General features: G+C 69.7%; 99 protein-coding genes and 15 pseudogenes (2 of these 114 cut by a window edge). 47 read left to right on the top strand and 67 right to left on the bottom strand.

Annotated elements, in window-relative coordinates:
- The 3 genes from OG199_RS41235 to OG199_RS41225 form a co-directional block, all read right to left on the bottom strand.
- Window positions 1-1729, bottom strand: the 5' portion of a protein-coding gene (locus tag OG199_RS41235; protein WP_356806778.1) for a SpoIIE family protein phosphatase. The gene continues 236 nt to the left of window position 1, outside the view; the window shows 1729 of its 1965 coding nt (coding positions 1-1729); its start codon is at window positions 1727-1729; its stop codon lies beyond the left edge, outside the window.
- Window positions 1730-2042: 313 nt separating this feature from the next.
- Complete coding sequence (locus OG199_RS41230; protein ID WP_356806780.1) at window positions 2043-3242, bottom strand: MFS transporter; 1200 nt, start codon at window positions 3240-3242, stop codon at window positions 2043-2045.
- Window positions 3243-3686: 444 nt separating this feature from the next.
- The gene (locus OG199_RS41225; protein WP_405834046.1) at window positions 3687-4544 is read right to left on the bottom strand and encodes an inositol monophosphatase family protein; all 858 of its coding nucleotides are present in this window, start codon (window positions 4542-4544) and stop codon (window positions 3687-3689) included.
- Between the two features lie 77 nt (window positions 4545-4621).
- Here OG199_RS41225 and OG199_RS41220 point away from each other — a divergent pair.
- The 4 genes and pseudogenes from OG199_RS41220 (at window position 4622) to OG199_RS41205 (ending at window position 8329) form a co-directional block, all read left to right on the top strand.
- Window positions 4622-5390, top strand: a pseudogene (locus OG199_RS41220) (transposase).
- A 550-nt stretch (window positions 5391-5940) separates the two neighbouring features.
- Window positions 5941-6117: an SDR family NAD(P)-dependent oxidoreductase gene (locus OG199_RS41215; protein ID WP_405834044.1), complete on the top strand. Its 177-nt coding sequence runs from the start codon at window positions 5941-5943 to the stop codon at window positions 6115-6117.
- A 178-nt stretch (window positions 6118-6295) separates the two neighbouring features.
- Entirely contained in the window at window positions 6296-7639 is a 1344-nt protein-coding gene (locus OG199_RS41210; RefSeq protein WP_405834837.1) for a PLP-dependent aminotransferase family protein, read from the top strand.
- A gap of 306 nt (window positions 7640-7945) precedes the next feature.
- Window positions 7946-8329 carry a hypothetical protein gene (locus OG199_RS41205; protein ID WP_405834042.1) on the top strand — a complete coding sequence of 128 codons (384 nt, stop codon included), beginning with the start codon at window positions 7946-7948 and terminating at the stop codon, window positions 8327-8329.
- 21 nt (window positions 8330-8350) lie between these two features.
- Here the strand turns inward: OG199_RS41205 and OG199_RS41200 are convergent, their stop codons facing one another.
- Both OG199_RS41200 and OG199_RS41195 read right to left on the bottom strand, forming a co-directional pair.
- A complete protein-coding gene (locus OG199_RS41200) occupies window positions 8351-8656 on the bottom strand; it encodes a DUF427 domain-containing protein (RefSeq protein ID WP_356806788.1) in 306 nt (101 codons plus the stop codon).
- A gap of 364 nt (window positions 8657-9020) precedes the next feature.
- Complete coding sequence (locus tag OG199_RS41195) at window positions 9021-9389, bottom strand: GNAT family N-acetyltransferase (protein WP_356806790.1); 369 nt, start codon at window positions 9387-9389, stop codon at window positions 9021-9023.
- A 185-nt stretch (window positions 9390-9574) separates the two neighbouring features.
- Between OG199_RS41195 and OG199_RS41190 the strand changes: the two genes are divergently transcribed.
- On the top strand, window positions 9575-9790 hold the full coding sequence (locus OG199_RS41190) for a GNAT family N-acetyltransferase (protein WP_405834039.1): 216 nt from the start codon (window positions 9575-9577) through the stop codon (window positions 9788-9790).
- Here OG199_RS41190 and OG199_RS41185 read toward each other — a convergent pair.
- From OG199_RS41185 to OG199_RS41175, 3 genes are all read right to left on the bottom strand, one after another.
- Window positions 9771-10701, bottom strand: a protein-coding gene (locus OG199_RS41185) for an IS5 family transposase (RefSeq protein WP_405830136.1) whose coding sequence is annotated in 2 segments (ribosomal slippage) — window positions 9771-10338 and window positions 10337-10701 — 933 coding nt in all. Because the reading frame shifts where the segments join, the coding sequence is not laid out codon by codon here. The genes OG199_RS41190 and OG199_RS41185 overlap by 20 nt on opposite strands.
- A gap of 413 nt (window positions 10702-11114) precedes the next feature.
- Window positions 11115-12194 carry a PP2C family protein-serine/threonine phosphatase gene (locus OG199_RS41180; protein WP_405834038.1) on the bottom strand — a complete coding sequence of 360 codons (1080 nt, stop codon included), beginning with the start codon at window positions 12192-12194 and terminating at the stop codon, window positions 11115-11117.
- A gap of 459 nt (window positions 12195-12653) precedes the next feature.
- Window positions 12654-15140 (bottom strand): SpoIIE family protein phosphatase, encoded by a 2487-nt coding sequence (locus tag OG199_RS41175; protein WP_405834036.1) that lies wholly within the window; start codon window positions 15138-15140, stop codon window positions 12654-12656.
- A 1018-nt stretch (window positions 15141-16158) separates the two neighbouring features.
- Here OG199_RS41175 and OG199_RS41170 point away from each other — a divergent pair.
- The 3 genes and pseudogenes from OG199_RS41170 to OG199_RS41160 form a co-directional block, all read left to right on the top strand.
- Window positions 16159-16936, top strand: a pseudogene (locus OG199_RS41170) (transposase); the annotation flags it as partial.
- Entirely contained in the window at window positions 16830-17519 is a 690-nt protein-coding gene (locus OG199_RS41165; protein ID WP_405834034.1) for a histidine phosphatase family protein, read from the top strand. The pseudogene OG199_RS41170 and the gene OG199_RS41165, both read left to right, overlap by 107 nt.
- 25 nt (window positions 17520-17544) lie before the next feature.
- Window positions 17545-17910 carry a transposase family protein gene (locus tag OG199_RS41160; protein WP_405834835.1) on the top strand — a complete coding sequence of 122 codons (366 nt, stop codon included), beginning with the start codon at window positions 17545-17547 and terminating at the stop codon, window positions 17908-17910.
- A gap of 90 nt (window positions 17911-18000) precedes the next feature.
- Here the strand turns inward: OG199_RS41160 and dps are convergent, their stop codons facing one another.
- On the bottom strand, window positions 18001-18558 hold the full coding sequence (gene dps, locus OG199_RS41155; RefSeq protein WP_356809275.1) for a DNA starvation/stationary phase protection protein Dps: 558 nt from the start codon (window positions 18556-18558) through the stop codon (window positions 18001-18003).
- 47 nt (window positions 18559-18605) lie between these two features.
- On the opposite strand from dps, the pseudogene OG199_RS41150 reads away from it, so the two are divergent.
- From OG199_RS41150 to OG199_RS41140, 3 genes and pseudogenes are all read left to right on the top strand, one after another.
- A pseudogene (locus OG199_RS41150) lies at window positions 18606-18737 on the top strand (carboxylesterase family protein); the annotation flags it as partial.
- A 261-nt stretch (window positions 18738-18998) separates the two neighbouring features.
- A complete protein-coding gene (locus tag OG199_RS41145) occupies window positions 18999-19463 on the top strand; it encodes an ATP-binding protein (protein WP_405834833.1) in 465 nt (154 codons plus the stop codon).
- A gap of 1175 nt (window positions 19464-20638) precedes the next feature.
- On the top strand, window positions 20639-21160 hold the full coding sequence (locus OG199_RS41140; RefSeq protein WP_405834033.1) for a DUF2231 domain-containing protein: 522 nt from the start codon (window positions 20639-20641) through the stop codon (window positions 21158-21160).
- A 503-nt stretch (window positions 21161-21663) separates the two neighbouring features.
- Here the strand turns inward: OG199_RS41140 and OG199_RS41135 are convergent.
- From OG199_RS41135 to OG199_RS41120, 4 genes and pseudogenes are all read right to left on the bottom strand, one after another.
- A pseudogene (locus OG199_RS41135) lies at window positions 21664-22587 on the bottom strand (carbamate kinase).
- Window positions 22588-22590: 3 nt separating this feature from the next.
- Window positions 22591-22674 (bottom strand): annotated as a pseudogene (locus tag OG199_RS41130) (ornithine carbamoyltransferase, subunit I); the annotation flags it as partial.
- A gap of 534 nt (window positions 22675-23208) precedes the next feature.
- Window positions 23209-23652, bottom strand: coding sequence for a pyridoxamine 5'-phosphate oxidase family protein (locus OG199_RS41125; protein WP_405834031.1), 444 nt, complete (start codon window positions 23650-23652; stop codon window positions 23209-23211).
- A gap of 116 nt (window positions 23653-23768) precedes the next feature.
- Window positions 23769-24050: pseudogene (locus OG199_RS41120) on the bottom strand (pyridoxamine 5'-phosphate oxidase family protein); the annotation flags it as partial.
- 429 nt (window positions 24051-24479) lie between these two features.
- Between OG199_RS41120 and OG199_RS41115 the strand changes: the two are divergent.
- Both OG199_RS41115 and OG199_RS41110 read left to right on the top strand, forming a co-directional pair.
- A complete protein-coding gene (locus tag OG199_RS41115; RefSeq protein WP_405834029.1) occupies window positions 24480-25064 on the top strand; it encodes a hypothetical protein in 585 nt (194 codons plus the stop codon).
- A gap of 320 nt (window positions 25065-25384) precedes the next feature.
- A complete protein-coding gene (locus tag OG199_RS41110; protein ID WP_356807198.1) occupies window positions 25385-25897 on the top strand; it encodes a DUF4389 domain-containing protein in 513 nt (170 codons plus the stop codon).
- A 340-nt stretch (window positions 25898-26237) separates the two neighbouring features.
- Here the strand turns inward: OG199_RS41110 and OG199_RS41105 are convergent.
- The 6 genes and pseudogenes from OG199_RS41105 to OG199_RS41080 form a co-directional block, all read right to left on the bottom strand.
- A pseudogene (locus OG199_RS41105) lies at window positions 26238-26624 on the bottom strand (transposase); the annotation flags it as partial.
- Between the two features lie 197 nt (window positions 26625-26821).
- Entirely contained in the window at window positions 26822-27238 is a 417-nt protein-coding gene (locus tag OG199_RS41100; protein WP_405834028.1) for a hypothetical protein, read from the bottom strand.
- Between the two features lie 243 nt (window positions 27239-27481).
- On the bottom strand, window positions 27482-27691 hold the full coding sequence (locus OG199_RS41095) for a universal stress protein (RefSeq protein WP_405834026.1): 210 nt from the start codon (window positions 27689-27691) through the stop codon (window positions 27482-27484).
- A gap of 299 nt (window positions 27692-27990) precedes the next feature.
- Window positions 27991-28299, bottom strand: a pseudogene (locus OG199_RS41090) (universal stress protein); the annotation flags it as partial.
- A gap of 28 nt (window positions 28300-28327) precedes the next feature.
- Window positions 28328-30958: pseudogene (gene ppdK, locus OG199_RS41085) on the bottom strand (pyruvate, phosphate dikinase).
- 22 nt (window positions 30959-30980) lie between these two features.
- Complete coding sequence (locus OG199_RS41080; RefSeq protein WP_356807186.1) at window positions 30981-31889, bottom strand: universal stress protein; 909 nt, start codon at window positions 31887-31889, stop codon at window positions 30981-30983.
- Window positions 31890-32191: 302 nt separating this feature from the next.
- Here OG199_RS41080 and OG199_RS41075 point away from each other — a divergent pair, with 302 nt between their 5' ends.
- From OG199_RS41075 to OG199_RS41065, 3 genes are all read left to right on the top strand, one after another.
- Entirely contained in the window at window positions 32192-32656 is a 465-nt protein-coding gene (locus tag OG199_RS41075) for a cyclic nucleotide-binding domain-containing protein (RefSeq protein WP_356807184.1), read from the top strand.
- 28 nt (window positions 32657-32684) lie between these two features.
- The gene (locus OG199_RS41070) at window positions 32685-33347 is read left to right on the top strand and encodes a CBS domain-containing protein (RefSeq protein ID WP_356807182.1); all 663 of its coding nucleotides are present in this window, start codon (window positions 32685-32687) and stop codon (window positions 33345-33347) included.
- Window positions 33348-33469: 122 nt separating this feature from the next.
- Window positions 33470-34171 carry a response regulator gene (locus tag OG199_RS41065; protein WP_405834023.1) on the top strand — a complete coding sequence of 234 codons (702 nt, stop codon included), beginning with the start codon at window positions 33470-33472 and terminating at the stop codon, window positions 34169-34171.
- A gap of 100 nt (window positions 34172-34271) precedes the next feature.
- Here the strand turns inward: OG199_RS41065 and OG199_RS41060 are convergent, their stop codons facing one another.
- The 6 genes and pseudogenes from OG199_RS41060 to OG199_RS41035 form a co-directional block, all read right to left on the bottom strand.
- Window positions 34272-36041: a GAF domain-containing protein gene (locus OG199_RS41060; RefSeq protein WP_405834021.1), complete on the bottom strand. Its 1770-nt coding sequence runs from the start codon at window positions 36039-36041 to the stop codon at window positions 34272-34274.
- A 239-nt stretch (window positions 36042-36280) separates the two neighbouring features.
- Window positions 36281-36790: a flavodoxin domain-containing protein gene (locus tag OG199_RS41055; protein WP_405834019.1), complete on the bottom strand. Its 510-nt coding sequence runs from the start codon at window positions 36788-36790 to the stop codon at window positions 36281-36283.
- Entirely contained in the window at window positions 36784-37434 is a 651-nt protein-coding gene (locus tag OG199_RS41050; protein WP_405834831.1) for a CBS domain-containing protein, read from the bottom strand. Before OG199_RS41050 ends, OG199_RS41055 begins: the two co-directional genes overlap by 7 nt.
- Window positions 37435-37440: 6 nt before the next feature.
- Window positions 37441-37524, bottom strand: a pseudogene (locus tag OG199_RS41045) (hypothetical protein); the annotation flags it as partial.
- 39 nt (window positions 37525-37563) lie between these two features.
- Window positions 37564-38229 (bottom strand): annotated as a pseudogene (locus OG199_RS41040) (acetate--CoA ligase family protein); the annotation flags it as partial.
- Window positions 38230-38337: 108 nt separating this feature from the next.
- Window positions 38338-38664, bottom strand: a pseudogene (locus OG199_RS41035) (GNAT family N-acetyltransferase); the annotation flags it as partial.
- Between the two features lie 291 nt (window positions 38665-38955).
- Between OG199_RS41035 and OG199_RS41030 the strand changes: the two are divergent.
- Both OG199_RS41030 and OG199_RS41025 read left to right on the top strand, forming a co-directional pair.
- Window positions 38956-39399 carry a universal stress protein gene (locus tag OG199_RS41030; RefSeq protein WP_405834017.1) on the top strand — a complete coding sequence of 148 codons (444 nt, stop codon included), beginning with the start codon at window positions 38956-38958 and terminating at the stop codon, window positions 39397-39399.
- On the top strand, window positions 39400-39669 hold the full coding sequence (locus OG199_RS41025) for a universal stress protein (RefSeq protein WP_405834015.1): 270 nt from the start codon (window positions 39400-39402) through the stop codon (window positions 39667-39669).
- A gap of 15 nt (window positions 39670-39684) precedes the next feature.
- On the opposite strand, the gene OG199_RS41020 is transcribed toward OG199_RS41025, so the two are convergent.
- From OG199_RS41020 to OG199_RS40975, 10 genes and pseudogenes are all read right to left on the bottom strand, one after another.
- Window positions 39685-42072, bottom strand: coding sequence for a glycoside hydrolase family 65 protein (locus tag OG199_RS41020; RefSeq protein ID WP_405834013.1), 2388 nt, complete (start codon window positions 42070-42072; stop codon window positions 39685-39687).
- Between the two features lie 2 nt (window positions 42073-42074).
- Window positions 42075-42818: an HAD family hydrolase gene (locus OG199_RS41015; protein WP_405834011.1), complete on the bottom strand. Its 744-nt coding sequence runs from the start codon at window positions 42816-42818 to the stop codon at window positions 42075-42077.
- Window positions 42818-43504, bottom strand: coding sequence for a glyceraldehyde 3-phosphate dehydrogenase NAD-binding domain-containing protein (locus tag OG199_RS41010; RefSeq protein WP_405834009.1), 687 nt, complete (start codon window positions 43502-43504; stop codon window positions 42818-42820). The genes OG199_RS41015 and OG199_RS41010 overlap by 1 nt, the downstream gene beginning before the upstream one ends.
- Window positions 43505-43545: 41 nt before the next feature.
- Window positions 43546-44130: pseudogene (locus OG199_RS41005) on the bottom strand (phosphoketolase); the annotation flags it as partial.
- 110 nt (window positions 44131-44240) lie between these two features.
- Window positions 44241-45122 carry a universal stress protein gene (locus tag OG199_RS41000; protein WP_405834007.1) on the bottom strand — a complete coding sequence of 294 codons (882 nt, stop codon included), beginning with the start codon at window positions 45120-45122 and terminating at the stop codon, window positions 44241-44243.
- A 5-nt stretch (window positions 45123-45127) separates the two neighbouring features.
- Window positions 45128-45379: a hypothetical protein gene (locus OG199_RS40995; RefSeq protein WP_356809327.1), complete on the bottom strand. Its 252-nt coding sequence runs from the start codon at window positions 45377-45379 to the stop codon at window positions 45128-45130.
- On the bottom strand, window positions 45379-45747 hold the full coding sequence (locus OG199_RS40990) for a zinc-binding dehydrogenase (RefSeq protein ID WP_356809328.1): 369 nt from the start codon (window positions 45745-45747) through the stop codon (window positions 45379-45381). The genes OG199_RS40995 and OG199_RS40990 overlap by 1 nt, the downstream gene beginning before the upstream one ends.
- A gap of 55 nt (window positions 45748-45802) precedes the next feature.
- Window positions 45803-46144, bottom strand: a pseudogene (locus OG199_RS40985) (alcohol dehydrogenase catalytic domain-containing protein); the annotation flags it as partial.
- 52 nt (window positions 46145-46196) lie between these two features.
- Window positions 46197-47111 (bottom strand): universal stress protein, encoded by a 915-nt coding sequence (locus OG199_RS40980; RefSeq protein WP_356809329.1) that lies wholly within the window; start codon window positions 47109-47111, stop codon window positions 46197-46199.
- Between the two features lie 168 nt (window positions 47112-47279).
- Complete coding sequence (locus tag OG199_RS40975) at window positions 47280-47909, bottom strand: hypothetical protein (protein ID WP_405834005.1); 630 nt, start codon at window positions 47907-47909, stop codon at window positions 47280-47282.
- Between the two features lie 339 nt (window positions 47910-48248).
- Here OG199_RS40975 and OG199_RS40970 point away from each other — a divergent pair, with 339 nt between their 5' ends.
- The gene (locus tag OG199_RS40970; protein ID WP_405834003.1) at window positions 48249-48509 is read left to right on the top strand and encodes a hypothetical protein; all 261 of its coding nucleotides are present in this window, start codon (window positions 48249-48251) and stop codon (window positions 48507-48509) included.
- 333 nt (window positions 48510-48842) lie between these two features.
- Here OG199_RS40970 and OG199_RS40965 read toward each other — a convergent pair whose 3' ends face one another.
- The 3 genes from OG199_RS40965 to OG199_RS40955 all read right to left on the bottom strand — a co-directional run bounded on the left by OG199_RS40965 (window position 48843) and on the right by OG199_RS40955 (window position 50283).
- Window positions 48843-49010, bottom strand: coding sequence for a hypothetical protein (locus OG199_RS40965; RefSeq protein WP_405834001.1), 168 nt, complete (start codon window positions 49008-49010; stop codon window positions 48843-48845).
- Between the two features lie 37 nt (window positions 49011-49047).
- Window positions 49048-49404, bottom strand: a complete 357-nt coding sequence (locus OG199_RS40960) for a PRC-barrel domain-containing protein (RefSeq protein WP_356809738.1) — start codon at window positions 49402-49404, stop codon at window positions 49048-49050.
- A 225-nt stretch (window positions 49405-49629) separates the two neighbouring features.
- Window positions 49630-50283, bottom strand: coding sequence for a hemolysin III family protein (locus OG199_RS40955; protein WP_405833999.1), 654 nt, complete (start codon window positions 50281-50283; stop codon window positions 49630-49632).
- A 394-nt stretch (window positions 50284-50677) separates the two neighbouring features.
- On the opposite strand from OG199_RS40955, the gene OG199_RS40950 reads away from it, so the two are divergent.
- The gene (locus tag OG199_RS40950; RefSeq protein ID WP_356809734.1) at window positions 50678-51238 is read left to right on the top strand and encodes a hypothetical protein; all 561 of its coding nucleotides are present in this window, start codon (window positions 50678-50680) and stop codon (window positions 51236-51238) included.
- A gap of 95 nt (window positions 51239-51333) precedes the next feature.
- Here the strand turns inward: OG199_RS40950 and OG199_RS40945 are convergent.
- Window positions 51334-52265, bottom strand: a protein-coding gene (locus OG199_RS40945) for an IS5 family transposase (protein ID WP_405833997.1) whose coding sequence is annotated in 2 segments (ribosomal slippage) — window positions 51334-51864 and window positions 51867-52265 — 930 coding nt in all. Because the reading frame shifts where the segments join, the coding sequence is not laid out codon by codon here.
- A 754-nt stretch (window positions 52266-53019) separates the two neighbouring features.
- Here OG199_RS40945 and OG199_RS40940 point away from each other — a divergent pair.
- Window positions 53020-53379: a hypothetical protein gene (locus tag OG199_RS40940; protein WP_405833995.1), complete on the top strand. Its 360-nt coding sequence runs from the start codon at window positions 53020-53022 to the stop codon at window positions 53377-53379.
- A 107-nt stretch (window positions 53380-53486) separates the two neighbouring features.
- Here the strand turns inward: OG199_RS40940 and OG199_RS40935 are convergent, their stop codons facing one another.
- From OG199_RS40935 to OG199_RS40915, 5 genes are all read right to left on the bottom strand, one after another.
- The gene (locus tag OG199_RS40935) at window positions 53487-53795 is read right to left on the bottom strand and encodes an SCO5918 family protein (RefSeq protein WP_405833993.1); all 309 of its coding nucleotides are present in this window, start codon (window positions 53793-53795) and stop codon (window positions 53487-53489) included.
- Window positions 53796-53856: 61 nt separating this feature from the next.
- Window positions 53857-54261 carry a CBS domain-containing protein gene (locus OG199_RS40930; protein WP_405833991.1) on the bottom strand — a complete coding sequence of 135 codons (405 nt, stop codon included), beginning with the start codon at window positions 54259-54261 and terminating at the stop codon, window positions 53857-53859.
- 161 nt (window positions 54262-54422) lie between these two features.
- Complete coding sequence (locus tag OG199_RS40925; protein WP_405827786.1) at window positions 54423-55631, bottom strand: IS701 family transposase; 1209 nt, start codon at window positions 55629-55631, stop codon at window positions 54423-54425.
- Window positions 55632-55753: 122 nt separating this feature from the next.
- Window positions 55754-57283 (bottom strand): DEAD/DEAH box helicase, encoded by a 1530-nt coding sequence (locus tag OG199_RS40920; protein ID WP_405833990.1) that lies wholly within the window; start codon window positions 57281-57283, stop codon window positions 55754-55756.
- Between the two features lie 328 nt (window positions 57284-57611).
- On the bottom strand, window positions 57612-57815 hold the full coding sequence (locus tag OG199_RS40915; protein WP_067385816.1) for a cold-shock protein: 204 nt from the start codon (window positions 57813-57815) through the stop codon (window positions 57612-57614).
- A 1004-nt stretch (window positions 57816-58819) separates the two neighbouring features.
- On the opposite strand from OG199_RS40915, the gene OG199_RS40910 reads away from it, so the two are divergent.
- Complete coding sequence (locus OG199_RS40910; RefSeq protein ID WP_356809365.1) at window positions 58820-59263, top strand: ATP-binding protein; 444 nt, start codon at window positions 58820-58822, stop codon at window positions 59261-59263.
- Window positions 59264-59547: 284 nt separating this feature from the next.
- Here the strand turns inward: OG199_RS40910 and OG199_RS40905 are convergent, their stop codons facing one another.
- Entirely contained in the window at window positions 59548-59886 is a 339-nt protein-coding gene (locus OG199_RS40905; protein ID WP_405833988.1) for a MerR family transcriptional regulator, read from the bottom strand.
- A gap of 914 nt (window positions 59887-60800) precedes the next feature.
- On the opposite strand from OG199_RS40905, the gene OG199_RS40900 reads away from it, so the two are divergent.
- Complete coding sequence (locus OG199_RS40900) at window positions 60801-61541, top strand: hypothetical protein (RefSeq protein WP_405833986.1); 741 nt, start codon at window positions 60801-60803, stop codon at window positions 61539-61541.
- Between the two features lie 198 nt (window positions 61542-61739).
- Here the strand turns inward: OG199_RS40900 and OG199_RS40895 are convergent, their stop codons facing one another.
- From OG199_RS40895 to OG199_RS40885, 3 genes are read right to left on the bottom strand one after another with little or no spacing between them, the layout of a single operon-like run.
- Window positions 61740-62312 carry a hypothetical protein gene (locus OG199_RS40895; RefSeq protein WP_405833984.1) on the bottom strand — a complete coding sequence of 191 codons (573 nt, stop codon included), beginning with the start codon at window positions 62310-62312 and terminating at the stop codon, window positions 61740-61742.
- Window positions 62312-62800, bottom strand: a complete 489-nt coding sequence (locus OG199_RS40890) for a hypothetical protein (protein ID WP_405833982.1) — start codon at window positions 62798-62800, stop codon at window positions 62312-62314. Before OG199_RS40890 ends, OG199_RS40895 begins: the two co-directional genes overlap by 1 nt.
- A complete protein-coding gene (locus tag OG199_RS40885) occupies window positions 62797-64494 on the bottom strand; it encodes a DnaB-like helicase C-terminal domain-containing protein (protein WP_405833980.1) in 1698 nt (565 codons plus the stop codon). The genes OG199_RS40890 and OG199_RS40885 overlap by 4 nt, the downstream gene beginning before the upstream one ends.
- Before the next feature lie 1170 nt (window positions 64495-65664).
- Between OG199_RS40885 and OG199_RS40880 the strand changes: the two genes are divergently transcribed.
- The 3 genes and pseudogenes from OG199_RS40880 to OG199_RS40870 all read left to right on the top strand — a co-directional run.
- Window positions 65665-67545 carry a hypothetical protein gene (locus OG199_RS40880; RefSeq protein ID WP_405833978.1) on the top strand — a complete coding sequence of 627 codons (1881 nt, stop codon included), beginning with the start codon at window positions 65665-65667 and terminating at the stop codon, window positions 67543-67545.
- Window positions 67542-67970: a hypothetical protein gene (locus OG199_RS40875; protein ID WP_405833977.1), complete on the top strand. Its 429-nt coding sequence runs from the start codon at window positions 67542-67544 to the stop codon at window positions 67968-67970. The genes OG199_RS40880 and OG199_RS40875 overlap by 4 nt, the downstream gene beginning before the upstream one ends.
- 188 nt (window positions 67971-68158) lie before the next feature.
- Window positions 68159-68992, top strand: a pseudogene (locus OG199_RS40870) (WD40 repeat domain-containing protein); the annotation flags it as partial.
- Between the two features lie 191 nt (window positions 68993-69183).
- Here the strand turns inward: OG199_RS40870 and murQ are convergent.
- Window positions 69184-70077 carry an N-acetylmuramic acid 6-phosphate etherase gene (gene murQ / locus OG199_RS40865; RefSeq protein ID WP_356809171.1) on the bottom strand — a complete coding sequence of 298 codons (894 nt, stop codon included), beginning with the start codon at window positions 70075-70077 and terminating at the stop codon, window positions 69184-69186.
- A 154-nt stretch (window positions 70078-70231) separates the two neighbouring features.
- Window positions 70232-71266 carry a MurR/RpiR family transcriptional regulator gene (locus OG199_RS40860; RefSeq protein WP_401803242.1) on the bottom strand — a complete coding sequence of 345 codons (1035 nt, stop codon included), beginning with the start codon at window positions 71264-71266 and terminating at the stop codon, window positions 70232-70234.
- A gap of 201 nt (window positions 71267-71467) precedes the next feature.
- Here OG199_RS40860 and OG199_RS40855 point away from each other — a divergent pair, with 201 nt between their 5' ends.
- The 4 genes from OG199_RS40855 to OG199_RS40840 all read left to right on the top strand — a co-directional run bounded on the left by OG199_RS40855 (window position 71468) and on the right by OG199_RS40840 (window position 78503).
- The gene (locus OG199_RS40855; RefSeq protein WP_405833974.1) at window positions 71468-72445 is read left to right on the top strand and encodes a BadF/BadG/BcrA/BcrD ATPase family protein; all 978 of its coding nucleotides are present in this window, start codon (window positions 71468-71470) and stop codon (window positions 72443-72445) included.
- 111 nt (window positions 72446-72556) lie between these two features.
- Entirely contained in the window at window positions 72557-74125 is a 1569-nt protein-coding gene (locus tag OG199_RS40850; RefSeq protein ID WP_401803245.1) for a sodium:solute symporter, read from the top strand.
- A gap of 113 nt (window positions 74126-74238) precedes the next feature.
- Window positions 74239-75414 (top strand): anhydro-N-acetylmuramic acid kinase, encoded by a 1176-nt coding sequence (locus tag OG199_RS40845; protein ID WP_405833972.1) that lies wholly within the window; start codon window positions 74239-74241, stop codon window positions 75412-75414.
- A 146-nt stretch (window positions 75415-75560) separates the two neighbouring features.
- Window positions 75561-78503: an FAD-binding and (Fe-S)-binding domain-containing protein gene (locus tag OG199_RS40840; protein ID WP_405833970.1), complete on the top strand. Its 2943-nt coding sequence runs from the start codon at window positions 75561-75563 to the stop codon at window positions 78501-78503.
- Window positions 78504-78649: 146 nt separating this feature from the next.
- On the opposite strand, the gene OG199_RS40835 is transcribed toward OG199_RS40840, so the two are convergent.
- The 4 genes from OG199_RS40835 to OG199_RS40820 form a co-directional block, all read right to left on the bottom strand.
- Window positions 78650-79015 carry a DUF1707 domain-containing protein gene (locus OG199_RS40835; protein ID WP_405833968.1) on the bottom strand — a complete coding sequence of 122 codons (366 nt, stop codon included), beginning with the start codon at window positions 79013-79015 and terminating at the stop codon, window positions 78650-78652.
- Window positions 79012-79593 carry an ArsR/SmtB family transcription factor gene (locus tag OG199_RS40830; protein ID WP_401803253.1) on the bottom strand — a complete coding sequence of 194 codons (582 nt, stop codon included), beginning with the start codon at window positions 79591-79593 and terminating at the stop codon, window positions 79012-79014. Before OG199_RS40830 ends, OG199_RS40835 begins: the two co-directional genes overlap by 4 nt.
- A gap of 98 nt (window positions 79594-79691) precedes the next feature.
- Entirely contained in the window at window positions 79692-80720 is a 1029-nt protein-coding gene (locus tag OG199_RS40825) for a serine hydrolase domain-containing protein (protein ID WP_405833965.1), read from the bottom strand.
- Window positions 80717-81556, bottom strand: coding sequence for an IclR family transcriptional regulator (locus OG199_RS40820; protein ID WP_405833963.1), 840 nt, complete (start codon window positions 81554-81556; stop codon window positions 80717-80719). Before OG199_RS40820 ends, OG199_RS40825 begins: the two co-directional genes overlap by 4 nt.
- Window positions 81557-81610: 54 nt before the next feature.
- Here OG199_RS40820 and OG199_RS40815 point away from each other — a divergent pair, with 54 nt between their 5' ends.
- The 5 genes from OG199_RS40815 to OG199_RS40795 are packed head-to-tail and all read left to right on the top strand — an operon-like array spanning window position 81611 to window position 86739.
- Entirely contained in the window at window positions 81611-83182 is a 1572-nt protein-coding gene (locus tag OG199_RS40815) for an ABC transporter substrate-binding protein (RefSeq protein ID WP_401803261.1), read from the top strand.
- Window positions 83179-84186, top strand: coding sequence for an ABC transporter permease (locus OG199_RS40810; RefSeq protein WP_405833961.1), 1008 nt, complete (start codon window positions 83179-83181; stop codon window positions 84184-84186). Before OG199_RS40815 ends, OG199_RS40810 begins: the two co-directional genes overlap by 4 nt.
- Window positions 84183-85091 (top strand): ABC transporter permease, encoded by a 909-nt coding sequence (locus OG199_RS40805; protein ID WP_405833959.1) that lies wholly within the window; start codon window positions 84183-84185, stop codon window positions 85089-85091. Before OG199_RS40810 ends, OG199_RS40805 begins: the two co-directional genes overlap by 4 nt.
- Complete coding sequence (locus tag OG199_RS40800; RefSeq protein WP_405833957.1) at window positions 85088-85930, top strand: ATP-binding cassette domain-containing protein; 843 nt, start codon at window positions 85088-85090, stop codon at window positions 85928-85930. Before OG199_RS40805 ends, OG199_RS40800 begins: the two co-directional genes overlap by 4 nt.
- Entirely contained in the window at window positions 85927-86739 is an 813-nt protein-coding gene (locus tag OG199_RS40795) for an ATP-binding cassette domain-containing protein (protein WP_356805084.1), read from the top strand. Before OG199_RS40800 ends, OG199_RS40795 begins: the two co-directional genes overlap by 4 nt.
- Here OG199_RS40795 and OG199_RS40790 read toward each other — a convergent pair.
- Window positions 86736-87620: an ROK family protein gene (locus tag OG199_RS40790; RefSeq protein WP_356805102.1), complete on the bottom strand. Its 885-nt coding sequence runs from the start codon at window positions 87618-87620 to the stop codon at window positions 86736-86738. The genes OG199_RS40795 and OG199_RS40790 overlap by 4 nt on opposite strands.
- Window positions 87621-87736: 116 nt before the next feature.
- Here OG199_RS40790 and OG199_RS40785 point away from each other — a divergent pair, with 116 nt between their 5' ends.
- From OG199_RS40785 to OG199_RS40775, 3 genes are read left to right on the top strand one after another with little or no spacing between them, the layout of a single operon-like run.
- A complete protein-coding gene (locus tag OG199_RS40785) occupies window positions 87737-88528 on the top strand; it encodes a creatininase family protein (protein WP_356805083.1) in 792 nt (263 codons plus the stop codon).
- A complete protein-coding gene (locus tag OG199_RS40780; protein ID WP_405833955.1) occupies window positions 88515-89642 on the top strand; it encodes a mandelate racemase/muconate lactonizing enzyme family protein in 1128 nt (375 codons plus the stop codon). Before OG199_RS40785 ends, OG199_RS40780 begins: the two co-directional genes overlap by 14 nt.
- Complete coding sequence (locus OG199_RS40775; RefSeq protein WP_356805079.1) at window positions 89639-90019, top strand: Rid family hydrolase; 381 nt, start codon at window positions 89639-89641, stop codon at window positions 90017-90019. Before OG199_RS40780 ends, OG199_RS40775 begins: the two co-directional genes overlap by 4 nt.
- Window positions 90020-90200: 181 nt before the next feature.
- On the opposite strand, the gene OG199_RS40770 is transcribed toward OG199_RS40775, so the two are convergent.
- The 5 genes from OG199_RS40770 to OG199_RS40750 all read right to left on the bottom strand — a co-directional run bounded on the left by OG199_RS40770 (window position 90201) and on the right by OG199_RS40750 (window position 94876).
- Window positions 90201-90989 carry an SAM-dependent methyltransferase gene (locus OG199_RS40770; RefSeq protein WP_356805077.1) on the bottom strand — a complete coding sequence of 263 codons (789 nt, stop codon included), beginning with the start codon at window positions 90987-90989 and terminating at the stop codon, window positions 90201-90203.
- A 235-nt stretch (window positions 90990-91224) separates the two neighbouring features.
- Window positions 91225-92001: an ABC transporter permease gene (locus OG199_RS40765; protein WP_356805075.1), complete on the bottom strand. Its 777-nt coding sequence runs from the start codon at window positions 91999-92001 to the stop codon at window positions 91225-91227.
- Window positions 91998-92978, bottom strand: a complete 981-nt coding sequence (locus OG199_RS40760; RefSeq protein WP_401803279.1) for an ATP-binding cassette domain-containing protein — start codon at window positions 92976-92978, stop codon at window positions 91998-92000. Before OG199_RS40760 ends, OG199_RS40765 begins: the two co-directional genes overlap by 4 nt.
- A gap of 44 nt (window positions 92979-93022) precedes the next feature.
- The gene (locus OG199_RS40755; RefSeq protein ID WP_401803282.1) at window positions 93023-93694 is read right to left on the bottom strand and encodes a DUF4097 family beta strand repeat-containing protein; all 672 of its coding nucleotides are present in this window, start codon (window positions 93692-93694) and stop codon (window positions 93023-93025) included.
- Between the two features lie 324 nt (window positions 93695-94018).
- Entirely contained in the window at window positions 94019-94876 is an 858-nt protein-coding gene (locus OG199_RS40750) for a helix-turn-helix transcriptional regulator (RefSeq protein WP_356805122.1), read from the bottom strand.
- Between the two features lie 86 nt (window positions 94877-94962).
- Between OG199_RS40750 and OG199_RS40745 the strand changes: the two genes are divergently transcribed.
- Window positions 94963-95751: an SDR family NAD(P)-dependent oxidoreductase gene (locus tag OG199_RS40745; RefSeq protein WP_405833950.1), complete on the top strand. Its 789-nt coding sequence runs from the start codon at window positions 94963-94965 to the stop codon at window positions 95749-95751.
- Between the two features lie 242 nt (window positions 95752-95993).
- Here the strand turns inward: OG199_RS40745 and OG199_RS40740 are convergent, their stop codons facing one another.
- Together OG199_RS40740 and OG199_RS40735 are read right to left on the bottom strand one after the other, a co-directional pair.
- On the bottom strand, window positions 95994-96335 hold the full coding sequence (locus tag OG199_RS40740) for a hypothetical protein (RefSeq protein WP_405833949.1): 342 nt from the start codon (window positions 96333-96335) through the stop codon (window positions 95994-95996).
- Between the two features lie 75 nt (window positions 96336-96410).
- Window positions 96411-97487 (bottom strand): hypothetical protein, encoded by a 1077-nt coding sequence (locus tag OG199_RS40735; protein ID WP_405833947.1) that lies wholly within the window; start codon window positions 97485-97487, stop codon window positions 96411-96413.
- A 368-nt stretch (window positions 97488-97855) separates the two neighbouring features.
- On the opposite strand from OG199_RS40735, the gene OG199_RS40730 reads away from it, so the two are divergent.
- The gene (locus OG199_RS40730; RefSeq protein ID WP_266696258.1) at window positions 97856-98113 is read left to right on the top strand and encodes a hypothetical protein; all 258 of its coding nucleotides are present in this window, start codon (window positions 97856-97858) and stop codon (window positions 98111-98113) included.
- A 282-nt stretch (window positions 98114-98395) separates the two neighbouring features.
- On the opposite strand, the gene OG199_RS40725 is transcribed toward OG199_RS40730, so the two are convergent.
- From OG199_RS40725 to OG199_RS40715, 3 genes are all read right to left on the bottom strand, one after another.
- Window positions 98396-99073 (bottom strand): hypothetical protein, encoded by a 678-nt coding sequence (locus OG199_RS40725; protein ID WP_356805130.1) that lies wholly within the window; start codon window positions 99071-99073, stop codon window positions 98396-98398.
- Complete coding sequence (locus OG199_RS40720) at window positions 99070-99588, bottom strand: sigma-70 family RNA polymerase sigma factor (RefSeq protein WP_356805132.1); 519 nt, start codon at window positions 99586-99588, stop codon at window positions 99070-99072. Before OG199_RS40720 ends, OG199_RS40725 begins: the two co-directional genes overlap by 4 nt.
- Before the next feature lie 671 nt (window positions 99589-100259).
- On the bottom strand, window positions 100260-100580 hold the full coding sequence (locus tag OG199_RS40715; protein WP_356805134.1) for a WhiB family transcriptional regulator: 321 nt from the start codon (window positions 100578-100580) through the stop codon (window positions 100260-100262).
- A 437-nt stretch (window positions 100581-101017) separates the two neighbouring features.
- Between OG199_RS40715 and OG199_RS40710 the strand changes: the two genes are divergently transcribed.
- On the top strand, window positions 101018-101386 hold the full coding sequence (locus tag OG199_RS40710) for a DUF488 family protein (RefSeq protein ID WP_356805135.1): 369 nt from the start codon (window positions 101018-101020) through the stop codon (window positions 101384-101386).
- 211 nt (window positions 101387-101597) lie between these two features.
- Here OG199_RS40710 and OG199_RS40705 read toward each other — a convergent pair whose 3' ends face one another.
- Together OG199_RS40705 and OG199_RS40700 are read right to left on the bottom strand one after the other, a co-directional pair.
- The gene (locus OG199_RS40705; RefSeq protein ID WP_405833943.1) at window positions 101598-103247 is read right to left on the bottom strand and encodes a phosphodiester glycosidase family protein; all 1650 of its coding nucleotides are present in this window, start codon (window positions 103245-103247) and stop codon (window positions 101598-101600) included.
- A gap of 574 nt (window positions 103248-103821) precedes the next feature.
- On the bottom strand, window positions 103822-104622 hold the full coding sequence (locus OG199_RS40700; RefSeq protein WP_401803299.1) for a GNAT family N-acetyltransferase: 801 nt from the start codon (window positions 104620-104622) through the stop codon (window positions 103822-103824).
- Between the two features lie 208 nt (window positions 104623-104830).
- Here OG199_RS40700 and OG199_RS40695 point away from each other — a divergent pair, with 208 nt between their 5' ends.
- The 6 genes from OG199_RS40695 to selB form a co-directional block, all read left to right on the top strand.
- The gene (locus OG199_RS40695; RefSeq protein WP_405833941.1) at window positions 104831-106060 is read left to right on the top strand and encodes a cysteine desulfurase family protein; all 1230 of its coding nucleotides are present in this window, start codon (window positions 104831-104833) and stop codon (window positions 106058-106060) included.
- Between the two features lie 42 nt (window positions 106061-106102).
- Complete coding sequence (gene fdh / locus OG199_RS40690) at window positions 106103-109396, top strand: formate dehydrogenase (protein WP_401803303.1); 3294 nt, start codon at window positions 106103-106105, stop codon at window positions 109394-109396.
- A complete protein-coding gene (locus OG199_RS40685) occupies window positions 109393-110412 on the top strand; it encodes a 4Fe-4S dicluster domain-containing protein (RefSeq protein WP_356805141.1) in 1020 nt (339 codons plus the stop codon). Before fdh ends, OG199_RS40685 begins: the two co-directional genes overlap by 4 nt.
- Window positions 110409-111443, top strand: coding sequence for an NrfD/PsrC family molybdoenzyme membrane anchor subunit (nrfD, locus tag OG199_RS40680; RefSeq protein ID WP_356805143.1), 1035 nt, complete (start codon window positions 110409-110411; stop codon window positions 111441-111443). Before OG199_RS40685 ends, nrfD begins: the two co-directional genes overlap by 4 nt.
- Window positions 111444-111600: 157 nt before the next feature.
- Window positions 111601-112965 carry an L-seryl-tRNA(Sec) selenium transferase gene (gene selA / locus OG199_RS40675; protein ID WP_405833938.1) on the top strand — a complete coding sequence of 455 codons (1365 nt, stop codon included), beginning with the start codon at window positions 111601-111603 and terminating at the stop codon, window positions 112963-112965.
- Between the two features lie 2 nt (window positions 112966-112967).
- Window positions 112968-114052, top strand: the 5' portion of a protein-coding gene (selB, locus tag OG199_RS40670; RefSeq protein ID WP_405833936.1) for a selenocysteine-specific translation elongation factor. Its footprint extends 697 nt past the window's final position; only the first 1085 of its 1782 coding nucleotides appear in the window; the start codon lies at window positions 112968-112970; its stop codon lies off the right edge, out of view.

Genomic DNA, 114052 nt, shown 5'->3' with positions numbered 1-114052 from the left:
AGTCGGCGTCGGGCAGGACCCCCAGCACCGGGCCGCCTCGCATCTCCCGGATGCTGTGACTGCCGTCGTCGCGTGCGTACAGCAAGGGCACATGGCCGGCGCTGGCACCGGTGACCCGTCCATCGTCTGGGTCGATTCGCAGCATGGTGCAGCTGGCGAATCGTGGCGCGCCCATCGTGACGAGCAGCTTGTTGGTGCGCGTCAGCACGGTTGCGGGATCAGGTTCGTGGGCGGCGATGGCGCGCATGGAGGCGCGCACCTGTCCCATCGCGGCGGCGGCGTCCACGTCGTGCCCTTGGACGTCGCCGATCTCCAGCGCAATGGCACCGTCGGGCAGGACGAAGGCGTCGTACCAGTCTCCGCCGATGTCGAGCCCGTCGCGGCTTGGTTGGTAGCAGGCGGCGGCCTCCAGGCCCGGGAGGTGCTCGGGGAGCATGGGGAGCATCGCCTGTTGGAGTGCTGTGGCTAGCTCGACTCGTGCCTCTTGCAACCTGACGCGCTTCAGTGCCTGGCCTGCAAGGTCGGCCAGAGTGCTCATGAGGGCCCGCTCATCCGGGGACGAGCGGTGTTCGCTGTCATAGGTCACCAACCAGGCCCCGAGCGGCTGATCGCCGCCCGGGCTGAGGGACGTGATCGAGATGGCGTAGCCGGAGTCGAGCTGGTCGAAGTACGGCACCATGGCCCCGTGCGGCCAGCGGCGGATGTAGTCCTCCTGGTTGGAAATGAACTGTGGCTCACCAGTGCGGATCACATGGGGCAGCGCGCTGGGGGCGTCCAGCGGCAGGCCGTGCAGAGCGGCCACCGGTATCGGGATCCCGGCATCGGAGGAGACGCGTAGGCGGCCATTGGTGTTGAACGCCAGCGCGGCGCCCTTACCACCGAAGGTCGCAGCGAGCCGGGTCAGGATGACCTGCTGTACTTCTTGCTCCGTGACTGCTGTCATCACAGCGGAGGAGAAGGCCGCGATCTCGTCGGCGCGCTGACGTTCAGCACTCAGCGCGATCAGCGCTCGCCGTCGGCGCGCTTGCCTCTTGGTCTCGTCGTGGATCACTCCGAAGACCCGCTCAGGGCCGCCGGATCCCAGGATGATCCGACGGGCCCGGCAGACCAGGAAATGCCAGCCATCGTGCTCGGTAAGAAATCGCAATCTGATCCAGGGGGACCGGGCGGCCGCCGAACGCACGAGCCGCCGCAGTGCACCGCGGTCATCGGGATGGACTCGCCGAACGACCTCGGACAGCGACATGGAAGCCTCCGGGAACAGCGCCGCCAAGGCGGGTGCGCCGCCCAGCCACTCCAGCTTGCGCTCCTGGGGTGAATACATGCACAGACCGAGGTTGGCGGCCTTGGCCGCCAGACGGAACGGGATCAACAGGCCGCCCCGGTCGTTTCTCGCGTCCAGCGAGTGCACCCACACCAGCGCCTCGCCACCTACGGGGTCATTCACTCGCCGCGCCTCGACAAGGCAGACGACGGATGCTGCACCTGGCCCGGGGAACTCCAGCACCCGCATGGCGACCGTTTTCGTTGTGGCAGCGTGGGAAACGAGACTTTCGACCGCGCTCAGCTGACTTGTGGGCAACAGCTCACCGAAGCCACGACCCGCGCACTGCTCCACTGACCTGCCCAGTGCCCTGGCCATCGCCTCGTTGAGGCTGCGGATGACTCCGTCCAGGGTCAATAGAGCCGACGGTGTAGCCATCTGAAGAATTTCGTCCGAGGCGTCCATTTAGCCGCTCACTACCCATCTTCGAGCGATATGACCTCGTTGTTCTTCAATAACAGTATCTGCGTGCGGAGCAGGTCGCCTCCACCAGCGGGGGCATGCGACAGGGCGCATAGGGGGCACCTGCGGCGGCCTGCTACCTGTAGGTCGACCGCCCGGCCGCCGTCCGCCAACTGACCGGCTCCCGGACGACCTGGTCCAGCTGGGCCGCGACCTACTGATCACCCTGATCGCGGTCGAGGAAATGGGGTATATCGCCACCGGTGATCCGGTAGTCGCGATCGGCGTGCGCCGGCCAGCCCGGGTGGTGACCCGCTCAGGGTCGAGTGAGGCCTGGATGACGGTGAGAGTCATCATGATTACTCACCGTACTGATCGTGTCGGTGTGCGGGTTGCGTGCGGCGAGGACGGTGAACAGGGTGGCGACGATGGCAAGTCCGCCGTATCCGAGGGCGATCTGCGGTAGTGAGAAGGCGTTCGAGAGCTGGCCCGAGATGAGGCTGGGGAAGGCGGCGCCGCTGTAACAGAGGAGGTAGATCGTGCTAAAGGTCGGCGCCCGGTCGGCGAGTGCGCTGTCGTAGAGCAGGCCGCGGGTGGCGGCACTGATAGCGATGCCTTGACCGGCGCCAGCGACGACGGTTGCGGCGATGAACAGCGCCAGTACGCCGATGGCGATCGCTGCAACGATGCCGATCCATCCGGCCAGGAAGATGGTCATGCCGATGCGTTGGGCTGCCGCGGATGTGAAGCGGCCGCCGACGGGGGCGCCGAGAACGCTGGGGGCCATGTAGGCAGCGAACACCAGTCCGAGGAGGAGTGGGCTGTGGGTGTGGAGTTGATCTGCGACCAGCGCGGGCATGAAGGCCTGGTAAAAGGCCCCGGTCGCCCAGGTGGCCAAGAACACCGCGGCCGCGACAGGGAGCAGGTGCCTGACCCGGGCCGGTACGCGGACCCGGGGTATCAGCGATCGCCAAGCGCCTGGCGTCGACTTCGCGGTTTCCGGGCTGATCACGATCAGTGCGGCAGCCAGTACGAGGAGACCGGCGCAAACCAGGTAGATGAGCTCGCGTGGCCAGGGAGCGAACTGGACCAGGGCGCCGGAGGCGATGGCGCCGAGGGTGAGACCGAGCATGGGTCCCTGGCTGGACGCGACAGAGGCCAACCATTCCGGCCTGTTAGGTGCGGTGTCGACGATGTAGGAGGTGAGGCTGCTGCTGGCCAATCCCGCACCGACGCCCATCAGTAGCCGACCGGCCAGCAGGGTGCCGAGGTCGTACACGTTCAGCAGCAGCAGACAGCCCAGCAGGAGCAGGCCGAGGCTGGCGATCGCGGTGAGCCGCCGGCCCAGATGATTGGAAAGTCGTCCCAGCACCAACAGTGTGGCGATCGTGCCGACGGAGTACGTGACGACGGCCAGCGAGATGCTGGCGTTGGTGAACCCATCCTCGGCCCGGTAGGTGTTGAACAGGGGGATCGGTGCGGCCGTCGCGGCAAACGAGGCCACCAGGGAGGCCACCGCAGATATGAATGCCAGACGGGGCGACCTACCCCCGCGAGCCAGGTTGAGCACTGGTGTCACGTCTTGCATCTAGCCGTGCCTTTCTATTGTTCTGAGCCAACCCCGGGGTTTCCGGAAATCCGGGCTGTGTCCCTGTCCAAGGCACCGACGCCCGGCAGGGCTGGGCTGACACACTCCGGCCGAATGACGCACCACGCGAAACCACGCGTAAGCAAGAAGTCACAATGAATGGATGTCAGCGTCCGTCTCGTCAGCGTCGAACCGCGGCGCCGTCTTACCAACCACGTCGCGGGCGGTCCGCACCGCCGTTCGCCTCGCCCGTTCCTCGTCGCCCTCCCACCGCTGCCTGCGCCGGTGAGCGTGGTGCGACACCGAGGGGCGGCGCACCTAAGGCTTGTCCCGTAACCCATGAGGCGGGATGAAACGGTCCTGGTTTGTGGGTCAGTTGGGGGGTTTGGCCAGGCCCAGGAGCTGCTGGTGGAGGCCGGGTCGGGCGAACAGAGCTGCGCCTGTGTCGGTTCGTCGCTGGCCGGAGAGGTCGCTGAAGGTGCCGCCGGCCTCCTCGACGATGGGGATCACTGCGGCAATGTCCCAGGGGCCGGCGCCCAGCAGCAGGAAGGCGTCGAGTTTCCCTGTCGCGACCAGGAGGGCTCCATGGCAGGTGCCGGATCCGGTGGATGGCTTGCTGGGTGGCGGCGTGGTGGGGTCCGCAGATGCCCAGTTGAGTGCGGGGAGCACGGTTGCGGGTCCTGCTGCCAGCCGGGCCGCGGCGGCGCGTTCGGCTTTGCTTAGCCGCAGTGGTGGAGGCCAGATTCCGATGGCGGCATCCTTGGCGTTTCCTCCTGCCGTGAGCGTCAGCCGATGCGGCGGTGCTGACGGATCGGAGGGGCAGGGGCCCATCCAGGCGCCGGTGCCTGGCGTTGCCCACCAGCGGCGCCCGAGTGCGGGCGCGGAGACCATGCCCATGGTCACGGTGCCGTGTTCTTCCCGGGCGATGAGAGTGCTCCATTCCGGATCGCCCGCAATGAAGCTCGCTGTGCCGTCAATGGCGTCGATGATCCATCGGCGGCTACTGCGCCCATGAGCGCCGAACTCTTCGCCCACGAACGCGTCGTCGGGATGTTCCGTACGGATCGACGCGCGCAGGACGCATTCGATCTCGCGGTCCGCGTTGGTGACCGGACTTCCGTCGCCCTTGTCCTCGGCACCCAGGTCGGGTGCGCGGAAGTAGCGCCGGGCGATCTCGTCCGCCTGATCAGCCAGTTGGTGCGCCAGCGTCAGGTCTGCTGAGTCCGTCATACCGCCCACTCTTCTCGCCGATACCCCCGTGATCAAGTCCCGGTTCAGGCGCACGGGCTCGGCGAGACGATCAGCGCATGGCTGGCGTGATCACGGCGTCCGAGCCGTCTTGGATAACCCCGTTCATCGGCGTGAAATCCGCGCCAGTTCCACAAGACAGTGACCGCGCTCCAGCGCGAGGGGGCCGAACTTGTCCGGGGCGGCCGGCCCTGGGGCCTTTCGCTGGTGGACCGGGTGTTGCTCGTCGCGGCCTACTGGCGTACGAACTTGACGATGCGCCAGCTCGCCCTGCTGTTTGGCATGTCCAAGTCCGTAACCGGCCGGATCATCAACCAGATCAGCCCACTCCTCGCGTTGAAGCCCCGGCAACGCTTCACGAAGGGCACGGTGCTCATCGTGATCGGCACCCTGGTGCACACCCGTGACCACACGATCGCCGAGCAGTCCAAGAACTATCGCTATTCCACCAACCACCAGGTTGTCATCGACGCCGACACCCGCCGGGTCGTCGTGGTCGGCCAGCCACTTCCGGGCAACCGAAACGACTGCAGGGCATGGGCGGAATCCGGGGCCAAAGCCGCCGTCGGCAAGACGATGACGATCACCGACGGCGGCTACCCCGGCACCGGACTGGTGATGCCGCACCGCCGCCGGGCCGGTGAAGAACTCCCCGATTGGAAACAGGAGCACAATCGCTGACACAAGCAAGTCCGCGCCCGCGTCGAGCACACCTTCGCCCGTATGAAGACCTGGAAGATCCTCCGCGACTGCCGGCTCAAGAGTGACGGCGTCCACCACGCCATGCTAGGCATCGCCCGGCTGCACAACCTCAACCTCGCCGGATAGGCGCGGCGGCCACCGGCCGAGCAGTCTTGGCTCCGTCGACTCGAAGATCAGGTACGGGACAAGCCTTAGGGATGGTGAGCCGACGAGGTGCCAAGTCGGTCTAGGGCGAACGACCCGTCGGCACTACCTTCCTGGCCGTGCTGCGGTAAAGGTGTCGTGCGCTTCGGAGGCCGTTACAGGCAACCATGTCGAAACGCCGGACGGCTTTTCCGGGTCGTGCTCGATCGGCGTCTGGGCAGAGGTATTCAGCCTCGCGAGATCAGGTAGTTGACCTGCTCTCTCCTCTCGATAAGTCATTCCGAAACGATCAGTAAGCCCGGGCCGTTCAAGCGAACGGTCTGACCGGGGTGGTAGGGGTTACTGACCTGCTGCCGAGAGGAGGCCGTCAAAGGTGATATTGGAATTTCAGTAAGACGGCGCGGAGGATCGACGCTCATCAGACAGGTGCAGGGGCAATCCGGTAGCCCCTCTCGTTCGTCGGAGTCGCGTCATGCGCCACGAGGCGTGGGAGAGGCCATCCCACGCTCCGCGTTGAAAGGAACTCTCATGCGTGACGGCTGGACTTGTGGGCGAGACCGCACTGATCACCGGCTCTGGCCGTGGCATTGACGCAGCGATTGCGACCGGACTTGCCCAAGCCGGAGTCGATGTCATCCTTCTCGCCCGCACCGCCAACCAACTCGACGAAACCGTCATCGCCATCAGAGCAAGCACCGTCGAGCGTTGAGGTTCGCATCGTGACTACCGATCTGACCAACGCCGACCAGCGCACCGCGGCCACCGACTGCCTGCTGCCCGGCGACCTGGTTGATGTTCCGATCAACAATGCGGCCACTGTCGGGCACCTCGGCGCCCGCACCAGGATCAGTCCAGCGCAGCTACGGCAGGCCCTTGAGAATGATCTGATGCAAGCTGGACGGGGTGTGCGCCGTGCGCTGGCCGAAGCCGTGCGCGAAGCGGTCCGCACCGGCCGCCTGGCCCCGGGGACACGGTTGCCCTCCTCCCGCCAGCTCGCCACCGATCTCGGCCTTGCTCGCAACACCGTGGCTGACGCCTATACCGACCTCGTCGCCGAAGGATGGCTTACCGCGCGCAGAGGCTCGGGCACGCTCGTGGCAGACAGGATGAACACTCGGCCGATCTTGGCGCGCTCGGCCGCTGAGTCGTCCGGAGACCGTTGGCACGACCTGATCCCCGGGAACCCCGACCTCACCGCTTTTCCTCGTGCAGCGTGGCTGAAGGCCACACGCCACGCCCTGGCGACGGCCCCCGCCGACGCGCTCGGATACGGCGACCCCCGCGGTCGGCCGGAACTACGGGCCGCACTCGCGGACCATCTCACTCAAGCCCGGAGCGTGTACGTGAGTCCGGATCACATACTGATCTGCGCCGGCGTCTCCCACGGCCTGCAAATCCTGAGCGGAGTCCTGGCCGCGCGGGGGTCGGGGAACGTCGCCGTCGAGTCCTACGGCGTAGACAAGTACCGTGAGCTGTTGGCGGCTGCTGGACTGAAGACCGTTGTGCTTCCCTTCGATACCCACGGGACCGACCCGGTGCCGCCAGCGGGCACCGATGCGGTCCTACTCACACCGGCTCACCAGTTCCCTGTGGGCACGGCGCTGCAGCGCGATCGCCGGACGGCCGTCGTGGAGTGGGCCAGACGGACCGGCGGCTTGGTCCTGGAGGATGACTACGACGGTGAGTTCCGGTTCGGCCACCAGTCTGTCGGGGCGCTCCAAGGGCTCGACCCCGACCATGTGGTCTACCTGGGTAGCGCCAGCAAGTCCCTTGCTCCTGGCCTGCGGCTGGCCTGGATGGCGCTGCCTCCCGCACTCGCTGAGGAAGTCGTGGCGGCCAAGGGGCAGATCGACTCGTGCGAGGTACTCAGCCAGCTGACGATGGCGGAGTTCATCACGTCCGGCGCCTACGACCGTCACGTGCGTGCTGCGCGTCGCCGCTACCGCGATCGGCGAGACGCTCTCGTCACCGCCGTTGCCCAGCACGCCCCAGAGGTGCGCGTCATCGGGACACCGGCTGGCCTGCACACCGTGCTCGCTTTGCCGCCCGGGACCGAACAGCGGGTCCTTCAGGCAGCAACCCGGCAGGGCCTCAAAATGGCTGGCCTGTCTCGATACCGCCATGAACGGTCCCTGGACGCCCTGTCCGATGCCCTCGTCGTTGGATACGGGGTGCCCTCCGACGCAGCCTGGCCTCAGGCGCTCTCCGCACTCGTGCGGATCCTTTCCTGACGCGCCCCCGAGGCCCTGGGCGTTCGCGGACGGCAGTGTCCTGCGGGACCTATACCGGTTGGAAGCGCCGGGGCGCCGAGTCCGGGGTCGGGACGAAGCCCGGCTGACTGGGAGCCGGGCGCTGGTCTCGGGCCTGCTGTCCCTCTTCCTGAACGTGTTCGACCCTCCCTCTTACGGCAACGGGGCCTGCCGGGCTTCCTGACGCCGTCCGCCCACGTCCGGCGAATACCCGGGTGAGCGAATCCGTTCGAGACGCCATTCGAGACCGTGGCACCATGTACCGCATGACGACGAACCGAAAGGTCCATGCCGCGTAGGCGGTCAGGACGGATCCGCGCCGGCAGCCACCGGGCAACGGGTGCACGGCCGGTCATCGACGGCCTGTCTTCGCGTGCGCTGTCCGAGATCATCGAACTCGAGCGCACCCGAAACTATCTGCAGCCAGGCGACGTCGGCACGGCTGTGGGCCTGTGGAAGGACTACGTCCACCAGCCCGAGCGTGCTCTGTGGCACGACTACAAGTGGGGCAACGTGCCCTGGTACTGCTGCGGCGACCCTCTCGAAGCCCGAGCTCTCCTCGACATCGTGATGCAGGCTGTATCGCCACGAAGCACCCGCGAACTTCGAAAGATCGTCAGCCGGTCAGACGCCGTCTGGAATCTTCCGTCCCCGCCCTACGACGGAAGATAAAGAAACAGTGGCTGTGTCTTATCAGTTCTCGATCCTGACCTGGCGTGCATCGAAGGCGACGTAGCCGCTGAAGTCGCGACCCACACGGCTCGCCGCCGACTCCTTGATGTTCGGGTAAGACCAAGCCCCGTCCCTGAGCGTGACCTCGCCGACCACAACGTCGTGATACTGCGCCCTCCCCTTCCAGGGGCAGGTGTACGGAGTCGGGCTATCGCAGAGCGCGTCGGCCGCAACTGAGTCCGGCGGGAAGTAGACATTTCCCTCAATACTGATTACCGCTTCGCTCGCGGCCTCGGCCACGGCGGTCTCCCCAATCACTGCCTTCATTGGTCTTTCCCCTCATCGATCGCCACATCTGCCATCGTGAGCGCAGACGAACCAATCCTTCGCGCTTTGGCTCTCCAGGTCGCGATCACCGGTTGAGACGCCGGGCTTCAGTCGGGCGTCCAGTCGGTGCAGTCACAGCCAGGTCGTGTAGTCGTCGGAGGTTGGCGTCGGATGGACTCCGCTTCTTACCCGCGTCTTGACGCTACGGGAGATCGGGGAGACGTGAGCTCATCGACGCTCGCAGGGTGCCGAATCACCCTGACCTGCGGCTGGTCGCCGTACTCCGCCCAGGTGCCCGAGGCGGCACGTCGTGAGGCCGTGACGGGGCTCCTCCGAGGAGACTGCTGATTGCGGCCCAGTAGTCTCAGCCGCCAGCCGCCACCTGCGCCGACTCGGCAGCAGCACGATCGGAGTATCCCGGGTGCCGGGCGTCGACCAGATCGGCATAGGCGGTTGTTCGCGAGAGGTAGTCGACCACGAAGGGGCAGATTGCGGTGATCGTGCCCTCGCGGGTGCGGATCTCGTCGAACACCCGCCGCACCAGCGCGCCCGCCACACCCTGGCGCTGATGGCTCGACTCGACTTCAGTGTGCCGAAGCGCGTACCGGTTGGGCTTCAGGTGGGTGTAGTAGAGCCAGCCGACCAGGTCGTCGTCACGGCGGAGCTCAAAGCGGCCTCGATCCGTATTGTCGGTCAGCTGCTCGGTTACCGGAACCTGCACTTCGCCGCTCATCGCCTTACCCCTTCAGGGTGTCGTCACGTAGACCATTCGAACAGTCCATCCTCGGACCTTCTAGTCCAGTATGGCGGTTCTCTACTGGCAAGTGCATGTATAGAGTGGACTCGATGGTCCGTTCGCAGACCTGGTGAGGGCTGCTCGGGATCACTGACCGAAGACGAACGAGGCGAGAAGAGAACATGCAGCCATCACCGGCCGCCGTTGAGGTACGCAAGGACGAAGCCACCCGCCTCTACGAGGCGCTGATCGATGACCAGGTCGTCGGTACGCTGGCATACGAGACGACCGGCGGACGTGCCACGCTCACCCACTCTTATGTGGATCCAGATCAACGGCATCGGGGCATCGCGTCTGCCCTAGGCGCTGTTTCTCGGATCATGTGCGGAGCCAGATGATGAGTGCTGCGACGGTGACGGTGCCGAGGTAGGTGTAGGCCCGTTTCTCGTAGCGTGTGGCGACCGCGCGGAAGCCCTTGAGACGGTTGATGGCTCGCTCAACGGTGTTGCGTTTCTTGTAGCGTTCGCGGTCGAATCCGGTGGGCCGACCGCCTTGGGAACCGCGGTTGCGTCGGTGTCTGCGCTGGTCGAGTCGTTCGGGGATGGTGTGCGAGATGCCGCGTCGTCGCAGGTAGCGGCGGTTCTCGCGGGATGTGTAGGCCTTGTCGGCCAGGACATGGTCGGGCCGGCTGCGAGGCCGGCCGACCCCGCTGCGGGGTACCGACACCTGCTCCAGGACGGGCTGCAGTTGGGGGCCGTCACCGAAGTGTCCAGGTGTCAGGAGAACGGTGAGCGGTCGGCATCGCCCGTCCGCTGCGAGGTGGATCTTGGTGGTGAAGCCGCCCCGGGAACGTCCCAGGCACTCGCCGACCTGACCACCTCCTCCAGCCGGACGGCCAGTTTCCGAAGCACCGGATCGCCCTGATTCGTCCGCGGAAGGGCCCCCTTTGAGCAGCCGCGGTGGGCGGTGCCTTCCGCGCGCCGGCGGCGTGCTGGTGAGCTCGCACCGCCGTGGAGTCGACGGACACGTCCCAGTCGATGTGGCCCGCGGCGTCCTCGGCGGCCTGCACCTTCGACAGCAGCATGTGCCAGGTCCCGTCCGCCGACCAGCGGCGATGACGTTTGTAGACCGTCTCCCACGGTCCGAACCGCTCGGGCAGATCCCGCCACTGCACCCCCGTGCGGACCCGGTACAGCACCCCGTTGATCACCCGCCGGTGATCACTCCACCGGCCCCCACGCGCACCACCGCGAGGTAAGAACGACTCCAGCCGGTCCCACTCCGCATTCGTCAGGTCTCCGCGTCCCATGGAGCCAGCCTGCCCCCAACACCCCGTTCACGGAGGGAGATCCGAGAAACAGCGCCTAGCGCGCCACGCCCTGGAAGACCTGGCTCAGGGGCCGGCCAAGGTTGGCATCTACTGCGGTTTTGTCGCCGACTACGTCCAGGTCCACCCCGAGTGGAACGACGCCGTCAACATCAGCCGCTCGGCCTTCATCGCCACTCGCACCGCGCGAGGCACGACCAGCGAGCCCTGACACTGTGAAGTAGCCGCACGCTGCCATCGAGCCTGAGCTCATCGTCACTTCGACGCGTCGACAGACGCGAACACGACTGAGCCGCATGCCCCGCATCCGCGCGCCTCGCCGCGCCCGGCAGGGAACAGCCCGCCGGGCCCGGGCGCGTCCGGCGCCACTCTTCCTCAAGCGGGCCGTGCCTTCGTCACGAGGCCCACCGGTTCTCGGGGATCCGGGCCCGGACGTGCGCCCCTTCGTGCTGCAGGACGATCAGGGCCATGTCGTCGGCGAGCGGCCCGCCCGTGTGAGCCCTCAGGTCGGCGCCGATTCTGCGCACGAGCGCATCCGGGCGTTGATCGGCCCAAGCCGTCACCCGCTCCACGAGGGGGTAGAAGCTGCCCATGTTGTCCCGGGCCTCGGTGACTCCGTCGGTGTACAGCACCAACCGGTCGCCGGGGGTGAAACGGAAGGTCAAGGGGGCGTACTCGGTCTCCGTCAGTGCACCAAGACCCAGCGGCGGAGCGGGGACACTGACTTCCAGAGGCGTGACCTGCCTCTCGTGCAGCAGGAGTGGCGGCAGATGGCCGAAGCTGATCAGACGGGCACAGGTCTGGTCGTCCGGGATCTCGAGCACGGCTGCCGTGACAAAGTGTTCACCAGGCCATTCGTCAGGATCCCCGCGGTGCGACTGGCCCAGGTCCCAGCGCACGTCGGACTCCAGGGCGGAAGCGAGATCGGACAGGGTGGGGTGGCCGTGCGCGTTGAAGCGGAACGCACCGAGGACGGTCTCGATGTCCGCGATGGCCCCGAGCCCCTTGCCGCGCGCATCCCCGATGATCAGCCGGGTGATGCCAGGCGCGCGGACCAGTGCGTAGAGGTCTCCACCGATACGGGCTTCAGTCTGGGCGGCCACGTACGTCGAGGCGAGGGACACCGATCCCGCGAGTCGCGGCAGTGGCCGCAGCAGCACGGACTGCGCGGCTTCCGAGACCTGGCGCACGATAGCCAGCTGGCGCTGATGCTGCTCGCGCAGACGGGTGGCGATCAGGAGCAGCGTCGAGAACAGCACCAGGGACAGCATCTGCACGAGCACGTTCTCGGTGGTCAGCGCGTGTCGCTCAGCTCCCGCGGCGGTCAGCGCCGCGAGGGCCAGCAGAGCGGTGGCGGCAGTACGGCGGGTGTCGGCGAAGGCGGCGGCGAGCGCGAGCGGGATGACCAGCAGATGGGCGAGGTGGATGTTTGGCGGCAGGAACCAGTCGGCCACCGGAATCGCCGCGATCGGCACGGCCCACAGGGTTACCCATCGGTAGCCCCGCCATTGGCTGGTTGCTCTAGGCGCCTGCGAAGGCGGTCTGCTCGTCATTGTTCTCCCTGGTTCGGCGCGCACGGCAATGAAGCGTCGCCGCTCGGTTCGCACACCGAGATGCGTCAGGCACAGGACGCTGGGCAGAGCCGTTCGTACTTCCACAAACTGCTGTATCCGCCCGCTTCGGCCGTTCTGGCTGCTTCGACCAGATTGCAGATCCACTCCCAGCCTCTGGGGCGGACGAGGTTCGACTTTCACGAACCCTCCGACGCAGTAGCTGGGGTTATGCGACAAGGCGGGAGGGCTGTATGGGACTTTCCACCCCCGATACCGGGCTGTCGCGGGTGTGGCGTGGGTCTGCTCTCCAGTTCCGAGTGTCGCTCTTCTCCGAGCGTAGGCGCCGGCTTCCAAGTGTTGGAGCTGGGCGGGTAAGTGGCTTCACGCACTGGCTGGCAGTTGCTGATCAGCCCAGATGATTTTGCCTTCCGGGATGTGGCGGGTTCCCCATCGGCGGGACAGTTGAGTGACGAGAAAGAGGCCGCGGCCGTGTTCGTCAGTGGTGCGGGCCTGTCGCACAAGCGGGTGGCTGTGGCTGGCATCGGAGACTTCGCAGGTCAGCATCTCGTGCCGGATGAGACGTAGGCCGATCGTGCGGTCGCTGTTGCAGTCGCCGTTGCCGTGGATGAGGGCGTTGGTGAACAGTTCGCTGACGATCAGCTCTGTGGACTCGGCTAGGTGTTCCAGTCCCCACCGGGTCAGCTGCCGGGCAGCGAGAGTCCGGGCGCGGCTGACGACAGCGGGGACGCTGGGGAACTGCCAGGCGGCAACCTGGTCTGTGCTCAGCGAGCGGGTCCGTGCGAGAAGCAGAGTGGCATCGTCGCTCGGCGGCTTGGCCCTCAGTGTGTCCACTGTGGAACCGCACAGATCGTCCAGCGTGAGGCCGGGCCGTGCGAGGACCGCGCGCAAGCGGTTCATGCCGGCGCTGATGTCCTGGTGCCGGGTCTCGACCAGACCGTCGGTGTAGAAGGCGAGCACGCTTCCTTCCGCGAGTTCCAACGTTGCGGACTCGAAGGGGACCAGTCCGAGACCGAGCGGTGCTCCGGCAGGCAGGTCGGGGTAGGTGACCTGGCCGTGGGGGGCGATGATCGCGGGCGGGGGATGGCCGGCCCGCGCCATGGTGCAGGTACGGGTGACCGGGTCGTATACGGCATACAGGCACGTGGCGGCCATCATGGTGGTGTCCGGGCTCCGGGGATCTTCCGCCTCGGTGAAGCGGATGACCTGCTCGTCGAGTCGGGACAGTACTTCATCGGGAGGCATGTCCGTGTCCGCGAGAGTGTGCATGGCGGTGCGGAGCTGGCCCATCTTCGCGGCCGCGTTGATGCCGTGTCCGACCACGTCACCGACGACCAGGGCGACGCGGGCGCCAGAGAGGGGGATCACGTCGAACCAGTCACCCCCGATGCCGTGGTGGCTGTCAGCCGGCAGGTAGCACCAGGCCACATCTGCGGCCGAGCCGCCCGTGGGGCGGTGGGGGTGCAGCAGGCGCTGCAGGGCGAGAACCGCGGAGCGTTCGCGCGCGTATTGGCGAGCGTTGTCCAGGGCCAGTGCTGCCCAGCTGACGAGTTCCTCGGCCAAGCGCAGGTCGTCCTCCTCGAACGGCCTGGGGTCCTCGGTCCGCACAAAGACCTCCACGCCCAGCACTGCACCCCGCGCGTGGATCGGGACGACCATCAACGAGTGCATGGCGTTGTCTCGGATCTTCTTCGCCCGCGCCGGGTCGTGGTGGTCGTGCCATGTGCTCGGGGATGTGTCCAGCATCGGCTCGAAGTGGGATTTCCCGGAGCGCAGGACCCCGGTGAAGGGCGAAGCGGGCGGGACGAAGACCGGCTCTCCGCGAGCGAACTGGGACTCCGGCGTTCCCGGGTGGATCGAGGCCAGGCCCGCACGGCGGAAGACGGGGATGCGCCCGTCCTGTGGGCCGAGATGCGCCAGGGGCTCCTCGCCGAGTGGGACGGACTCCGCCAGGTCGACGGCGGCGTAGTCCGCGAGGAACGGCACGGCGAGGTCGGCCAGTTCCTGCGCGGTCTGCATGACGTCCAAAGTGGTACCGATGCGCCTGCTGGCCGCGCCGAGGATTGCCAGACGCTCTTGCGCCCGTCGGCAGTCGGTGGCGTCCACGCTCACGACGCACACGCCCAGCGCGCACCCCTGAGCATCGTCGAGGCGGAAGTATGACGCGGTCAATATGCGACTGCTTCCCTCCTTCGTCGGCAGGAAGGCCTGATAGTCCACGTTGATCGCCGGGTCGCCGCTCTCCAGCACCTGGTGCATCACTGCCTCCAGCGTCTCGGCCTCCGTCCCGGGCGCTGCCTCCGTCAGCCTGCGGCCCAGCCGCTTGGGGAGAGGGATGCCGTCCTTTGAGCCCTGGGAGTCGTTCACCCGGATGCAGCGCAAGTGCCTGTCCCGTATGACAACACCGATCGGCGGGCAGCTCTGCAGCGGCAGCGCAGCGAGGAGCGGCTCCGCTCCTGGGGCCTCGGTCGGCCACGCGGGAACCAGGACCTTGTCGGTAGCGCAGACCACCCACCAGCCCTGTCCGTCCTGCCCGGACAGCGATGACACGCACAGGCGCACATCGACGCAGTGGCCGTCGCGGTGGCGTACCTGCGCAAGGTCGGACCAGCCGCCCCGGAGAGTGCTCTCCTGTGCGGCTTGTGAAGCCTTTGCTCGGTCGCCAGCAGCCACCAACAGGACACCGGCGGACCGCCCCACCACCTCCGCAGCCGAATAGCCCACGAGCCGCTGAGCGGTCTGCGACCATCCAACCACCATCCCCTGCGTGTCAAGGAGAGCTATCGCTGGACAGACTGTCTCGATGGTCACCTGAACCTCGGAGACTGCTGTCTCTGCGGAACTGCCCATGGCTCTTCCCTTCTATCTCCCCCCGGCGATGCGGTCCCCCAACTGCTCAGCTGTCTGGTGGATGGATAGGTTCAGGGCAGGAATGATCGAACGACCGGGCACGGCATGCCACAACCCATTCACCCGGCCGCCGACAGTAGCTGCGGTGGCGGTCACGGCCCCTCAGGCGTGCTCCGGTTGCACCCATGGTGGGACCTGGGTGCACCCACCGGCCGTCGGCTGACACCGACGGGCAGGAACACGGGCGTCCGGTGATTTCTCGCTTGCCCTCACCCGTACCTCACACGTCAGCCAGCTACCGCTGAGAAGGAGGTGGTGCGCGCAGCCCTCAGGGCCGCCCGCCAGGCGGCTCATGGGCTGAAGCCGGCAGTCCAGACCGCGCCTGTGCTCGGAAAGCGCTTCGAGCTTCCGTGCGCTTCGTGCGTGCTCATGCGTGCAACGCTACGCATCCAATGGCGCTGAAAGATGGGTCCAATTCTATGAAAAATTCCCAGACCAATTCTGCGGGCAAAGCAAGATCGCGATCTACGAAGCTGGGACACTAATCCGCTCCCAACCGTGGCGCTCCGACCATGCGACGCGGGGCTCCGGCTTCGCCAGCAGGCTGAGGCGGCCCTGGTTGATCGACGGCGAAGACCTGCCGCTGGGGTACTTATCCGCCCTGTTCGTCGACGCTGAGGCACTTCAGGGCGTCTGGGACGATCTCCAGCGACAGGCCACGGTCGAAACCGGTGTAGCCGGTCAGGGATTCCCACAAATCTTCTCGGCCGCGTCCAGGATCCGTCTCCAGACGTCGTCGTCCACGTCCGGGGCAAGAGACACGCGGCAGGAAGGGGAACGGGCGGCAGTGTCGGGCTCGGCGTACCGGTCGCCTCGTGCGCCTGTCGGATGGTGCGGACGCTGATACGGGCCAGAGTGCTCGTGGGGCTGGCGCTGCGGTCCGTGTGGCCCCACAAGTCCGGGCAGGCGTCATTCGGGACCTCGGTCGAGGCGACGGCTGGGAATTCTCCGGCAGCCCTGGTCCATCCGTAAACTCGCCGCCTACCTGCTGAAATTCCATGGCCGGGTCATCCGCATCGGCCGCGAGGCCCTACGCCGCCTGTTGGCCCGCCCCGGCATCACCTTCCAGCGCACCAAGACCTGGAAGGAAGTCCCGGACCCCGACCGCGATGCGACCTGGACCGCATCGAGCACGTCCTGGAGCACTCCCCGGACCGGGTCTTCGCGTTCGACGAGTTCGGCCCGCTCGGCATCCGCCCCACCGACGGTGCGGGCTGGGCCCCCACCAGCCACCCCGAGCAGCACCCGGCGACCTACCATCGCACCCACGGCGTCAGGTACTTCCACGGGTGCTACTCGATCGGCGACGACACGCTCCGGGGCATCAACCGCCGGAAGAAGGGTGCCGCAAACACACTGCCCGCGCTCAGGCCGATCCGGGCCGCCCCCCGGACGGCGCCCCCACCTACGTCATCCTGGACAACCTGTCTGCCCACAAGGGTGAGACGATCCGCCGCAGGGCGAAGAACCGCGTCGAGCTGTCCTTCACGCCGACCTACGCGTCCTGTGCCAACCCGATCAAGGCGCACTTCGGGCCGCTGCGGCAGTTCACCATCACGAACTCCAACCACCGCAACCACACCGTGCAGACCCGGGCCCTGCAGTCCTATCTGCGTTGGCGCAATATGAATGCCCGTCACCCCGACCTGCCGGCAGCCCAGCGCCGCGAGCGGGCCCGTATCCGAAGCGAGAAGAGTATCCGCTGGGGAGACCGCCCACTCGACGAAGCGGCCTGACCCACCGAGAAGGGAGCCTCCGATCGCAGTAGAGATCATCTACGAGACTCACGCCACCACCACCGACAACCAGGCGGGCATCGCTACCGGCTGGCTCCCGGGCCGGCTCTCGGAATTGGGCCGCCGCCAGGCCGGGGAACTGGGCGAGCGCCGACGCGGCGACGCGCTCGCGGCCGTGTTCACCTCCGACCTTCACCGCGCCGTGGAAACCGCCCGGATCGCGTTCCCCGGCGGCAAGCCCGCGATCCATCAGGACATCCGACTACGCGAGTGCAACTACGGCGACCTCAACGGAACATCCGCCATCCTCATCGCCGCCCAACGGACCCGCCGGATCGACAAGCCCTTCCCAGGCGGACAGAGCTACCGCCAGGTCCTGGCCGCCGCCGACGCATTCCTCCATGACCTGGCCACTGACTGGGACGGCTGCCGGATCCTGCTGATCGCCCACTCGGCCAACCGATGGGCTCTGGACTGTCTGCTCACCGGAGCATCACTGGATGACCTGCTCGAAGCCCCACCTGCGTGGCGCCCGGGCTGGCGCTATACGCTTCCCGCCGACTGGCCTGCCCCAACCCGGTGAACCTTCCGAGTCACGGCACTAGCCGATCTGGGTCCCACCGGTCCGCCCCGGCAGGGAGCACGACACCACCTGCGCCCGCCACCTCGGCCTGATCGACGTCCTCAACCGAGTCGCGCCGAGCTGGACATGCCGACTCTGGTCGACCTCGGCTACAAGAACTCCTGCGACGGCTTCCGTCACCCCGTCAAAAAGCGCGCCGGAAGTGCACTGTGCCGAGGCCCAGCAGACCTACAACAAGGTCGTCCGCGGCATCCACGGCGTCTGCGAACGCACCAGCTCCGTGCTCGAGACCACCTTCAAGGCCCTGCGCAGAGTTAGCCTCGACCCCAGTCGCATCACGGAGATCGCTGCCGCAACACTCTTCCTGCTCCAGATCGAGCACGCCGCATGATCTGAAGCTCACAGCATTGTGATCCATTACTGGGAATGGATCAGGAATGGGGTTGATCAGTTGCTGTCGTACGTGCCTCGGGTCGCGCTGTCACTGAGCGGACTGTTGGGCGGCTTCCGTCTCGGTGGTGGCACCAGCCGTCGTCAGAGTGCCGCTGGCGGTCTCCAAGTGGGCGCGTACGAACCATTGGAACTGCTCCAGGTCACGCAGTTGTTCGATCAACAAGTCCTCAGTGACCGGGTCGATGTCCGACACCGTCTTGATCAGTGAGCGCAGATCTTCCAGCAAGCCGGTGTACACGAGATTGAGCGCGCCAAGGTGTGCGATGGCATCGGCGCGGCCCACGCTGTAGTCCTTCCACGTGCGCTGTTCGACCAGCGCGCCCGGAGTTCCGTAGGCGACGCCTCCCAGGGCAGCCATCCGCTCGGCAACATCGTCGGCCATGTCGCGGACGCGGTCGACTTGCGGGTCAAGCATTTCGTGCACGGCGATGAAGTGGGGGCCCACCACATTCCAGTGGACGTGCTTCAGCGTGAGATGGAGATCGTTGAGCGCGTGCAGGCGCTGCTGCAACAGCTCGATGACCGAGCCAGCGTCCTGCACCGTAAGGCCCGGAACGGTGTACCGGGGGGTGATTTCAGAACCCATGATGATCTCTCCTGTTCTGTGAGGTATGCCCCGCCCGACTACCCGTGATGGGCGTGGCAACGCGCAACAGATCCTTCCGCGGTATCCCGTACGCGGCGGCGCCGGTGGGCACGCTGCGGTTCGCGTCGCCGCAGTTCCATCCGGGCTGGACGCAGGTGCTGGATCGGTACAGGCCGGTCCGTCCGTGCTGCAGGTGCCGTCTGGAGCGGGTGCAGGGGCAGCGGGTGCCGGAGGGGACGAGGCGGCAGCCTGACCTCAAACGCCTTCAGCTCACGCTGGGCGCCGCAGGACGGGGCGGTTCGTCTGGTGCTGGAGTGGCGGCTAACCAGCGGCTCCGGCCTATGGGGGTACCTGTGGTGGCCTGTGCCGCAGGCCATGTGCGGGGCTGGCGTACACGGTCCCTGGAGGGGTATCCGGCAGGGAGACGGAAGCGAGCGCGAATGGACGAAGCAACTCGAGACCCCGGCTTTGAACGGCCGAGCCAGCACGGCGCTGCCCCGGCGCTGGAGACCTCGCTCACCTTGAACAGCGACGGCTCCCGCATCGCCCAGGCCCGCCACCTCGCAGCCGCGCTCCTCTCGAAGGCAAAAGTCCGCTACGGCATCCCGGTGGCAGCGGCCACGGTGGAGATCGTCCAGCTGATCGTCAGCGAACTCGTCACCAATGCCCGCAAGTACGCCCCCGGACCCGCCCGGCTGCACCTGCGCGTCACCGGCCCCGTCTTGCGGGTCGAAGTCTGGGACAGCAACCCCATGGCTCCGGCCGTCAAAGCCCCGGATCCGACCCGCGTCGGCCAGCACGGTCTGGAGATCGTCGCAGCCCTCGCCCGCACCGTCTCCGTGGAGCACACACCCCTCGGCAAACGCATCGCAGCTGACGTCATCCTCAGCCCCACATCTGCCTGAGTCCCAGGCAAAACCGGCTGACGGGTACCGCTCAGGCTCCGAAAACTGGCGACGCGTCCCACCCCCAGGAGGGGAGGGACCACCGGCCGTTTGCTGCGCGCTCAGCTGATGGTGAGCATGCCTGCGCGGAGTTTCCTCAAGGTGCGGGTGAGAAGGCGGGAGACGTGCCTCTGGGACAACGACACCACCGGCGTTGCTCGACGCCTCGAAGCGGAAGAGGTGGACGCCCTGACCGCTCCAGCGCCCGCCGCAACGGTTCCCCCTTCACGGGGACCTGCCGACCCTACACCTGATCGGTGAGCCAAGGCTCTGGGTTTCTTCTGAATCGAGGTTGAGTGCGGCCCGGCGGACGGTTTCAGAAGATACGCAGAGGTTGGGATGTGAGGCTGACCGCCCATCACCGGAAGCGGGTCCCACCCCGCAGGAGCCGCGTTGACCACGACGTCCACCACCACACATTCGAGCCGTGGGCTACGCCACCGGCGCCCACGGCGCGGGGCCGTGCCCTTCATGGCCCCGCTGCTGTTCCGGGCCGGCGCCGCCGGGGTGCCGGCGCTGTGGTGGAGCGACACGACCTCCGTGGCCGGCCCCGCGGGATGCCTCACCGGCGCAGGGCGCATCACCGGCCTCCTGGCCGGCTACGCCTGTGCGTGCTGCTGGCTCCGATGGCCCGCGTACCGCTCCTCGACCACACCAACGGTACGGATCTTCTCGCACGCCGGCACGATTTCGGCGGCCGTTGCGCGATCACCCCGGCCCTCGCCCATACCCTGCTGGTCATCTGGGGCTGTTCACAGACGTCACACACGCAGGTGGTCGGTCAGACCTCCGCGCTTGGCACAACCTGCACTTCGCCACCTGTCTGGCCGTCTTCCTCACCTTCGGCCACCAACTGTCCGACGGTCCCCTATTCGCACTCCGCCCCCGCGCACCCCCGCCATCTGCGCGTCACGCTCAAGTCCGCCGATGGTCAGCGCCACGCTCGGCCGCCCGACACCGGGCACCCGGGTGTGGGCCTCGGGATTCAACCCACATGAATCCTGAAGCGGCACCAAGTCGCAGTCTCTTCCGCAGGGAAAGGGCGCCTCCCCATCTCGGACACGGCTTGCTCCCGAAGCCCTGCGCAAGACCAGTTGCCCCTGTCCAGCGTTGAACACCCCCCGGAGGAGCCCCCTATGGGACTCGACCTGATCAACGGCGTCCCCGCGCACGTCCTGTTCGTACACGTCGTCGTGGTCCTGATACCCCTCACCGCGCTGGCGCTCGTCCTGTGCGCCATCTGGCCATCGGCCATGCGCCGGTTCGGTCTCGCCCTCCCGGTCCTCGCTCTGGTCGCCCTGGTCAGCGTGCCGCTGACCACAGACGCCGGCGAGTGGCTGGAGCGCCACGTTGGTAGCAACGCCCTCGTCCGTAGGCACGCCGAACTCGGTGATGAACTGCTCCCCTGGAGCATTGCCCTGTTCTTGGTGGCCGCGGCGCTGTGGTGGACCTACCGCCGCGCCGACAACCGCGCAGCTGAGGCGACAGGGCCCACCACCCGCAATGCGGTGGCCACGCCGCTGCGTATCGCAGCCTCGGTTCTCTCCCTTGTCATCGGAGTGGGCGCAGGTGTGCAGGTCTACCGAATCGGTGATTCCGGCGCGAAGGCTGCCTGGCACGACGGCTACTCCGCCACCGCCCATCCCGACCACGGCTGACACACGTTGGCTGAGGCGGTTTCCCGGATAGGAGGCCGTCTCAGCACACGTCGCTGCATATTGCCGGTCCGGGCGATGAGGTCTCAGGCAGCTGTCGACGGGCTGACACAACGGTCCCTGGAATAGCCGAAGCGTCCGCCCGTGGTCCTGGTTGTCATCGAGCGGGCGCCGGTGGGCAGGACCGGTTCCCGACGTCCCTGGCCGCTGTAGCCTTGGGCGACGTGTCCGACACGATGATGGCCCACCCGCTCACCCTGCGACTGCGCAACCTGCGGAGTCTGGGCGAGATCGGCGTCGACAAGAACACCACTGTCGTCTGCCCTGCACCGCTGATAAACACCATCGGAGAGCTCGGCGTCGCCGGTGGTCTCCTCTGCTCCGCACTGGGATGTCTCCCTTTCGATACTCGGGCGGCGCGAACGCCGCCGGGAGGGCCGGGAAGTGCCTGTGTCTGCGCCGTTCGGCCTCAGGCAGGGGCCGTTCGGCCCCGAGGTCGCACGCGCTTACGCGACGGGCAGGTCCGGTCGGACGAGTGTGCCCGACCTGCCGTGGACGATCTCGTACGCCGCGTCCAGTGCGCCGATCGCGGCCGGTCCGCCGGTGCGCTCGACGAAGCGCGCGGCGGCCTCGGCCTTGGGCCCCATGGAGCCTTCGGTGAAGCGGCCCCGGCGCAGCTCGGCGGGTGTGACGCCGAGGAGGGGCCGCTGCCCGGAGGTGCGGTAGCCGGCGTAGACGCAGGGCACGTCGGTGAGGATGAGCAGGAAGTCGGCCTCCAGGTCCTCGGCGAGCAGCGCCGCGGTGAGGTCCTTGTCGACGACGGCCTCCACGCCGGTCAGCGCGCCGGTGTCGCGGTCGGCGGTGACGGGGACGCCTCCGCCGCCGGCGCAGATGACGAGCGTGCCGCTGCCCAGGAGTTCGTGGACGGTCTGGGTCTCGATGATCCGTTCAGGTGCCGGTGAGGGGACGACGCGGCGCCAGCCAGTGGTGTCGGCGGCGACGTGTCAGCCACGTTTGCGGGCAAGCGACGTCGCGATGTCGTAGGGATACACCTGGCCGACGAACTTCGCGGGGTGCTCGAAGGCCGGGTCGTCGGCCCGGACCAGGGCGTGGGTGACCAGTGCGGCGATCCGTCGCCTGGGCAGGGCGTCGTGCCGGGTGCGGGCCAGCAGGGAACCGATCATGCCCTGCGTCTGGGCACCCAGCAGGTCCAGCGGATAGGGAGTGTTCAGGTCGGGGTCGGCGGCGCTCTCGACGGCGAGCAGGCCGATCTGTGGCCCGTTGCCGTGCGTGATGACGATCTCGTGCTCGTGGGCGAGGGAGGCGATCGCGGTGGTGACCCGGTCGATGTTGGCGGCCTGGACGGCCGCGTTGGGGCTTTCGCCCCGGTGCAGCAGGGCGTTGCCGCCGAGGGCGATGACGATGCGCATGGCTCAACTCTCCAAAATGGCGACGACCACGGCCTTGATGGTGTGCAGTCGGTTCTCCGCCTGGTCGAAAACCACAGAGGCGGGCGAGGAGGAGAAATCGCGGCGTTGCCGGCCCACGCGGTGATCCAGTACGACCAGGCGCTGAGGAAACAGCGAACTCGCCGAAGGCCTCACGAGCGCAGAGATACGGGCCACCGTTCGCCGGGACGCGCTTGGACAGCGTGCCGAACACACCGCCAACGCGAGCGTGACGGCGCCGAACGCCACGAGCGAGATGGGGCCGTAGAGCACCAAGGCCGAAGGGAGCGCGAAGCCCCCAGTACCGATGATGCCGCCCTCCCGAGTGCGGTCGCCGAGGGAAGACCGAGCGCCGCGTTGGGAGCGTCCCGCTCTGTAATTCTTGGCGTACGGGGCATAGTTGTGCTCCTCGCGCGGACCACTGGGGTCAGACCGCGAACTACGCGATCCGCATACGATCCTGCTCGGCGGAGGCCATCGCAGTCGGTGGCCACGTGTCCCCCGCCGGGGCCATTGGTCCCGTTCGGCAGGGTCCCGAACGGCTCCGTGATCCCCCGGATGGCCGGGAGGGACCACGGAGCCGTTCGCGTGCCGAAGCGATGATCAGGACGCGGACAGCCCCAGCCCGTAGACCGAGCGCTCCCTTACCAGCTGACGGCCGGTCACCAGCTCGGGCTCGACCCGGATGAAGACCTCCTCGGGCGAGGTCACCCAGGAGCGCGGGCCCGTACGGGCGAGCCGGCCATGCTCGGCTGGATCGGTCACCATCGCGGCGCATCCGGTGACCACGACGCTCCAACCGAAATGGGCTGCCGCATCCACCTCGTCCGCTTCGAAAGCGATCACCACACCGTCGATCGCGGCGGCCAGTTCCGAGTCGGCCGAAGTCCGCATCACGACGGCGGAATCGGCGTCCAAGCTGAAGTTGACCGGCAGAACGGCGGGCAGGGCATGGCGCGTGTGGACGACGCGGCCTATCGGGACCCGCGACAACAGACGCAGGCACTCCTCGCGGTCGAGTTCACGGAAGCCGTCGTTGGGATTCATCGCGGGGTCCAACTCTCAGGGGGTGCGGTGGCATGCGTTGCCGCCTGGGGAACGGCGGGCCGCGGGGCCGACCGGTCCCCCCCGGACGACGGAGCGGCGGCCGCCGGTACCGACAGTCAGGGCACCTCGATCCGACGCCCGGTGACGGCGGCCGGATCGACGCACACCCACAGGGATCGTTCGCCACCGGCCCACGGAGCGCTGTAGGCGAGTTCCTCCAAGCGACGCACGCCGTCCGCGTCCGTCACGGCCCGGGCGCGGCCGCGTACGAGGACACTCCAGCCCTGGCTGAGCGCTTCGTCGATGTGATCGACCTCGAACGCCACGTCGCTGCCGACCACTTCGGCGGGCGCCGAGCCTGGTGCCGTTCGGAACGCGATCGCATCGTCGACAACAGTGCTTTCATGACGACCCCTTCTCTGTGCCTGGCGGACGCCGGTCGTGAAGGAGGACGGCATGCAGATTCACCGTTGCCCGCGACTACCGTCGCCCGTGTCCGCCGTGTCGGCTCCGACAAGGGTGGAAAGCCCTTCGGCGATCGCCCCACGCGTGGATTGAACTCGTATGTCCAGCCTGAACCGGACAGCCGCTGTCCGCTTGGGCCGGTCGGTCCCCATCGGAGGACCGGGCGGGCTGTTCGGGTCGGCCGACGGTCTCGCGTACGTGGACGGTGGCGCCGCACTTCGCGTACGAGGGCCGAACGACCCACCACCGGACCTCGCTGGGGCCCGGACGGCCCGCGATACCGCCTGGACGGCCCCTGCCCGCCATGCAGTCCCCGCTGCCACCGTCCTGTCTGTGACGGGACAACGAGGAGGTGCGGTCGGATGCGCGGGACCAAGCGTGTGAGTCAACTGCTGTGGCGGTGGCGGACCAATCCTCTGCGACGACACGACGACGTCGTCGGGGCCTGGATCGTGCTGGCGGTCTGGATGGTCATCGCGACGGGCGGCACCCTGATCGGCGTGCTGACGGCCCACACCGCCGACGAGTCCTTCGCGCAGCTTCGCCGCGAGCGGCACCCGGTCCAGGCCGTTCTCGCCGAGAGCACGGCTCCGACCGTGAATATGGGAGCGGGCACGCCCTACGACCAGGTCCGCGCCACTGTCCGCTGGACGGGGAAGGACGGCTCCACGCGTACTGGCCGGGCCATGCTGGATCCCGGGCAGCGGGCCGGATCGAAAGTCGTCGTCTGGCTGAACGGCAGGGAGCGGCTCACCACCGAACCGACGTCCGCCTCGACGGCCGCTGTGGAGGCGGACGTGTTCGGAGCCGCAGCCGCGCTTGCCTTCGCCAGCCTGGCTTTCGCCGCCGGACGCGTCGTCCAATGGCGGTTCGATCAGCGGCTCTACGACCGATGGGGCCGCGAGTGGGAGCAGCTCGGACCGCAGTGGCGGCGCAAGACCAACTGACGCGGAAACCAGCAGGGGGATGCGGCCCACGGGCGGAAGACATCCGACGGCGGGGCGACCGTTCCTGGTCGCCCCGCCGTCACATGAGCCGTCGCGGCCTGTGCCGAGGCTCTGGGCCGACCGGCGTGCCGGGCCCAAACGGCTCTCGCAAGGGGCGCGCGCGGGCGGCCACGCTGGCCCATGAGACCAACTCGGCGCCTCGCACGCCGGGCTGAAGGAGGGGCACCATGTCGAGCCTGGTGAAGGTCCCGGACAACCCAGTCCGGGTGAACGCACGTCTGGACGATCCGCTGTCCCGGTAGCTGTGGCTGGCGAAGTAAATCCTCGCCGTCCCCCACTACATGCTCCTGTTCTTCCTGTGGATCACGTTCACCGTGGTGAGCGTGATCGCGTTCTTCGCCATCCTGTTCACCGAGCGCTATCCACGCACGCTGTTCGACTTCAACCTGGGGGTCCTGCGCTGGACCTGGCGGGTTGCCTACTACTCGTACGGCGCCCTGGGCACTGACCGATACCCGCCGTTCAGCCTGGGCGAGGAGCCTCAATATCCGGCCCGGTTGGACATCGCCTACCCTGAGCGGCTCTCCCGCGGCCTGGTGTTGGTGAAGTGGTGGCTACTGGCAACCCCGGACTACGTCGTCATCGGCTTCTTCCTCGGGGGCCTCCGGCTGGGTGTGGGGTACGGCGGGCTCATTCTGGTCCTCACGATCATCGCCGCCGTGACCCTGACCTTCACGGAGAGATACCCGAAGGACCTGTACGACCTGGTCCTCGGCCTCAACCGGTGGGCCCTTCGCGTCGCCGCGTACGCCACCCTCATGACGGACAGCTAACCGCCCTTCCGACTGGATGTGGGCGGCTCAGAACCCACCCACCGGAAGGACCGGCCATGATCGGCGTGCTGGTGGCGGGGTTCCTGATCGCGCACGGACTGCTGCACCCCGGTGTCTGGTCGGCACGGTTGCCGACCGGCACGCGGACCCCCATCGACGCCGGCCAGTCCTGGGCGTTCACGGCTGCCCGCGTATCCGCCCCGCCGACCCGGGCCGTAGCGCGGGCACTCGCCTGGTACATCGCGACCCCGGGAACGGCCCAGTTCAGCCGCACGGAGCCGGGCTCTACGCCGCCGCCGATCCTCACGCACCACGTCGTCGCCGTCCTCGTCCGGCGTAGCTACCGGTGCGCTTTGCCCCTTTCGAGAAGCCCCTTTTCCTCGGCGACGGCCTTCTCCAGCTCGTCCAGCAGCTCAGGGTCGACGGCCATCCCCGCCGCGTGATGATGAGCGCGCGCGACCGTGGAATCCACGCTGACCAGGTCGAGATCGACCTGGTCACGGGCCGCCGCCTCGGCAATCATCCCCTCCATCAGCATCCGGAAGGTCCCGGCCGCCGCCCAACGCTGGAACGCACCGTAAACGGTCGACCAGGAGCCGTACTCCTGCGGCACGTCCCGCCAGGGGCACCCAGTCCTGAACCGCCACATCACAGCGTTGAACAGCCGCCGCAGGTCAGGGACCGGGCCGCGCTCGCCCAACGGCAAGAAAGGCTCGGCCAACTCCCACTCGACATCCGATCACCACGCGCCACCCTCGACAACTACCAGGCCCAGCCGCCCGCCACCGGCGAATCCCTGCGCCGACGTACGACAGTTGTCACCAATATCTTCGCTGAACTGCTGTTTCGCGTGGGTGAAGCATCGCAGTCGTCACCGAATCGGCACGCTGCCTGTCACCGAGAGCGCGGCCAGTAGGGTGGCTGTCACCGACCCGCCTGAATCCACTGCGACCAGTCCTCGATGCGTTCAGCGGTGACCGGTGTGACCAACGTGCCCGCCGGATGAGCAGAAGCGACGGTCCTGAACCTGCCTCGCCGAATGCGCCGACGCCTGCCCGGCAACGGTTCGCCTGCCGCGACCTGAACCACCTCGCATGTCGGCTCCCCGGGTCCGCCAAGTAGGTAGTTCACGCCTGGCTTCAGCTCTTGTGCAGGCACAGAGACCGGGAATTCCTCCGAGCGCATGGTTCGAATTGGCTCCACAAGCGTCATCGTCGGCGCCTGCGGCTCGATGCTGATCACGTAGCCGCCGCGGGCGAATTCGTCGTCGTCCTCATCATCGTCAACCGGAACGTAGTCATTGTGCTGGGCTCGGCGGGTGTGCCGCTTCAGGAACTTCATGGTTCATTTTCCCGCGACGCCGACCGCGGCACGCCGGGAGGCAGCTGACCAGGCCATCGGCTCCGGATCTCCCAACACTGCGCTGTCGATCTTGATGACAACAAGCCTGCCTTGGTGACAACCATCGTGCTTCGGCTCAATCCCAAAACCAATAATCCGAACCCGGAACAGGACCTAGCGGCACGCCAGCCCTCCATGTGCATTCAGGACCGAACGACCCGGACATCGTTCTCCGAGGCTCGTTCAGACGACCGCGACCGGGCAGTGGGAGTGATGCAGCTGGAAGGCGGCGAGGGGCCCCGGCCGCGGACCGATGCGGTGCGAGTGGCTGCCAGAACCGACCACCACGAGGGCGGCATCACGCGTCGCCTCCAGCAGTGCACGCATCCGGTCGGAGCCGACCCTGCGGGTCTGCACCTCGACCCCGGGATACTGCTCCCGTGCCCCGGCCACAGCACGGCACGGTAAAACGGTTCGGTCTGTGCCTGTGGGCCGGCACCGTCGCGGACCTGATCCGCGGCAACCAGTGCAGGAAGGGAGGCCGCCGGGCGGTACCGGGGGCCAGCGTGCACCACACGCAGCCGGAGCCCGCGACGCTGCGCCTCCGCGAAGGCGAAAGCCGCGGCATCCATGTCGGCCTCGTCCTCCAGGCCGAGCAGCACCTCGCTACGGCCGGCTGCCCTGTAGTTCCCCCGTACGACGAGCAGCGGACCTCGCGTATGCGCGGCCAGCCGCAGGCTCACCGAGCCGAACAATAAGCCGGCGAGACTGCCGAGGCTCCGTGTGCCGATGACGGTGAGCGCCGCGTCTCGGCCGTGCCGGGCCAGCGCCTGGACCGGTCCGCCCTGGAAGACCGAGGCCGTGACGGGTAGTCCTGGGTGCCGCTCGCGCACCCGCGCGGCTGCGGACGCCAGTACCGGGCCGGCTTCGTCGGGGTCGGGCACGGCGTACACGATGTCCAGCGGGGCGCCGCGCAGCAGCGCTTCCTCGGCGGCCCGGTCCAGCGCTCGTACGGCGATGAGCGAGCCGTCCACCCCGACGGTCACATGACGGATGGTCATGTCGTTCCCTCCCCTTGGTCAATGCTGTCTAGGTGGCGGCTGTCCTGCCGTCGGCCCGGTTCTTGAGTGCCGCTCGCCCCGCTTCGAGGCGGGCCGACGGGACGCGGAACGGCGAGCAGGAGACGTAGTCGATGCCGGTGTCGTGGAAGAAGTGGATGGAGTCCGGGTCCCCACCGTGTTCGCCGCATACGCCGATCTTCAGGGCGGGGCTGGTCGCACGGCCCTCTTCGACGGCGATCCGGACCAGACGGCCGACGCCGTCCCGGTCGAGGGTCTCGAAAGGCGAGGTGGCGATGATCCCCTGGTCGAGATACGCAGGGAAGAAGGATGCCTCTGCGTCGTCGCGGGACAGTCCCCACGTCGTCTGCGTTAGGTCGTTGGTGTCGAAGGAGAAGAAGTCGGCGGCTTCGGCGATCCGCCCCGCGGGCAGGGCGGCACGGGGTAGTTCGATCATCGTGCCGATGGGGCAGCCGACGGGTGCCCGGCGGCGTCCGACACCTGGGCGAGTACTCGCTCCGCCGCCGCCCGCACGATCCTGAGTTCTTCGACCGTCCCCACGAGCGGAACCATGATCTCGGCCCGGGGATCTCCCCCGGCCCGCCGGCGTTCCACGACGGCCTCGGCGATCGCCCGCACCTGCATCTCGACCAGTCCCGGAACAAACCAGTCTTAGGGCGCACGCCGCGCAACCCCAGCATCGGGTTGCTCTCGTGAATGCGCTCCACAGCAGCCAGCAGACGCCGGTCGTGCGCGGTGGGTCGGGTGGCGACGCGTACGGCGAGTTCGGTGCGGTCGGGCAGGAACTCGTGCAGCGGTGGGTCGATCAGCCGGATCGTCACCGGCAGCCCGTCCATAGCTGCCAGAATGCCGACGAGGTCGGCCCGTTGCAGCGGCAGCAGCGCGTCCAGCGCGGTGCGGCGCCCTGCCTCGTCCTCGGCGAGGATCATCGCCTCGACCAGGATCCGCCGCTCGCCGACGAAGATGTGCTCGGTGCGGCACAGTCCGATGCCTTCGGCTCCGTAGCGGCGGGCACGTGCCGCGTCCTCCGGGCTGTCGGCGTTGGCACGCACCCCCAAGCGCCGCACGGTGTCGGCGTGTTCGAGGGTACGGTCCACAACTGCGGTCAGCGCTCCGTCGTGTTCCCTGGTGTCCAGGAAGTGGCTCACCGGCGAGGCGGTGAGCGGCAGAGCGGCGAGGTGGACCATGCCCGCCGTGCCGTCCACGGAGATCACCGTGCCTTCGGCAAGCACGGTCCGGTCGGGTGCGGTGAGCGTCCGTGTCTCAACGCCCACCGTCAGTTCCTCGGCACCGCATACGCACACCTTGCCCATACCGCGCGCCACCACCGCTGCGTGACTGGTCTTGCCGCCACGGCTCGTGAGCACGGCCTCGGCCGCGACCATTCCGGGCAGATCGTCGGGGGTGGTCTCGCGGCGAACGAGGATCACCTTCTCCCCCGTCGCGGCGCGCCGCACGGCCTCGGCCGAGTCGAAGACGATCGCGCCGACGGCTGCGCCCGGTGAAGCCGGGACGCCGTGGACCAGCGGCTTCGTGGTCATGTGCGCGGCGAAGCCGGGGAACGTGAGTTGGGCGAGCTGTGTCCCACTGACCCGGGCGAGCGCTTCGTCCGCGCCGATCAGATTCTCGTCGACGAGGGCCTCCGCGATGCGGAAGGCGGCTTCGGCGGTGCGTTTGCCGACCCGGGTCTGGAGCATCCAGAGCGTGCCGCGCTCGATGGTGAACTCGACGTCGCACAGATCCCGGAAGTGGTGCTCCAGAGTGTTCATGTGGTTGCTGAGTTGCCGGTACGAGGACGGGTCGCACCGATTCAGTTCGGCGAGCGGTACGGCGTTGCGGGTGCCGGCCACCACGTCCTCGCCCTGTGCGTTGGGAAGGTAGTCGCCGTAGACCCCGCGGGTACCGGTGGCCGGGTCGCGTGTGAAGGCGACACCTGTCCCGGAGTCCGGACCGAGGTTTCCGAAGACCATCACCTGGATGTTGACAGCGGTGCCCAGGTCGTCGGGGATGTGTTCGCGGCGGCGGTACAGGCGGGCTCGTTCGCTGTTCCGGGAGCGGAAGACCGCCTGGATCGCCCGGTGCAGTTGCTCGCCCGGGTCCTGCGGGAACTCCTCGCCCGTCGCGTCCCGGATCATCCTTTTGAAGTCCTCGACGAGCTTGGCGGGGTCGCTGGTGGTCCCCCGCCGGTCGAACAGTGCTGGATCGATATCGAGGACCGTGCGACCGTACATCTGCAGGAGGCGACGGTAAGAGTCCTGTGCGAACTGCTCGCAGCCTGTGGCCTTGGCGAGCCCGAGGACAGAGTCGTCACTGAGGCCGACATCGAGGATCGTCTCCATCATGACGGGCACGGAGAACTTGCTGCCCGAACGCACGGACAGGAACAGCGGGTTGTCCCGCCCACCGAGTTCACGACCGGCGCCACGTTCCAACTCGTCGATTGCCGCGGCGACCTGATCGGCCAGCTCACCGGCTCCTTGCCCGTGGCCAGGTATTCCCGGCAGGCGTCGGTGGTGACGGTGAAGCCGGGCGGTACCGGCAGTCCCAGCCGGGTCATCTCCGCGAGGTTGGCTCCCTTGCCGCCGAGCAGGTCCGCCATGTCACGGCCGCCCTCGGTAAATCCGTACACGTACCGGGTCATCTCTCTCATCCTCCGGGGCTGCTCAGACGTGCGGGACGACGGCGACGGGACTGGGGGCGTGATGCAGCACAGCGTGCGCGACGGATCCGATGTGGGTGCCGAACCTGGCTTCCCTCATCCGCCGTCCCACGACCACGAGACCCGCGTCGGCCGAGGCCCGGATCAGCAAACTGGCAGCCCGCCCCTTCGCGACGGTCTCGGTCACGGCAACCTCAGGGAACTTCTCGCACCAGGGACGCAGTGTCCCGACCGTGGAGCGCTCCTGTTCGGCGAGCAGTTGCGGGCCGTCAACCGGAGTGAGCCGGTCGGCCGCTGTGTAGGCGGACGGGCCGCCGAAAGCGTGGATCACGCGGAGCGGGGCTGCACGGCGCCGGGCAGCGTCGAAGGCGAACTCGATCAATTCGTCGCACGGCTGCTCGGTGTCGAGGCCCAGCACGACATCGCGGTACGGGGTCTCGGGTATCTCTTCCGGGGATATCCCGTCCATCGCGCAGAAGTGCTCGTCGGTGCCGCTCCGTCCCGCCCGCACCAGCACCACGGTGCGCATCGACCTGGCGACCACCCGCTGTGACACCGATCCGGTCAAGAACCCGGCTGCTCCGCTGATCCCACGGGAGCCGAGAACCAGCAGGTCGGCCTGCCCGGCCGTGGCCAGAAGAGCCGTGACCGGCGTGTCCTCCAGCAAGTCGTCGATGATCAGCAGGTCGCTGTGGCCGGCGTGTACCGTGTCCAACACTCGTGACAGCGTCTCCTCGGCCCAGGCCCTCTGCGGCATGTCGGCCGGCACGGACGCGGTAGAGCGCGGCTGCCACTTCCAGGCGTGCACAAGGCGCAGCGCCGTGCCTCGGCGTACAGCCTCCCGGGCCGCCCAGTGAGCGGCGGCCAGGCTTTCGGGAGAACCGTCGATCCCCGCGGCGACGTGTCGAAGCATGGTCCGCACCTCCAGCGTGCATGCCCGTGGATTTCCTCTTCTTCCGACGAGCCTCGTCCCAGGGCCGGCATGGGTGCAGAGGCCGTGCAGACCCTTCCGAGGGCCCTTCGGCCCAAGTGCTGTCGGCCCTTCCACGCCCGGAACGGCGGCCCTTTGCACACAGTGGGGGGGGAAGTGTCGGCCGCATGTCCAGGCTCGGTGCCGTGCGGCCCGGCCTCGGGGCCGGTCGGCCCATGGTGAATACGGGGCTTCACAGAGAAATTGGAGATAGCAGTCTCGTGCTCGAGGAAGAGGCCAGGATCATGAACGCTTCCCCCACTTCCAGCATGCTGCGGGCGTTGCCGGCCGAGTGCGCCGAGCGGCTCATGGAGATCGCCCGGGAAGTGTCCTTCCCTCAGGGAACCCGCCTGTTCGAGGAGGGACATCGCGCGGACCGGTTCTGGATCATCCGTAGTGGCGCGGTGGCCCTCGACATGAGTGTGCCCGGTCGCCGAGCTGCGGCCATCGAGACTCTCGGCCACAACGAACTCGTCGGCTGGTCCTGGTTGTACGCACCGCACACCTGGCATATGGGCGCCGAGGCCACGAGCCCGGTGCGCGCCTACGAGTTCAACGCCGACGTGGTGCGGGCCATGTGTCAGGCCGATCCTGCCCTGGGCATGGCAGTGAGTCAGTGGGTGGGGAACACCGTCGGACGCCGTCTGCGTGCGGCCAGAACACGACTCCTTGACCTGTACGCGCCCTACGGCAGCGGAGTCGATCGTTGACCGCATCGGAATCCACCGAGGAGTCACCGTGCACGGTACCCCGCACGTCGTCAGCGACGTGATGACCCACACCGTCGCCTCCATCGGCCGCAGGGCCAACTTCAAGGAGATCGTGGAGATGATGGAGCAGTGGAGGGTCAGCGCCCTGCCCGTCCTGGAGGGCGAGGGCCGAGTGATCGGCGTGGTCTCAGAGGCCGATCTCCTCCCCAAGGAGGAGTTCCGCGACAGCGATCCTGACCGGTACACGCAGCTGCGACGGCTCTCTGATCTCGCCAAGGCCGGCGCTGTGACGGCAGAGGAACTCATGACGACCCCGGCCGTCACCGTCCGGGCGGGCGCGACCCTGGCGCAGGCCGCCCGGATCATGGCGTACGCCAAGGTCAAGCGGCTGCCCGTCGTCGACGACGTGGGGCTGCTGGAGGGCGTCGTCAGTCGCGGCGATCTCCTCAAGGTATTCCTGCGTGACGATGAGGAGATCGCCGAGGAGGTCCGCCGCGAAGTGGTGTCGTATCTGTTCCGTGCGCCATTGTCACCGATACGGGTGCAGGTACAGGACGGGGTCGTCACCCTCGCCGGGCGCGTCCGGGACACCTCCTTGGTGCCTGTGGCCGCGCGCCTGGTACGGGCCGTTGAGGGTGTGGTGGACGTCCAGTTCGAGCTCACGGGCCCGTCGGCGCAGCAGGTGCGGTGACGGGCGGTCGCGATGGAATTGGGCCGGTCGGCCCTAGTGTGTTCGGCCCCGGAGGGTGACGATCGTCGTCACAACCCGCTGGTGGTCCGTAGTCCACTACTGAAACTCAACTAGGGGTCTTCATGGCCGAGGCGCGTGCCTTCACGGAACAGAACCCGATCAGGGTCTTTCTGCTGGACGACCACGAGGTCGTACGCCGTGGCCTGACCGATCTCCTGGACGCCGAGCCGGACATCTCGGTGGTCGGCGACGCGGGCAGCGTCGAACAGGCGCTGGTGCGCGGCCCGGCACTGCGTCCGCACGTGGCCGTGCTCGACGTCCGCCTGCCGGACGGCGACGGGATCAGCGTCTGCCGCGAGCTGCGCAGCCAGATGCCGGACTTGGCCTGCCTGATGCTGACGTCCTTCGACGACGAGGAAGCACTGCTCGACGCGATCATGGCCGGAGCCGCAGGCTATGTACTCAAGCAGATCAAGGGCTCCGACCTGGTCTCTGCAGTCCGCACCGTGGCTTCGGGCCAGTCGATGCTGGATCCGACCACGACGGCCCGGCTGATGCGGTCGCTGCGCGCCGACCCGGCCGGGGAACCGGCCCTCGCTCCCGAGCTCGCCGGCCTCTCGCCCCGCGAGCGGGACATCCTCGCGCTCATCGGGGACGGGCTCACCAACCGGGAGATCGGCAAGAAGCTGTACCTGTCCGAGAAGACGGTGAAGAACCACATCTCCCGGCTGCTGGCCAAACTCGGTGTCCAGCGCCGTGTCCAGGCCGCGGTCCTGGCCAGCCACCTGGAGAACCCCGACACCGCCGACCGCAAGAGTCGCTGACCCCGGGGAGTGCCCTGTCGCAGGCGTGCCGGCCTGCGCGACCGGCCCTGGTCTCCCGCAGCCGCCGGACACCGTACGCACAGGCAGGTCACCGGCTGTCTCAGTCATTCGCCGGACCGGGTCCCGGCCCAGCGCTGGGTGCGCCCACCGGTACCCGCCACACCAGCCGCGTGCCTCCGCCCTCGGGCCGCTCGCCGAGCGTCAATGCGCCCCTGAGGGCGACGGCCCGCTCCTCCATGTTCTTCAACCCGCTGCGCCGTACGTCACTTGGCACCCCGCAGCCGTCGTCCGTCACGGTGAGCGCCAACTCGCCCCCGGCGCAGTGAAGCCGGACGTCCACAGCCCGTGCCCCGGAGTGCCGGGCCGCGTTGCTCAGGGCCTCGCCGAGCACCGCGACGGCGTGGTCGGCGATGTCGCCGGGGACGTCGGTCTCGACGAGCCCCTCGATCTGCAGCGCCGGCGGGAACCCGAACGACGTGGTCGAGGCCGTGACCGCCTCGGAGACCCGGCCGCGCAGACCGTTGCCCTCTCGGCCGGACCCACCGTGTGTCCGCAAGCCGAAGATCGTCGATCTGATGATCTTGATGGTCTCGTCGAGGTCGTCGACGGTGCGCGTCAGCCGTTCCATGCCCTCGGGATGCTCCATGAAGCGCTGCGCGCTCTGCAGGGTCATCCCCGCCGCGAAGAGTCTCTGAATGGCGAGGTCGTGCAGATCCCGGGCGATGCGGTCGCGGTCCTGGAGCAGCGCGATCTGTTCGGCGTCCCGGCGCCGTTCGGCCAGTTCCAGGGCGAGGGCGGCCTGGTCGGCAAACCCGAGCAGCGGTCCGGTAACCGCGTCCCCGAAGGGTGCGCCGCCTTGGACCCGCCCTAGCAACAGCACACCCCGAGCCTTCCCGTTGATGCCGAGCGGCACAGCCACGACGGGTCCGAGCCCGCCCCACTGGGCTTCGCCCTCGCTCGCGCGCCCATCGTGTGCGATGTCGGCGCTGACCACGGGCTCCGCGGAGCTGAGCGCGGCTCCGACGAAGCCGTCCCGCGTCGACATCACCAGGCCCCCGCGCTGCTCCGCGCCGAGCCCGACGGCCAGCGCGGGACGCAGCGCCTCCTCGCCCGGAACGCCTTCCGCGATCATTCCCATGTCCGCGGAGACGATCTTCCGCGCCTCGTCGACGATGAGCTCCAGCACCTCCTCGCCGGGCGCGCCGGTCAGCAGGACGCTGGTGACCTTGCCGCTGGCCCGCTGCCACCGCTCGCGCAGGCGCGTCTCCTCGTACAGCCGCGCGTTCTCGATGGCGACCCCGGCCGCGACCGCGAGCGTCGACAGGACCGACTCGTCCTCGGCGTCGAACTGCGTGCCGCTGCGCTTCTCGGTGAGGTAGAGGTTCCCGAACACCTCGTCGCGCACTCTGATCGGGACCCCGAGGAACGAGTGCATCGGCGGATGGTGGGCGGGAAAGCCGTACGACTCCGGGTGCCGCGAGAGCTCCGGCAGCCGCAGCGGCACCGGGTGCCGGATCAGCTCGCCGAGGAGCCCGTGTCCGCTGGGCAGCGCCCCGATCCGCGCGCGCCGCTCCTCGTCGATCCCGACGGTCAGGAACTCGGACAGCTTCCGGTCCCCGCCGATCACGCCGAGCGCCCCGTACTCGGCGTCCACGAGCACCACCGCGGCCTCCACGATGCTGCGCAGCACCTGCGGCAGGTCCAGCTCCCGCCCGACCGAGAGGACGGCCTCCAGCAGGCCGTGCAGACGGTCCCTGGTGCCGCGCACCGCGTCGATACGTACCTGCAGCTCGCCCAGCAGCTCATCGAGCCGAAGCCTGGGCAATTGCTGCTCGGATTCCCCACGGGGGTCCGCGTCCTCCGCGCCCATCGCTTCCTCCAGCCGATTCAGCGATCAAGACCGCGCACCAGTTCGCCTGCGCTCACGGTACTGCTTGGGAGGCTTGGGCATCACCACGCACTGCCCGACGACGTGACTGCTGAAGGAAGTTCAGCAGGCAGGCGTCGTCGAGGCCGCTTCCGGTCACACCGCGCTCCGGGAGCAGGATGGAGTGCAACCGAACGGTTCCGGTTGCACCCCATTCCACCGCGGCACGGGCTGCCGCTGCTTCAACCCGTATGTGCCACGGACAACAGCTCGGCACCCACGCGTGCTGACCACGTCTCGATCCGCTCGAAGTCGCGGAAGTCCCCTCCCTTCCCCGAGGAAACGATGTTCCGGGCGACGAATCCTTTGGCGCAGTCCTCCAGACAGCCCCCGAACGTGACGTGTTCGCGGGCATCCAGCCGGGTCATGACCCGCCGCACGCCGGACACAGGCGGGATGTCCTTGTACGTGGCCGATTTGTCGAGTGGACCGCTGCGGAACAACCACAGCGGGCGCCGGGCGAGCGCACGGCCGTACCGACGGACGAAGCGGCGGGCGTCCTTGTGCCGGCGCCCGCCATACAGACCGCCGCCCACGACCACGGCGTCGTACGAGTCGATGTTCTTCACCGCCCGCGCGGGCACCGCCTCGGTGGACAGGCCCTTCTTCCGCAGGACTTCGGCGATCGTCTCGGCTATCCGCGCGGTCGATCCGTTCGTCGTCCCGTAGGCGACGAGCACCTTGCTCACCATGTCGGTACCCCTCTTCTCGCCGTGTGCCTCACAGCTTGCGCATCCATGTCTCGCTGACACCGTGCAGGGCCAGCTCGTCCGGTCGCACGTGCGAGTCGTCCATCCGGTAGGTGAGCTTGTCGACCACCGCGACCCACGCCGTCGATCCGGTCGGTCATGGAGACGGCGATCTCTGCCTCGCTCCGGCGCTCCACATGGCCGTCGAGGGTGACGACGCCCTCGTGCACTCCGACCTCAACGGTCGAGGGAGTCATCCACAGCGCGTGGACCAGCACCTCGTCGATCACCTCGCGGCGGATCACGTCGTCCGGCTGCAGGAAGACCTGGATCAGGTCGCGGCGGGTGACGATGCCGACCACCCGGTCCTCGTCGTCCACCACCGGCAGCCGCTCCTCACGGCTGCGCGCCATGGTCCGGGCGGCTTCGGCGATGGTTTCGTCGGCGTGCACGGTGACCGGTGGAACCGACATCAGCTGTTCGGCCGGGCGGGCGTGCCCCTTGGCGGCTTGTCGTCGGGCGCCGCGGGTCAGCCCCGTGAACCGGAAGCGGCGAGGTGTTTCGTAGGGGTCCGGGATGGCCGCCTGCCGGACCATAAGGTCGGTCTCGGCGGTCACGCCGAGGACCTTGTCGTCCTCGGCGATCACCGGCAGTCCGCTGATGGGGTGCTCATGGAGCAGCCGGGTCAGTTCCCTGAAGGATGTGCCGTACCGGGCTGTGACGACCTCCGTGGCCATCACCGATCCGACCTTGTTCTGGCTCATCTCTGTTCCTCCTCAGCGCAGTCGGCGCAGGTAGGGGTCCTGGGCGCGGCGCGGCAGCAGGCGGACGCGTGCGTCGAGCACGGTGACCGCGGCGGGTGTCGCCAGGACGGGGTTGAAGTCGGCCTCGGCGAGCTGCGGCAGGTCGCTCGCCATGCGGGACAGCCGCAGCAGAAGCTGTTCGAGGCCTTGGAGATCAGCCGGCCGGCCGCCGTGCGTGCCCAGCAGCAGGGGCGCGCAGCGCGGCGCAGTGATCAGGTCGTGTACGTCGTGGTCGGTCAGCGGTGCGAGGCGGGCGGCGTGGTCGGACAGCACCTCGGTCGCCGTGCCGCCGAGCCCGAACAGCACCAGCGGGCCGAAGACGTCGTCCTGCGTCACGCCCGCGAACAGTTCGGTGCCGCGCGCGGCGAGCGGCTGGACGACGACTCCGGTCATGAGTCCGGCGAACCGAGCCTCGAAGTCCCGGAAGGCGGCGCGTACTTGGGCATCGCCCTCGAGGTCGAGATGGATCGCGTGCTGTTCGGTCTTGTGGACCAGGCCGGGCCAGTGGGCCTTCATGACCACGCGGCCGTCGGCACCGCGGAGCCGTTCGGCGGCGATGACGGCGTCGTCCTCGGTCTCGGCCCAGGCCCACGGAAGTTGCGGAATGCCGTAGCAGGCGAGGAGTTCGGCGGCGGCCCGGCCACGGGCCTCGACGGCCGCGAGGTAGGTGTCGTCCTCGCCGAGCGCGATGGTGCAGCGCACCTCCGGACCCTCGAAGCGGCGTCCGGCGCGCAGGCCCAGGTCGGTGAAGAGCCGCAGCACCTCGTGGTTCTCGCTGAGCGCGTCGGCGGTGAACGTGGTGACGTCGTCCGCACGCGCGGCGGAGACGAGGTGTTCCACCAGGAGGGTGCCGACACCCCGGTGATGCAGCCCGTCGGCCACGGCGATCGACATCTCGGCCGTCTCGGGGTCGTCGACGGTCTCGTACTCGGCCAGGCCGATCACCCGGCCGTGCGTCTCGGCGAGCAGCGCCCGGTAACCGGGGCGGGCCGGCGCCGCGGCCCGGTCCGCGGCCAGGTCGGCGGAGCGGCGGCTGGCGGCGAAGAACCGCAACCGGATGTTCTCCGGGGACATCTCCTCGTAGAGCCCTCGCAGCTGCTCGTGGTCGCCGGGCCGTGCGGACCGTATGCACACGGTGGTGCCGTCCGCGAGCAAAGCGTGCACGGTGGGGCGATCGCGCTCGTCGTCCGTCATCTCGGACCTCCTCAGAACTCCTCGACTCTTCGACCATCCAGCGGTGCGCGGCCCCGCCCCAGGGGCTGATCGGGTGCTCCACATGGGTCAGTCGGCCCCTGTCTCGTGGGTCGGGCCACGGCGGAAGGTGGACACCCTTGGAATCCCGTCCGCGTGGAGGGAACTGCTGCCATGACCGAGCCGATTGTTGTCGGGGTCGACGGATCCGCGCCCAGCAGGGCGGCGGCCGAGTGGGCCGCGGGGGACGCGCGGCTGCGCGGGCTGCCGTTGCGGGTCGTGCGCATCGAGGGAGCCGGAGCGATCGCCGCGGTGCTGGCTTCGCGGGCCTCGATCACTGTTCTCGGGCTGCTCGGCGAGAACGGCGTCCCGGTGCCGGCCGTGAGTTCCGTCGTCCATGAGGTGGCGGCCCGCTCGGACCTGCCCGTGGTCCTGGTACCGGACGGCGGCCATGGCCCTACGGGCGGCGAGTGGCGTACGGGCCAGGTGGTTCTGGGCGTGGACGCCCGCAACCCGGTGAGCGCTGTCGTGGACTTCGCGTTCGACGCCGCCTGGCGCCGCGGTGCCCGGCTGCACGCCATCCATACCTGGCGGCTGCCGTCCTGCGCCGGGCGGTAGTTGCCGTACGCGTTGCCGGAGGAGGACCGGGGCGCGTGGGAAGACCAGGAGGTGCGGTTGCTGTCGGACGCACTGCGGCCGTGGCGGGAGAAGTACCCGCGCGTGGACGTCTACGAAGATGTCCGTCTCCAGATCCCATCGGCCGCCCTCGTCCGGGCGTCAGCCTCGGCGGAGCTCTTGGTGGTCGGCCGCCCGGGCCGGACGCTCGGCCCCACTCTGCGGGCCGTGCTGGAGCACACCGCGTGCCCGGTGGCTGTGGTTCCGGACTGACACGGGACCGTCCGGTCACGGGTGCGGCAGGAGGAGGGTGCGCGATTCCCCGGGACCCACGGACACGATGCGATCCGCGAGGGCGATGTCGATCGGATCCTGGTCGGAAGCAGGCACCGCAATCCCCAGCTCAGCTGCCCGCAAGCGCAGTTGCACACCGCGATGGCCGCGGTAGCGAATCGCGAAGCCGTACTCGGACAACTCCGGCAGCGGCACCGGATCGAACCGCAGTACGCCGCCCCGGGTCTCCAGACCGGTCAGGCAACGCTGGACGAGATCAAGGGTGCCGGCCATGGCACCGAGGTGGATGCCCTCCCCCGTGGTGCCGCCCTGCAGATCGGCGATGTCCCCGGCCAGCGCCTCGTGCACGAACGCCCACGCCTCAGCGCGCCGCGCCCTGGCCAGCACCCACCCGTGCACCACGCTGCTCAACGTCGAGCCGTGACTCGTGCGGCGCAGGTAGTGGTCGACGGTGCGCCGCCAGACAGTGTCGTCCACCTCATGCCCCAGCCTGCGGAACAGACCGCCGAGTTCGGCGGGCGAGAAGAGGTAGCCCAGCATCAGGACGTCCGCCTGCTTGGACGCCTGGTAGCGGTTGACGCTGTCGCCCTCGGCCTCCAGGATCCGGTCGAGCCGCCGGATGTCGCCATACCGTGTCCGGTAGCCGTCCCAGTCCAGCTCCTCCAGTGCGCCGTAGCCCTCGAACTGGCTGATCACCCCGGCGTGGAAGGGCACGTACAGCTTCCGGGAGACCTCATGCCAGCGGTCGAGTTCCGCCGCCTCGAGGCCGGTGCGCTCGCAGAGGTCTCGGCGCGGCATTTCGGGCAGGTCGTAGAGGACGTCGAGGGTGCGGGCGATCACCCAGGCGGCGGTGACGTTGGTGTACGTGTTGTCGTCGAGTCCAGCCCGCTCCGCGCCCGGGTAGGCGTCGTGGTACTCGTCGGGGCCGACGACGCCACGGATCCGGTACCTGCCGAGCGTCCCGTCCCACGCCGCGAGACCGCCCCAGAAGCGGGCGATCTGCACGAGCATCTCGACGCCCTTGGTGTGCAGGAACTCGGTGTCGCCGCTCGCCTCGCAGTACTGCCACACGTTGTACGCGATCGCCGAACCGACGTGATGCTGCAGCCGTGAGTGGTCGGGGAGCCAGCGGCCGGAGCGCGGGTTGAGGTGCAGTTGCTGGGTCTCCTCCCGGCCGTCGCTGCCGCTCTGCCACGGGTACATTGCACCGGTGTGACCGGCGTCGACCGCGGCCCGGCAGGCCTGCTCGAGGCGGCGGTGGCGGTAAGTGAGCAGGGCGCGGGAGACCTCGGGGAAGTGCAGGTTGAGGTACGGCAGGACGAACAGCTCGTCCCAGAAGACGTGTCCCCGGTAGGCCTCGCCGTGCAGACCGCGCGCCGGCACGCCGACGTCCAGTTCCGCGGTGTGCGGGGAGAGCGTCTGGAGCAGGTGGAAGAGGTGGAGCCGCAGCACCGGGCCCGCGCTGTTCGGCACGTCCAACTCGGCGTTGCGCCAAAGCTGTTGCCAGGCCGTGCGATGGGAGTCCAGCAGGGTCTCGAAGTCCGGAGCGCGGCCGACCCGGTCGAGAGCGGCGTGCGCGGGATCCTTGATGGCCGGGTCGTGGGAGGTGTGCAGGGCGACCGTCTTGTCCACGGTGATCGTCCGGCCGTCGGTCAGGGAGAGTCGCAGCAGCTGGGCCGCCCGCGCGTCTTCGTGTGCGTCCACGGTCTGGACGGGTACGTCGGCGGTCGTGCGCGCCGCCAGGCCGATCCTGATGTCGGAGGTGTTGGTCCGACAGTCCAGCCACATCGTGTCCGGCGCCGCGGTGCCGGTCCGGAGGTCCATAAGGTGTCGGGAGGCGAGGGAGCGGTACCTCTCCACTCCGGTGTTCGCCACTCTCCCGTCGAACGCCGTCTCGATCTCGATCTCCCCGGACCAACCCTGAGCCGTCAACTCCATGCGCAGCAGGGCCAGATGCGGGTCGGCCATATGGACCAGCCGTACCTGCCGTACGGCGAGGTACCGGCCCACACCGCCCTCAACGTACTCGTAGCGCAGGGTGCGTTCCAGCGTGCCCGCGCGCAGGTCCAGGGTCTGACGGTGGTCGAGAACCTTGTGGGTCTCGGGCGTGAGCCAGTTCCCTGAGGCGGTGCGCACTCGAAGTGGCAGCCAGTTGGGGAGATTGACCATGTCCTCGTTCTCGACCCGGTGGCCGGCCACGTCCGAGGTGAGGCGGTTGTAGCAGCCTGCCGCGTACGTCCCCGGGTAGTGGACGGGGTCCGCCTCGCATTCGGGAGCCGCGCCCCGGGTGGCGAAGTAGCCGTTGCCGAGGGTGCACAGCGCCTCGCGCAGCCGCTCCTGCGCGGGCTCGTAGCCTTCGTACTCCCAGGTCCAGTCGGCCATCCTCAGTCCTCTTTCTGTGTGAGCAGCTCCACGAGGTCCTCGACCACCAGGTCCGCACCATGCTTTAGGAGGGCGGTTCGGGTGGCTGGGGTGCGGGCGCGGTCGACGCCCACGACAAGACCGAATCCGCCGCGCCGCCCGGCCTCGACGCCGGCGAGGGCGTCCTCAACGACGGCGGCGTGTCCGGCGGGAACCCCGAGGCGATGGGTGGCCTCCAGGAAGAGAGCGGGGTCGGGCTTCCCGGGGAGCCCCAGCCGAGCGGCCTCCCCGCCGTCCACCAGGGTGTCGAACAGATTTCGCACTCCGACGTGTTCGAGGAGTTCGCCCGCGTGGCGGGAGGCGGAGGCGGCGGCCAGCGGGATGCCGGCGGACCGCAGGGCGCGCAGCAGACGGACCGTGCCCGGGTAGGCGTCGACGCGCCCGGCGCGCAGCTGCTCGGTGAACAGCAGCTCCTTGTGTGCGGCCACGGCCCTGACCTCGTCCTCGGAAGGTCGCAGGCCACGAGCTTCGAGGAAGGCCGCGGCGCCGTCGAGGCGCGACTTCCCGTCGACGTAGCGCAGATATTCATCGCGTGGATCGAAGGGGCGCTCACCGCGTGGGCTCAGAAAGGTGTCGAAGGCCGTCTTCCATGCGGCGGCGTGCACCCGCGCGGAGTCCGTGATGACGCCATCGGTGTCGAGGACCACGGCCCGCGTCCCCCGCAGCGCACGGGGTACGCGGTCGGTGCCGCTCCGCTCCGCGCTCATCAGGCGTCGGCCACCAGTGCGGTGAGGCCGAGGAGCCGGTTGGTGTAGCCCCACTCGTTGTCGTACCAGTCGAAGACCTTCACCAGGGAGCCGTTGGCCTGGGTCAGGGCCAGGTCGAAGACGCAGGAGGCGGGGTCGCCGATGACGTCCCGGGAGACTATCGGTGCCCTCGAGACACGGAGGATGCCGTTCAGAGGCCCCTCCGATGCGTCGGCGAAAGCGGTGTTGATCTCCTCTGCCGTCGCCGCCGTCCGCAGAACCACCGAGAGGTCGGTGAGCGAACCATCCTCGACGGGCACGCGCACCGCGATGCCGTCCAGGACCGCGTGGGCGCCGCCCTTCAGGTGCAGGGCCGCGGCGTCACGGTCCCGGAAGCGGCCGGTGGATTCGATGACGACGTCGGCGCCGTAGTCCGACCAATGAAGGGCCGCCGGGTCGCGTTCGGCGGAGACCGCGATGCGTCGGCCGTCGACGGTGACAGAGTTGTCGTCGTGACTGACCTCGCGTCCGATGGGGCCGAACGTGGATTCGTACTCCGGCAGGTGGGCCAGGGGCGCGGGCGGGGCGATATCGTTGAAGGCGACCACTTCTACGTCCTCGGTGCCGGCCTCCGCCCGGTCGAGTGCCGCGCGCAGATTCGTGCGGCCTCTGCGGCCAAAGCCGTTGATGCCGACCCGTACGGTCATGGCGATGAACTCCTCTGCTCAGCCGGTGTTGGGGTGGGCGGTCAGCCGGTCCAGGTCCAGTCGGCGACCTCGGGCAGATCGGTGCCGTGTTCGCGGATCCAGGCGTGGTGGCGGGTGCGGACGTCGGCCATCCGCTGGCGCACGGCGGCGGCGCGGACAGCGAGGCCGGGGACCCGGTCGATGACGTCCATGACGAGTCGGTAGCGGTCCAGGTCGTTGCGGACGACCATGTCGAAGGGCGTCGTGGTGGTGCCCATCTCCTTGTAGCCGCGGACGTGCAGCTGGGGGTGGCCGGTACGGCGGTAGGCGAGACGGTGGATGAGCCAGGGGTAGCCGTGGTAGGCGAAGATCACCGGCTTGTCGGTGGTGAACAGTCCGTCGTACTCGCGGTCGCTCATCCCGTGCGGATGGTCCTCGCGCGGCATCAGCCGGGTCATGTCGACGACGTTGACGACGCGTACGGCGAGTTCGGGCAGCTGCCGGCGCAGCAACTGGGCCGCGGCCAGGACCTCCTGGGTGGGGACGTCACCGGCGCAGGCGAGGACGACATCCGGTTCGCCGCCGTTCTCCGTGCCCGCCCACTCCCAGACTCCGGCACCGCGGGCGCAGTGGGCGCGAGCCTCGATCAATTCGGTGTCCGGGTATCCGGGCCCCTGCCGTCGTCGCCGTGTGACGCGCGGCCGCCGCTCGGCCCTCGGACGTACGTCCGCGACCGCGCAGCAACCCCGTGACCCACTCATCCGCGCTGCGGTACCACGGCGACCGGGCAAGCGGAGTGGTGCAGGACCGCGTGGGCGACCAGACCGAGCTGGAGCCCGGCGTGTCCGTCGCGCTTCCTGGCGCCGACAACCAACAGGTCCGCGTGGGCGGAAGGTTCCAGCAGAACTCGGCGGGCGGTCCCTTCGACGGTGCTGCGCCGCAGGTCGACGTCCGGGTGTTCGGCTGCGGCCGTGCTCAGCGCCGATGCCAGGATCTCCACGGCGCGTTCCTCGTGCAAACGGGCCGGTTCACCCGCGAACAGCGGGTGGTCGGTGCTTTCCCGCGCCGGGCATCGCCAGGCCCGCACGGCCTCCAAGGCGGCGCCGCGGATCTCGGCCTCCTCGAAGGCGAAACGCGTCGCCGCCGTGTCGTGCGGTGCCTCCCCGACTCCGAGTAGCACGCGCCGGTGATTCCCGGCCCTAGCCTGGTTGTCGTGGTTGCCCCGCAGCACGATCACCGGGCAGGCCGCACCGCCGGCTACCGCGAGACGGACCGAGCCCAGCAGAAGTTCGGCCAGGCCGCTGCGGCCGCGCGACCCGACGACCAGCGCGGAGGCGGTGTGTGCCTCGTTCAGCAGGACGCTCACCGCGTCGTCGGGCAGGACATCGGTACTGACCTTCACATCGGGGTCACGGCTCCGGGCGCGCCGCGCGGCGGCCTCCGCGATGTTGTCCGCCATCACCTGCTCCGAGCGCTTGCCGAGGCCTTCGCCCGCCGCAGCGCCCTCGTAGCGCTCCCACAGCGAGGCGTACACCAGGCGCAGCGGTACACCGCGCAGCGCGGCCTCGTCCGTCGCCCAGTCCACGGCGCGCAGGCTGGACTCCGAGCCGTCGACGCCCACGACCAGGGGCAGTTCCACCGTCCTCACCGTCCTTCATCGAAGTCGAAGACGATCCGGGCCTTGACGTGACCGTGCAGTACCTCGTCGATGGACTCGTTGACGGAGACGAGGGGCCGGGATTCCCGGATGACCCGGGTGCGGCCCGCCGCGTGCAGTTCGAAGACCTCGATGAGATCTTGCCGTGTACCGACGATCGAGCCGATCACCGACGTGCCGTTCAGAACGGTGTCGAAGATCGGGACCTGGATCGTTCCATGAGCCGGGAGGGCCACCATCACGAGCTTCCCGCCGCGCCGCAGCCCCCGTACACAGCGGAGAACGCGGCTTCGTCCATCGCGAGCGCGATCGCGGCGTGCGCGCCACCGAACCGCTTGAGCACCTCGGCCGGGTCGTGGGTGCGGGCGTCGATGACGAGGTCGGCGCCCAGTTCCGACGCGAGTTCGAGCTTCTCGTCAGTGACATCGATAGCCGCCACCGTCGCCCTGGCGATCTTCGCGTACTGCACTGCCAGATGGCCCAGTCCCCCGACTCCCAAAATGGCAACAACCTGGGCGGGCCCGACTCCGGCGACCTTGAGCGCCTTGTACGTGGTGACGCCGGCGCAGGTGAGCGGGGCAGCGTCGAGGGAGACCCCGTCGGGCACCGCTTTGCGAAGTCGGCCCGGGCAAGCATCTTCTCGGCGTATGTGCCGTCGCACCCGTACCCCGTGTTGACCTGCTCCTCGCAGAGGTCTCCCAGCCGGACAGGCAGTGCTCGCAGCGTCCGCAGGCGGAGCCGAGCCAGGGCACCGCGACGCGCTGGCCGAGCGCGAGGTGAGTGCCATCGGTCCCCAGGGCCTCGACCAGCCCCACGCCCTCATGACCGGGAACGAACGGCGGATTCGGCTTCACCGGCCAGTCACCGTGCGCGGCGTGGATGTCGGTGTGACAGGGCCCCGAAGCCTCCACCAGGATGCGGACCTCGCCGGGGCCCGGCCCGGGATCGGGACGCTCCTCGATGGCCAAGGGCTCACCGAACGCTCGTACGACTGCTGCCTTCACGGGGGCTCTCCTCGGATGGTCGCTCGCGTCAGGTGATCGTCGTTCTGGTTGGTCAGTCGTGGGGGACGACAGCGACGGGGGCCGTGGCGTGGTGCAGCACTGCGTGCGTGACCGGCCCGATGTGCGCGCCGAACGGAGAGCGGCGGATACGGCGACCGACAACCACCAGGGACGCCTCGCGTGAAGCGTCGACCAAATGGTTGGCCGCCTTCCCGGACAGCGAGTCCTCGACGACGTCCACCGTCGGGAACTTCTGTCGCCACGGCCGGAGTACTCCGGCCACAGCCACCGCTTCCTCCGCTCCGAGCTGAGCATTCAGCTCCAGGTCCGGGGGCATCCCGTACGCGATGTAGGGCGGCTCGTTCCAGGCATGGACGACCCGCAGCGAGGTTTTGCGCAGGTATGCGGCCTCGAAAGCGAAGCCGATCAGAGTGTCGTCGGGGCCTGCGGTGTCGAGCCCGAGCACGACAGGCCGAGAGGGCAGATCGTCGGACCCGGTGTCCGAGGTGCCCGACGGCTCGGTCGGGTGCTCGCCGAGGCCCCGGCCCTCGCCCCGTACGAGGACGACGGGGCGCTCGGCGTGCGCCACCACAGCCAGGCCGACGGAGCCGACCGCGAAGCCGCCCACCCCGCTCAGGCCGCGAGATCCGAGCGCCAGCAGCTCGGCGTCCTTCGCGGCATCGATCAGCAGGTCGGCGGGCCGCCCCGTGACCTGTTCCACGTGCAAGTCGACCTCCGGGTGGGCGACCCGCAGACCAGCGGCCGCCTCACGCGGTACGCGCTCGGTCCAGTGCCTGTGGGTCTCAGGGTCGAGCAGAGCAGCCAGTGCCATGGGTTCCGGAACCGGCTCCCAGACGTGCACCAGCTTCAGCGGCAGCTCACGAAGCTGCGCCTCGCGGGCCGCCCATTCGGCGGCGGCACGGCTCTCAGACGAGCCGTCGAAGCCTACGGTTACAGTGCGGGCCATGCTGTTCACCTCCTGAACCGGGATCGCTCGATCCCGGTTCCAGCGTCGGGTCATGGTGGGTGGCGGTGCAGGGGCCGCAGGTCCCCGGAAGAGGCCGTTCGGCCCTAAGGCCCCGAGTTCGGTGGAGGCCGGCGACCCCTTGTCGGGGACGGCCGACCCCTCCCGCGATCAGCGCAACCAGCCGTTGTTACGGACGATGGGCAGCTGGGCCCAGAGCTTGCCGACGCCCAGGGTGTCGCCGGCCGCTACCAGCGCCAAAGCGATGAGGACTACGGCGTAGACGAGGTGGTAGTCCGCGAACGGGTTGCTGGACATGCTGGCCGAGCCGTCGGAGAGGTGCTTGGCGGGCGGCCACTCGGCAACCCACATCAGCGCCATCATCGCCGTGCCCGCGACGGCCGCGAGCCGCAGCGTGAAGCCGCCGACGAGGGCCAGTCCGATGCCGAGCAGACCGGCCATGAACAGCCAGTCCACCCAAGTGGCGCCGGCCCAGGAGTGGAAAGTGGACTCCATCGGTCCGGCAGCGACGCCGCTGAGGAAGCCCTTGGTCGGCGAACCGCCGTCGATCCAGCCCTTGCCGGAGGGAGTGGCGTAGCCGAACCCGAAGGTCTTGTCGAGGAAGGCCCACAAGAAGACGAACCCGGTCAGCAGCCGGAGGGAAGCGAAGACGTAGGCCCGCGCGATGGCCGTATCGCTGCGCGCCGATTCCACGGATTCGGACTTCGACGATGCCCGGTCCCTGCGGAACGACGACAGACGGAATCCCGCACTCCGTTGAGGGTGCTCGTGCATGGCCATGATGGTGGTCCCTTCAAGGGAATCGGCGAGTGTCGGATCCGTGCCCGACAGCGACCACTCTGGTGGCGTCAGTCCGGTCCCACCGGATGCCGAAAGGCCGTGCCCTTAGGGCTGAACGGCCCTATCTGGCAGCCTCGTTAGGCTCGCCGCACAACAGGTTTGTGGCACTGCACCGAAGGCCCTCACCAGGGCACCGGCCGCCGGCCACACGGTTCGCCACTCCTTGCGGCTCCGGCGACAGGGGCCGTTCGTCCCCCTGCCCGCCGTGCCGCTCCCGAGGTGTGTTGAGAGAGAAGGCTGCCAGCGCACACCCGCCACCGCCACATTCGAGGGCATGCCATGAACCGGCGCATCTCGTGGGATCTCTTCAGCCGCGCACACACCTTGCTCTCCAGCCGACGGTTCGAGCTGATGCTGCTGACTGCCACGTCCGGTGCGCTGATCGCTGGTGGTCTGGCCCGGCTCGTTGGCGCACGCAACATCGCCGCCCTGTGCTGGGGCCTGGACACCGTGACAGCCGTCGAGGGTGGCGACGAAGCTCCGCTGGAAACTGACCGTCGACGACCGGGAACACGCTGCCCTGACCGGCTTGGCCAGTGAGTGCGGGCAGCAGCCGGTGGAGTACGAACCGGCATCTTAGTCTTCTGAGTCAGGAGTTCTGTTGATATGTGTAGGCTTGCGGTATTGCGCGGATGGGGCGGGCCGAAGGCCGAGTTGACGTTGTCGGACGAGGATCGGGCGGCACTCGAGGGGTGGCTGCGCCGCCCTTCCACGTCGCAGGCGTGGGCCCTGACGTGTCGGATCACCCTGGCCTGCGCCGAAGGTGCTTCGAACGCGGAACACTCCTGGGCGATGACTCGACGACTTCTCCGACACCGCGCTACGCCCGGTCCCCGGGCGGGCGACCCTGGGGCGCTTCCCCGGCTGACCTCGTCACCGGGGAAGGTGCCTGCGGCGGCGGCCCAAACGCAGGCCGATCAGGACGAAGTCGGCGACCAGAACAACCACGCCGATGACCAACAGGTAGAACAGGCCCTTCGCCACCACACCGATGATGCCGAGCACGATGGCCACAAGGACCAGCAGGAGGAAGAGAGCCATTGGTATCACCTCATGGTAAAAGCCGTTGTCGGGGGCATCAGCGGCGGGCGAGGCGACGTTCGCCGCCCTCACCCGTTCGGTAGGCGAGCTCGTAGTGCGCGAAGACCGCCTTCTCGTCCTCCGCGAGCAGTTCGCCGTCCGTGCCGATCGAGGGCGCTTCCTTGACCTGTTTCTTGTCGTAGGCGATCTTCACATAACCGGGACCGACCGTCGCGTCGCCCAGGGGGACGAACACCAGCCGGTGCCGGGTCGGCAGGCCGACCGTGACCGTCGCGAACGCGGGCTGGTCCGTGGCCGTGTCGACGTAGACCGCCTCCAGGACGCCGATCTTGTGCCGCTCGTGGTCGACCACGTCGTGGCCTCGCCATTCCCTGATGTCTTGCGCCTCGAACACGGGGCCCCCTCTGTCGCAGGTCGGTTGAAGACCGCTGTCGTCGCTCTCTCGCTCCTTCCTCCTTACCTGCCTTCGGAGCGTCACACCCTGGAGAGCAGCCAACCTGCGGGCCGGACGGCGGACGACCCGCACGCGACGCGGCGTCTCGGCGACCGTCCGGCCCGTCGCGGTCCAGCGCGGCAGCGCGGGCGGTAAGCCGCGCGGGCCGGACAACCTGTCGCGGGGTCAGTAGGTGGCCAGGGAGATGGCGATGTAGTGCGCGGTGAAGGCTGCCACGGTCAAGGCGTGGAACACCTCGTGGAAGCCGAACCAGCGGGGTGAGGGGTCGGGTCGCTGAAGGGCGTAGACGACCGCGCCCGCGCTGTAGAGGAGACCGCCGGCCACGATCAGGGTGAATACGGCTGCTCCGCCGGTGTGCAGGAAGTCGGGCAGATAGCGCACTGGTGCCCACCCCAGTGCCAGGTAGCACGGGGTGTACAGCCAACGCGGCGCTCCGACCCACAGGACCCGGAACGCGATACCGGCCAACGCGCCCGCCCACACGATCCACAGCAACACGGACCGCTGGTCCGGCGGGAGGAGAAGCACCGCCAGGGGCGTGCAGGTGCCGGCGATGATGAGGAAGATGTTGGCGTGGTCGAAACGTCGCAGGAGAGCCTCGCCGAGCGGCCCCCAGGTTCCGCGGTGGTAAACGGCGCTCGTCGCGAACAGCAGCCAGGCGGTGACCGAGTACACGGCGCAGGCCAGAGCCCCCTGCGGGGTGTGAGCCAGGCAGATGAGCACGATGCCCGCGATCAGTGCGGCGGGAACCATTCCGGCATGAAGCCAGCCGCGCAGCCTCGGCTTGATCGGTTCGGCCAGGCCGACCGCCTGCTCCACCAGAGCGGCAACCGGGTGAGCTTCCTCGTCTGCTTCGTCAGCTTGTGATCCGGCGGGCGCCCCGTCTTCACGACCCGCTCCACCCCTTGCGGCGGCGTGACCGTATTCGGTATCTACGGCGTCGCGGAACACATCTTCTCGTCCTCGCTCGGACTCCTCGGCGTCACCGGTGATCATGGGGCCATGCTAGAAGACGAGGCCCGGACGGCACTCCATGAGTCCGGTCGCGACCACGACGCCCACGTCGTCGGTGTGTGGTCCGCAACCGTTTGAACTCCGACCTCGTTGATCCTCGCGTCAATTGGGGCCGCAGAAGCCGAGTAGATCGGCTCGTCATGGGAACGATCAGGACTTCCGAACGGGCATTGGGCCCGCCTACGCGCAAGGATCGCCGATGCTTCCTGAGGTCCTCCCCCACGTATCCGCCCCCCTCGTACACCAGGTGGAACACCAATTGGGCCTGGCTCCGCATCTCGAAGCGGGCCATCTCGATGTGGAGCGCGTCGCCGGCATCGCAGTCGTCGCAGCCGCCCACTCCGACGGCTATGCGGCCACTGGCCATCTCCTCGGACTGCTGGCCGCACTCCCTGCCCCCACCAAGGCAGGAGAACGCTTCTGGGCGGAGCTGTGGAGGACCTCGGGCACCGCGTACCTGCTACCGGCCAACATCAAGGCCCTGGTGCTGCGTTCCCTGACAGGAGAAGGAACCGCCCTGGCCCGACAAATCCTGTCGGCCGTCGATCAGATGACCCCTCCCCAGCGCGTCGCAGCCGGGGAGGTTATCGGTCAAGCCCTCGCCGAGTCCGACCACTTTCCCGACCTCAAGACACAGGTCATCGGAGAACTGTGGCTGCGAGATCTCGAGCTCACCGCCTGGCGCGTCCTGCACGCAGACCACAGGTCGGACGATCCCGCTGGACGGAAAGCCTTCCTCGACGCCTGGACGAGCGTGTGATGAGGGTGTTTGTCATACGGCGCACGGCTGACAGAGACGCACCAGTGGTGTGCGGTACTGACAGCCGCGCAGTGCGCTAGGCGCTGTTTCTCGGATCATGTGCGGAGCCAGATGATGAGTGCTGCGACGGTGACGGTGCCGAGGTAGGTGTAGGCCCGTTTCTCGTAGCGTGTGGCGACCGCGCGGAAGCCCTTGAGACGGTTGATGGCTCGCTCAACGGTGTTGCGTTTCTTGTATTGTTCGCGGTCGAATCCGGTGGGCCGACCGCCTTGGGAACCGCGGTTGCGTCGGTGTCTGCGCTGGTCGAGTCGTTCGGGGATGGTGTGCGAGATGCCGCGTCGTCGCAGGTAGCGGCGGTTCTCGCGGGATGTGTAGGCCTTGTCGGCCAGGACATGGTCGGGCCGGCTGCGAGGCCGGCCGACCCCGCTGCGGGGTACCGACACCTGCTCCAGGACGGGCTGCAGTTGGGGGCCGTCACCGAAGTGTCCAGGTGTCAGGAGAACGGTGAGCGGTCGGCATCGCCCGTCCGCTGCGAGGTGGATCTTGGTGGTGAAGCCGCCCCGGGAACGTCCCAGGCACTCGCCGACCTGACCACCTCCTCCAGCCGGACGGCCAGTTTCCGAAGCACCGGATCGCCCTGATTCGTCCGCGGAAGGGCCCCCTTTTGAGCAGCCGCGGTGGGCGGTGCCTTCCGCGCGCCGGCGGCGTGCTGGTGAGCTCGCACCGCCGTGGAGTCGACGGACACGTCCCAGTCGATGTGGCCCGCGGCGTCCTCGGCGGCCTGCACCTTCGACAGCAGCATGTGCCAGGTCCCGTCCGCCGACCAGCGGCGATGACGTTTGTAGACCGTCTCCCACGGTCCGAACCGCTCGGGCAGATCCCGCCACTGCACCCCCGTGCGGACCCGGTACAGCACCCCGTTGATCACCCGCCGGTGATCACTCCACCGGCCCCCACGCGCACCACCGCGAGGTAAGAACGACTCCAGCCGGTCCCACTCCGCATTCGTCAGGTCTCCGCGTCCCATGGAGCCAGCCTGCCCCCAACACCCCGTTCACGGAGGGAGATCCGAGAAACAGCGCCTAGGGGGCGGGCCCAGGCTTCAGCGTTCGCCGGGGGGGTGCCGCCCAGGCAGAGCATGTAGCGCGTGCGCCGTCCGTTGCGCTCGCGGCACATGTAGCCGGCCTCTTCGAGGTCCTTGACGACGCTCTGAGCGGAACGGTGCGTTCGGTGATGTGGCAGGCCGCGGCGACCTCGCGAACCCGGCTGGCAGGGTCGCGGGCAATGACGATCAGCACGCGAGCGTAGTTGGTGAAGGAAGCTCCAGTTCCCGGCCTGCTCATTCACGATCTGCCCCGCTCTTCGACGCTGACCAGTTGGGACACCCGCAGGGAGTTTGGTGACCATCACCAACAGCGGCAGACCCCGCGGATGTCGACTACGAGATGTGCTCGCGGTCGCTGATCCTTTCCCCGACGTTCGATGCCACTCTGGCTGGTCTGCGAGTCGACTATCGTGGCGACCGCATTGGCCCTTCGTCAGCGCGGCCCTGGCCGCAGGCACCTGCAGCCGCGCAGCGGGCCATAACCCGGATCGTCCGCCACGGGCGCGCCCCTGACCGCGATGGCGGCAGTGCCGGGGCTCGACTGAGCATGTTTGACCGCCTCGCACGCGCCACCGCGGTCACCCTGGTCTTCAGCGCCACGCCCGTGAACGCCCTCCCCCCCCCGCACTGTCGCCACCCGCCAGGAGCAGGGTGGCCAGTTAATATAATCTGCCCTATGTCGAAGCCTGACGACCTGCTCCTTGACGTCGCCGCCCTGGTGGAGTCCGGGCAGAGCAACCAGATGTCCCTGACCGTGGTCACCGGTGGTGCTGTCATCACCGGTCGGCTGGCTCCCGAAGCAGCGTGGAGGCAGAGGGTGTCGGATGTGCTGACGGATTCCACCCGCTTGGGAGAGTTCTCCGCCGTCTTCGAAAACCCTGCGAAGAAGGACGGACCGCCCACTCATCTTCACTTCCATGTCGCCCGGATCCTGCAGGGCACGGTCGGGATCCCGGAGACAGGCGGTATGTACCGTGTGGCGATCAACGACGTCAGCGCCTGGACCATGGGCGACTTCAGCTATTCGGACCACTGAGCAACCACTGCCACGGGAACCCGTCGCAAGCTGTGTGGGCCCGATCGGCGCGCGCCGATCGGGCCCACACAGCTGTCCAAGCGTCGGCGCGTTGCCCGTCCCGTCGGTCAGACGGACACGGGAGTACCGAGCATCGCGGAAGCCTGCTGGAGCGAGCTGAGGATGCGGACGGGTGCGGCCTTCGGGAGGGTGCGGCAGGTGAAGCCGAGCTGAGTCATGGCCCGGAGGACTTCGCCGGCGCTGAAGTCACGGCGGTCCTGGCGGGTGATGACCTGGCCGACCTGCTTGACGGGGTAGTGGCGGCGGCCGATGATCACGGATTCGCCGGTGCCGGGTTCGGGCTTGATGCCCTTCATCGATTCCAGCACGCCGGTCTTGGTGAGCTCGAAGGGGAAGCGGGCGATGACGCAGCGCATGTGGCCTCACAGGGAGAAACAGGGAGGAGGGGAGGATCCGACCGGGGTGAGGACGCTCGGCTCAGCGGGAGAGGGCGAGGACGCCCAGGGCGCTGCCTTGCCCGTCGACCACCGGCAGGGCACCGAGCCGGCGGGAGCGCATCGCGTGCTCGGCTTCGGCCATCGTGGTCACGGATGAGGCCATCGCCCCGGGGTCGCCGAGGATGTCGCGCAGACGGACGCGGTCCGTGTAAGCGGAGCCGTCACGGACCGCGGTGAGTTCGGTCTGGGTGACCAGTCCGGTGCACTGGCCGTCCTGGTCGCAGACGACCAGCCGACCCGTGCGGGCGGCGGCCATGACGGACAGCGCAACCTCGACGCTCATGTCGTCACAGACCTGTGGTCCGGCCGCATCCATGACCTCAGTCACCGTCCTGTGCACGGGGCCGGCGCTCGCCGGGCGGGGCTGCATCTGAACCAGCGTCAAAAGGTGCCTCCTTCAGAGATGGGTCAGCTTCCTGATCACAGAGGTTCTAGTAGTGCTTGGTCATGTTGGTGCGGGGTCTGGCATGTCACGGTGACAGGTGGGGCAGGCGCCGGTCCAGATCACGAGGAGTATCTGCAGCTCGCGGACGACTCGGTAGAGGGTCAGGCCGGCGCCGTCTCTTTTGGGGATCGGTTCAGTCGTTGCAGGGTGCAGAAGGCGTGGGCGACCGAGACGAGGGTGACGTGGTGGTGCCAGCCTGGCCAGGTCCGGCCTTCGAAGTGGGCCAGGCCCAGGGCCTGTTTCATCTCGCGGTAGTCGTTCTCGATGCGCCAGCGGAGCTTCGCGGTGCGCACGAGGACGGGCAACGGGGTGGTCTCGGGCAGGTTGGAGAGCCAGAACTGCACGGGCTCGTCCTGGTCGGCGGGCCATTCGGCCAGCAGCCAGCGGACCGGAAGCCCGGTGCCGGCCGTGGCCTTGCGGATCTCACGCCCGGCGGGCCGGATCCGCAGGGCCACGAAGCGCGAGTACATGCGCTTGTGCCCACTGCGGCCACTGCCCGGCCGTGATCCCTCCCTCCACTGCACCGGCCGTGCGGATGATTTACCGGCCGCGATGACCAGGCTCTTCACCCTCTGGGCAGGCTCGGGGTAGGCAGGAACCGGCGGTCTGCCCCGGCCTGTGTGGGCCGGGGTGCAGGGCTGTGCGTCCTCGGGTTGCGCGGTGGTCGTGGTCGAGATGCCCACCACGTAGTCGAGACCGCGTTCTTCCAGGCCGAGCCGGAAGGCGGCGGTGTCGCCATAGCCGCCGTCGGCGATGACCTGGGGCACCTCGATGCCCCAGGACCGCGTCTCGTCGATCATGTCGAGGGCCAGCTGCCACTTCTCGACATGGCCGATCTGGGCGGGGATGGCGCACTTGTCACGGCGGGCCACCTTGGCCGGATCGGCCTTCGGCGAGGCGGGATCCCAGCTCCCGGGCAGGAACAGACGCCAGTTCACCGCCACCGAGGCTCCGTTGGAAGCAAGGTGCAGCGAGACCCCGGCCTGGCAGTTGGTGACCTTGCCCGCGGTGCCGGTGTACTGCCGGGTCACGCACGCCGACGCATCCCCGTCCTTGAGGAACCCGGTGTCATCGATGACCAGCGCGGTGGGCTTGATGACCGGCTGCATACGCCAGGCCAACCGGGCCCGCACATGCGCCGCATCCCACGGGCTGGAGGTGACGAAGTGGGCCAGGGCCTGCCGGTTACCGTCCTCGCCCAAGCGGGCAGCCATCGGCTCCACCGACTTGCGCCCGCCGTCCAGCAGCAGCCCCCGTAGATAGACCCCGCCCCACCGTCGCTGATCCGCCCGCGCGAACGGCTCGAACATCTCCGCCGCGAAGTCCTCCAGATCACACCGGACCGCAGCCAGCTCCCCACTCAGCACACCCGATCAACGACACGACCGATCAAGAAGACACGCCGTCACGGACCGCACATGACCAAGCCCTACTAGGCCGCCGCATCAAAGACGGACTGGCGTACGGGCGCGCGCCGGGTCGTCGAAGAGGGGCGGCGCCGGCCTCGGGAGGTGGCGCTGCGCTTGGGGCGTTCGGCCACCGGTGCGGTGATGACGACCGGGATGCCGGAAGGGGCCTGGGCGCCGGTGATCCTGTGCAGGGCCTCGTCGCCCGAGTGGATCTGGGTGGTCTGCGGCCGGATCCCGGCGTCCGACATGAGGCGGACCATGCCGCGGCGCTGGTTCGGTGTGACGAGGGTGACGACGCTGCCGGACTCGCCGGCGCGGGCGGTGCGTCCGCCGCGGTGGAGGTAGTCCTTGTGGTCGGTCGGCGGGTCGACGTTGACGACGAGGTCGAGGTTGTCGACGTGGATGCCGCGCGCCGCGACGTTGGTCGCCACCAGCACGCTGACGTGCCCCGTCTTGAACTGCGCCAGCGTACGGGTGCGCTGCGGCTGCGACTTGCCGCCGTGCAGCGCGGCGGCCCGGACCCCGCTGTTGAGGAGGTCCTGGGCCAGCCGGTCGACGGCATGCTTGGTGTCCAGGAACATGATCACCCGACCGTCGCGAGCGGCGATCTCGGTCGTGGCGGCGTGCTTGTCAGCGCCGTGGACGTGCAGGACGTGGTGTTCCATCGTCGTGACCGCACCGGCCGAGGGGTCGACCGAATGCACGACGGGGTCGGTCAGATAGCGGCGCACCAGCAGGTCGACGTTACGGTCCAAGGTGGCGGAGAACAGCATCCGTTGCCCCTCCGGACGCACCTGGTCGAGCAGCGCGGTGACCTGCGGCATGAATCCCATGTCGGCCATCTGGTCGGCCTCGTCCAGCACCGTGACGCCCACCTGGTTCAGCCGGCAGTCGCCACGATCGATGAGGTCCTTGAGCCGGCCCGGGGTCGCGACGACGATCTCGGCTCCGCCTCGCAGCGCGCCGGCCTGTTTGCCGATCGACATCCCACCCACCACCGTGGCCAGCCGCAGCCTGACGGATCGGGCGTACGGAGTGAGCGCGTCGGTCACCTGCTGCGCCAGCTCACGCGTCGGTACGAGGATCAGACCCAGCGGCTGGCGGGGCTCAGCACGCTGTCCCGCGGTGCGAGCGAGCAGGGCGAGGCCGAAGGCGAGGGTCTTGCCGGAACCGGTGCGCCCGCGGCCCAGGACGTCACGGCCTGCCAGGGAGTTCGGCAGCGTCGCGCCCTGGATCGGGAACGGCACGGTCACGCCCTGCTTGCCGAGTTCGGCCAGCAGCTGCTCTGGCATACCGAGATCGGCGAAGGCCTCGACGGCAGGCAACGCGGGGGTGATCGTCTTGGGGAGGGCGAACTCCCCCTGCACCGCGGCGGGCCGACGGCCGTAACCGCCGGAACGGGCCGGACCGCCGGACCGGGCCGGACCGCCGGACCGGGCCGGACCGCCGGACCGGCGCGGTGCCGGCGAGCCGAAGCGACTGCCGCCCTTCCCCGCGTCGGCATCGCCCTTACGGGTGCGGGTGGAGCGGTCGTTCGTACGTGAGCGGTTCATGCAGAACCTTCCTCGATGTGGCACATATCAAGGAATTCCCGCAAGCGATGAGCAGCACGGAATTACAAGTATGGACCGATGTCAAAGCAAATCCGGCCGACGGGGAATTCACGCGGGCGTAAATGCCGAAATAGGTGACACGGTGGGGACGCAAATCCGAGCGCCGACTGCGGTTGAGCTCTTCAGGATGCGCCTGCATCCCGAAGGAGGAGCCGCGTGTGGTGAGACTGCGGATTCCTCCGAGCCGTCCCGCGGGTGAACCCGCCGCAGGAAATGGCTGCAGCTGGGGCCCGCACCCCGAGGGAAGCGGGCCCCAGCTACAAGTCTGTCAGGCCGGAACGATGTTCTCGGCCGTCAGGCCCTTCTGGCCCTGAGCGATGTCGAAGTTCACCTTCTGGCCTTCGAGCAGCTCACGGAAACCCTGGGCGGCGATGTTCGAGAAGTGGGCGAACACGTCAGCGCCGCCACCGTCCTGCTCGATGAAGCCGAAACCCTTTTCCGCGTTGAACCACTTCACGGTACCAGCAGCCATGCTATATCTCCTTTGGGGCAGTACACCGGCGTCCGCACTTTGTGAACACCGTGTCGCCGCGATGATGACCCCGCCGGAAAATGACCGGAAATACAAAAGCGCTCTCCCCGACAGGAGCCGAGTGGGAGCACTTGAAGTTTCGGGAACCACAACTGCAACTGAGATGGACAGTAGCATGCCGCAACGGCCCGCGTCGGTTAAGTAATTCCACTCCACTCGTTGCGGCAAAAACTCTCACTACCCCGTCCGTCAAACTCTCGCCTCGCGAACACAGATATTGACTCACTCGCAGGGCAACGTTCCAGAAAAGGAGCGGAGTCGTCAGCCGCTACCAGCGCCGTTAGGGCGCTATGACCTCCGGCAGTGCCGCGGGCATAAAGGCTCCGCTCCCCCGGACATCGCAGCTGACCTCCGAGCTGATAATTCGGTGTTCGTTCGCCGTCTGCCGACGGGTGCCCCGCACTCGTGACGACCTGCGGCGAGAGCCCGACCACTGACCGGGAGCGGGGCGCCGTTGCCTGGCGTCAGGAAGTAGGGGGCTTGACGAAGCGTGGGGTGGCAGGGAACGACCGTGCTGAACAGCTGCCCTCAAGGACGCCAGCCGGATCCAGGCGTCGGCGGACGCTGCATCGCGTTGCGCGGCGGCCAGGTCATTGATGGCGCTGGCGTCTGTGTAATCGAGCTCCCTGAGGTCGAGAAGCGTCCGCGACACCCTGGTTCCGTCTACGCGGAGGGCCTGCCGCACGAGGTGGACGTTGTCGGCGTCGACTTCGCCGCTCAACGCCAAGACGCGGTTGCCTTCGGCGGTTGCCTGGTTGATCACAGGCCGGGCGGCCTGCCCGGCCGTCTCGTGCATTGTCTGACGCGTGCCCCCAAAGGGGGCGCCGGAAGTGCTAAACCCTATGGAGGCGCTGCCCCCGTGTAACTGTGCTGGAGGGTAACGTTCAGGGCGGGGTACCCGGTTCTAAAGTGGGGATCGGGCGGGGAGAGGGAAGCGGTCACGGATGGACGAGACAAGTGAGGCCGACGGCGGGGCGGCCTCGCTGCTGGAGGCATCGCTCGCGCTGGACAGCGGCGGCTCCCGCATAGCCCAGGCCCGCCATCTGGCATCGGCTTTCCTGACGACGGCGCGAGACGACCACGGCATCCCGGTGGTGACCGCCACGGTCGAGATCGTCCAGCTGATCGTCAGCGAACTGGTCACCAACGCCCGCAAGTACGCGCCGGGACCGGCCCTTTTGCGTCTGCGGGTCACCGATGTCATGGTCCGAGTCGAACTCTGCGACAGCAACGCCGTCGTACCGGCCGCCAAGCCCCACGACCCCGAACGCATTGGCCAGCACGGCCTGGAGATCGTCAGAGCACTCGCCCGGACCCTAACCGTCGAGCAGACGCCCTTCGGCAAACGCATCACCGCGGACATCATCCTCACCACGGCCACCACATAACCGGACCCGTCCCTGCGGGAAGTAGCCTCAACCACCACACCTGAAGGACGCGGGGGGGGGACTGCATCAACTTGGCCCTCACGACCCCTATCGACAGCTATGCAGAAATCTGCCATAAACGCCCCATCTGAGTACACACCAGGCAGGAACGAAACCTGTTTGCGTCCGATCACTCCAGCTCCGGGGCGTGGAAGGCGAAGCTGCCCACGACGCTGTGCGTCGCGGGGCGACCCGCGAGGGTGACCGGCAGTGAAGTCCTGCGCGGGTTGCACGTCCTGGCCGCCTCAGGCGGCGGCTGTTGGGTTCGCACGCTCGGCGGCGCGGCGGAATTCGGCGTTGATGCGCTGCGCCTCCTCGAGCTGATCTTCGAGGATGACGATCCGGCAGGCGGCATCGATCGGTGTGCCCTGGTCTACGAGTTCCCGGGCGCGAGCGGCAATGCGCAGCTGGTAGCGGGAGTAGCGGCGGTGTCCGCCCGCAGAGCGCAGCGGAGTGATGAGGCGCGCTTCGCCGATGGCACGGAGAAAGCCCTGGGTGGTGCCGAGCAGCTCGGCGGCCCGGCCCATCGTGTAAGCGGGGTAGTCGTCGTCATCGAGACGGCCGTACGAGTCGTCTGCTGTCATCGCACCTCTCTGTGGAACGCGTGGAGGGGCCCCGGCGCTCGTTGCGCCAGGGCCCCGAAGGAACTGCTACACCATCCGCCGGCCCTGATACTGCGCCGGCCTTCTGTGTCCGCACGCCCGCCCGGGAGAGGACGGGGAATGCGGGGATCGCGGTTGCTCGACCGGAGACCACCTCACTATCGATGTCCTGCGGTACCCGGGCTCAACACTCACGCCCGGGCGATCCTGATGGCGCTCGGCTCCTCCGTTCTTTCCCTCTGGGATCAATCACTTACCAAACGGGAACTGCGTACAGCTGGTGATGCGAACCGCACAGTGGCCTGTCACAGCGCCACTCTTCGGCAGCCAGCCCCGTCGCCCGTCCTGCATCTGCTCTGGCTTAGAACCCCACTGCCGAACCTCCCGGTGCGCGCGCCCGCAGCCGACGCCTTCACCGAGGTACCGCTCACTGACTCCACTGCTGGGTACCACAAACTGCACTTACGGGTGGTGCCACTGCGGTCCTGCTCACGGCGGCCCCTGATCACTGCAGGCCACCCGGTCCGGTCGTCAGCCCCGTCGCCGTCCTGCAACAACCCTGGCTCCGAAACTCCACCACCGCACCGTCCTGCGCACTGCAACTACATGCTGCTACCTGGCAGTTCGTGTCTGCCGGGCCCTGCTGTCTTCCTGGCTACGAGAGAAACCATAACCAGGCCACCGCCCAATGTCTACTCCAGCCAACATAGATTTCCGCATGGCCCATGAGAAGGTAATCGAGCTCGAACAACCACGGCCGCTCCCCCGGCACCGCCGCGGCGCAACACAGGGAGCAGTGCGAGCCGCGCCGACTTCAGGTCGGTACCCTCACCAGCCGTCGTCGTCCGATCCCGACAGCGAGAGAGAGTTCCGTGGCCAGCGAACCGAGCCCCCAGATGTCAGCTGAGCTCGCGAGGCGGGCGGGCCACTATGCCGCTGCTGTCGCCGAGTGCCTCCTGGACGCGGATCTGCCGGTGACCGGGATTCAGAGTTGCGGTCCCTGGCGCGACACGGACGGCGAGTACCTCGACGTCGAGGCCAGCATCTCGTTCACGCAGGCATTCCAGGACCAGCATGGCGGGGGCGACTGCGGGCTCCACTGGGCGGGCACGTCCGGCTGGTGTCTCTACACCGCCGACAAAGAGGACCGGTATCTGTCCGGTGTCCGGTGGCCCGGGGCCGGCCTGCTTCCCGAGCCCCGGTTCGTCACTGCCTTCGTCGATGCCTTCCGACTCGACCCCGCCATGTCAGGCAGCGGCGAACAGCCGTCCTACCGACAGGACGGCCAGGACATCCCCACGCTGCTGGACAGCCTGGCCCCCTACCTTCCCGCCCAGCCCTACCTGTTCCAGGAACCGCAGGTCCGCTTCGCCGACCTGCACAGGCGCGCCTACGAAAACCGCGTGCGGCAGGCACTGGTCTCCCGCGCCTCCGACCCCCTGACCCACCTGTACCTCCGCCAGGGCGAGCTCACAGCCCTCCTGCACCTTCTCGAGTACACCGAAAGCACCAACCCCAGTGCTCTCAACAGACTGCTGGCCGCCGACCTCAGCGCCCGCGCGGGCCGGCCCCCCGAAGCCGCAGAAACACACAAGAGGGCCCTCCAGGAAGCGAACCACCGCCGGCAAGCGCCATGAGAGAGACGGAGCGCAGACGCAGAACGCGCTGGCCTGCCGCCCGCTCTCTGCGCCGCGCCGGCAACTTCCCGCTCCACGCAATCCCGCTCGGCGCGACGGGGCGGAGCGGAGCGGCCGCACGGCGTATCTGCCCCGTGGCTGTCGTTGAACGAGCAACGCACACACAGGTGGGCGGCCGGTCCGTGTGCCGGGTGCGGGTCACCGGAGCTCGACGGAGTAGGAGCTGCCGGAGAATTCCCAGCCGTCGGTGCCTTCGCCGATGTCGGCGACGATGACGTCGTCGATGAAGCGGTCCTCGAAGTCGTCGTCGCGCAGGTCGCCGGCCAGCCACAGCGTCTCGATGTCGCTCCAGTCGCCGCGGCTCGCGTCGATGCGCAGTGGGGCTGCGCGGCGGGTGCCACGCTCACGTTCGTCGGCGCCGGTCTTGACGAGGCCGCTGATCTCGAACTGACCGTCCTTGACCTGGTCGGGGATCGGGTCGGCCGGGACGAAGGCGACGTTCTCGTAGGCGGTGTGGATGAGGTCGCGGTAGCTGCGGCGGACGTTGTATTCGGGATCAGACAGCCACTTGATGAGGGTGTCGGGGCGGACGTCGAGGCCGGCGCTTTCGAGGGCTTCGTAGCCGCGGCGGGTGCCGGTGAGTTGGCTCAGCTGGGCGTGCCAGTGCTTGGCGCTGTAGGTGGACAGGCGGTGGCGGGGGGTGACCTGGGCGCGCAGGAGGTCGTTGAGGGCGCCGCCGAGGGAGTTGCCGTGTCCTGTGGGTCCGGCCATCAGTCGTCACCTTCCGGGATGAATGTGCCGGGCCGGATGAACTTGGCCTTCACCTCGCCGAACCCGGTACCAATCCGGTACGTGTCGGGCGCTGTCTCGTCGGGGACCCAGAAGATCGCGGCATCCACGTTGCGCAGGGCGATGAGCCGATTGCCTGCTTGAACGGCTTTGAAGGCGACGGTCCAGTGGCGGACTGAGGCTTCGGCGACCATGCTCATGCGCCAGTCCGGACGCCAGAACGGAGAGCGCGAGTCGGGCCGTTTGGGCCACAGCAGGCGCAACGCGATCGACAGGCGGGTCTTGTAGTTCTTGTACGGTTCGCCGCCGACTTTGATCAGGTCGGTGCGGGCGGCCCTGGCCGCTTCGTAGAACGGCTTGAACAGCGACTCGTTGATCTTGCCCGTCCACGAGTCATGGATGACGACCTGTTCGGCGAGGTGGCCGTCGCGGCGGAGGCGTTCGAGCTGCTTGAGGTGCGGGGTGGTCACCCACACCCGTCCCTGCTCGTCGGGCCGCTCGATGAGACGCCCCAACGGGTGCGGCATGTCCGTGTGCGCGTCCAGGCGGGGATCTCGATGAGGTAGATGCCGGCCTTGGACTTGTCGAACGCCTCCAGCGGACCGGTGTGCAGGAGCCTGTTCGGGGAGAGCGGGACCGCGGAGCAGGCGGAGGGGAAGGAACCGTTGCGGTCGATCAGGCACATCAGACCGTCGCCGAACGAGGCGGGGACGTCGAGCTGGTCGCGCCGTACGCGTTTGCCGTTGCGTTCGTGTGCGACGCGGGTGCTGGTGACGTCGGGGTGGACCCAGCGGGGTTCGCCGTCCATGTCTTCACTGATCAGGGGCCAGGGTCCGCCGTCCCGGTCGTCCTTGCGGATGACCGGGATGGGGTGCATTTTCGACCGCTCCACCGAGTCCTTGAGGATCCGCAGGGCTGGGAAGACTGCTCCCTCCGGCTCGTCTTCCTCATCGCCCGAAACTAGGCCGTCATCGTCATCCCGCTCAGCCTCGTCGTTGTCCTCCGCAACCGGCGCGTCGACCGCGCTTGCAGGAGCGGGGGCAGCCGCCGGAGTCGGCGCGGGGGTGACGGCGGGTGCGGGCGCGTTGTGGGCGTGCAGCGCGGCGGCGAGGCGGCACCCCTCAGCGTGGTCGGGGAGCCGGAGCCCGGCGGCGGCCAGGGCCCGCAGCGGGACGCGGAGTTCGTCGAGGTCTTTGATGTTGCCGGCGGCGAGCGCGGTGCGCAGCGCGGCGAGCAGGTGGGTTGCCTCGGCGGGCAGGCCCTGCAGGGCACCGGAGGTGAAGGGGAGGGCGGCCGCCGCCAGTTCGCGGTCGGTGTCGTTGCCCATCGTGTCCGGGAACGTGTCGCCACCTGCAGGCGCACCGGCGGCCGCGGTGGTGGCGTGGGCTGTGGCGGTGGTGTCGAGGAATCGGGCGTGCGCGAGGTCGGGGCGCAGGCGGGCGTGGCCGATGATGCCCAGATCCCGCTCGGCGACGGTCACGTTCGTCTCCCCGTCGGGGTGCGCGGTGAGGGTGAGGATGACGTCGGCGTCGAGCAGGTTCACGATGGCCGGGTCGTCGGTGTCCACGACCGCGAGAACCGGGATGTGCTGGGTGCGGGCCAGTTCCCGCAGGACCTGGCTGGCGGCCGGGAGGTGTTCTCCGGACATCGGCAGGCGGGGGTTACGGGCTCGCTGCAGTCGGTCGACGACGACGAGCGCCAACTCCCCGGCGACGGGAACGGTCTCGGCGATGGCCTCGGCGGTCAGGTCGCTGCCGTCGTCGATGAGCAGTGGCGCGTTGCGCAGTCGCTGGACGACTTCCTGTTCGTGCGGGGTGAGGGTGCCGGTCTTGAGGCGGGCGTAGTCGCCGCCGGCTTCCGCGGCGATGATGCGGCGGGTGATGTCCGCGCGGTTGGGGCCCGATGCCGCGTACAGGACACGGTGGTTGAGGGCGAGCGCGGTGTGCCGGGCCGCTGCGAGGCCGATGAGGCTTCCGCCGACCTGCGGTGGGGCGGCGACCAGGACCAGGCGTCCGGGGTGCAGGCCGCCGGTGGCCGCGTCCAGGGCCGCCAGGCCGAAGGAGAGACCGGGCGCGGAGCCCGGGGTGATGACGTCGCCGAGGGCGTCGCCGAGCGTGGCGAGCCGGCGTCCGGCATCACGGCTGGGAGTGGGCTGGCTGGTCACCGCGCCTCCTGCGGTCGCCGCAGCGCGCGCGGCCGTGTCGGATGGAGTGCTACTGATCGGTCCGTCTGCGGGCAGCAGCACCGCGACGGGTGTGCTGTTCCTGCGGAGCACCTGGGGCTGGCCGCCGGCTGCCCGGCCGATCAGGGTGCCGAAGTCCTTCTGCGCCGCACTCAGGACCCAGGAAGGAAAGGCCCCGGCCTTCCGCGCGGCCGGGAACCGGTCGAGCGGGGCGAGGACAACACGGGCTTCCTTCTTCGAACCACGGTGGATCAGGGTGGTGAACGCCCTCTGCCAGGCAGACTCAGCCGCGCCCTGCTGGCTCCTGCTCGCTCGGCGGCTCCTTGCAGGCGAGTTGCCCGACAGCCGAGAATGCCTTTCCGTAAGTCTGCGAGCTGCGCGGCCGTGACGGATGCGTCGGCGTACCGCTGGATCGCTTTGTCGGGCTGAAGTTGATCAGGTCCACATCTTCCCGCAGTTCGTGGACAGTGCGCGAACGAGGGGTGCTCAGCTGCATCGGCCGAGAGATCCGCCGAGGATTGTGGCCCGACCGCTCGGCAAGCAGCCCGATAAGCGCCTCGTCCAGTCCGGTGGCGATGCTAGCCCGCCCGGCACGGACAGGCATGCACCCCTTGACCCCGTTGATATCGGCGGCAGAAGCCCGGGAGGGTTGGTCGGCGCATCGAACTCGGCGAGCGCCCCTGGGTCATGAACCGAAACATCGTTCACCGGCGGCACCTCGACGCCGACCCAACGCACGACCTACTCTGCCACGTTGCGCTGGCCGCCTGCCCCCTTCAACTTCTCGCTTCCCCGCAAGAGGACCTCTGTGACGCACATCGACTCCACGCTTCCTCGTGTGCCCTCCGCCGATTCCCCCAAAGTCGCTAACCTGCTGCAAAGGAAGGCGGGGAGGAAGCGGCAACCGTGCTCGACGACATCGAAGATAGGGTGAAAAGCCCGCAGGATCGGCACTACGCCGTACTCGCTCCGGGGATATCCCTCTCCCCGGACGAAGACGGCATGTCACCCCGCGCAGAGCTCGACATGCTGGACGCGGCACCCCTGCACGCATAACGCGTAGCCGAAGCGTTCGGCGACTTCCAGTACACGCCACTGCGGCCGAAGGCTCTCTTGGACCCGCCGGACCACCGGGTCGCGATCGAGGAGGCGGTGACCGCCCACGACATCGACGTTCTGGTCGTCCACATCGTCGGGCACGGCGAACTCGCCGCGAGCAGTAGTGAAAAGCTGTACGTCCTCGACCCACGGGGAGAACGCCTCACAGTCCCCGTCACGCACTGGATCGAACTAATCGAGGACCACCCGCGTCGGCACCGGCCGCACACCCTATTCATCCTCGATGTCTGTTACGCCGGTCAAGTCGCGGTGGAGGCCTGGCATACGCGGCAACAGGTCTCCCGGCGCCGCGCATGGGTACTGGCCGCCACGGGAGCGCAGGAGCAGGCGTTCGGCTACCGTCTGAGCCAAGCTGCCACGCAAGTACTGCACCGGTACCGGGACGGCGAGTTACGCATCGACCGCTCTCTCCCCTACATCCCGGCGAAGACTGTCTACCAGGAGATCGAACGGGTGGTGAGCCGGCTGGTGGACATCGACCGGGGGCCAGTGCAGCACATCCTTACCAGCCTCGTTCCCAGCCACGTCGACATCGATCTCCCGTTTTTTCCCAACCCCGGGTACGGGGGACTCAAGGACCTGGGCCCGCCGGTCGAGCTGCCCGAGAATGTGCTACCCGAGATTGCTCGGCTCACGGAGTGGGCTGGCGATCCGGAACACTTCCGACGCCGGGCATCGGGAGGCCACCCGGTAGCCCGCGACGGTCTGTACGGCTACTTCTCCGGCCGCGAGGTAGAGATCGCGGAGCTAGCGACGTGGCTGGACGGGGGCGCCCCCGCGCTTCGTGTGGTCACGGGCAAACCCGGGGTCGGGAAGTCGGCGCTGCTCGGTGTTCTGGTGTGCGCGGCGCACCCCGCATTGCGTAAGGCCACCCGCGGCATCTGGGGCCAATTGCGCAACCGCCCCGGCGAGAACGACCGTCTGGTCGTGGTACACGCCCGGCGGCTCACCCTTGACCAAATGGCCCGGTCCTTGGAACAGCAGATCTTGGCCGTCTGTCCGACGGGGCGACCACCTGACGCCCCCTCTCCCAGCATGGGGCCGGCAGGCCGCCTTGCCAGCTTGCTCGACGCTCCGGACGACGGGAGCCCGGTCACGGTGGTAGTTGACGCTCTCGACGAGGCCGAGGAGCCGCGCGATATTGCCTCCGTACTGCTCGTCCCCTTGGCGCGCAGGGCGCTGGCCGAACCTGGCCTGCTGCGTATCGTGGTCGGCGCCCGCGGGGAGGACGGACTACGCGAACTTTTCCGCCTGGCAGAACTGCGCGGCCTGGTCACCGATCTCGACACAGTGCCCGCCACGCAGGTGCGGCTCGGGGTGCGTGACTACGTCCAGAATCTCCTTGAGCACGACACCCCGTACGCCGGCAGCGCCCTGGGCGGGGTACGGCGCGCGCTCGCGGACGGCATGGCGGAGGGGCTTGTCGGCAACGGACCGGAAGCAGACCACCGTGACCGACTGGAGTGGGGAGAGTTCCTCACCGCGGGCCTGTATGTGCACTATCTGCTGGCCACCAGCCAACTGAGTTGCGCGGACCGAGACGCACCTGCCGCCCGCAGGCTCGGGCAGCAGGTGCCGCGCAGTCTGCTAGAACTGCTCCAACTGGATCTGCGGCGCCACTCAGGTCAGAAGCATCTGCTGTCTGTGCTGACCGCCCTCGCCTACGCTCAGGGGCGCGGCATGCCGGAACGCGTTCTGGCACACGCGGCACAGGCATTCACGTCGAACCCTGACGCCACGGCGACCATCCCCTCCCAGGAACTCCACACGCTCCTCGACAGTTCGGCACGCTTCTATCTCCGGCGCGACATCGACACCGACGGCACCACCCTCTATCGCTTGTTCCACGAGGGCCTCGCCGACCAGCTACGACTGCTACACGCAACCTCTCCCGACCACGGTGATTCGCCATGACACTGGTCGGCAGAACCCCCGCCGACCGACTGTTTCAGCAACTACGGCACGCCGTTCCCCGGGACCGAGTCGGGCATCCGCTCTGGCACCTCGCCGACCCTTACCTCTTGCGCCACCTGGCCCGCCATGCCGTCGATGCCGGCCACCTCGACTCCCTTCTTGCCGAGGCCGGTTTCCTGCTGCACGCCGAGCCCTCGGCCGTCGGCGCGGTACTGCACGAGGCGCGATCGGAACAGGCTCGGCTGAGCGCAGCCGTCTACCGGCACTCCGCAACCCTGCGCGGATCGCCTGAGGGGCGGGAACACAGCCAGCTGCTGATCCTGGCAGCTGAACGCCTCGGCCACCGTCGACTCCGCGTCGAACTGCCCGATGACAAGGACTGGTCGTACGCTGGGCTACCGGGCAGCAGGTCTCCACCGAGCTGATCCGTTCCATACCACTCGGTCAACAGCGCGTGCGGACGGTGGCAGCGCTCCACGGACCGGATGGGCGCCCCATCGCGGTCGCACTCGGTACCGACCGCTCGGTGACCGTGTGGGATCTATCGACGGGTGCCCCACTGCGCGTGCGCCCCGGCCCCAACGATGACGCCACCGCGCTGGCTGCAGCCCACATGCACGGCGCGAGCTGGGCCGTGATCGGCACTGCAGACGGCGGCCTTTGGCGCTGGGACACGAACCGAGGCGGGCGACCTATAAGACTCCACGGTCATGAGAGCGAGGTCACCCACATCGTCGTGGCCCCGTGGGGCAACACTGGCCACATCGTCTCCGTTGGAGCCGACGGCACGGTCCTTGTCCACCCCTTTGTGACCGGCATCGCAGCCCGGCAACTGCCGTGGAAAGCGTACCGGCTCGGTGCCCTCACCCTCCTCCGCGACCATGGCCGCGTGTACGTGTTGGCGTGCACCCTCGATGGTGTACTGACCGTCCTCGACCTGCTCACCGGAGCCATCCGGATGGTGGGACGCAACGGGAGCAGTGCAGTTCGCGCGGTCGCAGCGTTGACCAACGATGAGCGGTCGCTCGCCATCGTCGGCTCGGCAGATGGCTCAGCGGCGGTCTGGGACCCGTTCACAGGCCGACGAGTGCGGGACCTGCCCGGCGCTGCCGGCAGCACTCCTGCTCTGGCCACACCGACGAAGCACGGGCGGATGCTCGCCGCCGCGGGATTGTCGGACGGCACGATACGGGTCTGGGACGTCTCCTCCGGCGAGGTCACAAGCATTCTGACCGGACACACCTCGGCAGTGCGGAGCATGGCAACGCTTGAGGTGAATGGCAAGGAGCACCTGGTCACAGGCGGAGACGGCGGCACCCTTCGGCTGTGGGATCTGGAGACACCGGGAATCCGCCCGGCGCCCGTCGGGCACACCGGACGAGTGCGGACAGTGGCAGCGGATCCCATGGGCGCCCATGCCGTGAGTGGCGGTGACGACACCACGGTACGGGTGTGGGATCTCGCCACAGGCAGGCTGACGACCACTCGAACGGCCCGCACGTTCGAGATAGCCCGCTCTGGGCCATCCCGACCGCACATCCTGACCGCACAACCCGACCGCAGATCCCATGACCGGTCGAGTCCGCGGTCCCGGAAGGCAGAAGCGACGGCCGAGGTGCTCGGCGTCGTGGCCGCCCGTCAGACGGCCGCGGCGGTCCGTACGTCGTCGTGCGCGGCTTCGAGACGGGCGGCCGCCTCGGCGCGGGTACAGCCGGCGAGGAGCATGACGATCGCGGTCTTCGCGTGTCCGTCGGCCTCCTGGAGTGCGGCCGCCGCGGCGTCGAGGTCGGCGCCGGTGGCCTGCGCGACCATGCGTCGCGCCCGGTCGACGAGCTTCTCGTTGGTGGCGCGCAGGTCGACCATGAGGTTCCCGTACACCTTGCCGAGCTGAACCATCGTGGCGGTCGAGAGCATGTTGCAGACCAGCTTCTCTGCGGTTCCGCCCTTGAGACGGGTGGAGCCGGTGAGGACCTCGGGGCCGGTGGGAACCTCGATGGCGACGTCCGCGTGGCGGCTGATGACGGCGTCGCTGTTGCAGGCGACGGAGACGGTCGCCGCGCCGATCGCGCGGGCGTGCTCCAGACCGCCGACGACGTAGGGGGTGCGGCCGCTGGCGGCGAGCCCGACCACGGTGTCGTGGGCGGTCAGGCCGATGGCGTCGAGGTCGGCGACGGCGAGCCCGGGGTTGTCCTCCGCGCCTTCGACCGCGAGGACGAACGCGCCGGGACCGCCGGAGAGCAGACCGACGACCCGGTCCGGCGAGATGCCGAAGGTGGGCGGGCATTCGACGGCGTCGAGCAGGCCGATCCGGCCGCTGGTGCCGGCGCCGAGATAGACGAGCCTGCCGCCCGCGCGCAGCGAGGCGGTGATCTTCTCCACGGCCGCGGCGATCCGCGGCAGCGCGGTGCGCACCGCCAGGGCGACGGTCTGGTCCTCGTCGTTCATGGTGGCGAGCAGTTCGGTGACCGGCATGCGGTCCAGTTCGGCGGTCCGCTGGTTGCGGGTCTCGGTGCCGAGAGTGCTGAGGTCCACGTGCGGTCGTTCCTTTCGGGGAAGCGCTGTCGTTCCCTTCGGGTGAAGCGCTGTTGTTCGGTGGTGACGGAGGGGGCGCCGCGTCTCCCCGTCGTGCAGGCGGCGACTGTACGCCGGTCATCGGTGCGTCGGGGACCGGTACGCCGGTCCGGCGTCACCCGGGGGGCGCCGCCACGGGCGGGAGTTCGGCCGCCGGTGGGACGGCCGGTTCCGTTCGGGTGCCGGGGGCCGGGTCGGCGAGGGCCTCGTCGACGCTCGGCCGGCGTGCCGCGGGGGTGCTCCGGTGGCGCTGCACCGCACCGTAGGTACGGTGCAGCGCAGCGGTGGTCGCGTCGTACGAGCGCTGCGCGACTCCGACGAACAGGCAGTCGATGAGCGCGAGTTGGGCGATGCGGCTGACGGTCGCGCCGGAGCGGAACGGCATCTCGCGCGCGCAGGTGGTGAGGACGAGGTCGGCGGTCTCGGCCAGTGGCGAGCGGGCGAAGTTGGTCAGGGCGATCGTGGTGGCGCCGTTCTCGGCGGCGGCCTGCAGGGGCTCGATCGTGTCCGTCGTCTCGCCGGAGTGGGAGATCGCGATGGCCACGTCCGCGGGTCCGAGCAGTGCCGCGGCGGTCAACGCGGCGTGCACGTCGGTCCAGATGAAGGCCATCCGGCCGATGCGGTGGAGCTTCTGGTGCAGGTCCTGGCCGACGAATCCGCTGGCGCCCACACCGAAGATGTCTATCCGGCGGGCGTCCGCGACGGCGTCGATCGCCTGGCCGAGCTGGGCCACGTCGAAGCCGTCGCGGGACTCCTCCAGGGCGCGGACCTCGTTGTAGATGATCTTGCTGATGATCTGTTCCAGCGAGTCCGTGGCGCCGATGTCGGTGCCCAGGGCCGGGCGCTCGGCGCCGAGCGCGTTCTCGTGGGCCGCCGCCGCGGCGAGGCCGACGCGCAGGTGGGGGTAGTTGGTCAGGCCGATCGCGCGGCAGAACCTCATCACGGTGGCCACCGAGGTGCTCGCCCGGCCGGCGAGGGCGCTGATGGACAGTCCGGCCGCCTCGGACGGCGCCGCGAGGACGGTGTCGGCCACCCGCCGTTCCGACGGGGCCAGGGACGGCAGCGCGCCGCGGATCCTCGTCAGCACGTCGACGGAACCGCCGCTCTGCGGCGCCTCCGCAGCTTCACGGTGCGCGACCTCGCGAGCCATGGGTCCTCCTGGGTGGTGTGGACGCAAGCGTAGCCACGCCCACCAGGGATGGCAAAAAGTTACGTGATGAATTTTCCTGCCGGTATTTATTGACATGCGGAGGACAGGCTTCCAAACTCACAGCACCGCGGTCCGCTCGCCGGGCGCTCTCGACGCAGCGAAGTCGCGGATCGTCCCTTTCAACGGAGAAGGCGTTCACACATGACGGCCGTACTGGCGGTGGACCTGGGGAAGACGGGGTGTCGCGCCGTGCTCTGGACCGGCCCGGACAGCCCCGAGCACCCCGTTCGCGAGGTTCCCGGGGCCCCCGGTCTGGCGGAGTCCGGCGGCGTGGACGCCGCGGTCGCCGCCGTGACGGCCGCCGCGGCGTTCGGCGACGAGCTTGCCTCCGGACTTCCCTCCGGACGACTGGACGCGGTCTGCGTGGGCGCCGCCGGCGCCGCCGCGGACCCCGCCGCGGCCCGCTCCCTGGCCGAACTGCTGCTGGACGCGCTGCCGACCGACGAGGTCGCGGTCACCAGTGACGCGGTCACCGCGCACGCCGGCGCCCTCGGCGGTGGCGCCGGCGTGGTGCTGGCCGCCGGCACCGGCTCCGTCACGGTCGGAATCGGCGAGGGCGGAACGTTCGCCCGCGTCGACGGCTGGGGACCCTGGCTCGGCGACGAGGGCAGCGGCGCCTGGATCGGCCGCGCCGGCCTGCGGGCCGCGCTGCGCTCCCACGACGGACGCGGACCCGCGACCGCCCTGACGGGGGCCGCGGCGGACCGCTACGGCGACCTCGACCGACTGCCCGCGGCCGTGGGGCACTCCGCCAACCCGGCCCGGCTGACCGCGACCTTCGCCCCCCTGGTGGCTGCCGCGGCCGCCGACGGTGACGCGGTGGCGGCCGAGATCATGCACGACGCCGCCGCCGCGCTGGCCGAGGCGGTCGTCGCCGCGGCCCGCAGGGTCGGCGGCACGCGCCCGCTGCCCGTCGCCGTCACCGGCGGCCTCACCGGGATCGGCGCCCCCCTGATGGACCCGTTCGCCGACCTGCTCGGCGCGTCGGGGCTGCCGCTGCGGGTGACCCCCGCTCTCGGCGATCCCCTGCACGGCGCGCGCCTGCTGGCCCTGGATTCCGCCGGACCGCACGAACCCCTCGTCATCCGCGTCCACCGGACGCCGACCCCGCCGCCGTGACCGGGTGCGCCGGACCGCCGGACGCCCGTCGCACCGGCGGGACGGAACACCGCCCCTCCCCCACCGACCCCCTTCCCCGGTGACACCACCGATCCGTTCTAAGGAGTGCACGTGCGCCAACTCGACCTGGCGGTGATCGCCGTCTATCTGGTCGCCATCGCCGTGATCGGACTGCGCCTGTCCGGGCGGCAGAAGACGGCGAAGGAGTACTTCGTCGGCGAGAGCCACATGCCCTGGTGGACGGTGTCGTTCTCGATAGTGGCCACCGAGACCAGCGTGCTGACCGTCATCAGCGTGCCCGGCGGCACATACAGCGGGCAGGGCTTCGGCAACGTCGAACTGGCGCTGGGTTACGTGGTCGGGCGGGTCGTCGTTGCCACGGTACTCATCCCGCTGTACAAGCGCGGCGGCTTCGTCAGCGCCTACCAGTACCTCGGGGAGCGGTTCGGACTGAAGCTCCAGGGCCTGGCGTCGGTGTCGTTCGTCTTCACCCGGCTGCTCGCCGAAGGTGTCCGGCTGTTCGCGTCGGCGATCCCGATCAAGCTGCTGCTCGACGAACTCGGCGTGCACACCGGCTACAAGGCCATCATCATCGTGCTGACGGTCATCACCGTCGTGTACACCTACCTCGGGGGCATCAAGGCGGTCATCTGGACGGACGCCATCCAGATGGGCCTCTACCTCGGCGGTGTGATCCTGGCCATCGCGGTGCTCACCGGGCACGTCGGCGCGACCGGCTTCTCACAGGCCCTGCACGGCGGCGAGTTCCGGCTCTTCGACACCGACTTCGGCCTCGACCACATCCTCACCAGCTCCTTCGCCCTGCCGACCGCCATCATCGGCGGCGCCATCTTCGCGATGGCCAGCCACGGCTCGGACCAGCTGATCGTCCAGCGTGTCCTGACCACCCGCACGCTGCGCGACGGCCAGAAGGCGATGATCGCCTCCGGTGTCTTCGTCACCATCCAGTTCGCCGCGTTCTCCCTGGCCGGCGCCCTGCTGTGGTCGTACAACAAGGGCCGCAGCTTCAAGGAGATGGGGCTGAGCAGCTCCGACAACCTCTACCCGAACTTCATCCTGCACGGCCTGCCGGTGGGCATCTCGGGTCTTCTGGTGGCGGGCATCCTGGGCGCCGCGATGGGCTCGCTGTCCTCCGCGCTGAACTCGATGTCCAACTCCACGGTGTCCGACATCATCCACAGCTTCCGGAAGAAGGCCCCCTCCGACCAGGCGCTGCTGAAACTGGCCCGGGTGATGACGCTGGTGTGGGCGGCGCTGATGGCGGTCTTCGCCTGCGCCTTCAGCACCAGCTCGGGCAACGTCTACCTGACCGGTCTGACGATCGCGGGCTACACCTACGGCGCGCTGCTCGGCGCGTTCCTGCTCGGCCGGCTGATCAAGCGGGCCACTGAGGTGGACGCCGTCGTGGCCTTCCTGGTGACCATCGGCGTGATGACGTACATCGTCCGCGGCGTGAAGATCGACGTGACCACCGCGGGGACGACCGTCCCCACGGCGATCGCCGCCCAGTGGCTGGTGCCGATCGGCGTGCTGGTCACGATCGTCGTGGGCGGCGTGATGAGCCTGTTCCACCAGCCCCCGGCCGCCGTTCCCGCTGTCGCGCCGGTGGATTCCGACGGACACGGCACGGAGGTCACCGCGACCGCCGGCCAGTCCTGACCCAGCCCCGGGCCGGGGGCCGCCGCGATCCGGCGGCCCCCGGCCCGGTCACTTCGGACCGGCCGCCCGCCCGGGCGCGCGCGGCCGGTCCGACCCGAAGACTCGGAGTCCCCATGCGTGTGATCGGTCTGATGTCCGGCACCTCGTACGACGCCATCGAAGCCGCCGCGGCCGACCTCACCCTGGAGGGCGAGACGCTGCGGATGCGGCCGCTCGGCCGGATCGGTGTCGCCTACCCCGAAGACCTGCGCGCCGCGATCGGGGCCGCTCTGCCCCCGGCCGCGACCAGTACCGAAGCGGTCTGCGCCCTGGACACCGGTATCGGCCAGGCGTTCGCCGGCGCCGCCGTCCGCGCCCTGGACGAACTGTGCGGCGGCGAGGCCGATCTCGTCGTCTCGCACGGGCAGACGATGCACCACTGGGTAAGCGACGGCGCCGTGCTCGGCACCCTCCAGCTCGGCCAGCCCGCCTGGATCGCGGAGGCGACCGGCCTGCCCGTCGTGTCGGACCTGCGGGCACGCGACATCGCCGCGGGCGGCCAGGGCGCGCCCCTCGTCGGCATGACCGACACCCTGTTGCTGCGCGGCCTGCCGGGCGTCCCGGCCGCGCTGAACCTGGGCGGCATCGCCAACATCACCGTCGCGGCTCCGGACACCGACCCGGTCGCCTTCGACACCGGCCCCGCCAACGCCCTGCTGGACGCGGCCGTACGCCACTTCACGGCAGGCGCCCGCGAGTACGACGAGTCGGGGCGCGGCGCCGCCGCGGGCCAGGAGGCACCGGAGCTGCTGCGGCTGCTGCTCGACGAGCCGTACTACCGCCTGCCCGCTCCGAAGAGCACCGGCAAGGAGCTCTTCCATCTGCCCTACCTGCTGCGGGCGTTGGAGGCCGTACCGGTCGCCGAACCGAACGACGTGCTGGCCACCCTCACCCGGCTGACCGCGGTGACGGTGGCGGACGCGGTCCGCGCCCACGGCGTCACCCGGCTCGTGGTCTCCGGCGGCGGGGCGCACAACCCCGTCCTGACCGGCATGATCGCCGAGGAGCTGCCCGGCGTGCGGCTGCTGCCCAGCGACGACCTGGGCGTGCCCTCCGACGCGAAGGAAGCGCTGGCGTTCGCTGTCCTGGGCTTCCTGACGGTGAACGGCCTGCCGGGCACCCTGCCGTCGGGCACCGGGGCGCGCCATCCGTCGCTGCTGGGCAGTGTCACGCCGGGCCGTCTGCCGCTGCGGCTGCCGGAACCGGCGACGACGGCTCCCCGTCGGCTGCTGGTCGAGACCCCGTCGTAGGACCGCACCCAGGGCGTCGCCCGGCCGCCGGCGCGGCGCTCCCGGCCGGCCCGCCGCCTCGCTCGACCGACCGACCCCGGCGTCCCTCCCCTCCCCCGCGGTCCGGCGACCGGCCGTCCCGGACCCGCACACCTCCCGGAGCATCCATGAGCCGCCCCCACTCCGTCCCGACCCCCGCGATCGCCGGTGAACGCCCCTCGGACCTGGCCGCGTTGCTGCGGTCCTGCGTCGACGACCCCCGGCGGGTGACGACCGACCTCCCCCGCCGGGTCGCCGCGGCGCACGACGCGTCGCCGTATCTCTTCGCTCCGCAGGCCGTGGTCCGTGCCGCGTCCGCGGCCGAGGTGGGTGCGTTGATGGCCGGCGCCAGAGCGGCAGGGGTCCCGCTGACCCTGCGCTCCGGTGGGACGAGTCTGGCGGGCCAGGCCGGCGGCGACGGAGTCCTGGTGGACGTGCGCAGCCACTGGCGCAAGGCCGAGGTGCTCGACGACGGTCACCGTGTCCGCCTCCAGCCGGGCCTGACGGTCCGTCAGGCCAATGCCCGGCTCGCCCGGTACGGCAGGCGGCTCGGTCCCGACCCGGCCAGCGAGTCGGCGTGCACGATCGGCGGCCTGGTGGCCAACAACTCCAGCGGCATGAACTGCGGCACCCAGGACAACGCGTACCACACCATGGAGTCCCTGCAGTTCGTGCTGCCCTCGGGCACGGTGATCGACTCCGGGGCACCGGACGCCGACGAGCGACTGCGTGCCAAGGAGCCCGAACTCCACGCCGGACTGCTCCGGTTGCGCGACCGGGTGCGGACCTCACCGCGGGCCCGCGCCACCGTCGAGCGCCTCTTCGCGATGAAGAACACCATGGGCTACGGGCTCAACTCCTTCCTGGACCACACCACTCCGGCCGATCTGCTGGCCCATCTGATGATCGGCAGCGAGGGCACGCTGGGCTTCGTCGGAGAGGCCGTGTTCCGTACGGTCCCGATCCTTCCCCACGCCGCCACCGGCCTGCTGATCCTCCCGGGACTCGCCGAGGCCACCGACGCGCTGCCCGCACTGCTCGCGGCCGGCGCCCGTACGGCGGAACTGCTCGACGCCTCCTCGCTGCGCGTCGCCCAGCTCGACCCGGGCTCCGGCGCGGCACTGCGCGGCCTGCGGGTCGAACACCACGCGGCGCTCCTGGTCGAGTTCGCCGAGGACACCGCGGAGCGGCTGGAGGAGGTGGCCGCCGCGGCCCGGCCGGTGCTGGAGCGCCTGCCCGCGGTGACCGGCACCGCCCTGACCCGCGACCCGAAGGAGCGGGCGCGGCTGTGGCATCTGCGCAAGGGCCTCTACACCGCGGTCGCCGGCGCCCGCCGGCCCGGCACCACCGCCCTGCTGGAGGACATCGCGGTCCCCATGGACCGGCTGACCCGCACCTGCGAGGGCCTCATCGGGCTGTTCGACCGGCACGGTTACGAGGACGCGGTGATCTTCGGGCACGCCCGGGACGGCAACGTGCACTTCATGCTGACCCAGGACTTCGACTCGCGGGCGGAGACCGACCGTTACGCGCGGTTCACCGACGACATGGTCGATCTGGTGCTGGCCGCCGAGGGCACACTGAAGGCGGAGCACGGCACCGGACGTGCCATGGCGCCGTTCGTCCGCCGTCAGTACGGCGACGAACTGTACGACGTCATGCGGGAACTGAAGCGGTTGTGCGATCCGGCGGGCGTGCTGAACCCCGGGGTGCTGCTGGACGACGACCCTGGCGCGCACCTGCGCCGGCTCAAGAGTGTGCCCGCGGTCGACCCGGCGGTGGACGCCTGCGTCGAGTGCGGCTACTGCGAGCCGGTCTGTCCGACCGCGGACGTCACCACCACACCCCGTCAGCGCATCGCCCTCCAGCGGGAGATCGCGCTGGCCGCGGCCGCGGGTGACGACGACCGGCGCCGGGAGCTGGAGGACGACTACGCCTACGCCGCCGTGGACAGCTGCGCCGCCGACAGCCTCTGCGTGACCGCCTGCCCGGTGACCATCGACACCGGAGCGGTGATGAAGCGGCTGCGCGGCGAACGCCACAGCCCCCTCGCGCAGCACGCCGGGCGCGTCGCGGCCCGCCACTGGGCGACCGCGGTCAAGGGCGTACGGATCGGTCTCGGCGCCGCCCACGCGGTGCCCGCCCCGCTGACCGGCGCGGCCACCAAGGTGATGCGACGACTCGGCGCCACCGACCTCGTGCCGGCCTGGAGCCCCGACATCCCCCACGGCGGCGGCCCCCGTCCGGCGGCCCGGCAGGTCCCTGCCGCGCGGGCGGTCTTCTTCGCGGCGTGCATCGGCAGCGTCTTCGCCTCCGAGGACGGAGACGACCCCGGCCATGACGGCTCCCGCCGCGGCGACTCCGGCCGGGACGGCTCCGGCAAACGGGCGAGCGGGTCCGCGGGCGCGTTCCTGCGCCTGTGCGAGCGAGCCGGTGTCGCCGTCGACGTCCCCGAACTGGCGGGGCTGTGCTGCGGCACGCCCTGGCAGTCCAAGGGGTACACCGAGGGCCACCGGGCGATGGCCGCCCGGACGCTGGACGCCCTGTGGACGGCCAGCGACCACGGACGGCTGCCCGTCGTCTGCGACGCCTCCTCCTGCACCCACGGCCTTGGCGAGCTCGCCGCGGCGCTGCCCGAGGCCGAACGGGAGCGGTACGCCGGGCTGCGCTTCGTGGACAGCGTGACCTTCACCGCCGAGACACTGTTGCCGCTGCTGCCCCAGGCGCCACGGCTCGACTCCCTCGCGCTGCACCCGACCTGTTCGACCGTGCACCTGGACATCACCGGTGATCTGCGCACCGTGGCGGAAGCGGTGGCCGGCACCGTGACGGTCCCCGACTCCTGGGGCTGCTGCGCCTTCGCCGGCGACCGGGGGCTGCTCCACCCCGAGGTGACCGCCGGCGCGACGGCCGCCCAGGCCGCCGAGGTCAACGAGCGCGAGCACGACGCGTACGCCTCGTGCAACCGCACCTGCGAGATGGGCATGACCCGCGCCACCGGCCGCCCGTACCGGCACATCCTGCAACTCCTGGACGACGCCCTCGACCGGTCCGAGCGGGCCGCCGGCTGAGCTCGCCGCCGCCCGGCGCGCCCGTCCCCGGGCCGCCGGGCACACGGCGGGGCGGCCGGGGCCATCGCGGCGTTTGTTTCCTGTAGCCGTCCGTCGGCGTCACTCACCGCACGGGGCCGACTCGCGCGCCGGGCCGCGTGCGCGGGTCACGTCTCGTCGCCGCTTCCCAGGGCCCGCGGCGGTGTGCCTCTGCGCCGTGCCGCGCGTCGAGCCATGAGCCAGTAGACGAGCGCCGCGGGCGGTGAGCAGCACAGCAGGACAATGAGCAGGCGGGAGTCGATGACGTCAGCGGGTCGCCCACGCTCTTCCGCCTCACCCGGCAGATCCCTCAAGAGGGCGTCGAGTTGCTCGCGGGTGCGCGCTTCGTAGGCCACGCCCACGCGTTCTACGAGTTCGGGCAGTGTCAACCGGCCGACCGCATAGTGGTGTTGCAGTCGCGCCTCGACCCGGTCGCGCTCGGCGTCCGAGGCACGTACCGGTGCGCTGGGGCGGTGCTCCTCGCTGTCACTCATGACGGCCTCTCAGGCGGGGCTGTGGCGTCGGGGGACGGACGGTCCTGCAGGTCGACGAGCGCGATGACGATCCGTGTCCAGACCCCGGGGGTGTCGCGATCCCCGAACTGGCCGGCGAGGCGCGCGATGTGTCCGCGCAGTTCGGCGAGCGCTTCGTCGGTCAGCCGCAGCGCACCCCGGTGGACGTCGACCTCTCGGCGTCCACCGGCCTGCCGCGACCGGTAGGCGGCGTGGAGGTCGGCCCGGGTGGCGTCCAGCATCGAACCGAGGAACTCGGCCATCTCTTCCGGGCTCGCGGCATCACCGGGGGGTTCTGTGACCGCGGGGGCATAGACCCGCTCGACTTTTCCGCGGGCCAGCGGCCGGTACTCGGCGATCTCGATCAGTCCGGCCTGTTCGAGCCGCCCCAGGTGGTAGTAGAGCCGGTCAGCCGGAAGATCGGCGCGGTCGGCAAGCTCGCGTGCGGACCGCGGCGTCTCCCAGAGCGCCTCCAGGAGCCGGATGCGCAGGGGATCCGCGAGCGCCTTGTGCACACCGTGCCACCGCCGAGGCGACGCGCCGGGTCGCTGTGCGCTCATCACCGGCCCCCGTTCACTGCACCGATCTCCGCTGGTTGTAAAATTTTACAACCTGTAGACCGGCGTGCCTAGTTGGGCGTCCATGAACGCAACGCGCCCTAGCTCAGAGCGTGCGCCGCCGTATGGAAGGCGCGTCGGACGGCCACGATGCCGTCGCCGTCCCTTGACGGGTGCACCCGGTTCGTCAGCAGCACGGCGTAGCGGCCGGCCGCCGGGTCGACCCAGATGCTCGTGCCGGTGAATCCGGTGTGGCCGAACGAGTCGGGGCCGAAGGACGGCCCCACGGGTGACCCGACCGCATCCTGCCCCTGCCAGGCGAGTCCGCGCCGCAGGGCGTGGTCGTCCGTGTGGGCGGCCGTCATCAGTGCGAAGGTCTCCGGGCGCAGGAGTTCGGGTGCCCCGCCCGCCAGGGAGCGGCCGAGCCGTTCCATGTCGGCGAGTGGCGCGAACAGCCCGGCGTGCCCGGCGATTCCGCCCAGGACCACGGCGTTCTCGTCGTGCACCTCGCCCGCCACCACCTGTCCTCGCCAGGGGCAGTCCTCGGTGGCCACGGCCGGTGCCCGGAGTGCGAGGTCCGGGGTGAAGCCGGTCTCCTTCATGCCGAGTGGTGCGCACACCAACCGGTCGACCAGTTCGTCCAGCGGCGCACCGGCCGCGCTCTCGGCGATGAGCCCGAGCAGGATGAAGCCCTGCGAGGAGTATTCGACCCGGGTGCCGGGCTCCGTCCGCAGCGGCAGCAGCCGCAGCGCTTCCAACAGGGTTGTCCGGGTGGGGTGTTCGCGGTAGAGCGGCACCTGACCCGGCAGGCCCGAGGTGTGGGTGAGCAGCTGCGCGACCGTCAGGTCTGCCTTGTCACCGCCCCGGTAGTCCGGCAGATAGGTGCCCACGACGCCGGTGAGATCCAGCGCGCCGCGCTCGACGAGGGCCATCACGGCCAGTCCGACGATCGGTTTCGTCACCGACGCCAGGTCCCACCGTTCGTCGCCTTCGAGGGGTGGGCCGTCCCAGGCGCGGGTGCCGGTCCAGCCCCGATCCAGTGGCCCCGCCGCGGTACCCACGGACCAGGCCGCGCCGGAGTACACCCGCCGGGCTCGCCCCGCGACGAGGATGTCTTCCAGTGTGCTCACGCGAGTTCACCGTCCTCGGCGTCCACGTCGACCACGCGAAACGCGGGCGGGTTGCCGCCCAGACCCGCCGACACCGTACGGGCGGCCGCGCGCACCATCGGGCCGAACATCTCCACACTCTGCTCGTCCAGCGTGAAGGTGAGGCCCGAGATGCCGATGGCGCCCACGACGTGTCCCTCGCCGTCGACCACGGGCGCCGCCACCGACCGTACGTCCAGCTCCTCGTACTCGTCGTCCACGGCGTAACCGACCCCGGCCGCCTCCCGCAGCAGGGTGCGGAGTGCCGCCGGGTCGGTGGGGGTGTGCGGTGTGCGGGCGGCGAGCGGGCCCGCTTCCAACAGGGTGTCCGCCTCGTCGGCCGGCAGGACGGAGAGCATCGCCAGCCCCGTCCCGCTGCTGTGGAGCGGGACGCGGTTACCGGGCCGCGCGTACATCCGGTACTCCCTGGCCGGCTCGGACTGTGCCAGCAGCACCGCGTCGTCGGCGTGGCGCACGGCGTACTGCGCGAGCAGGCCGGTCCGCCGGCGCAGATCGGTGAGCACCGGACGGGCTAGTGCCAGATCCCGGCTGTCGTGCAGTGCGGCGGCGGCCAGACCGAGCAGCCGGGGACCCGCGCGATAGCTGCCGCCCTCCGCCGGCTGTGCGAAGCCGTACTCGGCGAGGGTCCGCAAATGACGGTGGACCGTCGGCTTGGTGAGCCCGGTGCGCCGTGCGATCTCCCCCAACCGGTGCGGGCCGCCTGTCTCGACGAGTGCTTCGAGCACCTCCATTGCCTTGTCGACGGGGCCCTTCGCGGGCTCTGGCTCGCTGGCACGGGTGTTGACCGCTTTCGACATGTCGCTTAGCTTAACGCAACCGCATTCCATCTGACGGAACGGATGTGTTGCTCAATGGAACGTATACGTCAGGAGCGGGCCCCGGACCGCAGCCGCCCGCGCCGCGACGTCCTGCGCCTGGCCGGCCTGGTCCTGCCGGCTCTCGCCGCGCCCCCGCTGCTGGCGGGGTGCGGAGCCGACCCCGCGAGCGGCGCGGGCAACGTCCTACGGGTGTCGCAGCCCGGGGACCCCGTGACCATGGACCCGCAGAAGCAGGGCGACATGGTGTCGATGAACGCCCTGATCAACATGTTCGACACCCTGACCACCCGGGGCCGCGACAACAAGCTGCACCCGCGGCTCGCGCTGTCCTGGACGGCACGCGACGAGCGCACCTGGCGCTTCACCCTGCGCCCCGGTGTGAGGTTCCACAACGGTGAGGTCTGTGACGCCGCGGCGGTGAAGTTCTCCATCGAGCGGTTGCTCGATCCCAGGACCAAGTCACCGATCGTCGAGCTGCGTTACGTGAAGAGCGTCTCGGTCGTCGACCGGCTCACCGTGGACGTCCACACGACGCTGCACGACCCGATCCTGCCGGACAAGCTCTCCCTCTTCGGCGGGGTGGTCGTCCCGCCGCGCTATCTGGCCGAGGCCGGGGACCAGGGGTTCGCCTCCCATCCGGTCGGCACCGGGCCTTTCACCTTCGTCCGCTGGCAGCGTGACCACGAACTGCGCATGCGGGCCTTCCCGCAGCACTGGGCCGGCCGGCCGCATGTCGACGAACTCGTCTTCAGCCCGGCACCCAACGCCTCGTCCTCGCTCGCCGCCCTGCAGAGCGGCGGGGTCGACCTCGTGGCGGGACTCACCCCCGACGCGGCCCAGCAACTCGAGGGCTACACCGGCGTCACCCTGGACGGGTTCAGCGGGATCCGCACCTCGTACCTCTCGCTCAACACGCTGGACAGCGGACCGCTCGGCGACCGCCGGGTGCGACAGGCGCTCAACCACGCGGTCGACGTACCGCTGTTGATCAAAGCGGTCCTCGGCGGCAAGGCACGCGAGGTGCCCGCGATGATCCCACGCGGCGCCTTCGGCTTCGACCCGTCCGTCAAACCGTTCACCCGCTCGGTGCGGACGGCACGCGAACTGCTCGCCGAAGCCGGCTATCCCAACGGCTTCAGCACCACGCTCACGGCCTCCAACATCGACTCCAACGTCGCCGAGGCGCTGTCCGGACTCCTCGCCAAGGCGGGCGTGCGCGCACGGGTCGACCTCCTGGACCCCGGGACGTACTCCAGCCGTCTCACCTCCTCCAACCACGCGGCGCTCGGTCCGATGTACCTCGCCGCGAGCACCATCTGGACGCTGGACGGCGAGAGCATGATCCAGTCGAACGTGCGCAGCGACCGCCGGCAGAGCCGCTGGCACTCCGAGGAGGCGGACCGGCTCGTCGACATCGAGGAACTGTCCGTGGACCCGGCCGAGCGCACCAAGGCCTTCTCCGACCTGCAACGGCTGATGCAGCGGGAAGCGCCGTTCGTCTTCCTCTACCAACTCGACAACATCTACGCCCGCAACCAGAGCCCCCGCTGGAAACCGGGCCCCGCCGGAGTCCTGGCCATGGCGAGCGCGGAGGTCTCCCGATGACCGAACTCTCCCTCCGGCGGCGGCCGGACGCCACCCACGACGGCGGCCCCCGCGTCCGGACCCGCGACCGGGACGCGGTACGGCTGCTGCGCACCGTCCTCGTCCGGCTCGGCACCGCCCTGCTCGTGCTGCTGTGCACGGCGACCGTGTCGTTCTTCCTGGTCCGGCTCTCCGGGGACCCCGTCAAACTGCTGCTCCCGCCGGACGCGACCGCCCAGCAGGAAGCCGTACTCCGGGGCTCCCTGGGCCTGGACCGGCCGCTGTTCACCCAGTACGTCGATTTCCTGTGGGGGCTGCCCCGCCTCAACTTCGGCAACTCCCTCTTCTACAACGAGCCCGTGCGCACCGTGCTCGCCGACCGGCTCCCCGCCACCCTCCAACTCGCGGCGGCCGCACTGGTGGTGACCCTCGTCATCGCGATCCCCGCGGGCATCTTCGCGGCGATGCGACGCGGCCGGGCCTCCGACCGGGGCGTGATGACCATGGTGCTGCTCGGGCAGTCCACCCCACCGTTCTGGGTCGGCATCCTGCTGATCCTGGTCTTCGCCGTCGGCCTGCACGCCCTTCCCGCCTCCGGCTACGGCACGTTCGCCCATCTCGTCCTGCCGGCGATCACCCTCGCGGTCTACTCCGTCGCCGTCGTCGCACGGTTGTTGCGCTCCTCCCTGATCGACGTCCTGTCCTCCGATCACATCCGTACCGCGCGCGCCAAAGGCTTCGGCCCGCTCAAGGTGGTGCTCACCCACGGCCTGCGCAACGCGTCGCTGCCGGTGGTGACCGTGGTCGGTCTGGAGGTCGGCAGTCTGCTGGGCGGCGCGATCCTCACCGAACAGGTCTTCTCCTGGCCCGGCGTCGGACAACTGACGATCGAGGCCATCTCGCACCGCGACTTCCCGCTCGTCCAGGCCACCGTGCTGCTCTTCGCCGCGACCTTCGTCGTGGTGAACCTGCTGGTCGACCTCTCCTACAGCTTCCTCGACCCGAGGGTGAGGACGTCCCGATGACCGCCACACCACCGACCGTCGCCGCACCCGCGGCCGCGGCGGGACGCAGCCCACGCGCCGCCGCCCTGCAGACCCTGCTCCGCAACAGACTCGCCGTGGCCGCACTCGTCGTCCTCGCGATCATGCTGGTCTTCGCGCTCTTCGCACCGCTGATCGCCCCGTACGACCCCAACTCCCAAGACCTGCTCCTGCGGTTGGAACCACCCGCCTGGCAGTCCGGCGGCAGCGGCGCGCACCCGCTCGGCACCGACCAGCTCGGCCGCGACATGCTCTCCCGCGTCATCTACGGCACTCGTGTCTCCCTCCTGGTCGGTGCCGGCGCCGCCCTGCTCGCCGGAGTGATCGGCACCGCGGTCGGCCTCGCCTCCGGCTACTTCGGCGGCTGGCCCGACCGGATCCTCATGCGGCTCGCCGACGTCCAACTGGCCTTCCCCGCCATCCTGCTGGCCCTGGCCATCGTGGGCTTCCTCGGCTCCGGACTCTGGTACGTGATTCTCGTCCTCGGCTTCACCGGCTGGGTGTCCTACGCCCGCGTCGTGCGCTCCGAGGTGATGTCGTTGCGCTCACGCGACTTCATCACCGAGGCACGCGCCATCGGCGTCACCGACGGCGTCATCATGCGGCGCCATCTCCTGCCCAACGTCATGGCTCCGCTCGCCACCATCGCCACCCTGCACGTCGCCGCCGCCATCGTGGCCGAGGCCTCCCTGAGCTACCTCGGACTCGGTGTGCCCAAGGAAACCGTCACCTGGGGCTCGATGCTCGCCGACGGCCAGCTCTACCTCGGCACCTCCTGGTGGGTCGCGGTGTTCCCCGGCATCGCCCTGATGATCACCTCACTAGCCGTCAACATCACCGGCGACGCCCTGCGCGACGTCGCGGACCCGAAGGCATACCGCCGATGACAGACGACCGCGTCACACCCGCCCGCACCACGCCCGTTCCCAGCCCACCCGTCCTCGAAATCGACGACCTGAGCGTCGACTTCCGGCTCGACGCCTCCACCGTGCACGCCGTCCGGGGCGTCAGCCTCCAGGTCGGCGCCGGCGAGACACTCGCCGTCGTGGGCGAGTCCGGCAGCGGCAAGACGGCCACCGCACTGTCCGTGCTGCGCCTCAACCCCGCACCGCCGTGCCGCTACACGGGCGGAGAGATCCGCTTCGAGGGCCGCGACCTGCTCGCCGTGAGCGAGAAGGAACTGTGCGCGATCCGCGGCCACGACATCGCCATGATCTTCCAGGATCCGATGACCAGTCTCGACCCTCTCCAGCGGGTCGGCACCCAGGTCGCCGAGGTGCTGCGACACCACCGTGGTCTCTCCCGCGCCGAGGCCGGAGCGGCGGCGCTCGCCGCACTGGACGAGGTCGGCGTCCCCGACCCCGAACGCCGCTACCGGCAGTACCCGCACGAACTCTCCGGCGGACTGCGCCAGCGCGTGATGATCGCGACGGCACTGGTGGCGCGGCCGCGCGCCCTCATCGCCGACGAGCCGACCACCGCGCTCGACGTCACCGTGCAACGCCAGATCCTGGATCTGCTCGTCGCACTCCAGAGACGACACGGCATGGCCGTCGTACTGATCACCCACGACCTCGGCGTCGTCGCCGAGACGGCCGACCGGGTCGTGGTCATGAACGCGGGCCGGGTCGTGGAGAGCGGTGACGTCATGGACGTCTTCGACCACCCCGCCGAGGACTACACGCGTCGGCTGCTGGACGCGACCCCACGATTGGAGTCGGCATGACGCTGCTCGAACTGGACCACCTCCGCAAGGAGTTCGGCGGCAAGCCGCCGCACGTGGCGGTCGACGACGTGTCCCTGACCGTGGCCGAGGGGCAGACCCTGGCCCTGGTCGGGGAATCGGGCTGCGGCAAGACCACGCTGACCCGGCTGCTCCTGCGGCTGCTGGAGCCGACCGCCGGGAGTGTCCGGTTCGACGGGCAGGATCTCGGAGCCCTCTCGCCGGCCCGACTGCGCGCCGTGCGGCGCCAGATGCAGGTCGTGCTGCAGGACCCGTATTCCAGCATGAACCCGCGTATGCGGATCACCGACATCGTCGCCGAGCCGCTGGTCACCCACGACCCTCAGGCGCGCGGCCGGCGCGGCAGGGCCCGCACCCGCGAACGCGTCGGCGAGCTGCTGGAGTCGGTGGGGCTGCCGGCCGGGATCCAGGACCGCTACCCGCACGAGTTCTCCGGCGGCCAGCGCCAGCGCGTCTCCATCGCCCGCGCCCTCGCGCTCGAACCCCGCCTCGTCGTACTCGACGAACCCACCAGCGCGCTCGACGTGTCCGTCCAGGCACAGGTTCTCGACCTGCTGGCGGAGCTGCAACAGCGCCTCGGTCTGACCTACGTCTTCGTCTCCCACAACCTGGCCGTCGTCCGGCAGGTGGCCGACCGGGTCGCCGTGATGCGGCAGGGCAGGCTGGTGGAGGTCGGCGACGCGGCCGACGTCTTCCGCGATCCGCGGCACCCGTACACCCGGCAGTTGCTGGACGCCGTTCCCCTGCCCGACCCGCGCCGCGCCCGCCGCGCCCGTACGGAGGCGGTCTAGAGGTGGGACAGCACCAGACCGGCGCCGCCCAGCAGGGCGACATCGTCCACGGCCGCCCCGCTCACCACCACCTGCGGCAGCTCGGCGCCGACCGACGCGCCGTCCGAGCGCAGCCGCTCCTCGATGAGGGTGCGGAACCGCTCACCGCCCTCGCGTGCCTCACCGTGCAGCACGAACAACCCGGGCGCGAACAGCTGCTGGACGTTGACCAGACCCAGGGCCACGTTCGCGGCGTACTCCGCGACCGTGCGCCGGGCCGGCTCGTCGTCGCGCTCCACCAGCGCGGCGAGCGACACCCCGTCGCCGAGTCCGGCCGCACGGGCCCGGGCCCGCAGCCAACGGGTGGTGGCCACCGTCTTCCAGCAGCCGCGGCCGCCGCAGGTGCACGTGTCGCCACTGGCCGACACCGTCATGTGGGCGCCGCTGCGGCCACCGGCCGGGGCGAGCACCTCGCCGTCGTACAGGATGCCGACCCCCAGCACCTCCCCGGTCGACACCGACGCGAACGTCCGGCGTCCGCGCCCGGCCCCGAACCAGCGGTCGCCGAGCACCTGCAACCTGGCCCGGTGCTCGACCCGCACCGGCGCACCGGTCAGCGCGCCGAGCCGCGCGGTCAGGGGATAACCGTGCAGCGCCGGCACGTCGTTGACCTCGTTGATCAGGCCGGCACCGGGATCCACCAGCCCGGCGGCCGCCACGCCCACCCCGACCAGGTCGTGCCCGTCGAAGACTCCGGCGGCCAGCGCGAGCGCCGCGTCGATGTCGGCGGGCAGAGCCGTCGCCGCGTCGTACGACGCCTCGGCCCGCCGCACCACTGTGCCGGACATGCTCAGCACGGCCGCCCTGACCCGTCCGGGCACCAGTTCCACCCCACCGAGCATCCGTGGCGAGCGGGGCGCGACCGGCCCCGGCGCCGGCTCGGGAACCAACCGCAACGGAAAACGTTCATGGACCATGCGCCGACTCTGCCACGGCAGGGTTTCAGGGAGATAGCGCTGTGAGAGATCTGACCGAGCTGACCTGGCACGAAGTACGCGAAGCAGGCACGCGCGCGATCGCGCTGCTGCCCATCGGGTCACAGGAACAGCACGCCACCCACCTGCCCATGGGCACCGACACCCTCCTCGCCGAGGCGGTACTCGACCGCGCGGCCGCGCTGCTCACCGAGCATCCGGCCGAGTCAGAGCTGGTCCGGCTGCCCGCCCTGCCGTTCGGCCACAGCCCGCACCACCTGTTCGCAGCCGCCGTCTCCCTGTCCGCCGCGACGCTGGGCGCCGTACTCGACGACGTCCTCGACTCCCTGGTCACCAGCGGATACCGGCGGATCATGGTCGTCAACGGCCATGGCGGCAACGACGAGATCATGCGACTCGCCGTGAAGCGCTTCGCGCTGCGCGCCGACGTCACGGTCGCCGCCTGCTCGTACTGGACGATCACGGCAGGTGACGACGGACCCGACGAGGGCAGGCCCGAGGTCACCCCGGGACACGCCGGCTGGTTCGAGACCTCCCTGATGCTCGCCGCCCACCCCGCCCTCGTCCGCACCCCGGTCGCGCCCCGGGCCCCCGTCGAGCCCCCGCCCCTCTTCGACAATCCGCCGTACCCCGGACTGACCGTGGAGCGCCACGGCGAATGGGCGCGGGTCGGCGGATCGACGGACGACGCCTCCGGCGCCGACGCCGCGTCGGGGCACCGGCTCCTGGACGACAGGGCCCGGGGACTCGCCCGGGCGATCCGCGCGTTCGACGCGGCCACCATCCGAACCGAGGAGAAGAATGAAGATCACTGACGTCGACGTATGGGTGGTCAACCTGCCCCTGCTCAATCCGTTCACCAGCTCGTTCGAGACCAAGACCGGGGAGACCCGCACGGTCGTACGGATCCGCACCGACGACGGTGTCGAGGGCTGGGGCGAGACGATGTGGGGCCGGCCCGTCGCGGCGATCGTCCGCGCGATCGCCGGCGATCTGATCGGCACCAGCCCGTTCGCCCTGGAGAGTTTCCACCGCAAGCAGCACATGGTGCCCTTCTTCCACGGCTATCTCGGATACGCGGCCATCGCCGCACTCGACGTGGCCTGTTGGGACACCATGGGCAAGGCGACCGGACGGTCCGTCACCGACCTGCTGGGCGGACCCGTCCGGGACGAGGTCCCCATCACCGCCCTGGTGACCCGCGCCGACGCACCCGGCGCGAGCGCCGACGCGCTTCCCGGACAACTCGCCGACCACGCGGCGCGCGTGGTCGCCGAAGGCGGGTTCGGCGCCGTCAAACTCAAGGGCAGCACCGACGCGGCGGGCGATGTCGCCATCATGCGGGCGCTGCGCACCGCGCTGCCCGAGGTGAACCTTCGGGTGGACCCCAACGCGGCCTGGTCCGTACCCGATTCGATACGCGCCGGGATCGCCCTCGAGGAGCTGGACCTCGAATACCTGGAGGACCCCTGTGTCGGCATCGACGGCATGAGCCAGGTGAGGGCGAAGGTCCGGATCCCGCTGTGCACCAACATGTGCGTCGTACGGTTCGAGGACTTCGCCCCCGCCATGCGGCTGAACGCGGTCGACGTCATCCACGGCGACGTCTACAAGTGGGGCGGCATCGCCGCCACCAAGGCACTGGCCGCCCACTGCGAGACGTTCGGGCTCGGCATGAACCTGCACAGCGGCGGTGAGCTGGGCATCGCGACGGCCGCGCATCTCGCCGTCGTCTCCAGCACACCCGTGCTCTCCCGCGCGATCGACAGCATGTACTACCTGCACGCCGACGACATCATCGAACCACTGCATCTCGAGAACGGCCGCCTGCGGGTGCCGACGGGTCCCGGCCTGGGGGTGAACGTGGACGAGGAGAAACTGCGCCACTTCGCCGGGGTCAACGAGCGGGAAGGCGACCTGACCGGATGAGGAAGGAAGCGGTTCACACGGGGGACGCGCCCCGGCCGGCCGGGGCGTACAGCCAGGCCGTGGTCGCCGGCGGCTTCCTGTACACGGCCGGCTTCGGTCCCCAGGACCCGCGGACCGGGGCCATGCCCGAGGGCGTGGCGGACCAGACCCGGCAGGTGCTCCGGAACATCCGGGCGGTGCTGGCCGAGCGGGGGCTGAGCCTGGACGACGTCGTCAAGGTGACGGTGCATCTGCAGGAGCTACGGCGGGACTTCGCCGAGTTCGACGCCGCCTACCGGCCGTTCTTCGCCGATCCCTGCCCGGTCCGTACGACGGTCGGCTCGGACCTGATGAACATTCTCGTGGAGATCGACGTGGTGGCCGTCCTCCCTGTCTGACGGCGGCCCCGGAGGGTGGGGACGGGGTGCGGACGGGTGGCCGGGACCGCATGAGGACCCGGCCACCCGTGGACGGAGCGTCAGATCGGCTTCGGATCCGGGCCGTCCCGTCTCCACGACGAACGAACCTCCCGTAGCCCCCGGCCTCGTGGAGGGCGGGGGCGTCAGGGGACGCGGGGCGTCAGCGGACGCGGGCCACCGCGCTGTAGATACCGCTGCCCTCCGCGACGGGCGCCGGGTCCGTCCTGAACCACTCGGGCGCCGTGACCAGTCCGGGATCGACGAGGTCGAGGTCGTCGAAGAAGCGGGCGACCTCCGCGCGGGTACGGAAGCCGAGGCGGATGCCGCCCTTGGCGTACTCGGCGGTCACCATCTCCGCCAGTTCCGGATACAGGTCGGACGAGGCGTGCGACATCACCAGGTAGCTTCCGGACGGCAGGGTGGCGACCAGGTCGCGGACGATGCCGTGCGCGTCCTGCTCGTCGGGGATGAAGTGCATCAGGGCGATCAACGACAGTGCGATCGGGCGCTCGAAGTCCAGTACCGCGCGGGCACGTTCGAGGATCGCCGCCGGCTGCCGCACATCGGCCTGGATGTAGTCCGTAGCCCCTTCGGGACCGCTGGTCAGCAGTGCCTGTGCGTGCCGCAGCACGATCGGGTCGTTGTCGGTGTAGACGACCTTCGCCGTAGGAGTGATCTGCTGGACTATCTGGTGCAGGTTCGGCGCCGTGGGTATGCCGGTGCCGATGTCGAGGAACTGGTCGACGCCCTGAGTGGCGAGCCACCCGGCGGCGCGCTGCATGAACTGCCGGTTCTGCCGGGCCGCGTCGCGTGCTTCCGGCGGCAGCTTCTCACCCACGGCCTCGTCGACGGGGTAATTGTCCTTGCCACCGAGAAGCCAGTCGTAGACACGCGCGGGATGCGCGTTGGAGGTGTCGATCTGCGGTGGCTGGGGGGTGTCGGTCGTCATGACGGGCTCCGGCGCACGAGGGGGATCACGGGTATTGCGCAGCATCGTACTCGGAGATGGCATCACGCCTTTTCCTGACCGGAGTTGGCGCCACGGTGGGCGTGCGGCGACCTCGGCCGTGCGAGCCCGGCAGACGGCGGAGAACGACGCGAGGCGCCGTATTCCGACGGGATGTCGGAGTACGGCGCCTTGGGGTGGAACGGGTCCGCGGGTGAGGTCCGCGTGGTCATGCCGGCTACTTGGGGTCGCGGTCGAACTGTGCCTTCGACCAGCGGTGGCCGAGGACGGTCAGGCCCAGGCACCAGGCGAGGGCGATCCACCAGTTGTTGCCGATCCCCGTACCGAGGAGAAGTCCGCGCAGGGTTTCGATGGCCGGGGTGAAGGGCTGGTACTCGGCGATCGGCTGGAACCAGCCGGGCATGGAGTCCAGGGGGACGAAGGCGCTGGAGATGAGGGGCAGGAGGATCAGCGGCATGGCGTTGTTGCTGGCTGCCTCGGCGTTGGGGCTGCCCATGCCCATGCCGACCGCGATCCAGGTGAACGCCAGGGCGAAGAGAGCGAGCAGCCCGAATGCCGCGAGCCATTCCAGAACGGTGGCGTCCGTGGAGCGGAAGCCCATGGCCACGCCGACCGCGCCGACGAGGACGACACTGATGATCGCCTGCAGCACGCTGCCGACGACGTGTCCGAACAGCACGGACCCGCGGTGGATGGCCATCGTGCGGAAGCGGGCGATGATGCCCTCGTTCATGTCGGTGGCGACGGAGACGGCGGTGCCGACCACCGTGGACCCGATCGTCATCAGCAGGATGCCCGGCACGATGTAGGCGATGTAGGCGGAGCGGCCCGCACCGCCGCTCATGGTGTCGCCGAAGATGTAGACGAAGAGCAGCAACAGCATGACGGGGGTGAGCAGCAGGTTCAGGGTGAGGGAGGGGTAGCGCCGGGCGTGGAGCAGGTTGCGGCGCAGCATCGTGGACGAGTCGCGCACGGCGAGGGAGAAGGAGCTCATCGCAGGGCCTCCTTGGCCTGGTTCGGCTGGTTCGGCTGGTTCGGCACATCGGTGCTGCCGGTCAGGGCGAAGAAGACGTCGTCGAGGTCGGGGGTGTGCACGGTCAGTTCGTCGGCCTCGATGCCGGCGGTGTCCAGCCGGTCGAGGAGGGAGCGCAGTTCGCGCTGGGTGCCGCCGCTGGAGATCTGCAGGGCGAGGGCTTCGTCGTCCCGGGCGGCCTCGCGCAGTGCGAGGGCGGCGGACCGGTAGGCGTCCGGGTCGGTGAAGCGGAGCCGGACGTGTCCGCCGGGGATCAGCCGCTTCAGTTCCTCGGCGGTGCCCTCCGCGGCGACCTTCCCGTCGTGGAGCACCGCGATGCGGTCGGCGAGCTCGTCGGCCTCCTCCAGGTACTGGGTGGTGAGGAAGACCGTGGTGCCGCCGACGACGAGTTCGCGGATGATCTGCCACATGGTGTGCCGCGAGCGCGGGTCCAGGCCGGTGGTCGGCTCGTCCAGGAAGATGATGCGCGGGCCGCCGACCAGGGTCATCGCGATGTCCAGGCGGCGTTTCATGCCGCCGGAGTAGGTGGAGGCCGGCTTCTTCGCCGCCTCCACCAGGTCGAAGCGCTCCAGGAGTTCGGCGGCGGTGCGCCGGCCCTCGGCCTTGGACAGGTGGTGCAGGTCGGCCATGAGGAGCATGTTCTCCTCACCGGTGATCAGACCGTCGACGGCGGAGAACTGACCGGTGACACCGATCACGGCGCGTGCGGCCTGTGCCCGGGAGGCAAGGTCGTGGCCGCCGACGTGGATCTGGCCGGAGTCGGCGTCGGGGGTGATGAGCGTGGAGAGGATCTTGACCGCGGTGGTCTTGCCGGCGCCGTTCGGGCCGAGCAGCGAGAAGACGGTTCCTTCGGGGACCGTCAGGTCGACGCCGTCGAGCACGACCTTGTCACCGTAGGACTTGCGCAACCCGTACGCCGCGATGGCCAGGTTGGTCATGAGGGGACTCCTTCGAAGGCTGCGGGTGGTGAGGTCGCCGTGGGTCAGATGCTGCGGGCGGTGATGTCGCCCTGGGCGGTGGTGGCCTGGATGGTCAGGCCGGGGATGCCGTCGGCGTTCTGGAGTGCGTTGTCGATCCGGCCGTAGCCGGTGCCGGCGTCCAGGGAAGCGGAGACGCCGCGGGCGGCGCCGACCGTGATGTCGCCGGACTCGGTGCGCAGGGTGACGGTGCCGCGGGTGGCTTCGGCGATGTTCAGGTCGCCCTTCTGGGTGCTGATCTCCGCGGGGCCTCCGAGGCGGCCTACGGAGATGTCGCCGGCCATGAGGGTGAGGCGGGCGCCCGCGGTCTCGTCGAGCTTGACCGTGCCCTGGGCACCCTCGAAGGCGACGTCGCCCAGACGTCCCACGCCCCGGAACTCGGCGGCGGCCGCCTTCGCCTCGACGCGGGAGCCGACCGGAAGCTGGACGGTGACCTCGACGGATCCTGAACTGCTCCCGAGGAGCAGGCTCTTCGCCGGTGCCGCTTCGATGCGCAGGACGCCGTCACCGAAGGCGACCCGGACCTGTTCCGCGGCCTTCACGTCGCGGCTCTTGGAAGCGTTCGCGGGGAGGACCTCGACCGTGGTGTCGGCGCGGTCGGCGGCGATGAACCGGATGCGTCCCGCGGGGATGTCGAGGACGGCCGAGACGGGGGCGGGGGTGTCGAACTTCTGCATCGTGCTCTCCTTCTCCTGCATCGCGCGCCCTTCCGGCTCGCGTTTTCCGATGACAGAAACGCTACGTTGCATTTACGGATCCGACAACAGCCTTCTTGCGCGAAATCCCCATCATTGCAGGTAGATGCTCGAAGTTCGTTGCAACCGTCTTGCGGAGAATGCAACGACTCAGACAGAGTTCATTGCAATGGATTGACAGTGAACGCTATGCCGGGACATGGCCGAGTCGACACCTGGCGCTCCACGCCGGCACCTCCCGCTCCACGGCCGGCACCTCCCGCTCCTCAGAAGGAGCGCACCCCAGATCCGGCGCGTGCGGGTCCGTCAGAACGACCTGCTCGCGTCGACGCCCTCGGCTCCCAGGACGTTCAGAAGAGCCAGCGCCTCGGCGTCACGGGATCCGGGCGGCGCGGTGTAGAGCACGAGGTACTGGTCGTGGTCCGTGAGCGCGAGCGAGTCGCAGTCGACGGTGAGCTCCCCGACGACCGCGTGACGGAAGGTCTTCGTGAGCATCGGCGCGGCCTGCACGTCGTGCCGCTCCCAGAGCCGGGCGAACTCGGGACTGCCGTCGCGGAGCTCGTCGACGAGCGTCGTCACCGCGGGATCGGACGGGTACCGGGCGAGGGTGAGCCGGAGCCGCATGACGACGTGATGCCGGAACTCCGCGGCGTCGGAGACCCCGTACAGCGTCGCGCCGGAACGGGCCGGCCCGAGGAATGCCCGGCGCGCGAGATTGCGGTCCTCCGGGGCGAGCTCGGCGAAGTTCTCCATGAGCGCGGCCGCGAGGTCGTTCCACGCGAGCACCTCGAAGACGGCGGAGGTCACGAAAGCGGCCGTCTGCGGCAGCCGCTCGAGGAGCGCGAGGATGCTCGGGCGGACGTCGCGCCGGTGCAGTCCGCTACGGCTCGGAGCGGTGCCCGCGAGGACGTGGAGGTGATCGGACTCGGTGTCCGTGAGCCGCAGCGCGCCTCCGATCCCGGCGAGGACCTCGCCCGACGGCCGCGGCGCCCGGCCCTGCTCCAGCCGGACGTAGTACTCCGTGGAGATGTGCGCGAGAACCGCGACCTCCTCGCGGCGAAGACCCGGTGTCCGGCGTCGCGCGCCGGAGGGGAGGCCCACGTCCTCCGGCCGGAGCCGCTCGCGACGGCTACGGAGAAACGCCCCGAGCTCCTGTTTGTCCATACCCCAAGTCTGCACGCGGCGCGGCGGCGGATCCTGGTACCGCCTGTGCCTGCATCCGTCCGGAAGCCGGCCCGATGCTTGGACCCATGACGAACGACAGCGACAGCGACATCGCACCCATCGGCCTGCTCACCGGCAAGGTGGTGTTCATCACGGGCGCCAGCCGCGGTATCGGGGCGGCCGCCGCCCGCCTCTTCGCACGCGAGGGCGCCGCCGTCGTCCTCGCCGCCCGCAGCACCGAAGCCCTCGAGCGGATCGTCACCGGGATCCAGGCCGAAGGCGGCGTCGCGGATGCCGTGACGGTGGATCTCGCCGACCGTGCGAGCGTCCGCGCGGCGGTCGACCGCGTCGAGGAGCTGCACGGACGGCTCGACGGCGCGTTCAACAACGGCGCGGCGATTCAACAGCCCGGCCCGCTCGACACGACGAGCGACGAGGACATCGAGGAGCAGTTCGCGGTGAACTTCCGTGCGCACTGGACCGCGATGACGGTCGAGGCCGCGCTCATGCGCCGGGGCGGTGGCGGAGCGATCGTCAACACCTCGAGCATCGGCAGCCGCCGCGCGAACCCGGAGCTCCCCGCCTACGGCGCGATGAAGCGCGCGCTGAACAGCATCACCGAGACCGCCGCCGTGACCTGGGGGCGGCAGGGGATCCGCGTGAACGGCATCACCCCCGGCGGCACCGCGACGGAGATGATCGACAAGTGGGAGGCGGCGTCCCCGGGCGTGGTCGAGCGCATCAACGCGAGCATCCCGCTCGGTCGGATGGCCGAGCCGCGCGAGGTCGCCGAGGTGGCCGCGTGGCTGCTCAGCGACCGGGCCTCGATGGTGACCGGCGCGATCGTGCCGGTGGACGGCGGCGCCGGCGCCTGAAGACGGCCACGGGCCGACTGAGGGGCGACGCCGACAAGGCCGACAGGGCCGACAGGGCCGACAGGGCCCAGAAGATCACCGTGCGGGTGACCGCTCAGCACCACGGCTGGAGCGGGTCCCCTCGGTGCGGTGCACCGTGACCGACAGGGTGGTGGGCGATCCGTCGCCCGGGGCACTTCGGTCAGGGGTGCCCCGACTCTGCGGGCGGGGCACCGTGGCGGGACGCGGTGACGGGGCGTGCGTCAGATGGCGCGCGCGGACGTCGGAGTCACCTTCTGCTCTGCCGAGGTCGTCGCCCTCGTCCTGTACCAGGTGCGGCACACAGTGACGACCGAGTCGTACAGGACGACGAGAGCGGTGAGGCCGAGCGCTACCGGGGCGTCGCTGTGGGGCAGCACATGGGTGAAGTAGAGGGTGCTCGTGGTGGTGATGGCGGGAAGGGCGAGAGTTCCGCCCGGCCGCCGCACGTTCTTGAGCCTCTTGTAGAGCAGTTGGCGGACCGCGCGGGGCGGGATCAGGCTCCAGGCCGGGCCGGGTCCGGTGTCGTTGCTGTGGGGCTCGATGAGGGTCAGGTGCTCGCTCACGGGTAGGTCCTTGGACGCGGGGCCGAGGGGGTCGGCCGTGAAGGGGGCCAGGTATGCGTGATCGGACGTTCGGGGTTACAGGTCCTCGTCGTCGCGGTCGTCGCGGTCGTCGAGGTCGTTGAGGTCGTCGGTGAGGTCCGGTTGGCGGAGGCGGTCCGTTTCGTCCTCGACGATGCGACCGAGGCGGCGGGCGGTGATTTCGTCGCGGGCGATGACGAGGCCTTCGACGAAGGGGGTGTTGCCGGTGGCGGCCTTGTAGAGGATCTTGCTGGCGCCCCAGGGCTCGGTGACGTTGCCGCCGTTGCTGTAGAGGCGGACGGCCATGCCGTGCCCGGCGGAGACCAGCACGATGGCGCTGTTGAGGACGCCTTCGGAGAAGTGGATGGCGGCCGGCACGGCCCGGCTCAGGACGGCCTGGATGATCGCCGAGCTCGTGTCGTCGACGACGATCAGGTTCTGGTATTCGCGGCGCAGTCGCTTCTCGAGCCCTGTGACGGATCGGGGCAGGACGATGTAGCCGGGTTCGGGGTCGGGGACCAGGGGCTCGCCGAGCATCTGGATCCAGGTGCCGGACGGCAGGAGCCGGTGGGCGTTGGTGCAGTCGGACATCAGGGCCGATTCCGCGGTCACGGCGGCCGCGTGCAAGGGGTGGTCGGGGAGCCACACCAGCACGGACAGGGACGCGGCGTTGGCGTCGCCGGTGACGAACAGGCGGCGCAGACAGCCTGTGGCGGAGATCGACACCACGGGCCTGCCGCTGAGGATGTGTTCCCGGAACTCTTCGGTGCGTTCCTCCAGGCTGCCCTTGGCGCCGATGACGGTGATCGGGACGCCCGCGGTGTTGCTCACCCGCTCGAGAGCCGTGTGGACGGCACCCACGATGCGCGGCATGAGGGATGCCTCGAAGGTGTCCCAGAAGCGGGTCTGCCCTGCTCGGCCGCTCCAAGGAGGGCATGGATCGTCAAGGCTCTCCAGGGCACGGACGTGGCGCAGTTCGTCGTCCTGAGGGAGCTTCTGGTCGGCGTCCTGGCCCTGTTCGAGTTCCTGACGGATGGTTCGAAGCGTTCCGAAGATCGTGGAAGCGCTGAGGCCTGCTATGCCGTCAGCCCGGTAGGGCACCTCCACGCCGTCGCCGGGGAAAGGCTTGCTCATCAAGGGATTCAACTCCTCTTCATCACTTGCTGGTTGCGAGTGAGCGGTCGTGGCCTGCTTCGGTCCGCTCCGAGACTACTGGATGAGCGTCATGACACTCATCTGGAGCATCTCATGTTGCACTACAGGAAGCTTATGACGCGTCAGACGACTTGAAGTGTCCTAGGCCACAGTGGAGATCTTGTGCGCACCTCCACAAAACCTGTATACGTAGCCGGGTTTGGACGAACTCCGACGCGCACTTCACGAAGTCGCGTAGCCTAGGGTGCTCAGACAGTCGCGCGCAGCGCGCGCACCTCAAAGCGGGAGGCAAGCCCCGATCCTGGTGTGGACCCGGGGCTGCCTCGGCCCCGACCGAAGGGAACTCCGTGCCCAACGAGCGCAAGAAGACCGAGGAAAAAGACCGGCAGGTCGTCGTTTCTGTCCGCTTCCCGAGCCAGTTGTTGGAGCGGATCCATGCTGTGGCAGCCATCCAGTCCGTGACCGCCAACGCGATCATTCGCGAGGGAATGGACAGCTACATCCGGGAACGCGTGGCCAGCGCCGAGTTCCAGGAGGCGCGCACGGCCTACCTGGCTCGTGCTCAGGCGCAGGTCGCGACCGCCCTGCAGGATCACACCGCGTGAGAAGCCCGACAGGCATATGACATCGTTGCCCACCCCTGTTGTGCCGGCGTCCGCCGACGCCGGGACCAGCCCCACCGCGCGCCATCTTTGATCACATAACAGCAGTTCGATCCCACGAGCCGAGGTCCGTTTCCGGGGCCTCGGCTCCGCTGTGTCCCGCGCACCGGGGCGAGCGGCACCCGCCGGTACGAATCCGGGCGCGGCGTCGGCGGCGGCTGTTCCCGCCGGCGGAGGCACCGCGTGGAAGAGAGGTGAACATGGCACCCGTCCGTCGGTGTGGTCTCAGTGGGGAGGAGCGCAGTCCTGCAGGCGGTCCGCGATCTCGCGGTCGGGCCGGCACACCAGGACGTCGCCGGTGTCGTCACGGGTGGCGAGGCGCTCCACCTCGGCCGTCAGACCGTGCCGCGAGGAGGGCGGCGTCGGGTAGTGATGACGGACGTGGAAGGCGAACTGCCCCATGCCCTTGATGAAATCGTCGTCGGGCCCGTTGAAGCAGTACTTCAGCTGATAGATCCAGAAGTCGGCCTCCTGGATCTCCCCCCGGCCCAGGTGATGCAGGTACAGGCAGTAGGCGGCCCCCCCGTGGTCGGCACCCGCGGCCAACTGCCACCAGAACTGGGCGCTCTCCGGATGCCCGGCGAGATGGAGCATGCACGCGAAGACCTGCGCGCCGTCGACATCGAGGTCGGCCAGCGGCGCGCAGCCCTCTTCCGGACCGTCCTCCCCGATGGCCGCGGCCAACCGCTCCACGTGCCTGGCGGCCTGCCGGTGGTTGAGGACCCAGCGTGCCACCACCCGCAGTTGATGCCGGGCCCGCGAGACGGTCGGCATGCCCCGGTCGGCCGGCACATAGCCGGCGTCCTCGGCGAGACGGCGTAGGCCGGCACCCACATCGAAGGCGCGACGGTCCTCCCGCACAGTCCTGCCGGCCCTTGCCAGCAACTCCTCCACACTCGTCACCTGCGGTCCCCTTCCTTCTTGATGTGCGAGGGCACAGCGCCCTGCAGGCGTTCCTTGGCCTTGCGGCAGTGGTAGTCGACGGTGCTGGCCGTGACCCCCATGTACCAGCTGATCCTCTTGGTGTCGCAGTCCAGTACGTAGCGCATGACGATCGCGTCGAACTGACGCGGCGGCAGCGCGCTCAGGGCCTTCCACAGGCCGATGTCGCTCCGCAGCAGCGCCAGTTCCCGGCGGAATCCGATCAGCGACTGCGATATGACGACCCGGCGCACGATCGCCCAGGTCTGCTGGAGCAGGTTGTGCTCCTCGAGCAGAGCGTCCCAGTGGCGCAGAATCTCCAGGAACGCTCGGTGCACGGCTTCTTCGGCAGCGTCGTTGGTGCCGAGGTAGAGCAAGGCGTAATGGTGGAAGTCATCCTGGGCGGCGAGGTAGAGCGCCTCGAACTCCAGAGGCAGAGGCAACACGGCCTCGGCCACCGGACTGCCGCCATCCTCCGCGCGGAGATCGTCGGTCATGAGTCTTCTTGCGTCCTCTTCAGATCTAGCAAAGGCCGGACAGAACAAGGCGAACGCCGGGCCACCGCGCCGCCGCTGGGTGACGACCACTCAACCGGGCCGAACGGCCGAACACGCATGCGCAGAACAGCGAAAACTACGCACTGATCAACAGAGGGTGCGCACCGTGATCGTCCCGACGCGCCGCCACGCGGGGCGAGCTGCACCTTTACGTCTCACCGCCGATCCCGAACAGAGGCCTCACGGCCCCCAGGAGTGGCGCACGTCACAGCGACGGCTCGAACTGGTCGGCGCCAGCCTCACCACGAAAGAGTGAATTCTCCCCAAAAGGCCCACAGCGTAGCCGTCGCGTCTCGACTTTGCTCCTCCGCAAGTAGTCGATCACGGCCGAAAGTTGCCCTGTCGCTCGTGCCCTTGGAGCAGCCGGTGCCGCTCGGCCCGGTCCCGTCGTGTGGCGCGCCGAGTGCTTCGAGCGGTGAGGGGAGAAGGGCATACGGCGCGCCGGACGGCAGCGCCCGTGATGCCGGGTGCGCTCCGGATCAATTTCCGGACGCTTCTGGACCTCGCGGCGAAGCAAGCGCTCGGTCAGCCGACACCGGGGTGGCGCGGGCCGAGCGGGGTGGCGCGGGCCGGGCGGGGTGGCGCGGGCCGAGCAGGGTGCCGCGGAGGCCTCAGCCTGCGACGGTCGAGCGTCCGCCGTCACCCGGCCGAGCCTGCCGGTCGTACGCCGTGCGCGCCGCCTCGAGCAACCGCCGCCAGGAGGTCACCGTCGGCCGACGGCGCAGCAACGCGCGCCGCTCCCTCTCTGTCATGCCGCCCCACACCCCGTGCTCGATCCTGCGATCGAGGGCGTGAGCGAGGCATTCGGTCCGCACCGGGCAGCCGGTACAGACGGCCTTCGCACTGTTCTGCGTAGCGCCTTCGACAAACAGCTCCTCCGGATCGGTAGTCCGGCATGCCGCATGCGCGCCCCACTTGTCATCCGCGTCCACCCCGTTGCCGCCCTCTCCCCTGTCCGGCCCACCGAACACCACCCTATGCGTGTGGCAGTTCGGAGAACGTACGGCAATCGCACCAGGCACGGAACGGCGTCGCCCGGCAGCAATCCCTTCGAGTGAACAGCCCTTGCCAACAGCCTTGGGGAGGGTCCTGACGGTTCCTCAACTCCAGTCCCGGCAGGCGATCCGGTCGTGAGGCCGGACGAGGGGCCCGTCGGCCACGTCCGGTCGCGGGCGCCTCTCGGCGTCTAGCCGGACCTCCGAAGCGGGAGGGACGGCGGCGGGTGAGCGGGTCCGCAGTGGCGCCGGCAGACGCGCGGAGGGACGCTGGGTAGTAGTGCCCGCGTCCGGGCCACGTGCGCCTTGCGCCTGTCGGTGACACGGAGTATGGGTCCGGAGCGTGGAACGAGAATCCGGTGACGAGGTCGCTCATGACAGTGGATCACGAGGCTCAAGTGCGGGTGCGCAGGGCGTACGAGGTGCCCGAACGGGCGGACGGCGCGCGGGTGCTGGTGGACCGGCTCTGGCCGCGTGGGCTGGCCAAGGCGAAGGCGCACCTGGACGAATGGTGCAAGCAGGTCGCACCCTCCACGGAGCTGCGGCAGTGGTATCACCATGATCCGGACCGATTCGAGGAGTTCGGGCGCCGCTACCGCGAGGAGTTGCTCGATCCGGAACGTGCGCGGGCGTTGTCGCATCTGCGTGACCTTGCCGAGGAGCGGACCCTGACGCTGGTCACCGCGACGAAGCAACCGGAGATCAGCGAGGCCGAAGTCCTCGCCGAGCTGCTCCGGGGCTGACCGCGCCCGTGCGGGAACCCGTTGACTTCGGATCCGGTGCCGGTGCGGACGTGGGGCCGGCATCTGTCCCTCAGGCCTTCACCCGTCGCGTCACGGCATCGGGCGCCGAGGCCGGAGGTCCTTCCGCGGGGCGGGGAGGGACACTCCGGCCGTGCGCGTTCCGGGCGTGGTGGGCCCGGAACCGTCCCCGCTCGCGCGGGACCGTCGGGGGTCAGGTGGTACGGCGCCTCGGGAGGACCTGGATCGTGTCGCCGACCGCGCGTTCGCCCGTCGCGTCCGAGGTGACGTTCACCAGCTTGCCGTCGACCGCCATCGCTGTGGAACCGCCGCCGTCGAGGTTCAGCGCCTGCACGGCACCGAGCGACCGCATGAATCGGGCGGCTTCCGCCAGGGTGAATCCCTCGCTCACCCCGGGCTGCCGCCCGTCCACGGTCACCAGGAGCAGCCGGCCCCGCCGGTCGATGCCGGCCAGGGTCCGGGGCTGGCGCACGTTGGACCAGGCGAAACCGAACGAGAGGTCGCGCGGGTCGAGCGTCCCCTCGGTGGCGGCGTCGATGTGCACCCGGCCGTCCTCGACCAGCGTGGGCGCCGCGCTGACGATGCTGTCGTCGGGTCCGAGCCTGATCTCCCGGTGCGAGGAGTCCCGGATCACCTCGCGGAGCGACAGGCGCTTGCCGACCCGGGCGTGGCCGGTGAGCCACTCCGCCGCCCCGCCGATGCCCTGGAGTACCGAACCGTGATCGGGCACCGCACCGCCCCGTTCGCCCACGGAGACGACGGCACCGCGCTTGTCGAGGACCACCTGGACGCCCGCCCCCGCGGGGAGCGGCGCACGGAACTCCGGCGTGAACTCCACGAGGTCGTCCGCGATGGTGCAGGTGGTGTCGTGGCGCGGCTCGACGGTGGGGACGGCGCCGGGCCGACCGCAGTTGCGTACCTTGCCCGGCACGCGGTTGATGCCCTGTACCCCGTACACGGCGGATCCGTCCCGCACCGTGACGGTCGTGGAGAGGTCGGCGATACGCGGTCGCCGGCCGCCGTCGCCCAGGATCAGCGCGGCGCGTGAGCCGACGGCCATCGACTCGAGTCTGCCGTGTTCCGCGGACAGACCGGCGAGCGTGCCCTGCACACCGTCCGCGTCGGAGGTGATGAAGAACCCGCCGTTGACACCGATCAGCGAACCCAGGCGTGTGGCCACCGTGGAGGTGTTCTCCCGGTCGGCGACGTTGCCGCCGTCGCTCGCCCCGACCGTCCCGGCGAAGCGTGCGGGGTCCACCACGGCGACGTGGATGTTCTCACTGTCCGGGCGCTGCCGGCCGTCGTATCCGGTCCAGTCGACCGCGGTGCGGAAACCCGCCGCCACGACCGCTGTGTTGGCGGTGCCCGCCTCGGCCTGGGTGGCGTACCGCCCGACCCGGACCTGCCAGCCCATCGTGCCACGGGGCGTGTCGGAGTAGTCGTCCCAGGTCACTTGTTCCAGCCGCGGTTCGAACCCGGCGCTCCGCAGGCGCGCGGCGGTCGCGTCCGCCCACGCGCGGTCGCCGAGTGGAGCCCAAGTGGCGGCGCCGGTGAGGCGGTTGACCGCGGGCGCCTGCACGGTGACCGACCACGCCGGGGCGGCGGCGGAGTCCCGCAGCACCCCGGTCCGGACCTGGACACCGGGAGCCACGCTCAGCGTCGACCAGGAGATCCCGGGGAGCGCGGAGGCAGCGGACCGTCCGGAATCGGCGGTCGGCGTGCTCGCGCCCGCCGGCGGGGCGAGGATGACGAGCGTGAGGGCGGTGGCGCACGCCACGCCGCTCCAGACAGGATGCTTCGTCCGGCCGAATCCGCGGCGTGCTTTCTCGACTGCGTGGGACATACGTCTCCTGACGTTCACATCGGCCTGCGGTCGGAGGACTTCCGGATGCCGCGTTCCACATCCCAGACCTGTGGTGGTACGGGCAGGTCACGGGCCAAGGGCGCCTGGGAAAAGCCTCGATGACAACGATTCACCGGTTCCGTGTGCAAGGGGCACGGAAAGACGATCCGGTCCGGTCCCCTCGGGAACAACCGGACCGAGGGGACGGGCACCCGTTCGGACGGATCCCTGTACGACGGCGGTGACCTGGGCACGTCTTGATCGTTTCCGCGGTGCCGGCCGGCGTACTGGACCCGGCCCCGGCTCCTCGGCCCGCACGCGCTACCCGCGGCGGTGTGAGGGGCCGGATCGTGCGACGCGCCCCACGCCGGGGTCGGGGGAGATCCAACCCCCTCACCGCACAGGTCGGCCGCCTCCTCACCGAGGCCGGACCCGCACCGACCTGCTGGACGTCACCGCCGTACGCGGCCCGCTGCTGGAACCCACCGGCGCGGACCGCTTCCCCCGCGAGGGACCGGAACTCGTCTGCCCGCCAGCCCAATACGGACCGCGCGGCGTCCGTGTCGTGCGACGGTCACTGCTCGGTGAAGTAGGTCCAGTGTTCCGCCACGCCGAAGCCGAGCGAGAGGTAGAGCGGAAGAGCCATGTCGGATGAGCGCAGATAGGCGGTTTCGGCTCCCGCCTCCCGTCCACGGGCCACCGCCTCCTCCGTGATCCGCCGTCCGTGGCCGGACCCGCGGTGCTCCGGGGCGGTGGAGATGTTGAAGATCCCGACATGCCCGTCCATGAGGATGGTCATCGCGGTACCGACCACCTGTCCGCGCACCTCCCCCACGTACGCGGTGATGTCCGGGGCGGCATCCAGGACAGCAGGGGTGAACAGGGGCGCGAACACCTCCTTCGGGACTCCGAAGCCGTCGGCGAGGGCACGGGCGTAGAGATCGTGCTCCGCCCCCGTGACGACGCGCACCTCCATTGCTCCGGTGTCGCCGGGGACCGGAGGGGCGCTTTTCAGGTCCCTGAGCATGAAGGGTTCCCGTGCCCGCTTCGTCAGGCCGTACCGCCGGGCCACCTCACGCACACGGTCGTCCGGGTCCGAGCGCACCTGCACGCACCAGGACACCGGTCCGGGGAAGGATTCCACGGTGTCGGCGGTCCGGGCCGCGAGACGCTCGATCTGCCCGGCGTCCGGCCGGAGAGCGGAGGTGAAGACACCGTTCACGCTGTCGGCGGGGCTCCCGGTGACGACCATGTACGTCTCGTTCGCGGCCGCTTCCTGACGCATGCGCGGCTCGGCGGCGGCGATACGGCGCAGAGCGGCTCCCCAGGCATGAGCGGCGGCGTCGATCCGGGCACCGGACAGGTTCGAACTCATGCGCGGAGTCTAATCTCCGCAGGTGGAGACGGTGCGAGGCTTCGGCAGAAGTACGGATACGACCCGTCAGACCTGAGTCACAAAGAGGATCACTTCACCTCGAATGCGACACAATGCGGACACGGGCCGGCCCGGCACGCCTGAGCGCCGCCGTCGGTTCCCGACCTCAGCCCGTCCGCCCGTCACGCGAACGAATGCGCAGGCCCCCATGAACATGCCGGTGAGTCCGGGCCAGGACGGCGGTCCGGTGTACCTGGACCACAACGCCACCACTCCGGTCGACCCCCGGGTCGCGGAGGCGATGGTGCCCCTTCTGGCGGGCGACTTCGGCAATCCGTCCAGTGGACACGCCTACGGCACGGCACCGCGGGCGGCGCTGGCCCGGGCCCGCGGACAGGTCGCCGCGCTCGTCGGGGCGTCCACGCAGGAGATCGTCTTCACCGGCTCCGGATCCGAGGCGAACAACCTCGCGCTGCGGGGCGCCGTGCTCGCCGCGGGCGACGGCAGGCGCCGGGTGATCACGCAGGTCACCGAGCACCCGGCGGTGCTGGAGACATGCCGCGCGCTGCACCGTCTGCACGGGGCGGACGTGACGTATCTGCCGGTCGACGGGGAAGGGCTGGTCGATCCCGCCGACCTGGCCGCGGCGCTGGACGAGCGGACGGCCGTGGTCTCCGTCATGGCCGCCAACAACGAGACCGGCACGCTGCAGCCGGTCGCCGAACTGGCCCGGCTCGCCCACGACCACGGCGCGCTGTTCCACTGCGACGCGGCCCAGGCGGCCGGCAAGGTCCCGGTGGACGTGCGCGCGCTCGGCGCGGACCTGCTGACCGTGGCGGGCCACAAGATGTACGCCCCGAAGGGCGTCGGCGCCCTTCGGGTACGCGCCGGCGTCCGCCTCGAACCCCTGGTCTACGGCGGAGGCCAGGAGGCCGGACTCCGCGCCGGCACCGAAAGCGTCGCCCTCGCCGTGGCACTGGGCACCGCCGCCGAACTCGCCGCCGCGGAGCTCGCGGACGGCGGCGGACGGCGCACCGGGGTGCTGCGCGACCGCTTGCACCAAGGGCTCACCCGGGCGCTTCCCGGGCAGGTGCACGTGAACGGCTGCGCCCGCCGTCTGCCCGGCACCCTGAACGTCAGCATCGACGGCACCACGGGGCACGAACTCCTGGCCGCCGTGCCGCGCCTCGCGGCCTCCACCGGCTCGGCGTGCCACAGCGCGACCGGCACCCCCTCCCCCGTGCTGCGCGCGATGGGCCTGGACGACGCCCGGGCACTGGCCGCCGTACGGCTGTCGCTCGGCCGCTGGACGACCCCGTCGGACATCGACCAGGCGGTCGAGCTGCTCGTCGATGCCGTGCGCGCACTCGCCCGGAAGGAACCCGGCCGGCCCTGGTCGGCGGCACCCCGGACTTGCGGCCGGTCCTCCAGCCGGTAGCGTCACAAGGAGGTGGGGGCCCCTGCGCGAAGGAGCGGGCGGATGGGCCTGAAACGGTGGATGAACGCGTGGCCGGTGTACCGGCAGCTCACCGGCACGGACCCGCTGGGCCGCGGCAAGGCGGCACAGTCGGCCCGCTCGGCCGGTCTCGGTGCCCGCACGGAGACCGCGGACCGGGTGGTGAACTCGGTGTGCCCGTTCTGCGCGGTGGGCTGCGCCCAGCGGGTCTACGTCAAGGACGAGCGCGTCGTCCAGATCGAGGGCGATCCCGACAGTCCGATCTCCCGCGGCCGCCTGTGTCCCAAGGGCTCCGCCAGCAAGCAGCTCGTCACGGGACCGCAGCGCGAGCAGCACGTCCTCTACCGGCCCCCGTACGGCACCGAGTGGCAGCGGCTCGACCTGGACACCGCCATGGACATGGTGGCCGACCGGGTACTCGACGCCCGCCGCAAGGGCTGGCAGGACACCGACGAGAACGGCAGGACGCTCCGCCGCACCATGGGCCTGGCCAGCCTCGGCGGCGCCGCGCTGGACAACGAGGAGAACTACCTCATCAAGAAGCTGTTCACCGCCCTCGGCGCGCTCCAGATCGAGAACCAGGCCCGTATTTGACACTCCGCCACGGTTCCCGGTCTGGGAGCCTCGCTCGGACGTGGCGGCGCCACCGACTACCTGCAGGACCTCGTCAACACCGACTGCATCATCATCATGGGCTCGAACATGGCCGAGGCCCATCCCGTCGGGTTCCAGTGGGTCATCGAGGCCAAGGCGCGCGGCGCCAGGGTCATCCACATCGACCCGCGCTTCACACGCACCAGCGCGCACGCCGACCAGCACGTCACCATCAGGGCCGGGACCGACATCGCGTTCCTGGGCGGCGTGATCAACCACATCCTCAGCCACGACCTGGACTTCCGTGAGTACGTGCGGGCGTACACCAACGCCCCCTTCCTGGTGAACGAACGGTTCCAGGACACCGAGGACCTGGACGGACTGTTCAGCGGCTACGACCCGCACACCGCGTCGTACGACGCGTCGAGCTGGTCGTACGAGAGCGTCGCGGCGCGGGAGCGGCCGGGCAGGCAGGCCAAGGAGACCTCCGAGCCGTACCAGCACGGCGCCAAGGGCCCGTTCATCGAGGAGTCCGAGGGGGACATCGAGGCCGATCCCACCCTGGAGCATCCCCGCTGTGTGTTCCAGGTGCTCAAACGGCACTTCGCGCGCTACACCCCGGAGATGGTGGAGCGCATCTGCGGGGTGCCTCAGGAGCTGTTCCTCGACGTGTGCCGGGCCTGGACGGAGAACTCCGGCCGGGAGCGGACCACCGCCCTCGTCTACAGCGTCGGCTGGACCCAGCACTCCGTGGGCGCCCAGTACATCCGGGCGGGGTCGATCGCGCAGCTCCTGCTGGGCAACATCGGCCGTCCGGGAAGCGGGATCTTCGCGCTGCGCGGTCACGCCAGCATCCAGGGCTCCACGGACATTCCCACGCTCTTCAACCTGCTGCCGGGCTATCTGCCGATGCCCGACACCGGACACGAGGACCTCGCCGGGTACCTGGACGGCGTCCGCGGCCCGCAGCACAAGGGCTTCTGGGGCGACGCCGACGCCTACATGGTGTCGCTGCTCAAGGAGTACTGGGGCGACGCGGCCACGGCGGAGAACGACTACTGCTTCGACTACCTGCCCCGGATCAACGGCGACCACGGCACGTACCGCACCGTGATGGACATGGTCGACGGGAAGGTCTTCGGCTACTTCCTGCTCGGCCAGAACCCGGCGGTCGGCTCCGCGCACGGCCGTCTGCAGCGCCTCGGCATGGCGAACCTCGACTGGCTGGTCGTCCGTGACCTCGTCATGATCGAGAGCGCGTCGTTCTGGAAGGACGCGCCGGAGATCGAGACCGGCGAGATCGTCACCGAGCGCTGCCGCACGGAGGTGTTCTTCTTCCCCGCGTCCTCGCATGTCGAGAAGGCCGGCACCTTCACCCAGACGCAGCGGATGCTGCAGTGGCGCGACCAGGCCGTGGAACCCTCCGGGGACCAGCGCTCCGAACTGTGGTTCTTCCACCAGCTCGCCGTACGCATCAAGCAGCGACTGGCCGGTTCGACCGACGAACGCGACCGCCCGGTCCTCGACCTGGCGTGGGACTACGAGGTCGAGGGCGACGAGCCCTCTGCCGCGGACGTGCTGCGCCACATCAACGGCATCGACCTGCGCACCGGCCGAACCGTCGACGGCTACCCCGACCTCAAGGCCGACGGCAGCACCGCCTGTGGCTGCTGGATCTACAGCGGCGTGTACGCCGGGGAGACCAACCAGTCCCGCCGGCGCACCTCCCGGCTGGAGTCGGGTCCGTACGACGCGGAGTGGGGCTGGACCTGGCCGCTCAACCGTCGTGTGCTCTACAACCGCGCCTCGGCCGACCCGGACGGGCGTCCCTGGAGCGAGCGGAAGAAACTGATCTGGTGGGACGAGGAGGCCGGCGAGTGGACCGGCAACGACACCCCGGACTTCGAACGCACCAAACCGCCGGACTACCGGCCCCCCGCCGGGGCGTCGGGCCCGGCAGCACTGAGCGGCAACGACGCGTTCATCATGATGAGCGACGGCAAGGGATGGCTGTTCGCCCCGGCCGGGCTCGCCGACGGGCCACTGCCCACGCACTACGAACCGCACGAATCGCCGATGCGCAACCTGCTGTACGGGCAGCAGGGCAACCCGGTGCGCAAGGTCTACGGGCGCCCCGACAACCCGTCCAACCCGGCGCCGCCCGAGGCGCACACCCAGGTGTTCCCCTATGTGTTCACCGCGGCCCGGCTGACCGAGCACCACACCGCGGGAGCCATGAGCCGCCAACTCCCCTACCTGGCGGAACTCCAGCCCGCGCTGTTCGTCGAGGTGTCGCCGGAGCTGGCGCGGGAGCGCGGCCTGCACCACCTGGACTGGGCCCACGTCATCACCAGCCGGACGGCCGTCGACGCGCGCGTGGTCGTCACGGACCGCATGGCGCCGCTGCGCGTCGACGGCCGCGTCGTCCACCAGGTCTGGATGCCGTACCACTGGGGCACGACGGGCCTCACCAAGGGCGACGTGGTCAACGACCTGATCGGCGTGGTGGTCGACCCGAACGTGTTCATCCAGGAGAGCAAGGTGCTGACCTGCGACGTACGGCCCGGGCGGCGTCCACGGGGGCCGGCCCTGCTCGCGTACGTGCGGGAGTACCGCCGCCGGGCCGGCATCACCACGGAGACCGGCACCCGTATCGCGACGGCCGGCGGCCATACCGAGCGTGCCCACACCGAACCTGACGACCGGCCGGAGGAACCGTCATGACGAGTGAGAACAGCTTCCACGGGCCGCTCGCGGACCCGGCCGGCGACGCCGGCCACCTCGACCACCCGCCGCGGGTGGGCTTCTTCACCGACACCTCGGTGTGCATCGGCTGCAAGGCCTGCGAGGTGGCCTGCAAGGAGTGGAACGGCATCCCGGAGGACGGCATCGACCTGCTGGGCATGTCCTACGACAACACCGGCATGCTGGGCGCCAGCTCCTGGCGGCACGTCGCCTTCATCGAGCAGGAGCGGCCACTGGGCGAGCAGGACGCGGGGCTCGCCGACCTGCCCGTCGGTCCGTCCAGCACGGAGGGCACGCCCGAGATCGTGGCGGACGCCCTGGAGTTCGCCAAGCGCGGCGGCGGCGACCTCGGCACCGCACCGGTGGACCTGGGCTTCCCCTCCTTCGGGCTGCCCGGTGCCGGCACGGGCGCGGAGACCCGCACCCAGTTCCGCTGGCTGATGTCCTCGGACGTGTGCAAGCACTGCACGCACGCCGGCTGCCTCGACGTGTGTCCCACCGGCGCCCTGTTCCGCACCGAGTTCGGCACCGTGGTGGTACAGCCCGACATCTGCAACGGCTGCGGCTACTGCGTGTCCGGCTGTCCCTACGGTGTCATCGACCGGCGGCCCGACGACGGGCGCGCCTGGAAGTGCACCATGTGCTACGACCGGCTGCGCGACGGGATGGAACCGGCGTGTGCCAAGGCGTGCCCGACCGACTCCATCCAGTTCGGCCCCCTGGACGAGCTGCGCGAACGCGCCGACCGACGTCTCGCGACGCTGCACGAGGCCGGGGTGCCCGAGGCCCAGCTCTACGGCCGCGACCCCGACGACGGCGTCGGCGGCGACGGCGCGTTCTTCCTGCTGCTGGACGACCCCGAGGTGTACGGGCTGCCACCGGACCCGATCGTGCCGACCCGCGACCTGATGTCGATGTGGAAGCACGCGGGCGCGGCGGCGTCGGCTCTGCTGGCCGTCTCGGCGGCGGTCTTCGTGGGCGGGGGACGGCGGTGAGCGGGGACGGGTCGACCGCGCACGGCGACCGTCGCTCCGGCCGGGGGCGGGGCCGGAAAAGGGACGACGACGGGAGCCGCGAGCAGTCCATGGTGCCGCGGGCGGAGTTCCGCTCCTACTACGGGCGTCCGGTGCTCAAGCCGCCGGTGTGGGAGTGGAAGATCCCCGCGTACCTGTTCACCGGCGGGCTGTCGGCCGGTGCGGCGCTGCTAGCGGCCGGCGCGGACCTGACGGAGCGTCCCCGGCTGCGGCGGGCGGGCCGCGTCGGTGGCTTCGCCGCCCTGCTGGCGAGCATGTACCTGCTGGTGGCGGACCTTGGCCGGCCCGAGCGGTTCCACCACATGATGAGGGTCGCCAAGCCGAGTTCACCGATGTCCGTCGGCACATGGATCCTCATCGCCTACGGGCCCGGCAGCGCGCTGGCGGCCACGGCCGAGCTGGTGCCCGCAGCCTGGCGCACCACGTTGCCCGGGCGGCTGCTGCACCTGGCGGCCCGTCCGGCCGGCCTGTCCGCGGCCCTGTTCGCCCCCGGGGTCGCCTCGTACACGGCGGTCCTGCTCTCGCAGACGGCGGTGCCCGCGTGGCACGACGCCCGCGGCGAGCTGCCCTTCGTGTTCACCGGCTCCGCGGCGGCCAGCGCCGGCGGCCTCGGCATGCTGCTGGCTCCGGTGGCGGAGGCGGGTCCGGCGCGGCGGTTCAGCGTGGTGGGCGCGGCGGCCGAGATCGTCGCGTCCCGGCTCATCGACCGGCGTCCCGGCTTCGTGACCCGGGCGTACACCACCGGTCACCCGCACCACCTGCGGAAGGCCTCCGAGTACCTCACCGTGGCCGGCGCGGTCACCGCGCTCACCCTCGCCCGGCGCAGCCGCGCGGCCGCCGCCGTGGGCGGACTCGCCCTGATGGCGGGCAGCGTCCTGCAGCGCTTCGGCACCTTCGAGGCCGGGGTGACCTCCGCGAAGGACCCGGCCTACGTGGTGAAGCCGCAACGCGAACGCCTGGACGCCCGCCGCGAGGAGCGGGACGGGGCGTGACCTCGTCCCATCGTGGACACGGGGCCGCCGTGGTCCCGCCACCGGGTGCCGCCCGCCGCCCCTCGGGGTCCCGCCGGTGTGGCGCGGACGCCGGGGGCATCGGCCGCCATAGCCTGACAGCGTTCCAGCCGGCAGGGCCCCAGCGAAAGTGCACGAGATGGACCGCGACCACGCCTCCGCCACGGACTCCGCCCCGCCCGTCGACGCCTTGCGGCGGCTGCCCCGCACCGACGTGCTGCTGGCCGATCCCCGGCTCACCGCGGCGGCGCGACGGCTGGGACGGGAGCTGGTCAAGGACGTGGTCGCCACGGTGCAGAGACGGGCGAGGTCGGGCGAGGTGCCCATCGGTGAGATCGCCGATCGTGCCGTCGCCGCCCTGCCGGCCACCGCGTCCGCCCTGCGCCCGGTCATCAACGCCACCGGTGTGCTGCTCCACACCAACCTGGGCCGGGCCGCGCTCTCGACTGCGGCCCGCGACGCGGTGGCGGCCGCCTCCGGCACGACGGACGTGGAACTCGACCTCACCACCGGAGCCCGCTCCCGGCGGGGCGCGTCCGCGCTCGACGCCCTGGTGCGTCGCGTGCCGGCCGCCGAGGCCGCGCACGTGGTCAACAACGGTGCGGCGGCGCTGGTGTTGGCCGCCACCGCGCTCGCCCAGGGGCGGGAGATCATCGTCGGCCGCGGCGAGATGGTGGAGATCGGGGACGGTTTCCGCCTGCCCGACCTGCTGGAGTCCACCGGCGCCCGGCTGCGGGAGGTCGGCACGACCAACCGCACCACACCCGCCGACTACGCCGCGGCCCTCGGACCGGACACCGGGTTCATCCTGAAGGTCCACCCCTCCAATTTCCGTGTCATGGGCTTCACCCGGGAGGCGTCTGTGGCCGAGCTGGCCCCGCTCGGCGTGCCCGTGGTGGCGGACATCGGCTCGGGTCTGCTCACCCCGGAACCGGTGCTGCCCGGGGAGCCCGACGCGACGAGTTGGCTGCGCGCCGGGGCGTCCCTGGTCACCGCCAGCGGCGACAAGCTGCTCGGCGGACCGCAGTGCGGGCTGCTGCTGGGCGACGCCGAGCTGGTGCGGCGGTCGGCCCGTCACCCGCTGGCCCGCGCCCTGCGCGTGGACAAACTGACACTTGCGGCCCTGGAGGCGACCGTCCGCGGACCGGAGCCCCCGACCCTGACCGCGTTGCGCGCCGACCCCGCGGAGCTGCGGCGGCGCGCCGAACGGCTCGCGGAGAAGCTGCGGGCGGACGGGTTCGACAGCCGTGCCGTCGCCACCGAGGCAGTGGTCGGCGGGGGCGGCGCACCCGGCGTGACCCTGCCGAGCGCCGCCGTCTCCCTGCCCGCCGAGTACGCGGCCCTGCTCCGCGGCACGGACCCCGCCGTGCTGGCCCGCGTCGAGGACGGCCGCTGTCTGCTCGACCTGCGGGCGGTGCCGGTGGACGACGACGCACGACTGGCGGAGGCGGTACGCCGGGCCGGAGCCCACCGGGAGACGGCCCACCGGGGAACGGGAACCTGACCGTGCACGTCATCGCCACCGCGGGGCACGTCGACCACGGCAAGTCCGCGCTGCTGCGCGCCCTGACCGGAATGGAGCCCGACCGCTGGGCGGAGGAACGGCGCCGGGGTATGACGTTGGACCTGGGCTTCGTGTGGACGTGGCTGCCCGGCGCGGGTGACGTCGCGTTCGTGGACGTGCCGGGACACGAACGCCTCGTGGGCAACATGCTGGCCGGGGTCGGCCCGGTCCCCGCCGTCCTCTTCGTCGTCGCGGCGGACCAGGGCTGGCAACCGCAGTCCGAGGAGCATCTGTCCGTCCTCGACGCGCTCGGAGTACGGCACGGCGTTCTCGCCGTGTCCCGCTGCGACCTCGCCGCACCGGAGGCGGCCCGCGCGCAGGCGCTCAACCGGATCGCCGAGACCTCTCTCGGAAGACTGCCGAGCGTCGCCGTCAGCGCGGTCACCGGGACGGGCCTCGACGCGCTGCGCACGGCCCTGGTCCGGCTGGCCGGCGAACTGCCCGCCCCGGACCGCGACGCGGACGTACGCCTGTGGGTGGACCGCGCGTTCACGGTGCGCGGCCATGGCACGGTCGTCACCGGCACCCTCGGCGCGGGCACCGTACGCGTCGGAGACCGGCTGCAACTCGCCCGTGACGGGGGGACGTTGCGGGTACGCGGGTTGGAATGCCTCAAGGAGTCGCGGCAGGAGGCCGACGCGGTCGCCCGGGTGGCGGTCAACGTGAGCGGGCCGGGCGCCGGGAGCCTGCGCCGCGGCGACGCGTTGCTCACCCCCGGCCGGTGGTTGACCACCGACACCGTGGACGTACGGCTGCGGGGCGCCCTGGCCCGTGATCTGCCACGCGAACTCACCCTGCACGCGGGCTCCGCGGCCGTGCCGGCGACGGTGCGCCCGCTCGGCGAGGGTTCCGCACGCCTGCGTCTCGCCACACCACTGCCGTTGCGGGTGGGCGATGCCGCGCTGCTGCGCGACCCCGGCCGGCACCGCGTCCCGGCGGGGCTCACCGTCCTCGACGTCCGCCCGCCGCGGCTGACCCGGCGCGGCGCGGCGGCTGCCCGGGACCAGGAGCTTCAGGCAGCGCCGGG

This window comes from Streptomyces sp. NBC_01176 (genome assembly GCF_045039825.1).
GTDB lineage: Bacteria > Actinomycetota > Actinomycetes > Streptomycetales > Streptomycetaceae > Streptomyces.
Note: the sequence above shows the minus strand (reverse complement) of the source record. Positions and strands in the feature narration are given on the sequence as shown.

Excerpts from the sequence above, each read along its gene's own strand:
- OG199_RS41225 (WP_405834046.1), bottom strand. The coding sequence starts at position 4,544 with ATGACGGACTCAGCAGACCTGACGCTGGCGCACCAACTGGCTGATCAG.
- OG199_RS41210 (WP_405834837.1), top strand. The coding sequence starts at position 6,296 with ATGCAAGCTGGACGGGGTGTGCGCCGTGCGCTGGCCGAAGCCGTGCGC.
- OG199_RS41205 (WP_405834042.1), top strand. The coding sequence starts at position 7,946 with ATGCCGCGTAGGCGGTCAGGACGGATCCGCGCCGGCAGCCACCGGGCA.
- OG199_RS41200 (WP_356806788.1), bottom strand. The coding sequence starts at position 8,656 with ATGAAGGCAGTGATTGGGGAGACCGCCGTGGCCGAGGCCGCGAGCGAA.
- OG199_RS41195 (WP_356806790.1), bottom strand. The coding sequence starts at position 9,389 with ATGAGCGGCGAAGTGCAGGTTCCGGTAACCGAGCAGCTGACCGACAAT.
- OG199_RS41190 (WP_405834039.1), top strand. The coding sequence starts at position 9,575 with ATGCAGCCATCACCGGCCGCCGTTGAGGTACGCAAGGACGAAGCCACC.
- OG199_RS41175 (WP_405834036.1), bottom strand. The coding sequence starts at position 15,140 with ATGGGCAGTTCCGCAGAGACAGCAGTCTCCGAGGTTCAGGTGACCATC.
- OG199_RS41165 (WP_405834034.1), top strand. The coding sequence starts at position 16,830 with ATGCCCGTCACCCCGACCTGCCGGCAGCCCAGCGCCGCGAGCGGGCCC.
- dps (WP_356809275.1), bottom strand. The coding sequence starts at position 18,558 with ATGGGTTCTGAAATCACCCCCCGGTACACCGTTCCGGGCCTTACGGTG.
- OG199_RS41145 (WP_405834833.1), top strand. The coding sequence starts at position 18,999 with ATGGACGAAGCAACTCGAGACCCCGGCTTTGAACGGCCGAGCCAGCAC.
- OG199_RS41140 (WP_405834033.1), top strand. The coding sequence starts at position 20,639 with ATGGGACTCGACCTGATCAACGGCGTCCCCGCGCACGTCCTGTTCGTA.
- OG199_RS41125 (WP_405834031.1), bottom strand. The coding sequence starts at position 23,652 with ATGAATCCCAACGACGGCTTCCGTGAACTCGACCGCGAGGAGTGCCTG.
- OG199_RS41115 (WP_405834029.1), top strand. The coding sequence starts at position 24,480 with ATGCGCGGGACCAAGCGTGTGAGTCAACTGCTGTGGCGGTGGCGGACC.
- OG199_RS41100 (WP_405834028.1), bottom strand. The coding sequence starts at position 27,238 with ATGAAGTTCCTGAAGCGGCACACCCGCCGAGCCCAGCACAATGACTAC.
- OG199_RS41080 (WP_356807186.1), bottom strand. The coding sequence starts at position 31,889 with ATGCTTCGACACGTCGCCGCGGGGATCGACGGTTCTCCCGAAAGCCTG.
- OG199_RS41075 (WP_356807184.1), top strand. The coding sequence starts at position 32,192 with ATGAACGCTTCCCCCACTTCCAGCATGCTGCGGGCGTTGCCGGCCGAG.
- OG199_RS41065 (WP_405834023.1), top strand. The coding sequence starts at position 33,470 with ATGGCCGAGGCGCGTGCCTTCACGGAACAGAACCCGATCAGGGTCTTT.
- OG199_RS41060 (WP_405834021.1), bottom strand. The coding sequence starts at position 36,041 with ATGGGCGCGGAGGACGCGGACCCCCGTGGGGAATCCGAGCAGCAATTG.
- OG199_RS41055 (WP_405834019.1), bottom strand. The coding sequence starts at position 36,790 with ATGGTGAGCAAGGTGCTCGTCGCCTACGGGACGACGAACGGATCGACC.
- OG199_RS41030 (WP_405834017.1), top strand. The coding sequence starts at position 38,956 with ATGACCGAGCCGATTGTTGTCGGGGTCGACGGATCCGCGCCCAGCAGG.
- OG199_RS41020 (WP_405834013.1), bottom strand. The coding sequence starts at position 42,072 with ATGGCCGACTGGACCTGGGAGTACGAAGGCTACGAGCCCGCGCAGGAG.
- OG199_RS41015 (WP_405834011.1), bottom strand. The coding sequence starts at position 42,818 with ATGAGCGCGGAGCGGAGCGGCACCGACCGCGTACCCCGTGCGCTGCGG.
- OG199_RS41010 (WP_405834009.1), bottom strand. The coding sequence starts at position 43,504 with ATGACCGTACGGGTCGGCATCAACGGCTTTGGCCGCAGAGGCCGCACG.
- OG199_RS40995 (WP_356809327.1), bottom strand. The coding sequence starts at position 45,379 with ATGGTGGCCCTCCCGGCTCATGGAACGATCCAGGTCCCGATCTTCGAC.
- OG199_RS40980 (WP_356809329.1), bottom strand. The coding sequence starts at position 47,111 with ATGGCCCGCACTGTAACCGTAGGCTTCGACGGCTCGTCTGAGAGCCGT.
- OG199_RS40975 (WP_405834005.1), bottom strand. The coding sequence starts at position 47,909 with ATGGCCATGCACGAGCACCCTCAACGGAGTGCGGGATTCCGTCTGTCG.
- OG199_RS40970 (WP_405834003.1), top strand. The coding sequence starts at position 48,249 with ATGAACCGGCGCATCTCGTGGGATCTCTTCAGCCGCGCACACACCTTG.
- OG199_RS40965 (WP_405834001.1), bottom strand. The coding sequence starts at position 49,010 with ATGGCTCTCTTCCTCCTGCTGGTCCTTGTGGCCATCGTGCTCGGCATC.
- OG199_RS40950 (WP_356809734.1), top strand. The coding sequence starts at position 50,678 with ATGCTTCCTGAGGTCCTCCCCCACGTATCCGCCCCCCTCGTACACCAG.
- OG199_RS40940 (WP_405833995.1), top strand. The coding sequence starts at position 53,020 with ATGTCGAAGCCTGACGACCTGCTCCTTGACGTCGCCGCCCTGGTGGAG.
- OG199_RS40935 (WP_405833993.1), bottom strand. The coding sequence starts at position 53,795 with ATGCGCTGCGTCATCGCCCGCTTCCCCTTCGAGCTCACCAAGACCGGC.
- OG199_RS40925 (WP_405827786.1), bottom strand. The coding sequence starts at position 55,631 with ATGTTCGAGCCGTTCGCGCGGGCGGATCAGCGACGGTGGGGCGGGGTC.
- OG199_RS40920 (WP_405833990.1), bottom strand. The coding sequence starts at position 57,283 with ATGAACCGCTCACGTACGAACGACCGCTCCACCCGCACCCGTAAGGGC.
- OG199_RS40915 (WP_067385816.1), bottom strand. The coding sequence starts at position 57,815 with ATGGCTGCTGGTACCGTGAAGTGGTTCAACGCGGAAAAGGGTTTCGGC.
- OG199_RS40910 (WP_356809365.1), top strand. The coding sequence starts at position 58,820 with ATGGACGAGACAAGTGAGGCCGACGGCGGGGCGGCCTCGCTGCTGGAG.
- OG199_RS40905 (WP_405833988.1), bottom strand. The coding sequence starts at position 59,886 with ATGACAGCAGACGACTCGTACGGCCGTCTCGATGACGACGACTACCCC.
- OG199_RS40900 (WP_405833986.1), top strand. The coding sequence starts at position 60,801 with ATGTCAGCTGAGCTCGCGAGGCGGGCGGGCCACTATGCCGCTGCTGTC.
- OG199_RS40895 (WP_405833984.1), bottom strand. The coding sequence starts at position 62,312 with ATGGCCGGACCCACAGGACACGGCAACTCCCTCGGCGGCGCCCTCAAC.
- OG199_RS40875 (WP_405833977.1), top strand. The coding sequence starts at position 67,542 with ATGACACTGGTCGGCAGAACCCCCGCCGACCGACTGTTTCAGCAACTA.
- OG199_RS40860 (WP_401803242.1), bottom strand. The coding sequence starts at position 71,266 with ATGGCTCGCGAGGTCGCGCACCGTGAAGCTGCGGAGGCGCCGCAGAGC.
- OG199_RS40855 (WP_405833974.1), top strand. The coding sequence starts at position 71,468 with ATGACGGCCGTACTGGCGGTGGACCTGGGGAAGACGGGGTGTCGCGCC.
- OG199_RS40845 (WP_405833972.1), top strand. The coding sequence starts at position 74,239 with ATGCGTGTGATCGGTCTGATGTCCGGCACCTCGTACGACGCCATCGAA.
- OG199_RS40840 (WP_405833970.1), top strand. The coding sequence starts at position 75,561 with ATGAGCCGCCCCCACTCCGTCCCGACCCCCGCGATCGCCGGTGAACGC.
- OG199_RS40835 (WP_405833968.1), bottom strand. The coding sequence starts at position 79,015 with ATGAGTGACAGCGAGGAGCACCGCCCCAGCGCACCGGTACGTGCCTCG.
- OG199_RS40830 (WP_401803253.1), bottom strand. The coding sequence starts at position 79,593 with ATGAGCGCACAGCGACCCGGCGCGTCGCCTCGGCGGTGGCACGGTGTG.
- OG199_RS40820 (WP_405833963.1), bottom strand. The coding sequence starts at position 81,556 with ATGTCGAAAGCGGTCAACACCCGTGCCAGCGAGCCAGAGCCCGCGAAG.
- OG199_RS40815 (WP_401803261.1), top strand. The coding sequence starts at position 81,611 with ATGGAACGTATACGTCAGGAGCGGGCCCCGGACCGCAGCCGCCCGCGC.
- OG199_RS40810 (WP_405833961.1), top strand. The coding sequence starts at position 83,179 with ATGACCGAACTCTCCCTCCGGCGGCGGCCGGACGCCACCCACGACGGC.
- OG199_RS40805 (WP_405833959.1), top strand. The coding sequence starts at position 84,183 with ATGACCGCCACACCACCGACCGTCGCCGCACCCGCGGCCGCGGCGGGA.
- OG199_RS40800 (WP_405833957.1), top strand. The coding sequence starts at position 85,088 with ATGACAGACGACCGCGTCACACCCGCCCGCACCACGCCCGTTCCCAGC.
- OG199_RS40795 (WP_356805084.1), top strand. The coding sequence starts at position 85,927 with ATGACGCTGCTCGAACTGGACCACCTCCGCAAGGAGTTCGGCGGCAAG.
- OG199_RS40790 (WP_356805102.1), bottom strand. The coding sequence starts at position 87,620 with ATGCTCGGTGGGGTGGAACTGGTGCCCGGACGGGTCAGGGCGGCCGTG.
- OG199_RS40780 (WP_405833955.1), top strand. The coding sequence starts at position 88,515 with ATGAAGATCACTGACGTCGACGTATGGGTGGTCAACCTGCCCCTGCTC.
- OG199_RS40775 (WP_356805079.1), top strand. The coding sequence starts at position 89,639 with ATGAGGAAGGAAGCGGTTCACACGGGGGACGCGCCCCGGCCGGCCGGG.
- OG199_RS40770 (WP_356805077.1), bottom strand. The coding sequence starts at position 90,989 with ATGACGACCGACACCCCCCAGCCACCGCAGATCGACACCTCCAACGCG.
- OG199_RS40765 (WP_356805075.1), bottom strand. The coding sequence starts at position 92,001 with ATGAGCTCCTTCTCCCTCGCCGTGCGCGACTCGTCCACGATGCTGCGC.
- OG199_RS40760 (WP_401803279.1), bottom strand. The coding sequence starts at position 92,978 with ATGACCAACCTGGCCATCGCGGCGTACGGGTTGCGCAAGTCCTACGGT.
- OG199_RS40755 (WP_401803282.1), bottom strand. The coding sequence starts at position 93,694 with ATGCAGAAGTTCGACACCCCCGCCCCCGTCTCGGCCGTCCTCGACATC.
- OG199_RS40750 (WP_356805122.1), bottom strand. The coding sequence starts at position 94,876 with ATGGACAAACAGGAGCTCGGGGCGTTTCTCCGTAGCCGTCGCGAGCGG.
- OG199_RS40745 (WP_405833950.1), top strand. The coding sequence starts at position 94,963 with ATGACGAACGACAGCGACAGCGACATCGCACCCATCGGCCTGCTCACC.
- OG199_RS40735 (WP_405833947.1), bottom strand. The coding sequence starts at position 97,487 with ATGAGCAAGCCTTTCCCCGGCGACGGCGTGGAGGTGCCCTACCGGGCT.
- OG199_RS40720 (WP_356805132.1), bottom strand. The coding sequence starts at position 99,588 with ATGACCGACGATCTCCGCGCGGAGGATGGCGGCAGTCCGGTGGCCGAG.
- OG199_RS40710 (WP_356805135.1), top strand. The coding sequence starts at position 101,018 with ATGACAGTGGATCACGAGGCTCAAGTGCGGGTGCGCAGGGCGTACGAG.
- OG199_RS40705 (WP_405833943.1), bottom strand. The coding sequence starts at position 103,247 with ATGTCCCACGCAGTCGAGAAAGCACGCCGCGGATTCGGCCGGACGAAG.
- OG199_RS40700 (WP_401803299.1), bottom strand. The coding sequence starts at position 104,622 with ATGAGTTCGAACCTGTCCGGTGCCCGGATCGACGCCGCCGCTCATGCC.
- OG199_RS40695 (WP_405833941.1), top strand. The coding sequence starts at position 104,831 with ATGAACATGCCGGTGAGTCCGGGCCAGGACGGCGGTCCGGTGTACCTG.
- OG199_RS40685 (WP_356805141.1), top strand. The coding sequence starts at position 109,393 with ATGACGAGTGAGAACAGCTTCCACGGGCCGCTCGCGGACCCGGCCGGC.
- selA (WP_405833938.1), top strand. The coding sequence starts at position 111,601 with ATGGACCGCGACCACGCCTCCGCCACGGACTCCGCCCCGCCCGTCGAC.